General features: G+C 65.0%; 116 protein-coding genes, 1 tRNA gene, 1 other RNA gene and 1 riboswitch (2 of these 119 running past the window's edge). Of the genes, 58 read left to right on the forward strand and 60 right to left on the reverse strand.

Features of this window, described 5'->3' with window-relative positions; genetic code table 11:
* From lpdA to GRZ55_RS01985, 9 genes are all read right to left on the reverse strand, one after another.
* Window positions 1-750, reverse strand: the 5' portion of a protein-coding gene (lpdA, locus tag GRZ55_RS01945; protein WP_169285190.1) for a dihydrolipoyl dehydrogenase. Its footprint begins 657 nt before the window's first position; only the first 750 of its 1407 coding nucleotides appear in the window; it begins with the start codon at window positions 748-750; the stop codon falls past the left edge of the window.
* A gap of 27 nt (window positions 751-777) precedes the next feature.
* On the reverse strand, window positions 778-1326 hold the full coding sequence (locus GRZ55_RS01950; RefSeq protein ID WP_169285191.1) for a hypothetical protein: 549 nt from the start codon (window positions 1324-1326) through the stop codon (window positions 778-780).
* A 39-nt stretch (window positions 1327-1365) separates the two neighbouring features.
* Window positions 1366-2586 (reverse strand): 2-oxoglutarate dehydrogenase complex dihydrolipoyllysine-residue succinyltransferase, encoded by a 1221-nt coding sequence (gene odhB, locus GRZ55_RS01955; RefSeq protein ID WP_169285192.1) that lies wholly within the window; start codon window positions 2584-2586, stop codon window positions 1366-1368.
* A 37-nt stretch (window positions 2587-2623) separates the two neighbouring features.
* Window positions 2624-5614, reverse strand: a complete 2991-nt coding sequence (locus GRZ55_RS01960) for a 2-oxoglutarate dehydrogenase E1 component (protein ID WP_169285193.1) — start codon at window positions 5612-5614, stop codon at window positions 2624-2626.
* 157 nt (window positions 5615-5771) lie between these two features.
* Complete coding sequence (gene sucD / locus GRZ55_RS01965; protein WP_169285194.1) at window positions 5772-6674, reverse strand: succinate--CoA ligase subunit alpha; 903 nt, start codon at window positions 6672-6674, stop codon at window positions 5772-5774.
* A gap of 23 nt (window positions 6675-6697) precedes the next feature.
* Window positions 6698-7891, reverse strand: coding sequence for an ADP-forming succinate--CoA ligase subunit beta (gene sucC, locus GRZ55_RS01970; RefSeq protein ID WP_169285195.1), 1194 nt, complete (start codon window positions 7889-7891; stop codon window positions 6698-6700).
* A 13-nt stretch (window positions 7892-7904) separates the two neighbouring features.
* Window positions 7905-8870: a malate dehydrogenase gene (mdh, locus tag GRZ55_RS01975; protein WP_169285196.1), complete on the reverse strand. Its 966-nt coding sequence runs from the start codon at window positions 8868-8870 to the stop codon at window positions 7905-7907.
* 255 nt (window positions 8871-9125) lie between these two features.
* Complete coding sequence (zapE, locus tag GRZ55_RS01980; protein WP_169285197.1) at window positions 9126-10313, reverse strand: cell division protein ZapE; 1188 nt, start codon at window positions 10311-10313, stop codon at window positions 9126-9128.
* Between the two features lie 6 nt (window positions 10314-10319).
* Entirely contained in the window at window positions 10320-10913 is a 594-nt protein-coding gene (locus GRZ55_RS01985) for a protease inhibitor Inh/omp19 family protein (RefSeq protein WP_169285198.1), read from the reverse strand.
* 200 nt (window positions 10914-11113) lie between these two features.
* Here GRZ55_RS01985 and GRZ55_RS01990 point away from each other — a divergent pair, with 200 nt between their 5' ends.
* The 6 genes from GRZ55_RS01990 (at window position 11114) to GRZ55_RS02015 (ending at window position 16375) form a co-directional block, all read left to right on the forward strand.
* The gene (locus GRZ55_RS01990; RefSeq protein ID WP_169285199.1) at window positions 11114-11275 is read left to right on the forward strand and encodes a DUF1328 family protein; all 162 of its coding nucleotides are present in this window, start codon (window positions 11114-11116) and stop codon (window positions 11273-11275) included.
* 72 nt (window positions 11276-11347) lie between these two features.
* A complete protein-coding gene (gene dapF / locus GRZ55_RS01995; protein WP_169285200.1) occupies window positions 11348-12229 on the forward strand; it encodes a diaminopimelate epimerase in 882 nt (293 codons plus the stop codon).
* Entirely contained in the window at window positions 12229-13512 is a 1284-nt protein-coding gene (mtaB, locus tag GRZ55_RS02000; RefSeq protein ID WP_169285201.1) for a tRNA (N(6)-L-threonylcarbamoyladenosine(37)-C(2))-methylthiotransferase MtaB, read from the forward strand. The genes dapF and mtaB overlap by 1 nt, the downstream gene beginning before the upstream one ends.
* A complete protein-coding gene (gene ftsY / locus GRZ55_RS02005; protein WP_169285202.1) occupies window positions 13512-15098 on the forward strand; it encodes a signal recognition particle-docking protein FtsY in 1587 nt (528 codons plus the stop codon). The genes mtaB and ftsY overlap by 1 nt, the downstream gene beginning before the upstream one ends.
* Entirely contained in the window at window positions 15095-15751 is a 657-nt protein-coding gene (locus GRZ55_RS02010) for a septation protein A (protein WP_169285203.1), read from the forward strand. Before ftsY ends, GRZ55_RS02010 begins: the two co-directional genes overlap by 4 nt.
* 9 nt (window positions 15752-15760) lie before the next feature.
* Window positions 15761-16375, forward strand: coding sequence for a pyridoxamine 5'-phosphate oxidase family protein (locus GRZ55_RS02015; RefSeq protein WP_169285204.1), 615 nt, complete (start codon window positions 15761-15763; stop codon window positions 16373-16375).
* A gap of 3 nt (window positions 16376-16378) precedes the next feature.
* On the opposite strand, the gene GRZ55_RS02020 is transcribed toward GRZ55_RS02015, so the two are convergent.
* The 6 genes from GRZ55_RS02020 to GRZ55_RS02045 all read right to left on the reverse strand — a co-directional run bounded on the left by GRZ55_RS02020 (window position 16379) and on the right by GRZ55_RS02045 (window position 20765).
* On the reverse strand, window positions 16379-17419 hold the full coding sequence (locus tag GRZ55_RS02020; protein ID WP_169285205.1) for a DUF2332 domain-containing protein: 1041 nt from the start codon (window positions 17417-17419) through the stop codon (window positions 16379-16381).
* Window positions 17416-17994 carry a DsbE family thiol:disulfide interchange protein gene (locus GRZ55_RS02025; RefSeq protein WP_169285206.1) on the reverse strand — a complete coding sequence of 193 codons (579 nt, stop codon included), beginning with the start codon at window positions 17992-17994 and terminating at the stop codon, window positions 17416-17418. The genes GRZ55_RS02020 and GRZ55_RS02025 overlap by 4 nt, the downstream gene beginning before the upstream one ends.
* Complete coding sequence (gene ccmD, locus GRZ55_RS02030) at window positions 17991-18155, reverse strand: heme exporter protein CcmD (protein WP_169285207.1); 165 nt, start codon at window positions 18153-18155, stop codon at window positions 17991-17993. Before ccmD ends, GRZ55_RS02025 begins: the two co-directional genes overlap by 4 nt.
* The gene (locus GRZ55_RS02035) at window positions 18152-18925 is read right to left on the reverse strand and encodes a heme ABC transporter permease (RefSeq protein WP_169285208.1); all 774 of its coding nucleotides are present in this window, start codon (window positions 18923-18925) and stop codon (window positions 18152-18154) included. The genes ccmD and GRZ55_RS02035 overlap by 4 nt, the downstream gene beginning before the upstream one ends.
* Before the next feature lie 95 nt (window positions 18926-19020).
* Entirely contained in the window at window positions 19021-19686 is a 666-nt protein-coding gene (gene ccmB, locus GRZ55_RS02040; RefSeq protein ID WP_169285209.1) for a heme exporter protein CcmB, read from the reverse strand.
* A 182-nt stretch (window positions 19687-19868) separates the two neighbouring features.
* Window positions 19869-20765, reverse strand: coding sequence for an SH3 domain-containing protein (locus GRZ55_RS02045; protein ID WP_169285210.1), 897 nt, complete (start codon window positions 20763-20765; stop codon window positions 19869-19871).
* 243 nt (window positions 20766-21008) lie between these two features.
* On the opposite strand from GRZ55_RS02045, the gene GRZ55_RS02050 reads away from it, so the two are divergent.
* Window positions 21009-22187 (forward strand): MFS transporter, encoded by a 1179-nt coding sequence (locus GRZ55_RS02050; RefSeq protein ID WP_210257178.1) that lies wholly within the window; start codon window positions 21009-21011, stop codon window positions 22185-22187.
* Window positions 22188-22261: 74 nt separating this feature from the next.
* On the opposite strand, the gene acnA is transcribed toward GRZ55_RS02050, so the two are convergent.
* Entirely contained in the window at window positions 22262-24952 is a 2691-nt protein-coding gene (acnA, locus tag GRZ55_RS02055) for an aconitate hydratase AcnA (protein WP_169285211.1), read from the reverse strand.
* Window positions 24953-25207: 255 nt separating this feature from the next.
* Here acnA and ccmA point away from each other — a divergent pair, with 255 nt between their 5' ends.
* Entirely contained in the window at window positions 25208-25849 is a 642-nt protein-coding gene (gene ccmA, locus GRZ55_RS02060; RefSeq protein ID WP_169285212.1) for a heme ABC exporter ATP-binding protein CcmA, read from the forward strand.
* Here the strand turns inward: ccmA and GRZ55_RS02065 are convergent.
* The gene (locus tag GRZ55_RS02065) at window positions 25826-26488 is read right to left on the reverse strand and encodes a YggS family pyridoxal phosphate-dependent enzyme (protein ID WP_169285213.1); all 663 of its coding nucleotides are present in this window, start codon (window positions 26486-26488) and stop codon (window positions 25826-25828) included. The genes ccmA and GRZ55_RS02065 overlap by 24 nt on opposite strands.
* 102 nt (window positions 26489-26590) lie before the next feature.
* On the opposite strand from GRZ55_RS02065, the gene leuS reads away from it, so the two are divergent.
* A complete protein-coding gene (leuS, locus tag GRZ55_RS02070; RefSeq protein ID WP_169285214.1) occupies window positions 26591-29218 on the forward strand; it encodes a leucine--tRNA ligase in 2628 nt (875 codons plus the stop codon).
* Window positions 29205-29771 carry an LPS assembly lipoprotein LptE gene (locus GRZ55_RS02075; RefSeq protein WP_169285215.1) on the forward strand — a complete coding sequence of 189 codons (567 nt, stop codon included), beginning with the start codon at window positions 29205-29207 and terminating at the stop codon, window positions 29769-29771. The genes leuS and GRZ55_RS02075 overlap by 14 nt, the downstream gene beginning before the upstream one ends.
* Before the next feature lie 13 nt (window positions 29772-29784).
* On the opposite strand, the gene fsa is transcribed toward GRZ55_RS02075, so the two are convergent.
* On the reverse strand, window positions 29785-30441 hold the full coding sequence (gene fsa, locus GRZ55_RS02080) for a fructose-6-phosphate aldolase (protein WP_169285216.1): 657 nt from the start codon (window positions 30439-30441) through the stop codon (window positions 29785-29787).
* 90 nt (window positions 30442-30531) lie between these two features.
* On the opposite strand from fsa, the gene GRZ55_RS02085 reads away from it, so the two are divergent.
* The 9 genes from GRZ55_RS02085 (at window position 30532) to GRZ55_RS02125 (ending at window position 40490) form a co-directional block, all read left to right on the forward strand.
* Window positions 30532-32715 carry a primosomal protein N' gene (locus GRZ55_RS02085; protein ID WP_169285217.1) on the forward strand — a complete coding sequence of 728 codons (2184 nt, stop codon included), beginning with the start codon at window positions 30532-30534 and terminating at the stop codon, window positions 32713-32715.
* A gap of 153 nt (window positions 32716-32868) precedes the next feature.
* Window positions 32869-34017: an MFS transporter gene (locus GRZ55_RS02090; protein ID WP_169285218.1), complete on the forward strand. Its 1149-nt coding sequence runs from the start codon at window positions 32869-32871 to the stop codon at window positions 34015-34017.
* A gap of 96 nt (window positions 34018-34113) precedes the next feature.
* Window positions 34114-34509 carry a DUF4345 family protein gene (locus tag GRZ55_RS02095; RefSeq protein ID WP_169285219.1) on the forward strand — a complete coding sequence of 132 codons (396 nt, stop codon included), beginning with the start codon at window positions 34114-34116 and terminating at the stop codon, window positions 34507-34509.
* 218 nt (window positions 34510-34727) lie between these two features.
* The gene (locus GRZ55_RS02100) at window positions 34728-35288 is read left to right on the forward strand and encodes a F0F1 ATP synthase subunit delta (RefSeq protein WP_169285220.1); all 561 of its coding nucleotides are present in this window, start codon (window positions 34728-34730) and stop codon (window positions 35286-35288) included.
* Complete coding sequence (gene atpA, locus GRZ55_RS02105; RefSeq protein ID WP_169285221.1) at window positions 35288-36814, forward strand: F0F1 ATP synthase subunit alpha; 1527 nt, start codon at window positions 35288-35290, stop codon at window positions 36812-36814. Before GRZ55_RS02100 ends, atpA begins: the two co-directional genes overlap by 1 nt.
* 30 nt (window positions 36815-36844) lie before the next feature.
* The gene (locus tag GRZ55_RS02110; protein WP_169285222.1) at window positions 36845-37729 is read left to right on the forward strand and encodes a F0F1 ATP synthase subunit gamma; all 885 of its coding nucleotides are present in this window, start codon (window positions 36845-36847) and stop codon (window positions 37727-37729) included.
* A 51-nt stretch (window positions 37730-37780) separates the two neighbouring features.
* Window positions 37781-39304 (forward strand): F0F1 ATP synthase subunit beta, encoded by a 1524-nt coding sequence (atpD, locus tag GRZ55_RS02115; protein ID WP_169285223.1) that lies wholly within the window; start codon window positions 37781-37783, stop codon window positions 39302-39304.
* A gap of 89 nt (window positions 39305-39393) precedes the next feature.
* Complete coding sequence (locus GRZ55_RS02120; protein ID WP_169285224.1) at window positions 39394-39804, forward strand: F0F1 ATP synthase subunit epsilon; 411 nt, start codon at window positions 39394-39396, stop codon at window positions 39802-39804.
* A 149-nt stretch (window positions 39805-39953) separates the two neighbouring features.
* Window positions 39954-40490 (forward strand): superoxide dismutase family protein, encoded by a 537-nt coding sequence (locus GRZ55_RS02125; protein ID WP_169285225.1) that lies wholly within the window; start codon window positions 39954-39956, stop codon window positions 40488-40490.
* Here GRZ55_RS02125 and GRZ55_RS02130 read toward each other — a convergent pair whose 3' ends face one another.
* From GRZ55_RS02130 to rsfS, 6 genes are all read right to left on the reverse strand, one after another.
* A complete protein-coding gene (locus GRZ55_RS02130; protein WP_169285226.1) occupies window positions 40491-41003 on the reverse strand; it encodes an RNA pyrophosphohydrolase in 513 nt (170 codons plus the stop codon).
* Window positions 41004-41005: 2 nt separating this feature from the next.
* Window positions 41006-41890 (reverse strand): divergent polysaccharide deacetylase family protein, encoded by an 885-nt coding sequence (locus tag GRZ55_RS02135; protein ID WP_368856570.1) that lies wholly within the window; start codon window positions 41888-41890, stop codon window positions 41006-41008.
* Window positions 41891-42300: 410 nt separating this feature from the next.
* Entirely contained in the window at window positions 42301-43629 is a 1329-nt protein-coding gene (locus GRZ55_RS02140) for a S41 family peptidase (protein ID WP_169285228.1), read from the reverse strand.
* Window positions 43619-44995: a murein hydrolase activator EnvC gene (locus GRZ55_RS02145; RefSeq protein WP_169285229.1), complete on the reverse strand. Its 1377-nt coding sequence runs from the start codon at window positions 44993-44995 to the stop codon at window positions 43619-43621. The genes GRZ55_RS02140 and GRZ55_RS02145 overlap by 11 nt, the downstream gene beginning before the upstream one ends.
* Window positions 44996-45120: 125 nt before the next feature.
* On the reverse strand, window positions 45121-45609 hold the full coding sequence (rlmH, locus tag GRZ55_RS02150; RefSeq protein ID WP_169285230.1) for a 23S rRNA (pseudouridine(1915)-N(3))-methyltransferase RlmH: 489 nt from the start codon (window positions 45607-45609) through the stop codon (window positions 45121-45123).
* 28 nt (window positions 45610-45637) lie between these two features.
* Window positions 45638-46009 carry a ribosome silencing factor gene (gene rsfS / locus GRZ55_RS02155; RefSeq protein WP_169285231.1) on the reverse strand — a complete coding sequence of 124 codons (372 nt, stop codon included), beginning with the start codon at window positions 46007-46009 and terminating at the stop codon, window positions 45638-45640.
* Window positions 46010-46271: 262 nt separating this feature from the next.
* On the opposite strand from rsfS, the gene GRZ55_RS02160 reads away from it, so the two are divergent.
* From GRZ55_RS02160 to GRZ55_RS02170, 3 genes are all read left to right on the forward strand, one after another.
* On the forward strand, window positions 46272-48272 hold the full coding sequence (locus GRZ55_RS02160; protein ID WP_169285232.1) for an EAL domain-containing protein: 2001 nt from the start codon (window positions 46272-46274) through the stop codon (window positions 48270-48272).
* 76 nt (window positions 48273-48348) lie between these two features.
* The gene (locus GRZ55_RS02165) at window positions 48349-48909 is read left to right on the forward strand and encodes a type 1 glutamine amidotransferase domain-containing protein (protein ID WP_169285233.1); all 561 of its coding nucleotides are present in this window, start codon (window positions 48349-48351) and stop codon (window positions 48907-48909) included.
* A gap of 194 nt (window positions 48910-49103) precedes the next feature.
* Entirely contained in the window at window positions 49104-49751 is a 648-nt protein-coding gene (locus tag GRZ55_RS02170) for a hypothetical protein (RefSeq protein ID WP_169285234.1), read from the forward strand.
* Between the two features lie 87 nt (window positions 49752-49838).
* On the opposite strand, the gene GRZ55_RS02175 is transcribed toward GRZ55_RS02170, so the two are convergent.
* The 3 genes from GRZ55_RS02175 to GRZ55_RS02185 form a co-directional block, all read right to left on the reverse strand.
* Window positions 49839-50414 carry a nicotinate-nucleotide adenylyltransferase gene (locus GRZ55_RS02175; protein ID WP_169285561.1) on the reverse strand — a complete coding sequence of 192 codons (576 nt, stop codon included), beginning with the start codon at window positions 50412-50414 and terminating at the stop codon, window positions 49839-49841.
* A 47-nt stretch (window positions 50415-50461) separates the two neighbouring features.
* A complete protein-coding gene (locus GRZ55_RS02180) occupies window positions 50462-51745 on the reverse strand; it encodes a glutamate-5-semialdehyde dehydrogenase (protein ID WP_169285562.1) in 1284 nt (427 codons plus the stop codon).
* Between the two features lie 82 nt (window positions 51746-51827).
* On the reverse strand, window positions 51828-52877 hold the full coding sequence (locus tag GRZ55_RS02185) for an AbrB family transcriptional regulator (protein WP_169285235.1): 1050 nt from the start codon (window positions 52875-52877) through the stop codon (window positions 51828-51830).
* Window positions 52878-53014: 137 nt separating this feature from the next.
* On the opposite strand from GRZ55_RS02185, the gene GRZ55_RS02190 reads away from it, so the two are divergent.
* Window positions 53015-53662: a DUF1028 domain-containing protein gene (locus GRZ55_RS02190; protein ID WP_169285236.1), complete on the forward strand. Its 648-nt coding sequence runs from the start codon at window positions 53015-53017 to the stop codon at window positions 53660-53662.
* 29 nt (window positions 53663-53691) lie between these two features.
* Here GRZ55_RS02190 and metW read toward each other — a convergent pair whose 3' ends face one another.
* Both metW and GRZ55_RS02200 read right to left on the reverse strand, forming a co-directional pair.
* On the reverse strand, window positions 53692-54303 hold the full coding sequence (metW, locus tag GRZ55_RS02195) for a methionine biosynthesis protein MetW (RefSeq protein WP_169285237.1): 612 nt from the start codon (window positions 54301-54303) through the stop codon (window positions 53692-53694).
* A complete protein-coding gene (locus GRZ55_RS02200; RefSeq protein WP_169285238.1) occupies window positions 54300-55472 on the reverse strand; it encodes a homoserine O-acetyltransferase in 1173 nt (390 codons plus the stop codon). Before GRZ55_RS02200 ends, metW begins: the two co-directional genes overlap by 4 nt.
* 68 nt (window positions 55473-55540) lie before the next feature.
* Window positions 55541-55618, reverse strand: a riboswitch (SAM riboswitch).
* Window positions 55619-55710: 92 nt separating this feature from the next.
* On the opposite strand from GRZ55_RS02200, the gene hisC reads away from it, so the two are divergent.
* From hisC to GRZ55_RS02220, 4 genes are all read left to right on the forward strand, one after another.
* Window positions 55711-56811 (forward strand): histidinol-phosphate transaminase, encoded by a 1101-nt coding sequence (hisC, locus tag GRZ55_RS02205; RefSeq protein WP_169285239.1) that lies wholly within the window; start codon window positions 55711-55713, stop codon window positions 56809-56811.
* 2 nt (window positions 56812-56813) lie between these two features.
* Entirely contained in the window at window positions 56814-57734 is a 921-nt protein-coding gene (locus GRZ55_RS02210; protein WP_169285240.1) for a prephenate/arogenate dehydrogenase family protein, read from the forward strand.
* 118 nt (window positions 57735-57852) lie between these two features.
* Window positions 57853-58884: a TRAP transporter substrate-binding protein gene (locus tag GRZ55_RS02215; RefSeq protein ID WP_210257179.1), complete on the forward strand. Its 1032-nt coding sequence runs from the start codon at window positions 57853-57855 to the stop codon at window positions 58882-58884.
* Between the two features lie 163 nt (window positions 58885-59047).
* Entirely contained in the window at window positions 59048-59377 is a 330-nt protein-coding gene (locus tag GRZ55_RS02220) for a hypothetical protein (RefSeq protein ID WP_169285241.1), read from the forward strand.
* A 269-nt stretch (window positions 59378-59646) separates the two neighbouring features.
* Here GRZ55_RS02220 and GRZ55_RS02225 read toward each other — a convergent pair whose 3' ends face one another.
* Complete coding sequence (locus GRZ55_RS02225; protein ID WP_169285242.1) at window positions 59647-60603, reverse strand: DUF2125 domain-containing protein; 957 nt, start codon at window positions 60601-60603, stop codon at window positions 59647-59649.
* 116 nt (window positions 60604-60719) lie between these two features.
* Here GRZ55_RS02225 and GRZ55_RS02230 point away from each other — a divergent pair, with 116 nt between their 5' ends.
* Entirely contained in the window at window positions 60720-61259 is a 540-nt protein-coding gene (locus GRZ55_RS02230; RefSeq protein ID WP_169285243.1) for a gamma-glutamylcyclotransferase, read from the forward strand.
* Here the strand turns inward: GRZ55_RS02230 and GRZ55_RS02235 are convergent.
* The 4 genes from GRZ55_RS02235 to ftsE all read right to left on the reverse strand — a co-directional run bounded on the left by GRZ55_RS02235 (window position 61225) and on the right by ftsE (window position 64517).
* Window positions 61225-62034, reverse strand: coding sequence for a 1-acyl-sn-glycerol-3-phosphate acyltransferase (locus GRZ55_RS02235; protein ID WP_169285244.1), 810 nt, complete (start codon window positions 62032-62034; stop codon window positions 61225-61227). The two genes, GRZ55_RS02230 and GRZ55_RS02235, sit on opposite strands and share 35 nt — an antisense overlap.
* A 91-nt stretch (window positions 62035-62125) precedes the next feature.
* The gene (locus tag GRZ55_RS02240; protein WP_246734494.1) at window positions 62126-62710 is read right to left on the reverse strand and encodes a YdcF family protein; all 585 of its coding nucleotides are present in this window, start codon (window positions 62708-62710) and stop codon (window positions 62126-62128) included.
* A gap of 171 nt (window positions 62711-62881) precedes the next feature.
* A complete protein-coding gene (locus GRZ55_RS02245; RefSeq protein WP_246734495.1) occupies window positions 62882-63820 on the reverse strand; it encodes an ABC transporter permease in 939 nt (312 codons plus the stop codon).
* Window positions 63821-63857: 37 nt separating this feature from the next.
* A complete protein-coding gene (ftsE, locus tag GRZ55_RS02250; RefSeq protein ID WP_169285247.1) occupies window positions 63858-64517 on the reverse strand; it encodes a cell division ATP-binding protein FtsE in 660 nt (219 codons plus the stop codon).
* A 148-nt stretch (window positions 64518-64665) separates the two neighbouring features.
* On the opposite strand from ftsE, the gene GRZ55_RS02255 reads away from it, so the two are divergent.
* The 3 genes from GRZ55_RS02255 to GRZ55_RS02265 are packed head-to-tail and all read left to right on the forward strand — an operon-like array spanning window position 64666 to window position 66195.
* Window positions 64666-65280 (forward strand): hypothetical protein, encoded by a 615-nt coding sequence (locus tag GRZ55_RS02255; RefSeq protein WP_169285248.1) that lies wholly within the window; start codon window positions 64666-64668, stop codon window positions 65278-65280.
* Between the two features lie 4 nt (window positions 65281-65284).
* A complete protein-coding gene (gene hpt / locus GRZ55_RS02260) occupies window positions 65285-65833 on the forward strand; it encodes a hypoxanthine phosphoribosyltransferase (RefSeq protein WP_169285249.1) in 549 nt (182 codons plus the stop codon).
* Complete coding sequence (locus GRZ55_RS02265; protein ID WP_169285250.1) at window positions 65833-66195, forward strand: response regulator; 363 nt, start codon at window positions 65833-65835, stop codon at window positions 66193-66195. Before hpt ends, GRZ55_RS02265 begins: the two co-directional genes overlap by 1 nt.
* Here the strand turns inward: GRZ55_RS02265 and GRZ55_RS02270 are convergent.
* Window positions 66149-66937 carry a methyltransferase domain-containing protein gene (locus GRZ55_RS02270; protein WP_169285251.1) on the reverse strand — a complete coding sequence of 263 codons (789 nt, stop codon included), beginning with the start codon at window positions 66935-66937 and terminating at the stop codon, window positions 66149-66151. The two genes, GRZ55_RS02265 and GRZ55_RS02270, sit on opposite strands and share 47 nt — an antisense overlap.
* 107 nt (window positions 66938-67044) lie before the next feature.
* Here GRZ55_RS02270 and gloB point away from each other — a divergent pair, with 107 nt between their 5' ends.
* Window positions 67045-67812, forward strand: a complete 768-nt coding sequence (gloB, locus tag GRZ55_RS02275) for a hydroxyacylglutathione hydrolase (protein ID WP_169285252.1) — start codon at window positions 67045-67047, stop codon at window positions 67810-67812.
* Window positions 67813-67821: 9 nt separating this feature from the next.
* Window positions 67822-68250 carry a cupin domain-containing protein gene (locus GRZ55_RS02280; protein ID WP_210257180.1) on the forward strand — a complete coding sequence of 143 codons (429 nt, stop codon included), beginning with the start codon at window positions 67822-67824 and terminating at the stop codon, window positions 68248-68250.
* 6 nt (window positions 68251-68256) lie between these two features.
* Here GRZ55_RS02280 and GRZ55_RS02285 read toward each other — a convergent pair whose 3' ends face one another.
* From GRZ55_RS02285 to leuD, 6 genes are all read right to left on the reverse strand, one after another.
* Window positions 68257-68937, reverse strand: a complete 681-nt coding sequence (locus tag GRZ55_RS02285) for a lysoplasmalogenase (protein WP_169285253.1) — start codon at window positions 68935-68937, stop codon at window positions 68257-68259.
* Window positions 68938-68940: 3 nt separating this feature from the next.
* On the reverse strand, window positions 68941-70050 hold the full coding sequence (leuB, locus tag GRZ55_RS02290) for a 3-isopropylmalate dehydrogenase (protein ID WP_169285254.1): 1110 nt from the start codon (window positions 70048-70050) through the stop codon (window positions 68941-68943).
* A gap of 130 nt (window positions 70051-70180) precedes the next feature.
* Window positions 70181-71485 carry an NAD(P)H-dependent oxidoreductase gene (locus GRZ55_RS02295; RefSeq protein ID WP_169285255.1) on the reverse strand — a complete coding sequence of 435 codons (1305 nt, stop codon included), beginning with the start codon at window positions 71483-71485 and terminating at the stop codon, window positions 70181-70183.
* A 65-nt stretch (window positions 71486-71550) separates the two neighbouring features.
* On the reverse strand, window positions 71551-71943 hold the full coding sequence (locus GRZ55_RS02300) for a RidA family protein (protein WP_169285256.1): 393 nt from the start codon (window positions 71941-71943) through the stop codon (window positions 71551-71553).
* Window positions 71944-72011: 68 nt separating this feature from the next.
* Complete coding sequence (locus tag GRZ55_RS02305) at window positions 72012-72251, reverse strand: DUF2798 domain-containing protein (protein WP_169285257.1); 240 nt, start codon at window positions 72249-72251, stop codon at window positions 72012-72014.
* 7 nt (window positions 72252-72258) lie between these two features.
* Window positions 72259-72864: a 3-isopropylmalate dehydratase small subunit gene (leuD, locus tag GRZ55_RS02310; RefSeq protein WP_169285258.1), complete on the reverse strand. Its 606-nt coding sequence runs from the start codon at window positions 72862-72864 to the stop codon at window positions 72259-72261.
* Between the two features lie 141 nt (window positions 72865-73005).
* Between leuD and GRZ55_RS02315 the strand changes: the two genes are divergently transcribed.
* Entirely contained in the window at window positions 73006-73263 is a 258-nt protein-coding gene (locus tag GRZ55_RS02315) for a DUF982 domain-containing protein (RefSeq protein WP_169285565.1), read from the forward strand.
* A 65-nt stretch (window positions 73264-73328) separates the two neighbouring features.
* Here the strand turns inward: GRZ55_RS02315 and GRZ55_RS02320 are convergent, their stop codons facing one another.
* Both GRZ55_RS02320 and GRZ55_RS02325 read right to left on the reverse strand, forming a co-directional pair.
* A complete protein-coding gene (locus GRZ55_RS02320; RefSeq protein ID WP_169285259.1) occupies window positions 73329-73769 on the reverse strand; it encodes a glyoxalase superfamily protein in 441 nt (146 codons plus the stop codon).
* Window positions 73770-73981: 212 nt separating this feature from the next.
* Window positions 73982-75151, reverse strand: coding sequence for an FAD-binding oxidoreductase (locus GRZ55_RS02325; protein ID WP_169285260.1), 1170 nt, complete (start codon window positions 75149-75151; stop codon window positions 73982-73984).
* Between the two features lie 100 nt (window positions 75152-75251).
* Between GRZ55_RS02325 and GRZ55_RS02330 the strand changes: the two genes are divergently transcribed.
* Window positions 75252-76127 (forward strand): CoA ester lyase, encoded by an 876-nt coding sequence (locus tag GRZ55_RS02330; protein WP_169285261.1) that lies wholly within the window; start codon window positions 75252-75254, stop codon window positions 76125-76127.
* Between the two features lie 11 nt (window positions 76128-76138).
* Here GRZ55_RS02330 and GRZ55_RS02335 read toward each other — a convergent pair whose 3' ends face one another.
* From GRZ55_RS02335 to GRZ55_RS02370, 8 genes are all read right to left on the reverse strand, one after another.
* A complete protein-coding gene (locus tag GRZ55_RS02335) occupies window positions 76139-76486 on the reverse strand; it encodes a hypothetical protein (RefSeq protein ID WP_169285262.1) in 348 nt (115 codons plus the stop codon).
* A 9-nt stretch (window positions 76487-76495) separates the two neighbouring features.
* Entirely contained in the window at window positions 76496-76918 is a 423-nt protein-coding gene (locus GRZ55_RS02340; RefSeq protein WP_169285263.1) for a metallopeptidase family protein, read from the reverse strand.
* Between the two features lie 65 nt (window positions 76919-76983).
* The gene (locus tag GRZ55_RS02345; RefSeq protein WP_169285264.1) at window positions 76984-77193 is read right to left on the reverse strand and encodes a Trm112 family protein; all 210 of its coding nucleotides are present in this window, start codon (window positions 77191-77193) and stop codon (window positions 76984-76986) included.
* Window positions 77194-77215: 22 nt separating this feature from the next.
* Window positions 77216-77890, reverse strand: a complete 675-nt coding sequence (locus GRZ55_RS02350) for an LON peptidase substrate-binding domain-containing protein (RefSeq protein ID WP_169285265.1) — start codon at window positions 77888-77890, stop codon at window positions 77216-77218.
* Between the two features lie 81 nt (window positions 77891-77971).
* A complete protein-coding gene (gene trxA, locus GRZ55_RS02355) occupies window positions 77972-78934 on the reverse strand; it encodes a thioredoxin (RefSeq protein ID WP_169285266.1) in 963 nt (320 codons plus the stop codon).
* Window positions 78935-79014: 80 nt separating this feature from the next.
* On the reverse strand, window positions 79015-79512 hold the full coding sequence (locus tag GRZ55_RS02360; protein ID WP_169285267.1) for a prolyl-tRNA synthetase associated domain-containing protein: 498 nt from the start codon (window positions 79510-79512) through the stop codon (window positions 79015-79017).
* Window positions 79513-79563: 51 nt separating this feature from the next.
* Window positions 79564-79640 (reverse strand) — tRNA-Arg (locus GRZ55_RS02365).
* A 91-nt stretch (window positions 79641-79731) separates the two neighbouring features.
* Window positions 79732-80895 (reverse strand): M20 aminoacylase family protein, encoded by a 1164-nt coding sequence (locus GRZ55_RS02370; RefSeq protein WP_169285268.1) that lies wholly within the window; start codon window positions 80893-80895, stop codon window positions 79732-79734.
* A gap of 168 nt (window positions 80896-81063) precedes the next feature.
* Between GRZ55_RS02370 and GRZ55_RS02375 the strand changes: the two genes are divergently transcribed.
* Complete coding sequence (locus GRZ55_RS02375) at window positions 81064-82299, forward strand: D-alanyl-D-alanine carboxypeptidase family protein (protein ID WP_169285269.1); 1236 nt, start codon at window positions 81064-81066, stop codon at window positions 82297-82299.
* A 4-nt stretch (window positions 82300-82303) separates the two neighbouring features.
* On the forward strand, window positions 82304-83404 hold the full coding sequence (locus GRZ55_RS02380) for a GTP-binding protein (RefSeq protein ID WP_368856571.1): 1101 nt from the start codon (window positions 82304-82306) through the stop codon (window positions 83402-83404).
* Window positions 83405-83408: 4 nt separating this feature from the next.
* Here GRZ55_RS02380 and GRZ55_RS02385 read toward each other — a convergent pair whose 3' ends face one another.
* The 3 genes from GRZ55_RS02385 to GRZ55_RS02395 are packed head-to-tail and all read right to left on the reverse strand — an operon-like array spanning window position 83409 to window position 85904.
* Window positions 83409-84599: a VWA domain-containing protein gene (locus tag GRZ55_RS02385; protein ID WP_169285271.1), complete on the reverse strand. Its 1191-nt coding sequence runs from the start codon at window positions 84597-84599 to the stop codon at window positions 83409-83411.
* Window positions 84600-84604: 5 nt separating this feature from the next.
* Window positions 84605-85051, reverse strand: a complete 447-nt coding sequence (locus GRZ55_RS02390; RefSeq protein WP_169285566.1) for a GNAT family N-acetyltransferase — start codon at window positions 85049-85051, stop codon at window positions 84605-84607.
* A gap of 13 nt (window positions 85052-85064) precedes the next feature.
* The gene (locus GRZ55_RS02395; RefSeq protein ID WP_169285272.1) at window positions 85065-85904 is read right to left on the reverse strand and encodes a MoxR family ATPase; all 840 of its coding nucleotides are present in this window, start codon (window positions 85902-85904) and stop codon (window positions 85065-85067) included.
* 115 nt (window positions 85905-86019) lie between these two features.
* Here GRZ55_RS02395 and ssrS point away from each other — a divergent pair.
* From ssrS to GRZ55_RS02435, 8 genes are all read left to right on the forward strand, one after another.
* Window positions 86020-86176, forward strand: a non-coding RNA gene (gene ssrS, locus GRZ55_RS02400) — 6S RNA.
* An 83-nt stretch (window positions 86177-86259) separates the two neighbouring features.
* Entirely contained in the window at window positions 86260-86847 is a 588-nt protein-coding gene (locus GRZ55_RS02405; protein ID WP_169285273.1) for a 5-formyltetrahydrofolate cyclo-ligase, read from the forward strand.
* Window positions 86848-86856: 9 nt separating this feature from the next.
* Window positions 86857-87681 carry a YmdB family metallophosphoesterase gene (locus GRZ55_RS02410; protein WP_169285274.1) on the forward strand — a complete coding sequence of 275 codons (825 nt, stop codon included), beginning with the start codon at window positions 86857-86859 and terminating at the stop codon, window positions 87679-87681.
* A gap of 36 nt (window positions 87682-87717) precedes the next feature.
* Window positions 87718-88353: a class I SAM-dependent methyltransferase gene (locus GRZ55_RS02415; RefSeq protein ID WP_169285275.1), complete on the forward strand. Its 636-nt coding sequence runs from the start codon at window positions 87718-87720 to the stop codon at window positions 88351-88353.
* A gap of 59 nt (window positions 88354-88412) precedes the next feature.
* On the forward strand, window positions 88413-88916 hold the full coding sequence (locus tag GRZ55_RS02420; RefSeq protein ID WP_169285276.1) for an MgtC/SapB family protein: 504 nt from the start codon (window positions 88413-88415) through the stop codon (window positions 88914-88916).
* Window positions 88917-89142: 226 nt separating this feature from the next.
* Entirely contained in the window at window positions 89143-90552 is a 1410-nt protein-coding gene (leuC, locus tag GRZ55_RS02425; protein WP_169285277.1) for a 3-isopropylmalate dehydratase large subunit, read from the forward strand.
* Window positions 90553-90654: 102 nt separating this feature from the next.
* The gene (locus GRZ55_RS02430) at window positions 90655-91905 is read left to right on the forward strand and encodes a GGDEF domain-containing protein (RefSeq protein ID WP_169285278.1); all 1251 of its coding nucleotides are present in this window, start codon (window positions 90655-90657) and stop codon (window positions 91903-91905) included.
* 52 nt (window positions 91906-91957) lie between these two features.
* Window positions 91958-93151: a diguanylate cyclase gene (locus GRZ55_RS02435; protein ID WP_169285279.1), complete on the forward strand. Its 1194-nt coding sequence runs from the start codon at window positions 91958-91960 to the stop codon at window positions 93149-93151.
* Between the two features lie 6 nt (window positions 93152-93157).
* Here GRZ55_RS02435 and GRZ55_RS02440 read toward each other — a convergent pair whose 3' ends face one another.
* The 3 genes from GRZ55_RS02440 to GRZ55_RS02450 form a co-directional block, all read right to left on the reverse strand.
* On the reverse strand, window positions 93158-93904 hold the full coding sequence (locus tag GRZ55_RS02440) for a hypothetical protein (RefSeq protein ID WP_169285567.1): 747 nt from the start codon (window positions 93902-93904) through the stop codon (window positions 93158-93160).
* A gap of 86 nt (window positions 93905-93990) precedes the next feature.
* The gene (locus GRZ55_RS02445) at window positions 93991-95340 is read right to left on the reverse strand and encodes a hypothetical protein (protein ID WP_169285280.1); all 1350 of its coding nucleotides are present in this window, start codon (window positions 95338-95340) and stop codon (window positions 93991-93993) included.
* A 61-nt stretch (window positions 95341-95401) separates the two neighbouring features.
* Window positions 95402-95755, reverse strand: a complete 354-nt coding sequence (locus tag GRZ55_RS02450; protein ID WP_246734458.1) for a hypothetical protein — start codon at window positions 95753-95755, stop codon at window positions 95402-95404.
* 142 nt (window positions 95756-95897) lie between these two features.
* On the opposite strand from GRZ55_RS02450, the gene GRZ55_RS02455 reads away from it, so the two are divergent.
* The 7 genes from GRZ55_RS02455 (at window position 95898) to msrA (ending at window position 101151) form a co-directional block, all read left to right on the forward strand.
* A complete protein-coding gene (locus GRZ55_RS02455; RefSeq protein WP_169285281.1) occupies window positions 95898-96371 on the forward strand; it encodes a GNAT family N-acetyltransferase in 474 nt (157 codons plus the stop codon).
* Window positions 96372-96482: 111 nt separating this feature from the next.
* On the forward strand, window positions 96483-96830 hold the full coding sequence (locus GRZ55_RS02460; RefSeq protein WP_169285282.1) for a hypothetical protein: 348 nt from the start codon (window positions 96483-96485) through the stop codon (window positions 96828-96830).
* Window positions 96831-97003: 173 nt separating this feature from the next.
* Window positions 97004-97408, forward strand: coding sequence for a succinate dehydrogenase, cytochrome b556 subunit (gene sdhC / locus GRZ55_RS02465; RefSeq protein ID WP_169285283.1), 405 nt, complete (start codon window positions 97004-97006; stop codon window positions 97406-97408).
* 2 nt (window positions 97409-97410) lie between these two features.
* A complete protein-coding gene (gene sdhD / locus GRZ55_RS02470) occupies window positions 97411-97794 on the forward strand; it encodes a succinate dehydrogenase, hydrophobic membrane anchor protein (RefSeq protein ID WP_169285284.1) in 384 nt (127 codons plus the stop codon).
* A gap of 3 nt (window positions 97795-97797) precedes the next feature.
* Window positions 97798-99648, forward strand: coding sequence for a succinate dehydrogenase flavoprotein subunit (sdhA, locus tag GRZ55_RS02475; protein WP_368856572.1), 1851 nt, complete (start codon window positions 97798-97800; stop codon window positions 99646-99648).
* A 12-nt stretch (window positions 99649-99660) separates the two neighbouring features.
* On the forward strand, window positions 99661-100440 hold the full coding sequence (locus tag GRZ55_RS02480) for a succinate dehydrogenase iron-sulfur subunit (protein ID WP_169285285.1): 780 nt from the start codon (window positions 99661-99663) through the stop codon (window positions 100438-100440).
* A gap of 108 nt (window positions 100441-100548) precedes the next feature.
* Window positions 100549-101151, forward strand: coding sequence for a peptide-methionine (S)-S-oxide reductase MsrA (msrA, locus tag GRZ55_RS02485; RefSeq protein ID WP_169285286.1), 603 nt, complete (start codon window positions 100549-100551; stop codon window positions 101149-101151).
* 74 nt (window positions 101152-101225) lie between these two features.
* Here the strand turns inward: msrA and GRZ55_RS02490 are convergent, their stop codons facing one another.
* From GRZ55_RS02490 to GRZ55_RS02500, 3 genes are all read right to left on the reverse strand, one after another.
* Window positions 101226-102347, reverse strand: a complete 1122-nt coding sequence (locus GRZ55_RS02490) for a Glu/Leu/Phe/Val dehydrogenase (protein ID WP_169285287.1) — start codon at window positions 102345-102347, stop codon at window positions 101226-101228.
* A gap of 146 nt (window positions 102348-102493) precedes the next feature.
* Window positions 102494-102919 carry an OsmC family protein gene (locus tag GRZ55_RS02495; RefSeq protein ID WP_169285288.1) on the reverse strand — a complete coding sequence of 142 codons (426 nt, stop codon included), beginning with the start codon at window positions 102917-102919 and terminating at the stop codon, window positions 102494-102496.
* 94 nt (window positions 102920-103013) lie between these two features.
* The gene (locus GRZ55_RS02500; protein WP_169285289.1) at window positions 103014-104276 is read right to left on the reverse strand and encodes a ubiquinone biosynthesis hydroxylase; all 1263 of its coding nucleotides are present in this window, start codon (window positions 104274-104276) and stop codon (window positions 103014-103016) included.
* Window positions 104277-104382: 106 nt separating this feature from the next.
* Here GRZ55_RS02500 and tesB point away from each other — a divergent pair, with 106 nt between their 5' ends.
* The 6 genes from tesB to GRZ55_RS02530 form a co-directional block, all read left to right on the forward strand.
* Entirely contained in the window at window positions 104383-105258 is an 876-nt protein-coding gene (tesB, locus tag GRZ55_RS02505; protein ID WP_169285290.1) for an acyl-CoA thioesterase II, read from the forward strand.
* 220 nt (window positions 105259-105478) lie between these two features.
* Complete coding sequence (locus GRZ55_RS02510; RefSeq protein ID WP_169285291.1) at window positions 105479-105817, forward strand: P-II family nitrogen regulator; 339 nt, start codon at window positions 105479-105481, stop codon at window positions 105815-105817.
* A 28-nt stretch (window positions 105818-105845) separates the two neighbouring features.
* Entirely contained in the window at window positions 105846-107213 is a 1368-nt protein-coding gene (locus GRZ55_RS02515) for an ammonium transporter (protein WP_169285292.1), read from the forward strand.
* A gap of 188 nt (window positions 107214-107401) precedes the next feature.
* Complete coding sequence (locus GRZ55_RS02520; RefSeq protein ID WP_169285293.1) at window positions 107402-108436, forward strand: sensor histidine kinase; 1035 nt, start codon at window positions 107402-107404, stop codon at window positions 108434-108436.
* Window positions 108437-108549: 113 nt separating this feature from the next.
* Entirely contained in the window at window positions 108550-111114 is a 2565-nt protein-coding gene (locus GRZ55_RS02525) for a DNA translocase FtsK (RefSeq protein ID WP_169285294.1), read from the forward strand.
* A gap of 117 nt (window positions 111115-111231) precedes the next feature.
* Window positions 111232-111544 carry the start of an outer-membrane lipoprotein carrier protein LolA gene (locus GRZ55_RS02530; RefSeq protein WP_169285295.1) on the forward strand. It continues 368 nt past the right edge of the window, so only the first 313 of its 681 coding nucleotides appear in the window; it begins with the start codon at window positions 111232-111234; the stop codon falls past the right edge of the window.

A 111544-nucleotide genomic window follows, 5' to 3' on the forward strand; every position in this document is an offset into this window, starting at 1 on the left:
CTTGGCGCCGGACTTCGCCTTTTCGACGCCCGTCACCTTGGCGCCCAGCTTGAACTCCAGGCCCTGCTTGCCGAGAATGCGCTGGAACTGCTTGGCGACATCGCCATCCATGCCGCCCAGGATCGTGTCCAGATATTCGACCACGGTCACCTTGGCGCCGAGGCGGGCCCAGACCGAGCCGAGCTCGAGGCCGATCACGCCGCCACCGACGACCACCAGATGACCGGGGACCTTGTCGAGGTCGAGCGCGCCGGTCGAGGTCACGATCACCTTCTCGTCGAACTTGACGTCGACGCCGGGTATGCCCGCGACATCCGAGCCGGTGGCGATGACTATGTTCTTCGCCTCGATGTCGCGGCTCTCGCCGTCCTTGTCCTTGACCGACAGCTTGCCGGCGCCGTGCACCGTGCCGGTGCCTTCGATCCAGTCGATCTTGTTCTTCTTGATGAGGAACTGCAGCCCCTTCACGTTGGCGTCGACGGTCGTGTCCTTATGGGCGAGCATCGCCTTGAGGTCGAGCTTGGGCGCGCCGACCTCGATGCCCAGAGCCGCGAAATTATGACCCGCCTCCATGAACATCTCGGAGGCGTACAGCAGTGCCTTGGAGGGAATGCAGCCGATATTGATGCAGGTGCCGCCGGGCGTTGCCCGCTTCTCCACCAGGGCGGTCTTCAGGCCGAGCTGCGCGGCCTTGATGGCGCAGACATATCCGCCCGGCCCCGCACCGATCACGACGACATCATAGCTCATGTTCGAGTTCCTTTCGATGATGGCGGGTCAGCTGGCGCAGCCCGTCCGTTCGAACACCTCGAAGGGCAGATCGGCGATCTCGCCGGCTTCGAAGGCTTCGGTGAATGACAATTGCCAGGGCAGCCCGGGAAAGAGCAGCCGCTCCGCTGCCAGCTCGCTGGCGCCAGGGAGGAATCCGATCTCGCCTTCGGCATCGACGGCATAGACGATTCCCTGCCACAGTGTGCAGGCGTCGAGTTCGGTGGCGGTGGCGTCGCCCTGCGGACAGTCGTGCAGCAGGATCGCCTGGGGCCGTTCCACGCCTGTGCTCCAGATCACGATGCCCTCCAGCGCGATATCGCCGATCAGCATGTCGAACCGGTTGCTGACACCGGGCGAAGCCGCATAGCCGGCGTCGAAGGAGATGACGGCGGTTCGGTCGAGATCGGCATAAAGTGCATCCGACTGCAGGCATTCGGCGTCCTGCGCCACGGCGGCCAGCGGCATCAGCGCGCAGGCCGTCATGACAAGGCCCCGGGCGAGGCGCCGCCGCGTGGGTGTGGCCTGCCGTTTGCGGGCATCGGTCGGACGGGACACGCTATCCTCTCGGCTCGACGATGCGACCGGCCCTCTCGATCAAAGATCGAGAACCAGCCGCTCGGGATCTTCCAGCACTTCCTTGACGCGCACCAGGAAGGTGACGGCTTCCTTGCCGTCGACGATGCGGTGGTCGTAGGAAAGCGCCAGATACATCATCGGACGGATGACGATCTGACCGCCGACCACGACAGGCCGCTCCTGGATCTTGTGCATGCCCAGAATGCCGGACTGCGGGGCGTTCAGGATCGGTGTCGACATCAGCGAACCGTAGACGCCGCCATTCGAGATGGTGAAGGTGCCGCCCTGCATGTCGGCCATCGACAGCTTGCCGTCGCGTGCGGCCAGACCGAGCCGGCCGATCTCCGCCTCGATTTCGGCGATGGTCATCTGGTCGGCATCGCGCACCACCGGCACGACGAGGCCCTTGTCGGTGCCGACGGCGACGCCGATATGGGCGTAGTTCTTGTAGATGATGTCGGTGCCGTCGATCTCAGCGTTGACGGCCGGGATTTCCTTCAGCGCCTGGCAGACGGCCTTGGTGAAGAAGCCCATGAAGCCGAGCTTCACGCCGTGCTTCTTCTCGAAGAGATCCTTGTACTTCTTGCGCATTTCCATGACCGGCTGCATGTCCACCTCGTTGAAGGTGGTCAGCATGGCGGCGGTCGCCTGCGCGTCCTTCAGGCGCCGCGCGATCGTCTGGCGCAGGCGGGTCATCTTGACCCTCTCCTCGCGCTCGCCGTCTTCGGCGGGCGAGGGTGCGCGCGCAGCCTTGGGCGCCTCGGCAGCGGGCGCGGAGGTGCCCTTGGCGATGGCACCCATCACGTCTTCCTTGAGGATCTGGCCGCGCTTGCCGGAGCCCTCGACCTGATCGGCCGACACGTCCTTCTCGGCCATCATCTTGGCGGCAGAAGGCGCGGGCGGCATGTCGCCCGACTTCGATGCGCCATCGGATTTGGCCGGGGCGGCCTCGGCCTTCTTCTCTTCCTTGGCGGGCTTGTCTTCCTTCTTGGCGGGCGCATCGCCCGCGGAGATCGATCCGAGAAGCGCGCCGACCTCGACGGTTTCGCCTTCCTGCACCGTGATCTCGGCCAGCGTGCCGGCTGCAGGCGCGGGAACCTCGACGGTCACCTTGTCGGTCTCGAGTTCGACGATCGGTTCGTCGGCCTTGATGGCCTCGCCCGCCTTCTTGAACCATTTGCCGACAGTCGCCTCGGAGACGGATTCGCCAAGGGTGGGGACGCGGATTTCGGTAGCCATGTGATTTGTTCCGTTGCCTGAATTCGCCGTCGGTTGATCAGTTCTCGCCCAGCGCGTCCTCGAGGAAGGCCTCGAGCTGCACCAGGTGCTTGGACATGAGGCCCGTCGCGGGCGATGCCGCGGCCGGGCGCCCGGCATAGCGGGCGCGCTTGTGCTTGGCCTCGATATGCGCCAGCACCCATTCAAGATAGGGCTCGATGAAGCTCCAGGAACCCATGTTCTTGGGCTCTTCCTGGCACCACACCATCTCGGCGTTGCGGAAGCGCGAAAGCTCGTTGATCAGCGCCTTGGCCGGGAAGGGATAGAGCTGCTCGACGCGCAGCAGGTAGACGTCGTTGACGCCCCGCTTCTCGCGCTCCTCGTAGAGGTCGTAGTAGACCTTGCCCGAACACAAGACGACGCGACGGATCTTGGAATCCTTCACCAGCTTGATGGGCTGGTCCTTCAGGTATTCGGCGTCGTCCCAGAGCAGGCGGTGGAAAGAGCTCTCGCCCGACATCTCGGCCAGGGTCGAGACCGCGCGCTTGTGGCGCAGCAGCGACTTCGGCGTCATCAGGATGAGCGGCTTGCGGAAATCGCGCTTCAACTGCCGGCGCAGGATGTGGAAGTAGTTGGCCGGCGTCGAAACGTTGGCAACCTGCATGTTGTCTTCCGCGCACATCTGCAAGAAACGCTCGAGACGGGCAGAGGAATGCTCCGGACCCTGCCCCTCATAGCCATGCGGCAGAAGGCACACGAGACCCGACATGCGCAGCCACTTGCGCTCGCCCGACGAGATGAACTGGTCGAACAGCACCTGGGCGCCATTGGCGAAGTCGCCGAACTGCGCTTCCCAGAGGGTCAGTGCGCGGGGTTCGGCGAGGCTGAACCCGTATTCGAAGCCCAGCACCGCCTCTTCCGAGAGCATCGAGTTGATGACTTCGTAGTGGCCCTGCTGAGGTCCTAGATTGTTGAGCGAGATGAAACGGCTCTCGTCACGCTGGTCGTAGAGGACCGAGTGGCGCTGGGAAAAGGTGCCGCGCTCGGAATCCTGGCCCGACAGACGGATCGGGTTGCCGTCCATGAGGATCGAGGCGAATGCCAGTGCCTCGCCGGTCGCCCAGTCGATACCTTCTCCGGTCTCGATCGCCTTCTTGCGGTTGTCGAGAAAGCGTTGGATCGTCCGGTGGACTTCGAAATCCTCCGGCACGTCGGTCAGCTTCTTGCCGAGCTCCTTGAGCGACTTCACCGGAACGGCGGTCTTGCCGCGGCGCTGTTCGTCCTGATTGTCGGCCGTGCGCAGTCCCGTCCAGGCGCCATCCAGCCAGTCGGCCTTGTTGGGACGGTAGTTCTGGCCCGCCTCGAACTCGCCTTCCAGATGAGCACGCCAATCGGCCTTCATCTGGTCGACTTCGTCCTCGGTCAGCAGACCCTCCTCGATCAGCTTCCTGGAGTAGATCTGCACCGTCGTCTGATGAGAACGGATGTTGCGGTACATGACCGGCTGGGTGAACGCAGGCTCGTCGCCCTCGTTGTGGCCGAAGCGCCGGTAGCAGAACATGTCGATGACGACCGGCTTCTGGAACTTCATCCGGAACTCGATCGCCACCTTCGCGGCGTAGACCACGGCTTCCGGATCGTCGCCATTGACGTGGAAGATCGGTGCCTCGATCATCTTCGCCACGTCGGACGGATAGGGTGAGGAGCGCGAAAAGCGCGGATTGGTGGTGAAGCCGATCTGGTTGTTGATGATGAAGTGCACGGAACCCGCCACGCGGTGGCCGCGCAGCCCGGAGAGGCCGAAGCACTCCGCCACGACACCCTGGCCGGCGAAAGCCGCATCGCCGTGCAGCAGCAGCGGCAGAACCTTGGCACGCTCCTCGATCGGCACGACCTCCTCGCGCTTGCGGCCGAAGATCTGGTCCTGCTTGGCGCGGGCCTTGCCCATCACAACCGGGTTGACGATCTCCAGATGCGACGGGTTGGCCGTCAGCGAAAGATGGACGTTGTTGCCGTCGAACTCGCGGTCCGAGGAGGCGCCCAGATGGTACTTCACGTCGCCAGAGCCTTCCACGTCGTCGGGCGTGAAGGAGCCGCCCTTGAATTCGTGGAAAATGGCACGGTGCGGCTTGGCCATGACCTGGGACAGAACGTTGAGGCGGCCGCGATGGGCCATGCCGAGCACGATCTCCTTCAGCCCCATGGCGCCGCCGCGCTTGATGATCTGTTCCAGCGCGGGGATCAGCGCTTCGCCGCCGTCGAGACCGAAGCGCTTGGTGCCCTTGTACTTTACGTCGATGAACTGTTCGAAACCCTCGGCCTCGATCAGCTTCTGGAGGATGGCGATCTTTCCGCGCGGCGAAAATTCGATGGCCTTGTCCGGACCCTCGATGCGCTCCTGAATCCAGCCCTTCTCGTCCGGGTTGGAGATGTGCATGAACTCGACGCCGAGCGTGGAGCAGTAGGTCCGGCGCAGGATGTCGAGCATCTCGCGAACGGTGGCGAATTCCAGACCCAGCACGTGGTCGATGAAGATCGGGCGGTCATAGTCGGCTTCCGTGAAGCCGTAGGCCTCGGGCGAAAGCTCGTCATAGTCTTCCTTCTCCTCGGCCATGCCGAGCGGATCGAGATCGGCGTGCAGATGGCCGCGCATGCGATAGGCGCGGATCATCATGATGGCACGGACCGAATCGCGCGTGGCGCGCAGGACATCTTCCCCGGAAAGGGCAAGACCATTCGCGCCGGCCTTTTCCTTCACCTTGGTCGCGATGTGCTTTTCGACCTGGCTCCAGTCGCCATCGAGCGCGGAGACGAGTTCGCCATTGGCTGCCGGTGGCCAGCCTGGCTTCTGCCAGGTCGCGCCCTGCGCATTGCGGGCGACGTCGGCAGCGTCGTCCTTCAGGCTGGAAAAGAAGCCTCGCCACTCGTCGTCGACGCTGTCGGGCTGCTCCTGCCACTGGGCATAGAGTTCCTCGATATAGTCGGCATTGCCGCCATAGAGGAAAGAGGTCAGGGAAAACTGATCGTTGGCCTGGTCTTGTCGTGCCATGTCCTTGTCGGAGCTTCCGCCCCGTCTCCTGCGCATGTGGCGGGTACGGCCCGATCGGCCTCCCGCCACCTTGTTCCCCTTGCGGGGCGTTTAAGGCGCCCCTTTTTGCCACCGATTGCGCCGCTCAAATGGCAGAGACGGCGAAATCGGCCCGTGGTCAGCCCTTTATGGCTTCGACCAGCGTCTTTCCCAGCCGTGCCGGCGAGGGCGAGACCTTGATGCCGGCCGATTCCATGGCCGCGATCTTGTCCTCGGCGCCGCCCTTGCCTCCGGAAATCACGGCACCCGCATGGCCCATCGTGCGTCCGGGCGGTGCGGTGCGGCCCGCGATGAAGCCGGCCATCGGCTTCGCACGGCCCTTCTTGGCCTCGTCCTTGATGAACTGCGCGGCGTCTTCCTCGGCCGAGCCGCCGATCTCGCCGATCATGATGATCGATTCGGTCGCGTCGTCGGCCAGGAACATCTCGAGGATGTCGATGAACTCGGTGCCCTTGACCGGGTCGCCGCCGATGCCGACGGCCGTCGTCTGGCCGAGACCCTCGTTGGAGGTCTGGAAGACCGCCTCGTAGGTCAACGTGCCCGAACGCGAGACAACGCCGACCGATCCCTTGCGGAAGATCGAGCCCGGCATGATGCCGATCTTGCATTCGTCGGGCGTGACCAGGCCCGGGCAGTTCGGCCCGATCAGGCGCGACTTCGACTTGTCGAGCCTCGCCTTGACCTTGACCATGTCCATGACCGGGATGCCCTCGGTGATGCAGACGATCAGCTCCATCTCGGCCTCGATGGCCTCGATGATGGCGTCGGCGGCCCCTGCCGGCGGCACGTAGACCACCGAAGCGGTTGCACCGGTGCGCTCCCTGCCTTCGGCCACGGAGGAGAAGATCGGCAGGGTCTCACCCTTGGCGCCGGACCAGTTCTCGCCGCCCTTCTTGGGGTGGATTCCGCCGACCATCTGGGTGCCGTGATAGGCGAGCGCCTGTTCGGTGTGGAAGGTGCCGGTCTTGCCGGTCAGGCCCTGAACCAGAACCTTGGTGTTCTTGTCGATAAGGATGGACATTAATTCTGACCCTTCAGGTTCCGTTAGCCTTCGATCGCCGCGACGATCTTCTTGGCCGCGTCATCGAGATCGTCGGCGGCGGTGATCGCCAGTCCGGACTCGTTGAGGATCTTCTTGCCGAGCTCGACATTGGTGCCTTCTAGACGCACGACCAGCGGAACCTTGAGGCCCACTTCCTTGACGGCCGCCACGACGCCTTCGGCAATGACATCGCATTTCATGATGCCGCCGAAGATGTTGACCAGGATGCCTTCGACACGCGGGTCGGCCGTGATGATCTTGAACGCCGCCGCGACCTTCTCCTTGGAGGCGCCGCCGCCGACGTCGCAGAAATTGGCCGGCTCCTTGCCGTAGAGCTTGATGATGTCCATCGTGGCCATCGCCAGTCCGGCACCGTTCACCATGCAGCCGATATTGCCGTCGAGCGCCACATAGGCGAGATCCCACTTCGAGGCCTCGATCTCCTTGGCGTCTTCCTCGGTCTCGTCGCGCAGGGCCTTGATGTCGTCATGGCGAAACAGCGCATTGCCGTCGAAGGAAACCTTGGCGTCGAGCACGCGCAGGCGCCCGTTTTCCATCACGATCAGCGGGTTCACTTCCAGCAGGCTCATGTCCTTCTCGACAAAGGCCTTGTAGAGCGCGGGGAACAGCGTCTTGCCGTCCTCGGCCGCGTCGCCGTCGAGCTTCAGCGCGGCGTTGAGCTTGGCCACGTCGTCGGCCGTCACGCCCGCATCGGGGTCGATCGCCACGGTGATGATCTTCTCGGGCGTTTCCTCGGCCACGGCCTCGATGTCCATGCCGCCTTCGGTGGAGACCACGAAGGCCACCTGGCCCACGGTGCGGTCGACCAGGATCGACAGATAGAGCTCGCGGTCAATATCGGCGCCGTCCTCGATATAGAGGCGGTTGACCTGCTTGCCGGCATCGCCGGTCTGCTTGGTGACCAGCGTGTTGCCCAGCATGTCGCGCGAATGGGCGACCGCTTCCTCGACGGACTTGGCCAGCCTGACGCCGCCCTTGGCATCGGGGCCGAGTTCCTTGAACTTGCCCTTGCCGCGCCCGCCGGCGTGAATCTGGCTCTTGACCACATAGAGCGGGCCGGGAAGCGACTTCGCCGCACCTTCGGCCTCGTCCACGCTCATGATCGCGACGCCCTCGGCGACCGGTGCGCCAAAACCCTTGAGGAGCTGCTTGGCCTGATATTCGTGAATATTCATCGGTTGGCGTATCCTACTTGTCGAGCTGGGGGGCGATGCCGATGCACGCCTCGCAGAGGCCCTTCACCGAATCAACGGACTTGTCGAACATCTTCTGCTCGGACCGGTTGAGGTCGATCTCGATCACGCGCTCGACGCCGCCGGCGCCGATCACTGTCGGCACGCCGACATACATGTCCTTGACCCCGTACTGGCCCGACAGGTGCGCCGCGCAGGGCAGCACGCGCTTCTTGTCCTTGAGATAGGCGTCCGCCATCTCGATCGCGGAAGCTGCCGGCGCATAATAGGCCGATCCCGTCTTCAGGAGCCCGACGATCTCGGCACCGCCGTCACGCGTGCGCTGGACGATCTGGTCGAGCTTCTCCTTGGAGGTCCAGCCCATCTTGATGAGATCGGGCAGAGGGATGCCGGCAACGGTGGAATAGCGCGTCAGCGGCACCATGGTGTCGCCGTGGCCGCCCAGCACGAAGGCCGTCACGTCTTCGACGGAAACCTTGAACTCCTCGGCCAGGAAGTAGCGGAAGCGCGACGAATCCAGCACGCCGGCCATGCCGACCACCATGTTCTTGGGCAGGCCCGAGAATTTCTGCAGCGCCCACACCATGGCGTCGAGCGGGTTGGTGATGCAGATGACGAAGGCATTCGGCGCGTATTTGCGGATGCCGGCGCCGACCTGCTCCATCACCTTGAGATTGATGCCGAGGAGGTCGTCGCGGCTCATGCCGGGCTTGCGCGGCACGCCGGCGGTCACGATGCAGACATCGGCGCCCTCGATGGCCGAATATTCATTGGTGCCTGCAATGCGGGCATCAAAACCCTCGACGGGGGAGGATTGGGCGATATCGAGCGCCTTGCCCTGCGGCATGCCTTCGGCGATGTCGAACATGACGACGTCGCCCAGCTCCTTCAGACCGGCGAGATGAGCAAGGGTGCCTCCGATCATGCCGGAGCCAATGAGGGCAATCTTGTTGCGAGCCATGTCGGTGGATGTCCCCTTTTCTAGGTCGCGACGGCCGGTACGGCCATGCGAAAAAACGGCTGGGTCCGGGCGCGCCGGGTCCTTGGAAGTCGGGGCACGCATAGTCTCACCCCGCCGAAAATTCAACCGATTCTTGAGAGTGCCGCAAATTCAAACGTTTAGATGACAATTAACTTACGTAAACGTAAGAGTTTCTGGGCGATTTGCGGCTCGTTTGGTTGATATTTCGTTACCGTCAGGCGCTTCACACGTTCATCAATCAGGCCGTCCCCACTCGCTGCTGCGCATTTCTGCCAGTCGCGAGGCGGTGCGTTCGAATTCGAAACGTTCCCGGCCCGTCCCTTCGGGATACAGGCCCGCCGGCTCGGCGGCCGCGCTCGCGAAAAGCCGTATGTGCTTGTCGTAAAGCGTGTCGATAAGCAGGATCAGCCGCTTGGCCTCGTTGCGCTGGTCGGGACGAAGCACAGGGATGTCGTCGATGAAGACCGTGTCGAATGCCTCGGCAATGGCGAGATAGTCGCGCGCGGCGAGCGGCTGGGCGCACAGGTCGTCGAAGGTGAACCGGGCCGCCTTTCCATTCGCCTGGGGAATGCGGACCTGCCGACCCTTTACCGCGATCGTACGCGGCCCCTCGTCGTGACCCGAGACCGCGGTCTGCCAGGCAGCGTCCATCGATTGGCGTGCCTCCTCGCCCAGTGGCGTCACATAGACCGGCAGTTCGGACAGCTTGAGCTGGCGGTAGTCGGTATCGCCATCCAGGGCGAAGACGTCGCAATGTCGTTTCAGGATACCGATAAAGGGTTCGAAAAGGCCCCGATTCAGCCCGTCCTTGTAGAGGTCGTCAGGGGCGACGTTCGAGGTCGCCACCACGACCACGCCGTGTTGGAACAGAGCCGAGAACAGGCGCGACAGGATCATCGCATCGGCGATGTCGGACACCGCGAATTCGTCGAAACAGAGGACCCAGGCCTCGTCCGCCAGTGTGCGGGCGATCGGCGGAATCGGGTCCTTTTCCTTCGTCTCTCCCCGATTGAGGGCTTCGCGCTGACGCTGAATGCGGTCGTGAACGTCCGCCATGAAGTCGTTGAAGTGAACGCGCCTCTTCCGTCGCACAGGCACCAGTTCGAAGAACATGTCCATGAGCATGGTCTTGCCGCGCCCGACCCCGCCATGAATGTAGAGGCCGCGGACGGGATCCCTGGTCTCCCTGCGTTTGCCGAACAGCCAGCCCAGCGCACTCGACTTCGCCGCGAGACGTTTGGCGCGGAGTTCGGAAATCAGGCGATCCAGCTTCTCCGCCACACGGAGCTGCAGGGCATCGAGGCGCAGTGCCTCACTGCCGGTAAGATGCTCGTATCTTTGCCGGACGGAACGGAATTCGGGCGTGCCCGCGAGCGAGGCCGCGGCGGCGGCCGGCTCGTTCTTGTCCCGCGCCGGAGCCACCTGGCGTCAGCGGACCAGGGAAACCGACTGGCCGCTCGAGGTCTGGCCCTCGAACCGCCCGCTCGACGAGAAGAGACGGGCAAGCGCCGAACCGCTCTCGTCGTAGAGCGTCAGCTGGGAGCCCGAGACGTTCCACGATTTCACCTGGTCAAGCGGCGCCGGGCACCGCAGCGGACCGGCACGGAAACCTTCGCCGAACCGGGTCTGGGGCGTGGCGATCCGGCAGCTCTGTCCACCGACCGAGGCGTTCCAGACGCCCGCGACACTGCCAGCGGAGATTTCCTGCGCGCCCTGCGGCGGCAGGGACGCCATCTGCGGGTCGCCGCCGTCTGGGCGGCCCTCCGTGTCGGCGAATTCGCCATTGCCAAAATCGTCTTCCTGTCCGGGCGGAGCAGGGAACTGAGAGGCATCCGACATGCCGGGCTGCCCTGGTGGCGGCAACTGGCCTGTCTGGACCTGGCCTGTGGGGGCTGCCATGAGGGGCGCAGGTGCGGGAGCCGGCGCGCGCGTATTGACCCCGGAGAACCGCTCACTGGTACAGCCGGCGAGCGTTAGGGCGGCCACGGCCGCGGTCAGTATGCCAATTCTGGTAAAATTCATTATCACCTCCGGCGAAGCCTGGGCTTCGCTGGTTCAGTTGCATGTCCCCTGCATCACCAGAATAGTGGCGAAGTTTGGGTAAATCCAACCACCCCATGGTTAATTATTGGTTGCGGCCGATCCTGTGCCGCCTATCGACGGAACTCGCAGGCGGTCAAAACGTTCCGTTCCATGTAGATCACATATCACGAGGGGTCGTCATGTTAGACTGGATTCTAATTCTGCTCGTCATCGCCGCTGTCGCTGGCCTTCTCGGCCTTAACGCGATCTCCGGCGTCGCGCTCACAGGCGCCAAGATACTGATCGGCGTGGTGCTCGTATTGTTCCTTCTCATGCTTCTCGGCGTCTACGCGGTCGCGTGAATCAGGGTTGGCGTCTGGCAAAACAAGGCCTGATGGGCCATATAGGCCCGAAGTTCCTTGGATCTGGAGATCATGACGGCCAGCGCCCCCTTTGCCAGGATGAACGGGCTCGGCAACCAGATACTGGTTGTCGACATGCGTGGTCGCACCGATGAGGTGACCGCGCAGGCCGCGCTTGCTCTCGCAGGCGACGGCGCGACGAGGTTCGATCAAATCATGGCGGTCCATGATCCCCGTTCCGCCGGCACTGCCAGTTACGTCCGCATCCTGAATGCCGACGGCTCTGCCGCCCAGGCATGCGGCAACGGCATGCGCTGCGTGGTGCAGGCACTCGCCGCGGAGACGGGACAGCGCGTTTTCACGTTCGAGACGATTGCCGGCATTCTTGCCGCGGAGGAACATGATGACGGCTCGATCTCCGTCGACATGGGCGTGCCCCGCCTCGCATGGCAGGACATCCCGCTTGCCGAGGAATTCGCGGATACGCGGATGATCGAACTGCAGGTCGGTCCGATCGAGGCGCCCGTGCTGCATTCGCCCTCGGTCGTTTCGATGGGCAACCCCCATGCGATCTTCTGGGTTGATCGGGACGTCTGGTCCTACGATCTGGAACGGTTCGGCCCGATGCTGGAAAACCATCCCATCTTTCCCGAACGCGCCAATATCTCGATCGCCCGCGTGACCGCACCGACGGCGCTCGCTTTGCGCACCTGGGAGCGGGGGGCGGGCTTGACGCGTGCCTGCGGCACGGCCGCCTGCGCCGCGGCGGTCTCGGCCGCCCGCACCGGACGCACGGGCCGGAACGTGACGGTCACCGTCCCGGGCGGCGATCTGCAGATCTCGTGGCGCGAGGACAACCACGTCATCATGACCGGCCCCGCCGAGTGGGAATTCTCCGGCACGCTCGATCCGTCGACCGGTGCCTGGCAGCGCGACGTCCAGGACGTGGCCTGATGGCGGTCGAGATCGTCACTTTCGGTTGCCGGCTCAACGCCTATGAATCCGAAGTCATGCGCGGCGAGGCGGAAAAGGCCGGGCTCGGCGAACTGGCGGGCGGCGCCATCGTGGTCAACACCTGCGCGGTGACTGCCGAGGCCGTGCGCCAGGCCCGCCAGACGATCCGCAAGGCGCGCCGCGACAACCCGGCCGCGCGGATCATCGTCACCGGCTGCGCGGCCCAGACGGAGGCCGCCACCTTCACCGAGATGGAGGAGGTCGATCTCGTTCTCGGCAATGAAGAAAAGCTGAAGGCCCATAATTATCGGGCGCTGCCGGATTTTGGCGTCAATCACTTCGAAAAGGCCCGCGTCAACGACATCATGTCGGTCACCGAGACCGCGGGCCACATGGTCGATGCCATCGAGGGCCGGGCCCGTGCCTTCGTGCAGGTCCAGAACGGCTGCGACCACCGCTGCACCTTCTGCATCATCCCGTTCGGGCGCGGAAACTCGCGCTCCGTTCCGATGGGCGCGGTCGTCGACCAGGTCAGGCGGCTGGTCGACAATGGCTACGCCGAAGTGGTGCTGACCGGCGTCGACATGACGAGCTATGGCGCAGACCTGCCCGGCAAGCCGCGCCTCGGCCGGCTCGTGGCGACCATCCTGAGACAGATACCCGATCTGGCGCGGCTGCGGCTTTCCTCGATCGATTCCATCGAAGCGGATGCGGAACTGCTGGAGGCCATAGCCTCGGAGACGCGGCTGATGCCGCATCTGCACCTGTCGCTGCAGCATGGCGACGACATGATCCTCAAGCGCATGAAGCGGCGCCACGGCCGCGACGATTCCATCCGTTTCTGCGCCGACATCCGGGCCGTGCGCCCCGATATCGTCTTCGGGGCCGATATCATCGCCGGCTTCCCGACCGAGACCGACGCGATGTTCGCCAATTCGCTCGCGATCGTCGAGCAATGCGGACTCACCCATCTGCACGTCTTCCCGTTCTCGCCGCGCGAGGGAACGCCGGCGGCCCGCATGCCGCAACTGCCGCGCAGGCTGGTAAAGGAACGTGCCGCCATGTTGCGGCAGGCGGCTGGGGATGCCTATGCACGTCATCTTTCGTCACTCGGCGGGACGCGGCAGCGCATCCTCATCGAGCGCGAGGGTCTGGGCCGGACGGAAGGTTTCACCTTGTGTTCGATCGACCACGGGAGCCCCGGCGAGATCGTTGAGGCGACGATTGCCGGGCATGACGGCGAGAGGCTGATCGCAGCCGCAGTGGAAGCAGAGGCGGCCTGATGGCTTTCGGTTTCATCAAGAAAGTATTTTCCTTCGGCAAGAAGGAAGCCGAGCCGACGCCCGCCGAAGAGGCAGGGCCCACCGAGAGCTTGGAAGCCGCGCCAGCGCCTGCGGCGCCCGTCCCGCCGGCGCCACCGCCCGAAGAAGCAAGAGCCGTATCCGAGGCGGAAAAGCCCGTCGAAGGGCCGGTGCCCTCCTTCCTGGTCACCGACCGCGCCGATGCCGAGCCGACGCATTCGCCAGCGCCCGTTTCCGAAGCCCCGCCGATCGTCGAGACGCCCGCCGAACCTTTGCCGCCGCAAGCGGAACCGCCAGTTCCCGTCGAGGAGCCGGCCAGGCCGCAGCCATCCGTACCGCCCGCGACGGAGGAGACGCCTTCCCCGGTCGAGGCTGCCTCTCCCGAGGTGGCAACTCCCCAGCCCGAAGAAGCCTCGGAACCGGCGGTCGTCCCTCCCCCGGCCGAAACCGCGCCCGCCGCCGAGATCGCGCCGCCGATCCGCCAGGTCGAGCCCATCCATGCCGACCCCCTGCGCGAGGAGATCGCGCCCGAACCCTCGCCGCTGCCCGAGCCGCCGCGCCCGTCCGATGCCGGAAGGGTGCGGATCGCGCGGGACGTCGAGCGCGCGGTGCCCGAAGCGCCCCTGTCGGCCTCGGCACCCGAAGCGAGAAAGCCATGGTTCCAGCGGCTGCGCGAAGGTCTGTCGCGGTCCTCGCGCGAGCTGGGCGACCAGATCGCGGGCGTCTTCAACAAGCGCAAGCTCGACGAGGATACGCTCCAGGATCTGGAAGACGTGCTCATCCGCGCCGATCTCGGCATCGACACCGCAATGCGCGTCACCGACGCGCTTTCGGTCGGCCGCTACGGCAAGGACGTGTCGGATGTGGAAGTGCGGGCCATCATGTCTGCCGAGATCGAGAAGGTGTTGGCGCCCGTCGCACTGCCGCTCGAACTCGATCTTTCCCACAAGCCACACGTGATTCTCGTCGTTGGCGTCAACGGCACCGGCAAGACCACGACCATCGGCAAGCTGGCCGCCAAGCTGACGGCCGGTGGTCTCTCCGTCATGCTGGCCGCCGGCGACACTTTCCGGGCCGCGGCGATCGAGCAGCTGAGAATCTGGGGCGACCGCACCAATTCGGTGGTGATTTCTACGAAACATGGCGCCGATGCCGCGGGGCTCGCCTACGAGGCCTTCGAAAAGGCGCGGGCTTCCGGGTCCGACGTGCTCATCATCGACACGGCCGGCCGGCTGCAGAACAAGACCGAGCTGATGGCGGAACTCGAGAAGATCGTGCGGGTGCTGCGCAAGCTCGATCCGGAGGCGCCGCACACGGTGTTGCAGACGGTCGATGCGACGACCGGCCAGAATGCCCTTAATCAGGTCGAAATCTTCAAGAATGTTGCAGGCGTCAACGGGCTGGTCATGACCAAGCTTGACGGCACGGCGCGCGGCGGCATTCTCGTGGCGATCGCGGCCAAGCACAAGCTGCCCGTCTATTTCATCGGCGTCGGCGAACAGGTCGACGATCTGGAACCCTTTTCGGCAAGCGACTTCGCAAAGGCGATCGCGGGAGTATCGGAATGAGCGAACGTATCCTCGAGCGCGACCCGAGCGATCCGAAGAAGAAGGAAGAAATCCATCCGGTGCTGAAGCTGGCGCTGGAACTGGGACCGCTGATGGTCTTCTTCTTCGCCAATGCGCGGGGCGAATGGCTGGCCGAGCGCTTCCCCGCGCTGGGTGAGCTCGGCGGCCCGCTTTTCATCGCCACTGCCCTGTTCATGGTCGCCATGGCGATATCCTTGTCAGTCTCCTGGCTGCTCGTGCGCAGCCTGCCGATCATGCCGCTCGTCTCCGGCATCGTCGTCTTCGTGTTCGGCGCGCTGACGCTCTATCTCCAGGACGAGATCTTCATCAAGATGAAGCCGACCATCGTCAATTCGCTGTTCGGCGCCGTGCTGCTGGGCGGCCTGTTCTTCGGCAAGCCGCTGCTCGGCTATGTCTTCGACAGCGCCTTCAAGCTCGACGCCGAGGGCTGGCGCAAGCTGACCTTGCGCTGGGGCTGGTTCTTCTTCTTCCTCGCCGTCCTGAACGAAGTCGTGTGGCGCGGCTTCTCGACCGATTTCTGGGTCGCCTTCAAGGTGTGGGGCACGATGCCCATCACGATCGCCTTTACGATGGCGCAGATGCCGCTCATCATGCGTCACGCGCTGGGTGAGGAAAAGCAGCCGGCGGAGTAGGGGAGAGAAATGGATTTCATCACCAGCCGCGAGGAACTCCGCGCCCATTATGGCGCCGCGCATGTCCTGGCGATCAAGAAGGCGCTGCCGGCGCTCGACCATCATTCAAAGGCCTTCATCGCGCGCAGCCCGTTCGTGCTGATCGGCTCGTCGGACATGGCCGGCAATGGTGACGTGACGCCGAAGGGTGACAGGCCCGGTTTCGTCGCGATCCTCGACGACACCACCATCGCCATCCCCGACCGCCCCGGGAACAACCGACTCGATACGTTCGAGAACGTGATCGAAAATCCTGCTGTCGGCCTTCTGTTCGTCATCCCCGGGATGAACGAGACCCTGCGCGTCAACGGGCTCGGGCGCATCACCGCCGATATGGCCCTGCGCGAGACATTCGCCATCGAAGGCCGCGTGCCCGCTACCGTCCTGGTGGTCGAGATCAAGGCCTGCTACATGCACTGCGCGAAGGCCTTCATGCGCTCCAAGCTGTGGGCGCCGGAAAGCTGGCCTGCGCGCGAGACCCTGCCGACGCTGGGCCAGATCCTGCGCGATCAGGTGGCGCTTTCGGAATCGGCCCGGCAGCTGGATGACGGGCTCGACCAGGCCTACGCCAAGTCGATGTGGTAGGCCTCAGCCTTCCCAGGCGATCCAGCGCCCGTGGAAATCCACCCTGGCCAGACGCCGGGTGGCGCCGCCTGGCCAGAGGGTCAGCGACAAGACCGCATGACCGCTTTCCCCCGGCGTGGGCTCCATGCGCAGATGCGCCAGGGGCGCGGCGTCCGTGGCTCTTGCGCCAGCCTGTTCGAGCGCGGTCTCGATGCGCGCCTTGGTCGTCTCCGGCATGTATTGCCACATGATCGAGTGCATCAGCACATAGGCGGCGCCATCCGGTCGCGCCGCCAGTTCCCGCTCGACGAAATCCGCCGCATCCTCACCGGTCAACCGGAAGGGATGCTGCTCGGCAACCTTCATGGCCGCCTCCAGCCGGTCCATGCGATGGGGCTGATCCGGCCAGAGATAGGCCTTCAGGCGAAGCCGCTGGCCGGGATCGGCGATGTCGACCGGCATGCGGTCGCAGCCTGCACGGGCGACGATGGCCAGCCGCCCGTCGAGAGGCGGCGGCGCGCCTTCCACCTGCGGCGACAGCTTGACCGGCGAGGTCGCCGCGCCCCAGCTTTCGTTTTCATAGCCGTAGTCGAACCGGTCGAGATTGAGGTTGAGGCCCGCGCTGGCGCCGATCTCGCCGAGGGCGAGCCCCATGCCCGTTTCGCGCGCGACCAGCAGCAGGCCCGGCAACAGCATCGCCGATCGCGCGATCTCGTTGGTCTGCGGCGGGGAGTCGATGAAGCCGCAAATGAAGGCGTCGTGGCGGCGGAGCGCGGCCTGGACCGCCTCGCGCAAGACGCCCTCCTCCGTCCGGTTTGGCGGATATTGTGCCGCAAGTTCGTCGTCAGCCCCGGAAAGCACCAGCGCATGCAGGGCGCCGCACAGCCGCAGGGCGAGCGCGTCGGCGCCAGGATCGCCTTGCCAGTTCAGGGCCTTTTGGCCCGTAGCGGTGGCCTCGTCGAGCAGGTCGGCTAGCAGCCGGCATATGCGGGCCGTGAAGGGCGAGCCGAGCCGGTCGCATGCCCTCGCCTGGGATTCGAAATGGTCCTTCGGGAATGCGCTCATTCAGCCGCCAGTGCCGCCTCGATCGCCGGCACCAGTTCCTCGCGGAAGGAGGCGGCGGTGAAGGGTCCGACATGCTTGTAGACGATCGTGCCGTCGCGCCCCACTAGGAAGGTCTCCGGCACGCCATAGACACCCCAGTCGATCGCGGTGCGTCCCGAGCCATCGACCCCGATCGCATCGAACGGGTTGCCGAGCTCGCCCAGGAAGCGGCGCGCATTCTCCGGCCGGTCCTTGTAGTTGATGCCGGCGATGGTCACGCGACCATCCTCGGCCAGCGCCATCAAATAGGGGTGTTCCTGCCTGCACGGCACGCACCAGGAGGCCCAGACATTGACCAGCGTCACCTGCCCTTCGAAGCTGGCCGAGTCGATGCCCGGCAGTGGCGAGTTATCGAGGGGCGGCAGATTGGTTGCCGGCGCCTCGGCCCCGATCAGCGCCGAGGGCACCACGGAGGCGTCGCGACCCGACAGGAGCTGCAGCAGGAAAAGGCCCGCCAGCGCCATGAACACCATCAGGGGCAGAAGTGCCGGCCACAGGCGCCGCCGCGGCGCCGGAGTTTCGGTCTCGGTGCTCACGGCGTTTCCTTGCGGTCCGAGCGCCGCCTGATTCCGCGCGCCTCCAATTCCGCCAGTTCGCGTCGCCGGAAACGATGGTCGAGCATCAGCCAGCCGGCAATGCCTGCCAGCACCAGGAAGGTGGCCGCATAGGCGGCGAAGACATAGGCCTCATGCGTCATGCGGGGCCCCTCGGCGCACGGTCGGCGCCGCGCGCTGCCAGTCGCCGCATCGCGGCCACGCGCCGTGCCCAGATCTCGTTGCGCATGGCCACCAGATGGAAGGCCACGAAGAGGAGGGAAAAGCCCAGCGCCATGACCAGCAGCGGCCACAGCATGGTCGGATGAATTGCCGGGCCGTCCATCCTGATCACGGAAGCCGGCTGGTGCAGCGTGTTCCACCAGTCGACGGAGAAGCGGATGATGGGGATGTTGACGAAGCCTACAAGCGTGACGATCGCGGCAGCCTTGGCCGATCGGGACGGGTCGTCCAGCGCCCGCGTCAGGGCGATGATGCCGAGATAGAGCAGGAACAGCACGAAGACGGAGGTGAGACGCGCATCCCAGACCCACCAGGTGCCCCACATGGGCTTGCCCCAGATCGAACCGGTGACGAGAGCGATGAAGGTGAATGCCGCTCCCAGCGGCGCCGCCGCCTTGAGCGAGACGTCGGCCAGCGGATGCCGCCAGACCAGTGTTCCCAGCGCGGACGCCGCCATCAGCGAGTAGCAGAGCATGGACAGCCAGGCAAAGGGCACATGCACATACATGATGCGCACGGTCTCGCCCTGCTGGTAGTCCTGCGGCGCGGTGAAGCTCATATACAGTCCCACCGCCAGCACGAGTGCGGCGATTGCCCCCACCCACGGGATCAGCCACCCTGCAATCGAAAGAAAGCGGGTAGGGTTGGCTACGTCCATCCAGCTGCGGATCGGGGTGGCGGTATCGCTCATGGCGTCCTCAATAAACCGGCCGCAACGGCCATGCAATTGACGGCAATCAATCCGGCGTGACCCGGGGGCGATGTGTCGCGGTCCCGTGGCCGGTTTCAGTCTGCATTGGCCTTGAGCGCCAGGCTGGCGGCGAGGGGGCCGATCACCGCGAAAAACAGGCTCAGAGCGGCAAGAATAAGGAAAGGCGGCCAGAAGGGCTGCGGGTCCGTGGTTGCGCCGTAGCTGGCCGCGACGCCGAAGATCAGCACGGGGATGGCCAGTGGCAGGACCAAGACCGAAACCAGGAGACCGCCGCGCGGCAGCGAGACGGCCACTGCCGCGCCCACCGCGCCGATGAAGGCCAGTGCCGGCGTGCCCACCGCCAGGGTCAGAGTGGCCGCGCCGATGCCCGCAGGGTCCATGTTCATGAACACGCCCAGTACCGGCGCCGCAATGACGAGAGGCAGGATGGCTGCGGTCCAGTGGGCCAGGCATTTGATGAAGACGGTGAAGGCCAGCATGTGACGGTCACCGGCAAGGATCAGGAGGTCGAGCGACCCGTCCTCCCGATCGGCCTGGAACAGGCGATCGAGGCCGAGCAGGCCGGCGAGCAACGCGCCGATCCAGAGGATGGCCGGTCCGATACGGGCGAGCAGGTTGAGGTCGGGTCCGACCCCGAATGGCACGACGGCAATGACGGCCAGGAAAAACAGCACGCCCACCAGCGCGCCGCCGCCGGCACGGATGCCCAGCCTCACATCACGGAGAAAAAGCGCGCGCATGTGGATCAGCCCGCCGGCGTTTCGGCGGCGCCGGTACTGCGCGGATCATGGCCTGTCGGCGCGGCGCGGATGGTCATCGATGCCCCTCGCGGCCGCGCGAGAAGGGCGCGGCCTGGATGCGAGCGGTCTAGCCCGTCCCCGACGGGTTGTGAAGGCGGTGGCGGCGCGATTTGCCGCGCGCCTTATTGCAGGCCTTCTGCCGACGAGACCGCAGAAGGCGCCTGGCGGTCCACGAAGCTGCCATAGACAAAGCCGCGCACGCCCTCATGTTCGACCTCGCACCAGTTGGGGCAGTCGTCGACGATCGAAACCGAGGCGCTCTGCGGCAGGACCTTCAGGATCTGGGCATCGTTCTCGGGGGCAGCACGCATGTTCACATGGCTCGTCACGGTGCCCTGGCCGATCGGACCCGATGCAGCGGCGTCGCCGTCGGCAAGCGCGAAGACGTCGCGGTTCTCGTTAGCAAGCCGGCTTTCGAGCGCCGCGACCTCGATGTCGCTCTCGGCAATCGCCACGACGTCGCCGCGTCGAGCGTCGCCGGCATCCATCGCATCGATCGCGGCCGTCGTCGCGTTGCGGTCGGGCTCCAGATCGAAGGCCTGGGCAAAGGCATCGACATCGGTTGCGCGCTCGTGCTGCTCGCCCAGAAGCTCGGCCAGTTCACGCGCGGCGGTGCGCGAGGGCTGCATCGTGCCGGCCGACGACCACCGCGCCTCGTCGGGCAGGCCTGGGGCCGTGTCGGTGGGCTCCAGCAACGCGATGCGGGTTGCCTTCTCCACCGTGGGCCGGGGCGCACTGGCAAGAGCGGCGACCTCGGATTCGACCACCTCCTGTGCGGGCAGCTCCGCGTCCACGGCCTCGACGGCCACGATTTCCTCAACCTCCTGGGAAAGCGCGATTTCAGCCGGGGTCTGGGGCGGCAGGGCCAGCGTCACCAGAGCGGCACCCAGCAGGGCGGCGCCGGCGATGCTGGCGCTGCGGACAGGGTGGCGGCGGATCATGCGCAACGGCGAAAAGCGAGGCATCTGTGTGGAAGGATAGGCGGGCGTGCGCGATGCCTTCCGGAAAAATTCGGTCATGTCGGACACTCCAACACGGCATTTCGGTACTTGGTGTCTTATCCCCATCGGTGTGGCGCGTGCCGGTCGCGCTCGTTCAACCGATCAGGCGGACCCGACTCCCGCCTGCAGGCTCATGTCTGACGGGTGATTGTGGCCGTCATGCGTCAAAGGTTAAGTCTTCGTAACCCGTGTCGTGCCAACGCTTGACTTTCTGGGCCGTCGCGGCCGATGTGCCTGCTCCTCTCTGCGGACATGCTCTCCATGACCCATCTGGATCGTTCGATTGCCGTGCGGCGCGGCCGTTGGGCCGTGGCGGCGGCCTTTTTCGTCAACGGTTTCCTGCTCGGCGGCTGGGCGCTGCAGATTCCCTCCCTCATGTCGCGGCTTGCCATCGGCGAGACGACGCTGGGGCTTCTCATCCTGGTCCTTGGTCTGGGGGCGCTCGTCGCCATGCCATGGTGCGGGTTCCTCATAGGGCGAATCGGGTCGCGGCCGGTGCTGTTGGCGCTTGCCTTCGCCGCCACGCCCGGGTTGCTGCTGGTCGCGCTCCTGCCGCATGTGGCAGTCGCCGTGCCGGCGCTGTTCCTGTTCGGCGCGGTGGTGGGGGGCATGGACGTGGCGATGAACGCCAATGCCGTCTCCGCCGAACGCCAGCTCGGCCGGCCCATCATGTCGTCCTCGCACGGCTTCTGGAGCCTCGGCGGCTTTGCGGGCGCGGCCAGCGGCGGGCTGGTGATCCAGCAATTCGGAAATCTGGCTCATGCCGGCGCGGCCAGCCTCGTGGCATTCGTCGTGGTGGCCCTTGCGGCACGCCATGTCGTCGAAGGCGACAGACCGGTGGAGACCGGGCGCCAGAAGCTGCGCCTTCCTTCCAATCCGCTGATCTACCTGATCGGCGTCATCGCGCTTCTTTCCATGATTCCCGAAGGCACGGTGCTCGACTGGGGGGCGCTGTATCTCAAGCAGGAGCTGGGCGCCGACATCGCCGTGGCCGGGCTCGGCTTCGCCGCCTTCTCGGCCACCATGGCGGTGATGCGCTTCGTGGGCGACGGCATTCGCGGGCGGTTCGGCGCTGTCGCCACGCTGCGTGTCTCGAGCCTCGTGGCAGCACTTGGCATGGCCGGCGCCGGTTTCGCGCCCGGTCCCGCCATTGCGATCCTGGCGATGGCGGTTGCCGGCCTTGGCATCGCCAACATGGTGCCGATCGCCTTTTCGGCAGCCGGCAACCAGCCCGGCATGGTCGCCGGGACGGGCATCGGCATCGTCACCACCATGGGCTATTCCGGCATTCTCGTGGCTCCTTCGCTGATCGGCTTCGTGGGAGAACATTTCGGCTTCGCGCCGATCTTCGCCGTGCTGGCGGTGCTGCTGTGCATCGTGGCCATGTCCGCGAGGCTGGCGCGCAGCGCCGATTTCAGCGCGTCGCTCGACAAGGGCTAGGCGGCAGCCGGTCAGCCTGAAACGAAAAAGGCCCGGGCATTGCCCGGGCCTCGCGTCTTGCGGTGCGCGGCCGATCAGGCCACCAGGTCGCGCAGCACGTAGTGCAGGATCCCGCCATTGCGGAAATAGTCCAGCTCGTCCAGCGTATCGATCCGGCAGTGCACAGTGATGTCCTTGGTGGTGCCGTCCGAATAGGTGATCTTCGCCGTCATCATGGCGCGCGGCTTGATCGCATCGAGGCCCTCGATGCTCACCGTCTCGTCGCCCTTGAGGTTGAGCGAGGCCCAGGAGACGCCCTCTTCCATGACGAAGGGGATGACGCCCATGCCGACGAGGTTCGAGCGGTGGATGCGCTCGAAGCTCTGGGCGATGACCGCCCGCACGCCCAGAAGGTTCGTGCCCTTGGCCGCCCAGTCGCGCGAGGAGCCGTTGCCGTATTCGACGCCGGCGAAGACGACCAGCGGCACGCCCTCCTCCTTGTAGCGCATGGCTGCGTCATAGATCGACAGCTCGTCCTTGGACGGATAGTGGATCGTGTAGCCGCCCTCGCGCCCATTCTCGCCCAGCATGTGGTTGCGGATGCGGATATTGGCGAAGGTGCCGCGCATCATCACCTCGTGATTGCCGCGCCGCGTGCCGTACTGGTTGAAGTCCACCACCTCGACGCCGTTGTCCATGAGGTACTTGCCGGCGGGCGATGCCGCCTTGATGGAGCCGGCGGGCGAGATGTGGTCGGTGGTGATCTTGTCGCCGAACAGGCCCAGGATGCGCGCACCCTTGATGTCGCCTGCCGCCCGCGGCGTCTTGTCCATGCCGGAGAAATAGGGCGGGTTCTGCACATAGGTGGAGTGGTCGTCCCAGGCATAGGTCTGGCCGGCAGGTGCCTGCACCTTCTGCCAGTTCTCGTCGCCCTTGAACACGTCGGCATAGCGCGAGGCGAAGAGCTCGCGGGTCACGTGCTTCTCGATGAACTCGTTGATCTCCAGCGAAGTCGGCCAGATGTCCTTGAGATAGACCGGGTTGCCGTCGCGATCCTCGCCGAGCGGCTCGGTGGTCAGGTCGATCTTGACCGAGCCGGCCAGCGCGTAGGCGACGACCAGCGGCGGCGAGGCGAGATAGTTCGCCTGCACGTCGGGCGACACGCGGCCCTCGAAATTGCGGTTGCCCGACAGGACGGAGGCGGCGATCAGGCCCTTGTCGTTGATCGTCTCGGAGATCGGCAGCGGCAGCGGGCCGGAATTGCCGATGCAGGTGGTGCAGCCGAAGCCGACCAGGTTGAAGCCGAGCTGGTCGAGCTCCTTCTGCAGGCCGGCCTTCTCGAGATATTCGGCCACCACCTGGCTGCCGGGCGCGAGCGAGGTCTTGACCCACGGCTTCTGCTTGAGGCCCAGCCGGTTGGCGTTGCGGGCCAGCAGTCCGGCGCCGATCAGCACGCTCGGGTTGGAGGTGTTGGTGCACGAGGTGATCGCCGCGATCGCCACGTCGCCGTGGCCGAGATCGTGGTCGGTGTCCTTGACCGGGTAACGCTTCTCCAGATCGCCGGTCTTCTTGTATTCGCTGGCCATCGCAGCCTCGAAACCCGCCGCGATGTCGCCCAGCGCCACGCGGCCTTCAGGCCGCTTCGGTCCGGCCATGGAAGGCACGACGTCGCCCAGGTCGAGCTCCAGCGTGTCGGTGAAGACGGGGTCTTCCATGCCGTTCTCGCGCCACATGCCCTGCGCCTTGCAATAGGCCTCGACCAGCGCCAGACGATCGGTGTCGCGGCCGGAATTCTCCATGTAGCGCACGGTTTCGCCGTCGACCGGGAAGAAGCCGCAGGTGGCGCCATATTCGGGTGCCATGTTGCCGATGGTGGCCCGGTCGGCCAGCGTCATGTTGGCGAGGCCCTCGCCGAAGAATTCGACGAACTTGCCGACCACGCCCTTCTTGCGCAGCATCTGGGTGACGGTCAGCACCAGATCGGTCGCGGTCACGCCTTCCTTCAGCCTGCCGGTCAGGCGGAAGCCGATCACCTCGGGCAGGAGCATCGACACGGGCTGGCCGAGCATGGCGGCCTCTGCCTCGATGCCGCCCACGCCCCAGCCGAGCACGCCGAGGCCGTTGATCATGGTGGTGTGGCTGTCGGTGCCTACGCAGGTGTCGGGATAGGCGACCGTCTCGCCGGTCTCGTCATTGGTCCACACGACCTGGCCCAGATATTCGAGGTTCACCTGGTGGCAGATGCCGGTGCCGGGCGGCACGACGCGGAAGTTGCGGAACGCCTGCTGGCCCCATTTCAGGAATTTGTAGCGCTCCTGGTTGCGCTGGTATTCCAGTTCCACATTGCGGGCGAAGGCGAGCGGCGTGCCGAACTCGTCGACGATCACCGAATGGTCGATGACGAGGTCGACCGGCACCAGCGGGTTGATCTTTTCCGGGTCGCCGCCGAGCGATGCCATCGCATCGCGCATCGCCGCCAGATCGACCACCGCGGGAACGCCGGTGAAATCCTGCATCAGGACGCGGGCCGGGCGATAGGCGATCTCGACGCCGGCGGTGCCCTTGTCGTCCAGCCACTTCGCGACGGCCTCGATCGATTCCTTGGTGACGGAGCGGCCGTCCTCGTTGCGCAGCAGGTTCTCGAGCAGCACCTTCATCGAGAAGGGCAGGCGGGTCACACCGGCAAGCCCGTTCTTCTCCGCCTCCTTGAGGTCGAAATAGACGTGATCCTTTCCGTTGACGGAAAGGATCTTGCGGCATTTGAAGCTGTCGAGCGAATTTGACACTGGCGATCCCTAGCTAACTGTCGGTTGCCGAGGGGACCGGACGCCAGTGTGCATGAATAGCGCAAAGGTGCGGGTGCGATCATTTCCGCTGTCCGTTCCCCGCGCTGTGTTTGGCAGCGCAAGCTCGGCGCAAAAGGCTGACACGCCGACCGCTGGCGTGGTTGCGGGTTCTATAGTGAATTTCGTAAGAGGATAAAAGCCCGACGGAAGGCGAATTTGCCCGCATTCGCGGGTATGGCGGATTGCGAGGCAGGAATGCGGCTTGTTGCCGAGAAGCTGGCGGGTGAACGAGGCGGCGAAATCGTCTTCGCCGACATCTCCTTTGCGCTCGCTTCAGGCGAGGCGCTGGTGGTCACGGGCCCGAACGGCTCCGGCAAATCCACCATGCTGCGCATCGTCGCCGGTCTCCTGCCGCCGGCCGGCGGCTCCGCCATACTCGAAGGCGGCGGCGAGGAATGGCCCACCGTCGCCTCCGCCTGCCATTATCTGGGCCACACCAATGCGATGAAGACGGCGCTCACGGTCACCGAGAATCTCGGTTTCTGGCGCGACTTCATGGGATATCCGCATCTGGAAATCGACGAGGCGCTGGACATGGTGGGCTTGCCCGACATCGGGCACCTGCCCTTCGGCTATCTGTCCACCGGCCAGAAGCGCCGGGTGGCCATCGCGCGCATGCTCACCAGCTATCGGCCCGTCTGGCTGGTTGACGAGCCGACGGCCGGCCTCGACAAGGCGTCGGAAAAGGGCTTCGAGGACCTCATGCAGCAGCATCTGGAAGATGGCGGCATCATCGTGGCCGCCACTCACCTGCCGCTCGACCTGACCGACCCGCGCCGGCTGGAGATGTCCGCCGCGCGGCCGGAATCGGCATCACCTTTCGCCGAATATGGCTGAGCCGACCCGTACCGACGTCGCCCCGAAGGCGATGGCGGTCTCGTAGTCGCCCGACATTCCCATCGAGAGCTTTGCGACGCCTGCTTCCCGGGCGAGCTTTTCGAGAAGCGCGAAATGCGGCCCGGGATTTTCGTCGAACGGCGGGATGCACATCAGGCCTTCGATCCGGAGTCCGTGTTCGGTGCGGCAGCGCTCGACGAAGCCGACCGTCTCCCTGGGATCGATGCCGGCCTTCTGCTCTTCCAGCCCGGTATTTACCTGGACATAGAGACGCGGCGTCCGGCCCTGTTTCTTCATCTCCTTGGCAAGTTCTTTGGCGATCTTCTCGCGGTCGACCGTCTCGATGACGTCGAAGAGCGCGACCGCCTCCTTGGCCTTGTTGGATTGCAGCGGGCCGATGAGATGCAGCTCGATCTCACGGAATTCCTCCTTCAACGCCGGCCATTTGCCCTGCGCTTCCTGGACCCTGTTTTCGCCGAAGACGCGCTGTCCGGCCTCGATCACGGGGCGTATGGCATCGGCCTCGAAGGTCTTGGAAACGGCGACCAGCGCGACCGCTCCCGCCTCGCGCCCTGCCTGGCTTTCCGCCTTGGCGATCCTGCTGCGAACCTCGTGAAGGCGTGTCACCGCATCCTGCATCGAGAACTCCTTCTTGCCGGCCGGGAGTGTTGACGCCCCCGGCAAAGCGTGGTGAAGGTCCGCCCGGACCCTTTCCGCCCCTGTTTAAGGGAAACCGACGGCATGGCAACCGAACGCTACAATCCGCGCGCATCCGAACCGAAATGGCAGAAGGCCTGGGACGAGGCGGCGCTGTTTGCGACCGACAATTCCGACCCGCGGCCCAAATATTACGTGCTGGAGATGTTTCCCTATCCGTCGGGGCGCATCCATATGGGCCATGTGCGCAACTACACGATGGGCGACGTGGTGGCGCGCTACAAGCGGGCCAAGGGCTTCAACGTTCTGCATCCGATGGGATGGGACGCCTTCGGCCTGCCGGCCGAAAACGCGGCGCGCGACAACAAAGTCAATCCGCGCGACTGGACCTATTCCAACATCGCCACCATGAAGGGCCAGCTCAAGACGATGGGGCTGTCGCTCGACTGGGCGCGCGAATTCGCGACCTGCGACCCGTCCTACTACCGCCACCAGCAGAGGCTGTTCCTGGATTTCTGGAAGGGCGGCCTGGTCGAGCGGCGCAACGCGAAGGTCAATTGGGACCCTGTCGACATGACGGTGCTCGCCAACGAGCAGGTGATCGACGGCAAGGGCTGGCGCTCGGGCGCTGAGGTCGAGCAGCGCGACCTGACCCAATGGTTCTTCAAGATCACCTCCATGTCGCAGGATCTGCTCGACGGGCTCGACACGCTGGAGCGCTGGCCGGACAAGGTCAAGCTGATGCAGGCCAACTGGATCGGGCGGTCGGAAGGCCTGTCGATCCGCTGGAAGCTGGTCGCCGACACCGCGCCCGAGGGCGAAAGCGAACTCGAAGTCTACACGACAAGGCCCGACACGCTGTTCGGCGCCTCCTTCATGGCGATCGCGGCCGATCACCCGCTGGCCAGGAAAGCTGCCGAGAACAATCCCGCGCTCGCGGCCTTCGCGGCCGAAATCCGGCGCTCCGGCACGTCGGCCGCAACGCTGGAAACGGCCGAGAAGAAGGGTTTCGATACCGGCATCCGCGTCGTTCATCCCTTCGACGAGAGCTGGACGTTGCCGGTCTATGTGGCCAATTTCGTGTTGATGGAATACGGCACCGGCGCCATTTTCGGCTGCCCGTCCGGCGATCAGCGCGATCTCGACTTCGCCAATAAATACGGCCTGCCGGTCGTCCCGGTGGTGATGCCGGAGGATCAAGACGCGGCGAGCTTCCAGATCACCGAGGAGGCTTATGTCGACGACGGCGTGATGATCAATTCGCGCTTCCTCGACGGCATGAAGCCGAAGCAGGCCTTCGAGGAAGTGGCCAGCCGGCTCGAGAGCGTGACGCTCAGTGGCCGGCCGCAGGCCGCGCGAAAGGTCCAGTTCCGGCTGCGCGACTGGCTGATCTCGCGCCAGCGCTACTGGGGCTGCCCGATCCCGGTCATCCATTGCGACAGCTGCGGCGCCGTACCGGTGCCCGAGGACCAGTTGCCGGTCGAACTGCCGGCCGAAGTCTCCTTCGACAAGCCCGGCAACCCGCTCGACCACCACCCGTCCTGGAAGCAGGTGCCGTGCCCCAAATGCGGCAATGCCGCGCGCCGCGACACAGATACGATGGACACGTTCGTCGATTCGTCGTGGTACTTCGCCCGTTTCACCGATCCGTGGAACGAAGAGCGGCCGACCACGCTGGACGTTGTCGACGGGCCGAAGGGGTGGCTGCCGGTCAACCAGTATATTGGCGGCATCGAGCACGCGATCCTTCATCTCCTCTATTCGCGCTTCTTCGCCCGCGCCATGAAGGCGACCGGTCATCTCAACGCGGTTGAGGAGCCCTTCGAGGGCCTGTTCACGCAAGGCATGGTCGTGCACGAGACCTACAAGGGCGCAGCCGGCTGGCACACGCCGGCGGAGGTCAAGGTCGAGGAAGGACCGGAGGGGCGCAGGGCCGTCCTCATGGCGAGCGGCGAGGAAGTCCGCATCGGCGCCATCGAGAAGATGTCGAAGTCGAAAAAGAACGTGGTCGACCCCGACGACATCATCGAGAGCTACGGCGCGGATACCGCCCGCTGGTTCATGCTGTCGGACTCACCGCCCGAGCGCGACGTCATCTGGACGGAGGCTGGTGTCGAGGGCGCGCACCGTTTCGTGCAGCGCCTGTGGCGCCTTGTGTCCGAAGCCGGGCCGAAACTGGCGGACGCCGCGCCTGTCACGGGCGCCGATGGCGCGGCGGGCGAGGTCTCGCGCGCGGCCCACAAGACGGTCAAGGCGGTCGGCGAGGACATCGAGCGGCTGGGCTTCAACAAGGCGGTGGCGCGCATCTACGAGCTCGTCAACATGCTCTCGCCGCATCTCGCCAGGGCCGACGGGTCCGATGCCGCGCTGACCGGCGCGCTGCGCGAGGCCGTCGAGATGCTGGTGGCGATGATCTCGCCCATGATGCCGCATCTGGCCGAGGAATGCTGGCAGGCGATCGGCGGCGAGGGCATGGTGGCGAATCACGCCTGGCCCGAATTCGATCCCGCACTCGTCGTCGACGACCAGATCGTGCTGCCCGTGCAGATCAACGGCAAGAAACGGGGCGATTTGACAATCGCCCGCGAGGCGGATCAATCTGCCGTCGAACAAGCGGCGCTGGCGCTCGATTTCGTCCAGAAGGCGCTGGATGGAAAGCCGCCCCGCAAGGTGATCGTGGTGCCGCAGAGGATCGTCAATGTCGTTGCCTGATCGAGCATTTCGCACCCGCAGCGTCTTGGCCGGACTGGCGGCGCTCGCGATCCTCGCCTCCGGCTGCACGGTGCAGCCCCTCTATGGAACGAATGGCGGTTCCGCCTCCGGGGCGCCGGCGACGGGCGTGGCGGCCGAGCTCGCCGCCGTCGAGGTCGCGCCCGTCAATGACCGCATCGCGCTCGAAGCGCGCAATCACCTGATCTTCCTCCTGACGGGGGGGCAGGGGCGAACCGACAGCCCCCGCTACAGGGTCGATCTGACGGCGTCCGCATCGGATCGGGCGGCGGCGCGCATCACCCGGCGTCTCGATGACGAGCCGACCTCGCGGACGGTCACGGTAACGGTCGCCTATCGTCTGGTCGATGCCCGGACGGGCCGCCCCCTGGCTGCCGGCACGCGCAGCGCCATGGCGGCCTACGACCTGTCGCGGCAGGAATTTGCCGCTCTGCGGGCCCGCCGCGAGGCGGAAGACCGCGGTGCGCGCGAGGCGGCCGAAATGGTCCGCATGGCCATCGCGTCCGATCTCGCCCGCCGCGCGCCCGGCTCCTGAGGGTTCAGCCGGTTCAGACGATCTTCTGGCCGGTCTTGGCCCAGTCGGCCAGAAATGCTTCCAGCCCCTTGTCGGTCAGCGGGTGCTTGACCAGCGCCTTGAGCGTCGCCGGCGGCACGGTCGCCACGTCGGCGCCGATCAGCGCGCAGCGCTTGACGTGGTCGGCGCTGCGGATCGAGGCAGCCAGGATCTCGGTGTCGAAATCGTAATTGTCGTAGATCTGGCGGATCTCGGCGATCACTTCCATACCGTCGAAGCCCATGTCGTCGAGACGGCCGATGAAGGGCGAGATGAAGCTGGCGCCGGCCTTGGCGGCAAGCAGCGCCTGGTTGGCTGAGAAGCAGAGCGTCACATTGGTCTGGCGGTCGAGGTCGCCGCGAATCGCGCTGCAGGCCTTCAGCCCGTCAAAGGTAAGCGGAACCTTGATGCAGACATTCTCGGCGATCTTGGCGAGGCTGGTGGCCTCGCGCATCATGCCCTCGAAATCGGTGGCGACGACCTCGGCCGAGACCGGCCCGTCGACGATGTCGCAGATTTCCCTGGTGACGTCGGCGATGTTGCCGCCGGATTTGAGGATCAGCGAGGGGTTGGTGGTCACCCCGTCCAGAAGGCCGAGATCGTTCAGCTCGCGAATCTCCGCCACATCGGCGGTGTCGACGAAGAATTTCATGGATATCTCCCGAAAGATTGCAAAGGAGCCGGCGCCCGGCCCGTGCGTCGGGCTTTGCTCTAGCCCAAGTACGGGGCAAGGTCACGCCCGATGACGACAGATTCGGACATGCCCGATACCGTGCCCGTGCTTGTGCCGATGCCGGCCGAGCGCCCCTATTCCTACGCCGTGCCCGCGGGCATGGCGGTTCGGCCGGGCTCGATCGTGCGCGTGCCGCTGGGGCCGCGCGAGGTCGCGGGCATCGTCTGGGACGGGCCGGGCGAAGGCGTCAACCCGAAGAAGCTGCGACCCATCTCCCAGCTGTTCGACTGCCCGCCGGTCGACGCGGACATGCGCCGTTTCGTCGACTGGGTGGCGGCCTACACGCTGTCGCCGCCCGGCATGGTGGCGCGCATGGTGTTGCGCGTTCCCGCCGCCTTCGACCCGGAGCCGCCGCTGGCCGGCCTGCGCCTCCTGCCCGGCGAACCGGACCGGATGACCGATGCGCGCCGGCGCGTCATGGAACTGGCCGGTAACGGGCTCGCCTGGACGCGATCGGGGCTCGCGCATGCGGCCGGCACCTCGCTGACGGTCATCGACGGCCTGAAGGCGCAAGGCATGTTCGAGCCCGTCGACATCCCCCCGCCGCCCGTCGTCGCCGCGCCCGATCCTTCCTATGCGGCACCCGAACTCTCGCCCGACCAGGCGGGAGCCGCCGATGTCTTGCGCCAGCGCGCGGCCGCCGATGCCTTCTCGGTGTCGCTGATCGACGGCGTCACCGGCTCGGGCAAGACGGAGGTCTATTTCGAGGCCATCGCCACAGCCTTGGAAAAGGGCCGGCAGGTGCTGGTGCTGGTGCCCGAGATCGCGCTGACCTCGGCCTTTCTCGATCGCTTCCATGACCGGTTCGGCGCGCCGCCGGCCGCCTGGCATTCCGACCTTGCGCCCAGGACCCGGGAGCGCGTCTGGCGGCAGGTCGCCGAAGGCCAGGTGCGTGTCGTGGCGGGTGCCCGCTCGGCGCTGTTCCTGCCGTTTCGCGACCTCGGCCTGATCGTCGTCGACGAGGAGCACGACCCCGCCTACAAGCAGGAGGACCGCGTCTTCTACAATGCCCGCGACATGGCGGTGGTGCGCGGCCATATCGGTTCCTTCCCGGTGGTGCTGGCGTCCGCCACGCCCTCGGTCGAAAGCCGCGTGAATGCCGAGCAGGGCCGCTACGAACGCCTCGTGCTGCCCGCCCGCTTCGCCGATGCCGTGATGCCGGAGATTCGCGCCGTCGACATGCGCAAGGCGCCCCCGGCAAGGGGCAGCTTCGTCTCGCCCGTGCTGCTCGAAGCCACGGCGCGCACGCTTGAGCGCGGCGAACAGGCGCTGTTCTTTCTCAACCGCCGCGGCTACGCGCCGCTGACGCTCTGCCGCGTCTGCGGCCATCGCTTCCAGTGCCCGTCCTGTTCGGCATGGCTGGTCGAGCACCGGTTTCGCGGCCAGCTCGTGTGCCACCATTGCGGTCATCACGAGCCCAAGCCCGAGGCCTGCCCCTCCTGCGGCGCACTCGACCACCTGGTGGCCTGCGGCCCCGGCATCGAGCGCATCGCCGAAGAGATCGATGGCCACTTCCCGGATGCCCGAACCATCGTGCTCTCCTCCGACATGCTGGGCGGCGTCAAGCGCCTGCGCCTCGAACTGGAAGCCATCGCCAGGGGCGAGGCCGACATCGTCATCGGTACCCAGCTCGTGGCCAAGGGGCACAATTTTCCCAAGATGAGCCTCGTGGGCGTCATCGACGCGGATCTGGGGCTGGCCAATGGCGACCCCCGCGCCGCCGAGCGCACATACCAGCTTCTCTCCCAGGTTACCGGCCGTGCGGGTCGCTTCGGACGCAAGAGCACCGGCCTGATCCAGACCTACCAGCCAGACCATCCGGTCATGAAGGCGCTCGTCTCGGGAGATTCGGAAGCCTTCTACGACCGCGAGATCGCCGAGCGCGAGCGCGCGCACCTGCCGCCCTTCGGCCGGTTGGCGGCGATCGTGGTCAGCGCCGGCTCGCGCGCGGAGGCTGAAAGCCACGCCCGGGCGCTGCGGCGTTCCGCGCCGGCGAGCGCCGAGATCGAGGTGCTCGGCCCGGCCGAAGCGCCACTTGCCCTGATCGCCGGCCGCCACCGCTTCCGCCTGCTCGTCCACGGCGAGCGGCGCGCCGACATGCAGGGCTATATCCGCGCCATGATCGAGGCCGGGCCCAGGCCGCGCGGCTCGATCCGGGTGCAGATCGATATCGACCCGCAGAGTTTTCTGTAGGGCGAGGCGTTGACGTGCAATGGCGGCTTGCGACTGCATGGCGGTCGTTCGCCATTGTCTTCTGGAACAACCGCTTCGAGCCTGAGCCCCTTCCAATCCTGCTTCAAATGGTTGAACTCCCGCGGCAGCAGGCGGCTGGCGGGAAGAGCGGGCATGGCATTCTACGCGTTCTATGTTGCGCTCTATGCGCAGATCGCTGTCGGGATCACCTTCATGCCCCTCTGGCTGAAGGCCCAGGGGCTGAGCGAGACGACCATCGGAACCTGCATGGCAGCGGCGGCGATCATTGCCGTCGTCGTCAATCCACTGGTCGGCACTTTCGCCGACCGTACACGCCTGAACAAGGCGATCCTCGTCACGCTTGTCATCTGCGCGGCATTCGCGATGCTTGCATTGACGACCGCGAGCGGCGTGTTCCTGGTCGCCTTGGTTTTCCTCATCTATCGGACGCTCACTTCGCCGCTCGTGCCGCTGGCCGAATCGATCCTGATTGCGAACCTCACGGCCTACAGGCTGGATTTCGGGCAGGTGCGCGCCTGGGGCTCGGCATCCGTTGTCGCCACGACGCTCCTTTGCGGGTTCCTCGTCGACTGGTTCGACACGAGGGTGATCCTCTATCTGCTCCTGGTGATCCTGCTGGCGCAGATCGTTACATCGAACGGCCTGCCGGCGCGTGCGCGACTTGCCCAGCCTGCGATCACGACCAGGGCAATCCTGCGTGCGCTGCGCAATCGCGGCTTCCTCTTGCTGCTTGGAAGTGCTGCGATTTCGCAGGCATGCCATGGGGTCTTCTACGCATTCAGCACTTTCCGCTGGCTGGAGGCAGGGCATTCGACCTCGGCCATCGGCATTTTCTGGAGCATAGGCGTCGGTGTGGAGATCGTCGCCTTTGTCTTCGGCAAACGCATCACGGCGCGCCTTTCGCCAGGAAAGATCATCCTCATTGCCTGCGTCGCTGGCATGCTGCGCTGGGGTGTTTTCGGATTGTCGGCCGACCTTGCGCCGACACTTGTTGTGCAGTTCCTGCAAGGAGCCACTCTCGGTCTCGCCCAGACCGGGGTCGCTTCCTATATGCGGCAGAACATGGCGCCTGAATTTCTGTCAAGCGCGACGGGCGTCTATTATGCCTCAGCGGGACTGTTCGCAGCGCTGGCCATTCTGGTGGGCGCGTATCTTTACCCTTTCAGCAGCAGCTATGTCTTCTTCTTCACCGCCCTGCTCTGTGCGCTGGCGACGATTGCCGCCGCCTTGATGGTGCATGAAGACAAACGCGGCGATGAAGGGGGACCTGCACCGTTTTAGTTGGTGCCACATGCAGCGCGGGCCAGACCGTCGACCCCATTCCCGCCACCTGCGTCCCGGTCTATCCTGCGCTACCGATTCGGTTGGAGAACGCAAATGGAACTCGCCTTTCCCTGGCCCTTCAGCCAGGGCGAATGGATGGCATGGTGGGCGGCGCTCGTTACCCTGCTGTTCGGACTTCTGATGTTCTTCGCGCCGGGCATCAGCCTGCGCATCCTGCGCCTGCGCCCCGCCGAGGCCCATCCGGAAGCGGTCGGCGAGGCCCGCGCGACGATGGCCGGCTTCTATCTCGGGCTCGGCATGTCGTGCCTCCTGCTCGCCCAGCCACTGCTTTATCTGGCTCTCGGCCTGTCCTGGGCCTTCACCGCCTTCGGCCGGCTCGTGTCCATCCTCTCGGACCGCGGCAGCACGCCATTCAACTGGGTATCGCTGCTTCTCGAGCTGGTGCTGGCCGCCTTGCCGCTCGCATTCGCGCTCGGCTTCGTCGCCTGAAGCTCCACCTGCGACAAATCAGACGGAAATGCCCGGCCCCGCCCGTGTTGCGAGTCCGGGAAGCCTGTGCTAGACGGCAAGCGGCTTTCGACCGAGGGGCAACGCTTGTTCTGCTTGCCGGGGGAAAGACTTCAATTGGGTCAAGGGTTTAGGCGGTACTCACCGAATTCGCCAGCCCGGCATCCCGTCTGGTGAAACTCTAGAAACAAAGACGGTCCGTGGCACAGACTGGCTCGCTCATTTCAGGCATGGCTTCGCGTTATGCCGGTTCACTCTTCGATCTGGCCTCCGAGGCCGGCAATCTCGACGAGGTTGAGAAGGAATTGGCTCGTGTGGAAGCGATGCTCGCGGACAGCGCGGATCTGCGCCGTCTGGTCGTGAGTCCCGTCTTTTCGGCCGACGATCAGCTCCGCGCCATCTCGGCGATTGCCGACAGGGCGGGCTTCAAGGGGCTGGTCGGCAATTTCCTGCGCGTCGTCGCCCGCAACCGTCGCCTGTTTGCCCTGCCGGGCATGATCGCAGGTTTCCGCCGTCTGGCGGCCGAAGCGCGCGGCGAGGTCGCCGCGGACGTGATCACGGCACATACGCTCGATGCCGCTCAGCAGGCCGAACTCAGGCAGACGCTGAAGGCCGTAGCCGGCAAGGACGTCGTTCTCAACCTCACGGTTGACCCTTCCATTCTCGGCGGCCTGGTCGTGCGCATCGGTTCGCGCCAGATCGACACGTCGCTCAAGACTAAACTCAATTCGCTCAAGCTCGCACTGAAAGAGGTCGGCTGATGGACATCCGCGCCGCGGAAATTTCCGCAATCCTCAAGGACCAGATCAAGAATTTCGGCAGGGAAGCCGAAGTCTCGGAAGTCGGACAGGTTCTGTCCGTCGGCGACGGCATTGCCCGCGTCTACGGTCTCGACAACGTCCAGGCCGGTGAGCTGGTGGAATTCCCCGGCGGCATCAAGGGCATGGCGCTGAACCTCGAAGCCGACAATGTCGGCGTCGTGATCTTCGGTTCCGACCGTGACATCAAGGAAGGCGATACCGTCAAGCGTACCGGCGATATCGTCGACACGCCCGTCGGCAAGGGCCTGCTGGGCCGTGTGGTCGACGCTCTCGGCAACCCGATCGACGGCAAGGGCCCGATCGAGGCGACCGAGCGCCGCCGCGTCGACGTCAAGGCGCCCGGCATCATCCCCCGCAAGTCGGTGCACGAGCCGATGTCGACCGGCCTCAAGGCCATCGACGCGCTCATCCCGATCGGCCGCGGCCAGCGCGAGCTCATCATCGGTGACCGCCAGACCGGCAAGACCGCCATCGTTCTCGACACCTTCCTGAACCAGAAATCGCTCAATCAGGGCGATGACGAGAGCCAGAAGCTCTACTGCGTCTATGTGGCCGTCGGCCAGAAGCGCTCGACCGTCGCCCAGTTCGTGAAGGTGCTGGAAGAGCGCGGTGCGCTCGAATATTCGATCGTCGTCGCGGCAACCGCCTCCGATCCGGCGCCGATGCAGTTCCTCGCGCCCTTTACCGGCTGCGCGATGGGCGAGTATTTCCGCGACAACGCCATGCATGCCGTGATCGCCTTCGACGATCTGTCCAAGCAGGCCGTTGCCTACCGCCAGATGTCGCTGCTCCTGCGTCGTCCGCCCGGCCGCGAGGCCTATCCCGGCGACGTGTTCTACCTTCACTCCCGCCTGCTCGAGCGCGCGGCGAAGCTGAACGAGGACAACGGCTCGGGTTCGCTGACCGCGCTGCCGATCATCGAGACCCAGGCCAACGACGTGTCGGCCTACATCCCGACCAACGTGATCTCGATCACCGACGGCCAGATCTTCCTGGAGACGAACCTGTTCTTCCAGGGCATCCGTCCGGCTGTGAACGTGGGCCTGTCGGTTTCGCGTGTGGGCTCTTCGGCCCAGATCAAGGCGATGAAACAGGTTGCCGGTTCGATCAAGGGCGAGCTCGCCCAGTATCGCGAGATGGCCGCCTTCGCCCAGTTCGGTTCCGACCTCGATGCCGCCACGCAGCGTCTGCTCAACCGCGGCGCGCGCCTGACGGAGCTTCTGAAGCAGCCGCAGTTCTCGCCGCTGCTGACCGAGGAGCAGGTGGCCGTGATCTTTGCCGGCACGCAGGGCTATCTCGACAAGCTGCCGCTCGACCAGGTGCGCAGGTTCGAGGACGGCCTGCTCAGCCATCTGCGTGCGCAGAAGAAGGTGCTGGCCGGCATCCGCAAGGAAAAGGCGCTGTCGGACGACCTGCGGGCACAGCTCGTCGCCGAGATCGATTCCTTCGCCAAGAGCTTCGCCTGAGGCGGGACGACAAGGGGATAGGTTAGCCGCATGGCTTCACTAAAGGACCTTCGCAACCGCATCGCTTCGGTCAAGGCGACGCAGAAGATCACCAAGGCGATGCAGATGGTCGCCGCGGCGAAGCTGCGGCGCGCTCAGGAGGCGGCCGAGGCCGCGCGGCCCTATTCGGAGCGCATGGCCCGCGTGCTCGCCAACATCACGGCCGCCGTCGAGACGTCCGACGCGCCTGCGCTGATGACGGGTACCGGCAAGGACGAGGTGCATCTCCTCGTCGTGGCCACCGCCGAGCGCGGCCTTTGCGGCGGCTTCAACTCGCAGATCTCGCGGCTTGCCCGCGAGCATGCCCGCCGGCTCATCGCGGACGGCAAGACGGTCAAGATCATCACCGTCGGGAAGAAGGGCTACGACATCCTGCGTCGCGACTTCGCCGACAAGATCATCGAGCGCGTCGACTTCCGCGAGGTCAAGCAGATCGGTTTCGCCAATGCCGACGAGGTCGCCCGCAAGGTGATCGGCCTGTTCGAAAAGGGCGAGTTCGACGTCTGCACGCTGTTCTACTCGCGCTTCAAGTCGGTCATCAGCCAGATCCCGACCGCCCAGCAGCTCATACCGGCGCTCGCGCCAGCGGCGGCGGAGACGGGCGACGAGAAGGCTGCCAACGCGGTCTACGAATACGAGCCGGATGCAGGCGAGATCCTCGGGGATCTGATCCCGCGCAACATCGCGGTGCAGATCTTCACGGCGCTGCTCGAAAACGCGGCCGGCGAGATGGGCGCGAAGATGAGCGCCATGGACAATGCGACGCGCAATGCGGGCGACATGATCAGCAAGCTGTCGATCACCTACAACCGCCAGCGCCAGGCGCAGATCACCAAGGAACTGATCGAGATCATTTCGGGCGCCGAGGCGCTCTAGGACGCCGCTTCAGGCGGTGCGTCCGACGAACAAGGAAAGAGGCTAGAAACGATGGCTAAAGCAGCTACCCCCAAGGCTCCGGCCGCGGCCAAGAAGCCGGCCGCCAAGAAGGCTCCGGCCGCAGCCGTTGCCCCCGTTGCCAAGACGACCGCTTCGGCCGGCGCCACCGGCAAGATCCGCCAGGTCATCGGCGCCGTCGTGGACGTGTCCTTCGAGGACGTGCTGCCGCCGATCCTGAACGCGCTCGAGACGAGCAACCAGGGCCAGCGCCTGGTCCTGGAAGTCGCGCAGCATCTCGGCGAGAACACCGTTCGCACCATCGCGATGGACTCCACCGAAGGTCTCGTCCGCGGCCAGCCGGTCAGCGATACGGGAGCGCCGATCTCGGTGCCGGTCGGCCCGCAGATGCTCGGCCGCATCATCAATGTCATCGGCGAGGCCATCGACGAAGAGGGCGAGCTCGGCGCGACCGAGTTCCGCCCGATCCATGCGCCGGCGCCCGAATATGTCGATCAGTCGACGGATTCGGCGATCCTCGTCACCGGCATCAAGGTCATCGACCTGCTGGCGCCTTACGCCAAGGGCGGCAAGATCGGCCTGTTCGGCGGCGCCGGCGTCGGCAAGACGGTGCTCATCCAGGAACTGATCAACAACATCGCCAAGGCGCATGGCGGCTACTCGGTGTTTGCCGGCGTGGGCGAGCGCACGCGCGAGGGCAACGATCTCTATCACGAGTTCATCGAGTCCGGCGTGAACAAGAAGGGCGGCGGCGAAGGTTCCAAGGCTGCCCTCGTCTACGGCCAGATGAACGAGCCGCCCGGCGCGCGCGCGCGCGTCGGCCTGACGGGCCTCACCGTGGCGGAGTATTTCCGCGACCAGGGCCAGGACGTGCTGTTCTTCGTGGACAACATTTTCCGCTTCACCCAGGCGGGCTCGGAAGTGTCGGCGCTGCTCGGCCGCATTCCCTCGGCCGTGGGTTACCAGCCCACGCTGGCCACGGACATGGGCGCCCTCCAGGAGCGCATCACCACCACCACCAAGGGCTCGATCACCTCGGTTCAGGCCATCTACGTGCCGGCCGACGATCTGACCGACCCGGCACCGGCCACGTCGTTCGCCCACCTCGACGCGACGACGACGCTCAACCGCTCGATCGCCGAGAAGGGCATCTACCCGGCCGTCGATCCGCTGGATTCCACCTCGCGCATGCTCGACCCGCAGATCGTGGGCGAAGAGCACTACGAGGTCGCGCGTTCGGTGCAGCAGACGCTGCAGCGCTACAAGTCGCTTCAGGACATCATCGCGATCCTGGGCATGGACGAGCTGTCGGAAGAGGACAAGCTGGTCGTCGCCCGCGCGCGCAAGATCGAGCGCTTCCTGTCACAGCCCTTCTTCGTGGCCGAAGTGTTCACCGGCGCACCGGGCAAGCTGGTCGACCTCGCCGACACGATCAAGGGCTTCAAGGGCCTGGTCGCCGGTGAGTACGACCACCTGCCGGAAGCCGCCTTCTACATGGTCGGCTCCATCGAGGAAGCCGTCGAGAAGGGCAAGAAGCTGGCTGCGGAAGCGGCCTGAGCCAACAGCGGATGGGAGTGGCGAAGACGGGCACCCGGACGGCGGAATCGAAAATCCTGCCGTTCCCGCCCGAGACGCGCCGATAAAGCATGGCAGAACCCTACAAGTTCGAACTGGTCTCGCCTGAGCGGCTGCTCATCTCCGAGGACGTCGAATCGGTCGTCATTCCGGGCACGGATGGCGAGATGACGGTCATGGCCAACCATGCACCGGTCATGTCGACCATCAAGCCGGGCGTCGTCGTCGTGAAGCCGTTCTCCGGCGGCGAGCAGAAATATGTGGTGTTCGGCGGCTTCGTCGACATCCTGCCCGATGGCTGCACCTTGCTGGCCGAATCGGCCATTCCGGTCGCCGACATCGATCGCCAGGATCTTGCCCGCCGCATCGAGGCGGCGCGCGAGGATGTGGGCGATGCGAAGGATGACGATGCCCGTACCAAGGCGGAGGCCTACCTGGCCCAGCTGACCACGATGGAAGGCGTCATCGCGACCGGCGCCTGACCCGCTGGAATCACAGTCTCGATCAATCGATCCAAGGCCGGCTCCCGCCGGCCTTTTTCGTTGGGCGCTGCCGCCCACCGCCCTGCCGGATGAACAATTTCCCGCATCGGGGGTTGGCGTTTCATGACGTCAATCCAGGGAGATCCGACATGAAACGCCTCGTCCTCGCCGCCTCGGTCCTTGCGCTCCTGACCGGACCCGCCCTGTCGCAGGCCGAATCTGCCGATGCGGGAGCCTCCGCCCCCATGGTCGATGGCGACGGCAACGGGATCGGCACGGTGACCTTTCGGCAGAGCGTCTCGGGCATCCTGCACATCTTCGTGGAGATGACGGATCTTCCGCCCGGTCCGCGCGGCTTCCACATTCATGAAAGGGGCGTCTGCGATCCCGAAGACGGGTTCGAGAGCGCCGGCGGACATTTCACGGCCGGCGGGGAGGGGCATGGCATCCACAGTGCCGACGGTCCGCATGCCGGCGACCTGCCCAACGTCCATGTCGGCCAGGACGGCATCCTGCGGGTCGAATTCTTCACGGAGCGCATGTCGCTCGATGAGAACGCCGACAACGGGCTCCTGGGCGGTGAGGGCACGGCCGTCATCCTCCATGCCGAGGCGGATGATTACGCCACCCATCCCCATGGCAATGCCGGTGACCGCATCGCCTGCGGCGTCGTGGAGCCTGTCTGATCAGCCGGCCAGATGCCTGAAGGCCGCGACGACCTCTTCATAGACCTTGCGCTTGAAGGGCACGATGAGATCGGGAAGCTTGTCCATCTTCTTCCAGGCCCAGGCGTCGAACTCCGCCTCGTGCCCGCCGGGCGGCGGGTTGATGGCGATTTCGCTTTCGTCGCCCTCGAAGCGGAACGCGAACCAGCGCTGTTTCTGGCCGCGGTAGCGGCCCTTGAAGGCGATCCCCACCAGATGGTCGGGCAGGTCGTAATGGATCCAGTCCGGTGCTTCCGCCAGAAGCGAAACCGTTGTGATCCCGGTTTCCTCGTGGAGTTCGCGCAGCGCGGCGGGCAGCGGGTCCTCGCCTTCGTCGATCCCGCCCTGCGGCATCTGCCAGAGCTTGTCGGTCCCGGCCATCTCGCTGTCGGTTGCGGCTATCCGACGGCCGGCCCATACGAGCCCCGCCGCGTTCAGCACCATGATGCCGACACAGCGGCGGTAGGGAAGGAGAGCGGGGTCGGTCTTGGGCATGTTCATCGTCCGGGATCGTTGGCGAGGGCGGATATGGGCACGATCTCGATGCCACGTCGGCGCGCTTCCGTCACCCAGGCCGCCACCGTCTCCACAGTGGTGTCGAACGCGGAGCCGGTGCCGATCGCAAAACCCTGGGCGCGTGCCGTGCGCTCGAGATCGTCCAGTCGCTCCAATATGGCCGCGCGGTCGCGTCGGGTGTCGAGCGTGGCGTGCGCCGCGGCGAAGGGCGCGCCGTTTGCCGGCGCCAGCCGATCGCCGAGACTGCGCGCGGACGTGCCGTCATCGACGAACATGAGTCCCCTGCGTCCGAGTTCCGCCATCAACGGCGACATCGCCGCTTCGTCGGAGGTGAAGCGGGCGCCCATATAGTTCATCACCCCGACATAGTTGGTGATGCGGGCCAGCGTGCGCAGCAGGCGGTCGGTGTTCTCCGCCGGATCGGCCGATACGGTCAGCGTATCGCGGCCCGGATCGACCTGCGGGTAATCGAAGGGTTCGAGCGGGATCTGCAGAATGATCTCGTGCCCCCCGCGCCGAGCGGCCTGCATCCAGCGGTCGAGGCTGTTGCCGTGCGGCGCAAAAGCCAGCGTCACTTCTCCCGGCAGGGTCTCGATGGCGCTCTGCGTTCCGGTCTGCGACAGGCCGAGTCCGCCGATCACGATGGCGATGCGTGCGCCGCGTGCGCCCGACCAGGGCCGTGAATAGACATCGAAGGGACGCCTGCCATCGGCGGCGCGCATCGGAAGCGGCCCGTACTCGCTGTCTTCGACCAGCGCCCTGTCCGGCATGTGCGCGGTACGGAAATCCTGGGTGAGTGCGCTCGGATCGCGAATCACGACGACGCTTGGCGAGCCCTCCACGCGCGGCGGCTCGACCCGAAGCACGGATGGTCCGTCAACTGGCCCCGCGCGAGGGGCGCTTGGTTCCGGAACCTTATCCGTCTCGGCGGTCTGGGGAGATGATGTCGCGACCGGTGGGGGCGCGCGGAACGGTTGATCCCGCCATGCGATCGCTGCCGCCGCCGCCCCGATGCCGAGGACCAGAATCCCGGCCGCAAGCTTGCCGCGTGAGCGCAGCCTCTTCGGGCGCCTTGCGGGACGACCGGACTGCCCAAGCGGGCGATTGATATCCCTTTCGCCTTCGGTCCCCGTGCTCACGTCCCCATCCGACAGGTCGGGCCGACCGTTCGGTCGCCCCAGAATCGAAACCGGCCACCGGATGTCTGCATCCGGTCGCCGGCGTGAAGGTTCCTGGCGGCCGGGTCGTGTCACCCGGCCGAAGTTACGCGATTACGCTACTGCTGGTTCAGCAACGCCCTGTCGGGGCTCGGCGGGAAGGCCGGATTGCTCTCCAGGCCGCGCAGGAGATCCAGCGCGTAATTGAGCTGGAGGTCGTCCTCCTTGTCCGGCGGTACGTAGGCCGACGAGCCGGAGCCGTTCTCGTCCTCTTCCGCGCCGACGATATGGCCACGGAGTTCGGATTCGCCGCGACTGACCGCCCGGCCGAGCAGTTCCTCCGGCACCGGCTGTTCGACACGGATGTCGGGCAGGATGCCGCGAGCCTGGATCGAGGTGCCGGCCGGCGTGTAGTAGAGCGCCGTCGTCAGGCGAAGTGCGCCGTTCTCGGCCAGCGGGATGATCGTCTGGACCGAGCCCTTGCCGAAGGACTTGGTGCCCACGACGGTCGCCCGACGATGGTCCTGCAACGCGCCGGCCACGATCTCGGAGGCACTCGCCGAGCCGCCATTGATCAGGACGACGATGGGCTTTCCGTCGATCAAATCGCCCGGGCGCGAATCGAACCGCGTCACGTTGCGCGGGTCACGGCCCCGCGTCGAAACGATCTCGCCGCGATCCAGGAAGGCATCGGCGACATTGACCGCCTGGTCGAGCAGGCCACCCGGGTTAAGCCTGAGATCCAGCACATAGCCCTCGATATCGGTGTCGCCGGCCTCTTTCCTCATCTGCTCGATGGCGGCCTTGAGGTCGTCGGTCGTGCGCTCGGTGAAGGAGTTGATCTTGATGTAGCCGATATCGTCTTCGAGGCTGAACCGGACGGCCCGAACCTTGATGACGTCGCGCACGATGGTCAGCTTGATCGGCTCCTCCGCGCCTTCGCGGATGATGGTGAGCTCGATCGGGGTATTGACCTCGCCGCGCATCATGTCGACCGCGTCAGAGAGCGTCATGCCGCGCACTTCCTCGCCATCGATCTCGGCGATGAAGTCGCCCGCGATGACACCGGCCCGTGCCGCTGGCGTGTCCTCGATCGGGGAGATCACGCGCACCAGGTCGTCTTCCATCGTGACCTCGATGCCGAGGCCACCGAACTCGCCCCGGGTCTGCACGCGCATGTCCTGGGCGGCATCGGGATTGAGATAGGAGGAATGGGGATCGAGCGACGTCAACATGCCGTTGATCGCGCTCTCGATCAGCTTGGCGTCCTCGGGTGGGGTGACGTACTGCGCCCGCACGCGTTCGAAAATGTCGCCGAAAATGGCGAGCTGCCTGTAGGTGTCGGAGCTGGCGGCGTTCGCGGCCGTGCCCACGGAGCCATGAACGAGGCTCATGGCGGACGCGCCCATCAGTGCGCCGGCGATAAGTAGAGATGCCTTACGTATCATTTCCTGCCCTTACAGAATTGCGGTCCGCCCACCAGGGAGCCGGATCGACGGGTTTTCCCTCCTTGCGGAACTCGACGTAGAGTTCCGGACCGGATTCTTCATCGCCCGAAGTCGCGATGCTTGCGACCCTGGCTTCCCCCATCGCGCCGATGGGCTCCCCAGCCACAACGCTCTGCCCAAGCCTGACGCTGATTCTACTCATGCCAGCCAGAACCAGATGATAACCACCGCCGGCATTCAGGATCAAGAGTTGACCATAGGAACGAAAGGGTCCCGCATAGAGCACCGAGGCATCCGACGGAGCAGTGACGATTGCCCCGGAATGTGTTTTTACAATGTCTCCGCCGAGCCGGCCGCCGACGTCGTCGTCCTGGCCGAAACGTGCCACGATCTGGCCGTGCACGGGCAGCGGCACCTGGCCGGACAGCGCTGCGAAAGGGATTGCGGCGAATTGCGAGGCCGCCGCCATCTCGGGTTCGTCCTCCGGCGCCGCGGCCGGCGCCGTCCCGAGCTCGGCGGCGAGACGCTCGGCCTCGGCCAGTCTTTCGGCTTCCGCCCTTGCCGCGGCCGCGCTTTCAGCTTCGCGCACCGACGTGATTTCGCTCTCCAGCGAGGCGATCAATTCTTCGAGACTGCCGGCCTCCGACGCCAGTTCGCTGGCCCGCTCCTGTTCGCGCGCCAGTTGCGCCTCGGAGCGCATCTGCAGCCGGCGCTTCTCCTCGGCGAGCAGGTTCATGCGCTGGCGTTCCTCGATCTGGCTGGTCATCGCGACGACCAGACGCGTGCGCTCCGTCTCCATGGAGCTTGCCAGCCGCGACAATTCGTTCAGATCGGCGATCAGCACCTCGGTCTCGGCCCTAAGTTCCGGCACCACCGCGCCGAGCAGGATGGCGCTGCGCACCGAAGACAGGGCATCGTCGGGACGGACCAATATGGCGGGCGGCGGGTTGCGGCCCATCCGTTGTAGCGCCCCCAGCACCTCGGCCAGCACCTCGCGGCGCGCCAGGAGGGATCCGCGTACGTAATCGCGCTGTGCGCCGAGTTCCTCGAGACGCTCGGCGCGCTGCTCGATCTCCGCCGACAGACGCCGTTCGGCATCGGCCGTGCGCAGCAGCGCTGCCGTCAGCGTCTCGTGATCCTTCTGCAGCGCCTCGATCTCGGCCGACAATTCGCCGATGCGCTCCTCCGACAGAGCGATCCGGTCGACGATCTGCGCGCGCTCGTCCAAAGTCTGGCTGCGCCGTGCTTCGAGCTCGTCCGCGTCGCTGGCCAGAGCCGCCTGCCCGGCGGCGAGCGACAGGCACAGCGCCAGCGCGGCCAGTCCGGCCCGGGCCTTCGACGATCTCGCGCTGCGGAGAAGATGCATCGGTTTTCTGTCGCACAAACGTGTTTTCGGGCCGAACGAGCCGGCGAAGAGGCAAGCCTAGCCGCCACCCGTTAAGCAATCATCAACCATGAGGCGCCCGCCCCGTCTTTTGCGGCGCTCCGGCCTCAGCCCTGCCCGCCCCTGTGATAGGGATGTCCCGACAGGATGGTCGCCGCCCTGTAGAGCTGCTCGGCAAGGAGCATGCGCACGATCTGGTGCGGCCAGGTCGCCGCCCCGAAGGACAGCACCAGTTCCGCCTTCCGCTTCAATTCGGGATCGTGCCCGTCCGGGCCGCCGATTGCAAACTGGATCTCGCGCACCCCGTCGTCGCGCCAGCGGCCGATCATCCGGGCCAGCGCTTCCGAGCCGAGGTTGCGGCCGCCTTCGTCGAGCAGGATGAGCTTCTTGTCGGCCAGCTGGCCCAGCGCCGCGGCGCCTTCTTCCCGGCACCGTTCCGCCGCGCTCTGGCGCCGGCTTTCGGGAATTTCGGCCATGCCCGCGAAATCGAGGCCGAGCGCGGGGCCTGCACGCGCGAAGCGCTCGGCGTAGCGGTCGGCCAATTCCTTCTCGGGGCCGGACTTCATCCGGCCCACGGCAAAGATCGATACCTTCATCGCACGTGCCGGGCTTCAGCCCTCGGTCTCAGTGCAGGGTCTCGTCATCGAGATCGGGCATCTGCCACATCTTCTCGATGTTGTAGAACTCCCTGACCTCGGGCCGGAAGACATGGACGATGATGTCGCCCGAATCGATCAGCACCCAGTCGGCATTCGACAGGCCTTCCACGCGCGGCATGCCGAGGCCGGCATCCTTGATCGCCTTGATCAGATGGTCGGCGACGGCCGCGACATGACGATGCGAACGGCCCGACGCCACCACCATGTGGTCGCCCAGGCTCGATCTGCCCTGAATGTCGATGGAGACGATGTTTTCGGCCTTGGAGTCGTCCAGACTGGCAAGGACGGTTTCGAGGGCGCGGGACGCTTCCGAGCTTATCCCGGCCGGCGAAGGCATATCGGCCTTCTTCTGCAATGCTGTTCTCAGCGTGGTTCCTTTCCTTCAAGAACAGGCGAGCGGCTCAAGCCGCGACACCGAAGATAGGCAGAGTCGCATGGTCGTTTCAAGACGGGCGGGCCCTACAATGCGCGGTTAACTCAAATGAAATCCGGCCTGCCTATGTTCCGCCGGGTAAACGGGAATCTCGCCTCGCGGGTATTCTGCGCCAAAACAAGAAACGATTGCGGGGACCGGGGGGCATAATCTCATGATGCAGGTGGTGAGTTGCATTGCGTATGCGCATGATCCGATGATCGTGCTGCTGGCCGCATTCGTCTGCGTCGCGGGCGGCTTCGTGACGATCGAACTCCTGCGCCGCGCGCGCTCACGGCGCGGGGCCCAGCAGGCGGGCTGGACCTTCCTGGCGGCGGTGGCCGCTGGTTCCGCGGTCTGGTGCACGCATTTCATCGCCATTCTCGCCTATGACAGCCCCGCCCCGGTCGTTTTCGACCCGATCCTCACCTTCCTGTCGCTGGTCATCGTCATCGTCGGCGCGGCGCTCGCCTTCACGCTGGCGCTCGCCCGGCACCTGCTCGTTGTCGGGCTGGGCGGCGTGGTGCTCGGCCTTGCCATCCCGGCCATGCACTACACCGGCATGCTGGCCTACCGCGTCGACGGGCTGGTGACGTGGGACATGAACTATGTCGCCGCCTCTCTGGTGCTCTGCGTGGTGCTCGCCATCGCCGCGCTGGTCTCGCTCGGCCGCGCGCATTCCCTGGTCAGCCTGGCCTTTCTGGCCCTGGCGACTGTCTCGTTGCACTTCACCGGCATGACCGCCGTCTCGATCACGCCTTTCGTCACCGGCGCGACGCTGGCGGATCCGTCGGTGGGCACCGCCATGGCGGTTGCCGTCGCCGGTGTCGCGCTGCTCATCGTGGGCACCGGGGTCACCAGCTTCCTGATCGATTCCAGCGTCTCGCAGGCGCATGTGGTGCGGCTCCGGCACATGGCGCTCAGCGACACGCTGACCGGCCTGCCCAACCGCGCCAGCTTCTCCGACCGGATCCTGCGCGACATCGAGCATGCGCGCCTGGCGCGGCGCCCGCTCGCCATCATCGGGATCGATCTCGACAAGTTCAAGGAGATCAACGATGCCCGCGGCCACGAGGTCGGCGACGCGGTGCTGCGCCAGATCGGCCGCACGCTCGCGGGGCTGATGGATGAGGACGGCTTCGTGGCCCGCATCGGCGGCGACGAATTCGCCGCGCTGAAGCCGTTTGCCGAACGCCGCGAGCTCGAGGAATTCGTGTCCCGCCTGGAGGCGGCCCTTTTTGCCCCCGTCGAGCTGGACGGCTACACGCTGGCGCCCGGCGCCAGCATCGGCATCTCCATCTATCCCGACGACGGCACCAATCCCGACCGGCTGGTGGGCAATGCCGACCTGGCCATGTACCGGGCAAAGACGGACCCCGTGCGCGCCGTCTGCTATTTCGAGGCGGGCATGGACGAGGTCGCCCGCCGGCGGCGCGACCTGGCCGCCGACCTCCGGCTGGCCATCCCGCGCGGCGAGCTGCTCCTGCATTATCAGGTCCAGACCAGCGTCGCTGTTCGTGGCGCCGTCGTGGGCTACGAGGTCCTTTTGAGATGGCGCCATCCGCGCTTCGGGCTCATTCCGCCGGCCGATTTCATCCCGCTTGCCGAGGAAACCGGCCAGATCGTGGAGATCGGCGAATGGGTCCTGCGCGAAGCCAGCCGCGAGGCGGCCAGCTGGGCGGGCGGCGAGAAGATCGCCGTCAACCTGTCCGCCGTCCAGCTTGCCGATCGCGACCTGCCGAACAAGGTTCACGCAATCCTGATCGAGTCCGGCCTGTCGCCCGCCCGCCTCGAGCTCGAGATCACCGAATCCTCGATCATCCGCGACGAGATGCGCGCCATCGACATCCTGCGCCGCCTGCGCTCGCTCGGCATCACCATCGCCATCGACGATTTCGGCACCGGCTATTCCTCGCTTGCCACGCTGCGTTCCTTCCCCTTCGACCGCATCAAGCTCGACCGCTCCTTCATGGGCGAAATCGGCGAGTGCGGCGAGGCGCGCGCCATCATCCGCGCGGTCCTGGCGCTGGGCAAGAGCCTGAAAACACCCGTGCTGGCCGAGGGCGTGGAGACCGAGGAGCAGTTCGCCATTCTCGTCGCCGAGGGCTGCGACGAGGCGCAAGGTTATCTGCTGGGTCGCCCGGGTCCGATGGAAGCGGCGGAACTGGGCCTGCGGCGTACGGCCTGAACCCCCGATTTCACATTTCGGAACGCGCCGTCGTCTCGTCCGTTAGGCGGAACAACCGTCAACGGAGTTTCCTGACATGACCGATATTTCCGGAAAGAAGATCGCCATTCTCGCCACCCATGGCTTCGAGCAGTCCGAGCTCGAAGTGCCGCTGAAGAAGCTCGCCGAGGCCGGTGCCGAGGTCGACGTCGTCTCGCTCGAGGCCGGCGAAATCCGCGGCTGGGACGAGAAGGACTGGGGCAATACCGTCAAGGTCGACCGCACGCTCGACCAGGTCGGCGCCAGCGATTACGACGCGCTCGTCCTGCCGGGCGGCCAGATCAATCCCGACCTTCTGCGCGTGGAGCCCAAGGCCGTCGATTTCGTAAAATCCTTCTGGACCGACAAGAAGGTGATCGGCGCCATCTGCCACGGTCCGTGGCTGCTGGTGGAAGCCGGCATCGTGAAGGGCCGCAACGTCACCTCCTACAAATCCATCAGGACCGACCTCGTCAATGCCGGCGCCAACTGGGAAGACAGCGAGGTCGTCACCGACCAGGGTCTGGTCACCAGCCGCAAGCCGGACGATCTCGACGCCTTCTGCGCGAAGGTCGCCGAGGAGATCGCCGAGGGTCGGCACGAGCGGCGCGCCGCCTGAGGCCGGGACCCATCGCGAAGGCAAGGGGCGGTGCCCGGCACCGTCCCTTCGCTTGCGCGATGCTCCATTTTTCGGCGGATATCGGCGCATTGCCCGGCCTCCGCGCCGCCATTGCCGTTTCTTTCGCCCCGATTCTGGTGCACATTCCAGGGGCCGGGCAAGCCGCTTGAAGTCGGCGCCGGCGGAGGAACGACATGCTGGACTATCTCATCAGTCTCTGCACCACGAATGAGGGGCTGTTCAGTCTCATCGTCGGCTCGGACCTCCTGATCGCGCTCGCCTATTTCTCGATTCCGGTGGCGATGCTGTGGGTCTTCCGCAACCGCAGCGAGGATCTGCCCTATCCCGCTCTGTGGATCGCCTTCGTCCTCTTCATCTTCGCCTGCGGTGCCACCCATCTGATCCATTTCGCCGGCGCGCTGAACAATTCGGCCCTCTTGGAATGGCGGGCCTCGATCCACGTCGTGACCGCGATCGTGTCGGTTGCCACCGCCATCGCGCTCTCGATGGCGCTGCCGAAAATCGCCCTCCTGCCGTCCCCCCAGCGCCAGCAGCGCGAGCTGCGCATCGCGGTGGAGCGCGCGACGCGGGAGAAGGACGCGCTGCTCCTGGAATTGAACCATCGCGTGGGCAATCATCTCGCCATGCTGGGCGCGGCCGTCCGGAAGGAGTTGCGATCGTCGCCGCGGGAAGACCCGGCCTCCTTGCTGCGCGTCCAGGACCTGCTCGAGCAACTCGGCGAGGAGCACCACCGCCTCTCGGAACTCGACTACGACATCCACCACCCCGCCCACGCCTTCACCACCCGCCTGCGTCAGGAGGGCCGGATGGAGGCGGGGTGAGGGGGCACTGTCATTTCCTCCCCGATGTGGGGTGAGGCCCGCCGTAACCCAGCCGAGACGGAGAGGCGCGCGCCAGGCTAGCCCGAACTACCCGCCGCGCAACCGGGTCGACGATTGGGTCGACCGTGGGCCGTGGATGAAGGTCCAGGCGGGCGGGCGCAGGGAGGGCAGGAGCTTCGCGTCGCTCTCGTCCAGACGGAAGCGCTCATAGCTGCGCGCCATCGGCGCGTTCAGGGCCGCCATGCTGGCGCCCGGGCGATCGAGCACGGCGATCGGCACGGTCTCGGCAATCTGGCGCCAGCGCTGCCAGCGGTGGAAGTCGGCCAGGCCGTCGGCCCCCATGATCCAGACGAAACGCACGCCGGGATTGCGCGCCAGGATGATCTCTATCGTGTCGGCCGTGTAGCGCACGGCATGGCGGTGTTCGAAGGCGGTCACGTCGATGCGCGGATGGCGGGCGAGCGCCACGCTCATCTCCACGCGTCTGGCCAGCGAGGCCTCCGATCGCCGCTTCAGCGGGTTGCCCGGCGTCACCATCCACCACAGCCGGTCGAGTCCCAGCCGCTTCAGCGCCGTCTCGGCAATCAGCCGATGCGCCTCGTGGGGCGGGTTGAACGACCCCCCGAACAGGCCCACCGCCATGCCCTTCTCGACATGCGGCATGCGCAGGTAGGGCTGGGGCGGCAGATCCGCGGCGGTTTCGTCGCCTCTCAAGGTCGCGTCTGGCCCGTGCCGTGGACCCGGTACTTGAAGGAGGTCAGCTGTTCCACGCCCACCGGACCGCGGGCGTGCATGCGGCCCGTCGCGATGCCGATCTCGGCACCCATGCCGAACTCGCCGCCATCGGCGAACTGCGTCGAGGCATTGTGCAGGAGGATGGCGGAATCGACCTCGTTGAAGAAGCGGGCGACGGCCATCTCGTCCTCGGCCACGATCGCCTCGGTGTGGCTCGAGGAATAGCGGGCGATGTGGTCGATCGCGCCGCCGACGCCGTCGACGAGGCGGACCGAGAGGATGGCGTCCAGATATTCCGTCGACCAGTCCTCTTCGGCAGCCGGCCTGGCGGCGGGAAAGGCGGCAACGATGTCGGCATCGCCCCTGATCTCGCAGCCGGCCTTGGCCAGCGCCGACAGGATCGGCACCAGATGCGTGGCGGCGGCCGCGCGGTCGACGAGCAGCGTTTCGGTCGCGCCGCAGATGCCGGTGCGCCGCATCTTGGCGTTGACCGCGATCTTCACCGCCATGTCGAGCTCGGCGGAGGCATCGACATAGAGATGGCACAGGCCTTCCAGATGGGCAAAGACCGGCACGCGGGCCTCGGTCTGCACGCGCTCCACCAGGCCGCGCCCGCCGCGCGGCACGATCACGTCCAGATTGCCGGCCAGCCCCTTCAGCATTTCGCCCACGGCCGCCCGGTCGGTCGTCGGCACATACTGGATCGCCTCGGCGGGAAGCCCGGCCTCCTCCAGCCCGCGCGCCAGGCAGGCATGGATGGCGGCCGATGAATGCGCCGAATCCGATCCGCCGCGCAGGATCACGGCATTGCCGGCCTTCAGGCACAGCGCGCCCGCATCGGCCGTCACGTTGGGGCGGCTTTCATAGATCACGCCGATGACGCCCAGCGGCGTGCGCACGCGCTCGATCTTCAGGCCGTTCGGCCGGTCCCAGGCGGCGATCACCGCGCCGACCGGATCGTCCAGCGCGGCGATGGTCTCCACGCCCGCGGCGATCGCCTCGATGCGCTCGCCCGTCAGCTTGAGCCGGTCGAGCATCGCGTCGGAGAGCCCGGCCCTTCGTCCCGCTTCCATGTCCTTTTCGTTGGCGGCGATGATATCGCCGGTAGAGCCACGCAGCGCGCGCGCCATGGCGCCAAGCGCTCTTGTCTTGGTCTCCGGCGGGGTGATGGCGAGCGTGCGGGCTGCGGCGCGCGCCTGCGCGCCCATCGCGTTCATCATTGCGGCGACGTCGTTTGCGTCCGCGACCCTGTCGAGCATCATCTTCACTCCCGCTTCGGCGGTCGCCCGCCGTTGGCCCCTACATAGTCCAGATCGGGGCAATGCCGCAATCGCGGGGCGGTCAGCCACCCGATTCGCGCCGGCGGTACCAGGCAAACAGCGCGGGCGCGAAGAACATCACCGCCACCACGCGCACGATGTGGTGGACGGCCACGAAGGAAATCTCGATGTTCAGTGCCAGCGCCACCAGGTTCATCTCGACCAGGCCGCCCGGCGAATAGGCGAGCAGGATGGCGGGAAAACTATGCGGGCTGATGGCCGCCAGGGTCAGGGCGAAGACCAGCGTCAGCGCCAGGATGATGATCGTGGCGCCGATCGACAGCAGCAGGATGTGGCCGACCTCGCGCACGGTCCCGCCGGCGAAGCGGCATCCCACGATGGTGCCCAGGATGAGCTGGGCCAGGACGATGAGCTCGGCCGGGGTCTCGAAATCGCTGAGACCCGTGGCGTGGATCAGCGCGCTGGCCACCATGGGCCCGAGAAAGGGCGCGGCGGGCAGGCGGAGCACCTTGCCGATGAGAATGCCGCCGGCCGCGCAGCCGATCAGCCAGACCCAGCTTGTCAGCGAGGTCTCGGCGATGCCGGGCACGTCGCTGCCCACCGAGACGGTGTCGACGGGATAACCGAACAGCGCCAGCAGCGGCGGGATGGAGAGCACCACGAAGAAGATGCGCGCGGCGTGGCTGAGGCCGATCCTGCGGCCGTCGCCGCCCATGGCGGTGCCGGTCAGGAGCATCTCCGAGAGGCCGCCCGGCATGGCGGAGAAATAGGCCGTCGTGCGGTCGAAGCCGCCGACCCTGATCAGGAAGACTACCGCGGCGCCGCCGGCGATCGCCACGAAAAGGAGGAGGCCGGCCAGCGTCAGCGGCCAGGTCTGCGCGTCGGCGATGACGTCGGGGGTGAAGCCGGAGCCCAGCAGCACGCCGAGGATCGAGACGGTCGGCCCGCGCAGCGGTTCGGGCCCCGCGACCGGCGCGCCCATAATAGCGCACACCATGGTGAAGGTCATCGCCCCCAACATCCACGCCAACGGAATTTCAAGCAGAATGAACACCCATCCACCGAGCGCGCCGATGGCCAGGGCAAGCGCGTAGCGACCCAGGATCAGCACCGGGATGCGGCCTTGCCGCCTGTGACAGAGGGATCGGAAGATAAGGTCATGCGTTTCATGCTGGCCTGCTTATAGGGCCGGGCGTTTCGACAGCACAAGCGGCAGCTTGGAAAGGCTGCCATTCGAAAGGACAGGGAATGACATTCTCCATCGTGGCCAAATGCGAGCGGACGGGCCAGTTTGGCGTCGGCGCGATGACGGCGATGCCGGCCGTGGGCAAATTCCTGACCCATGCCTGGCCGCGGACTGGCGCCGTCGCAACGCAGGCGCTCGTCAATCCCTATCTCGGTATCGATGGGATCGCGGAACTCCGCGACGGTCTTGACGCCCGCCAGGTGGTCGACAGGCTCAAGCAGGACGACCCTGAAATCGAGAGGCGGCAGTTCGCCGTGATCGACCGCATGGGGGGTGTCGCCGCGCATACGGGCACGGAGTGCCTGTCCTGGGCGGGCCATCGCCCCGGCAAAGGCTATTGCGTTCTCGGCAACCGGCTCGAGGGTGAACACGTGCTGGACGCGCTCGAAGAAACGCTGCTTGCCACGTCTGAACTCCGGCTTGCCGACCGCCTCGTCGACGCGCTGGCGGCCGGCTATGTTGCAGGCGGCGACAAGAAGAGGGAACGCTCGGCCACGATCTTTGTTGTCGACGGCGAGGAATACCCGCTTTGGGATGTTCGCATCGACGAGCATGATGACCCGGTGGCCGAATTGCGCCGGGTCCATGCGATCTTCGGTCGCGATCTCTATCCGCACATCCTGGAGATGCCGAAGCGATCAGACGGCTGAGTCCTTCAGCGCGCTCGGCGCATGCCCCGCTATCTTCGCAGCAGGAAGACCGCCTGCTGTCCGAAGAGATTCCAGAACCACCAGGGCATCGAGAGCGCGATCTCATGTCCGGTACCGTCGAGCGCAATCGCCTTCTCGACGGTCGCGCCGACTTCGTCGCAGAGCAGCATGAAGTCGCGGATGGTGCAGAAATGGATGTTGGGGGTGTCGTACCAGGAATATGGCAGATCACGGGTCACGGGCATCCGGCCGCGAAACAACAGCGAAAGACGCAGGCGCGCATGACCGAAATTGGGGAATGACACGACCACCTTGTCGCCGATTCGAAGCAACTCCTCGAGAACCGTCTTCGGATTGCGCGTCGCCTGGATCGTCTGCGACAGGATCACGTAGTCAAAGCCACGATCCGGATAGTAACGCAGATCGTGGTCCGCATCGCCCTGGATGACGGAGAGGCCGCGTGCCACGCAGCGATTGACGCCTTCCTGCGAGATCTCGATGCCGCGACCGTCGACCTGACGGTCATCCCGCAGCAATTCGAGCAGTTCGCCTTCTCCGCAGCCAACGTCCAGCACGCGGGCGCGGGGCGCGATCATGTCGGCAATAAGCTGGAAATCGACGCGTGAGCCGGTGCCGTTCATGCTTCCAGTATCCCTCGGTCACGCGCCGCCGCTGTGATGAAGCCGCGCACCGCACCATGGAACTCCGGTTCGTCGAGCAGGAACGCATCGTGCCCCTTGTCGGTCTCAATCTCGACGAAGGAAACGGACGCACCGGCTGCGTTCAGCGCGTGGACGACCCGCCGGCTCTCTTCTGTCGGGAAGAGCCAGTCCGAAGTGAACGAAATCAGGCAGAAACGCGTGGTCGTGCCCCGGAAAGCCTCGGCCAGTCGCCCGCCATGATCGGCAGCGAGGTCGAAATAATCCATTGCCCGCGTCATGTAGAGGTAGGAGTTGGCGTCAAAACGGTCGACGAATGTCATGCCCTGGTGGCGCAGGTAGCTCTCGATCTGAAAATCGGCGTCGAAGCCGAAGGTCAGGCGCTCGCGATCCTGCAGGTTGCGGCCGAACTTGCGGTGCAGCGCAGCCTCGGAAAGATAGGTTATGTGGGCGGCCATGCGCGCGACGGCCAGCCCTTTTTCGGGGCGCTTGCCTGCTTCGAGATAACGTCCTGCGCACCACTCGGGATCGGCCATGACAGCTTGCCTACCCACTTCGTGAAAAGCGATGTTCTGCGAGGTGTGGCGCGCCCCTGTGGCGATCGGCAGAGCCGAAAAGACCCGCTCGGGGTAGCTAGCGGCCCATTCCAGTACCTGCATGCCGCCCATCGAGCCGCCGATCACGCAAAAAAGGCGGTCGATGCCCAGATGGTCGATCACCATGGCTTGCGCACGCACCATGTCGCGGATGGTGATGACCGGGAGATCCAGACCGTACGGGCGACCGGTCGACGGGTTGGTCGAAGCGGGGCCGGTAGATCCCAGGCACCCGCCAACGACGTTCGTGCAGATGACAAAAAAGCGGTTCGTGTCGACGATCTTGCCCGGCCCGATGAGGGCGTCCCACCAGCCCGGCTTGCCGGTCACAGGATGCGTATTGGCGACGTGCTGGTCGCCCGTCAGCGCATGGCAGACGAGGACGGCATTGGAGTGGGCATCGTTGAGTTCGCCATAGGTCTGGTATGCGATCTGGAAGGGGGCCAGATCGATGCCTGCCTCGAGCTTCAGCGGTTCGTCCGGTCCGAAGCGAATGACAAGGCTCGATGGATCGCTCGCCTGCTCATGTGATTGCGGGGCCGTCTTGACCGCCATCGACCTACTCCAACGGGCCGATCGGGTCCGAAAAGACAAAAGACCGGCTTGCTCAGCGCAACGCCGGTCCCGGACATCAATCGGTCCTTTAGCGACTTGTTTAACGTGGCTGCAAGCCGACCGGCCAAATCACCACGGGTGAAGCCCGCTTTTACGCCGCGACCCACTTTGCGTCAACGGCCAAGGATGCTAGAGCATTTCGCCCTTCGCCGAACCCCATCTCGACAGGAATTTCGCCATGAACGAGCTGCTCCGTCCTGCCCCGCGTCCCGGTGTGATGGAGATCGCGGCCTATGTTCCGGGCGGTCATGGCGAGCCTGGCCGCAAGAGCGTGAAGCTTTCCTCCAACGAGAGTCCCCTTGGCGCTTCGCCGGCAGCCATCGAAGCCGCTCGCAACGAGCTGGACCACATGGAGTTCTATCCCGATGGGGCTTCCAATGCCCTGCGTGCGGCGATCGCCGAGGTGCACGGCCTGAATCCCTCCAACATCCTCTGCTCGAACGGTTCGGACGAGCTTCTCGGCCTGCTCGCGCATACCTATCTGCAGCCGGGCGACGAGGCGATCTTCACCGAGCACGGGTTCCTCGTCTACCGCATCCAGACGCTGGCTGCCGGAGGCAAGCCTGTCGTGGTCAAGGAAACGGACCTTCACGCCGACGTCGATGCCATTCTCGCAGCGGTTACCGATCGCACCCGCATCGTCTTCCTCGCCAACCCGAACAATCCGACCGGTACCTATCTGCCGTTCGGCGAGGTGCGCCGCCTTCAGGCTGGCCTGCCGGCGAACGTGCTTCTGGTCATCGATGCCGCCTATGCCGAATATGTGCGTCGCAACGACTATGAATCGGGCATCGAACTCGTCTCGCAGGCCCAGAATGTCGTGATGACGCGAACCTTCTCGAAGATACACGGGCTTGCGGCGCTGCGCATCGGCTGGATCTATGCACCGGCTCACGTCATCGACGTCCTCGACCGCGTGCGTGGTCCCTTCAACGTGAATTCCATGGCGATCGCGGCAGGTGCCGCGGCTATTCGCGACCGCGGGCATGTCGACAAGGCGGTGGCGCACAACGAGCAGTGGCTGCCCTGGCTGACCGGGGAATTCACGAAGCTTGGCCTCACCGTCACGCCAAGCGTCGGGAACTTCCTTCTGATCCATTTCCCCGACGGCGATCCGGCGCGCGCCGCCGACGCCGCCGACCGCCATCTGCAGCAGGCCGGCTACGTCCTGCGCCGTGTCGCCGGCTACGGGTTTCCCAATGCCCTGCGCATGACCATCGGCTCCGAGGAGGCGAATCGCGGCGTCGTGGCCGCCCTTTCGGATTTCCTGAAGGCCTGAGCATGTCGGTTCATTTCAAGCGCATCGCGCTGGTCGGCATCGGCCTGATCGGTTCGTCGCTCGCCCATGCCATCAGACAGAATGGCCTGGCCGAGCATGTCGCGATCTCTACCCGAAGCCGCACGACGCTCGAACGGGCGCGGCAACTGGGCCTTGGCGACAGTTATTTCGAAGACCCCGGCGACGCCGTCCGCGACGCCGATCTGGTGGTGATCTCCGTGCCTGTCGGTTCGTCCGGCGCCGTGGCCCAGCAGATCGCCGGCAGTCTGAAACCCGGCGCCATCCTCTCCGATGTCGGGTCCACCAAATCGTCGGTGATTGCCCAAATGGAGCCGCATCTGCCGGCCGACATCCATTTCATACCGGGCCACCCGATCGCGGGTACCGAGCACTCGGGCCCAGATGCCGGCTTCGCCGAGCTGTTCCAGGGCCGCTGGTGCATCCTCACCCCGCTGCCGGATACCGATACGGGTAAACTCGAGGCGCTGTCAGAATTCTGGCGCGCTTGCGGGTCGAAGGTGGACATCATGGACCCCGCGCACCACGACATGGTGCTGGCCATCGTGTCCCACCTGCCGCACATCATCGCCTACAACATCGTCGGGACGGCCGACGATCTCGAGGCGGTGACCAAGTCCGAAGTGATCAAGTACTCGGCATCGGGTTTTCGCGACTTCACCCGTCTGGCGGCTTCCGACCCCACCATGTGGCGCGACGTGTGCCTGCACAACAAGGATGCGATACTCGAGATGCTGTCCCGCTTCTCCGAAGACCTTTCTGCCTTGCAGAGGGCCATTCGCTGGGGCGACGGCGAAAAGCTCTTCGATCTCTTCACCCGCACACGTGAAGTGCGCCGCTCCATCATTGAGGCAGGCCAAGAGATCGACGCGCCGGACTTCGGTCGTCACGTCGTGAAGAAGTAGCGCTTCCCCCGTTCGATTGTGCCAATGGCAGCGTGGCGTTGCCACGTCGCGGCGCCCGTCCTACACTTGTTTTGCCAAGTGTAGGATTTTGTTGGCGAATTTCAATCGGGAGGGGAACTTGATCAGGAAGACAATCGGAGCGAGCGCGCTTGCGCTCGTCATCGCTGCCATGTCGCCGGCTAACGCGTTCGCGGAGGACGAGCCCGTTACCCTGCGGTTCTCACACTTCACGCCGCCCATGCATCCCTTGCATGTCGGCGGCATCGTGCCGTGGGCGGAAGCCATCCACGAGGCGTCTGGTGGCTCGATCACGGTGGAGATCTATCCAGGCCAGCAGCTCGGACAGGCCGGCGACCACTATGACATGGCCCGCGACGGGATCGCAGATTTCGCGCTGGTCAATGCGGGCTATCATCCCGGCCGGTTCCCCATCATTGCCACGGGTGAGCAGCCCTTCATGGTGGCAAACGCGCGGGGCGGCTCGGTCGCGCTCGATGCCTGGTACCGCGCCTACGCCGAGGAGGAGATGGCGGACACGCGGCTCTGCCTCGCTCATCACCATCCGCCCGGCACGTTCCACTCGAAGGTGCCGATCCGACATCCGGACGATGTCCGCGGCATGAACGTCCGTCCTGCCAACGCCACGATGGCGGCTTTCGTGAGCGCCCTGGGCGGACAGGTGTTCCAGGTGTCCGCTCCAGAGGCGCGTGACGCGCTCGAACGCGGCATCGCGGATGCTCTGACCTTCCCCTGGCACTCGGTCCTCGTCTTTGGTCTGGACAATGCCGTGCACTACCATCTGGAGATTCCGCTTTATGCCACGACCTTCGTCTGGGCCATGAATCGCGACAGCTACGACCGGCTGTCAGAGGCCCAGAAGGCGGTGATCGACGCGCATTGCTCCAACGACTGGGTGGAACGCGTGGCGGGCGGCTGGCAAGACGCCGAAGACGAGAGCCGCGCGCAGATCGCTGGACGCGAGGGGCACGAGGTCATCGTGCCCAGCGAAGATGACGTCCAGGCCTGGCGGGATGCTGCCGCGGAACTCGAAGAACGGTGGGCCGAGGCGGTGCGTGGGGCCGGCAAGGATCCCGACGAGGTTCGAGCGGCGCTTATCGCCGAGCTGGAGAAGCGCGACTCCGCCTATTGATGCATCTGGCCGCGTCCGCTTGTATCGGCGGGCGCGGCATGCCATTTGACAGCTGCCTCTCTGCCGCCTCAGAAAGCCGGCTGATGGCGCTCCCTATTGCGTGGCGACGTCCAGGATGATGCGCTTTTCGACAAATGCTCGACCATCGAGGCCGCTTGCGGCCTTGCTGTCGCTCATTCTTGTCCTGTCGGCATGGCTGCACGCGGGCCCCACCCACGCCCGCGCCCTGCCGGCTGACCTTCTGGTCCTTGTCGAGAGCGGCGACCAGGGTCTCTTGGTGCTGCCGCGCGAGTCGCTGGAACAGCGCTCCCGGGAGGATGACGGTGCCACAGCCGGTCCGCCTTGGGCCTGGCTCGAAACGTCGGCGATCGTCCATCTTTCTTCCCCAATCGGCGTCCCTCTGCCCGTCGCACATGCGGTCCCGTCGCGGCCCTGGCGCCCGGCGACCAACCCGGCGGCACCCAGGGCGCCGCCCCATCCGCTTCCCTCGTGACCGGGGCGGGCCTGTCCCGCTCCCTTACCGGACGCAAAGCTGTGCCGCCCGACCATCCGTGGCGGCTGGCTGCGCGTGTCCCACGCCTTGTCCAGGGAGCACCACAGATGGACAAACAAGAAAGCAAATGGACCTACCTGACCGGGTGGGCATCCATCGCCGTGATCATCCTCGTGATGTACGCGGCGTCCAAGTATTTCGGGTTCTGATCCCACAGGCTCAACCGGACGGTTCGGCTTCTGCCGGGCCGTCTGTTGGTCCTGCACGCCCTATTCGAGGGGCGGGATTTCGCCAAGGGCCAGGAAACCCAGTCGGGCGTTGCCCCGCGTGATGACCAGTGGCAGGGTTGGTTCGTCGCCCATCGCGGCAAGGCCGGTAAAGGCGGCCTGGATCTGGCTGGCGAAATCCGGAAAGACCTCTCTCAAGGTGGCGGCCAGGGCGGCGGGGTTCTGCACGGTGATATCGAGCCTGGCATCGATCAGACCGTCCGCGCCGATTTCGAAGGGCCCGGAAAGGCGGGCGCCTCCGTCGTCGGCGAGCGTCACAGTCAGCGTCCGCAGTGTGCCCGACACTCCGCGCAAGCCATTCATCACGGACGGCAGGCCGCCGGCTGCGCCGTCTATCGCCAGATCCGCCAGACCGCGCATGGGTGGAAGCCTGTTGCCTCCCGTTGCCGAAGGATCGGTGCGCAGACCTGCGAACCGGACGGCCAGATCAAGGTCCGGGCCGTTCGGCCGCATGTGGAATTCCGCGCTGTCCATCGCGACCAGTGCCGCGCTCTCGGTCGGATCGGAATCGAGATCGGCGCGCAGGTCCAGCACCTCGACGGACAGCAGGTCCGGGATCGGCTCCGCCAGGCGCGCGCTGGCGCGCAGGCTCGACCAGTTCACATCGAGAGCATTGATGCCGGGGAACTCCACGAGGGCTGGTCCGTCGAGCTCCGCCACGATGCGTTGCGGTGCATAGACCTGGGCGGCCGAGCGAAAACCGCGTGCCTGGAAGCCGATGCCGGCCCGGGCATCCTCGTAGAGGATCGATCGACAGAACACTCCCATGCGGAAGGGAAAGCCGCGAATCTCTTGCTGCTCGCAATTGGCGCGCCGGCCGCCTCGGTTGACGTCGGCGATGGTGCCCGTCACTTCCGCCTGCACGCGCTCGGCGACGTAGTGCCAGCCGGCGACATAGGCCGCGATCATGACGGCGATCGCCAGCGCCAGCCAAATCATGCGATGGCCGAATCGACGGGGCTTCTGTGAGTCGCTTGACGCCATGGTGGCGGGCTCGCTAACCGTTCGTGCTCTGCCGGGCGTCCTCACCCGGCGCAAATCACTCTGGTGGGCATATGGGCGATTTTTGGGTGTTTGGCTACGGGTCGTTGATGTGGCGGCCGGGCTTCGCTCATGTCGAGACCCAGAGAGCGCGGCTTTTCGGGTATCGCCGGGCGCTCTGCGTGACGTCGCATGTTCACCGCGGCAGCGTGGAGAAACCCGGGCTGGTGCTGGGCCTCGACAAGGGCGGATCCTGCGTCGGGCTGGCCTTCCGGGTGCCGGGGGACCTGAAGCAGGAGGTCATGGCCTATCTGCGCGAACGCGAGCTCGTGACCAATGTCTACGAAGAGAGGCAGCTCACGGTTCGCCTGCGATCGGGAGCAGATGTCGCGGCGGTGGGCTACGTGGTCGACCGGGAGCACCATCAGTATGCCGGGCATCTCAGCGCCGAGGAAGCCGCGATGCGGATCGCCGGTGCGGTAGGGCGCTCGGGCCCCAACGAGGAGTATGTGATCAACACGGTCGCCCATCTCGAGGCGATGCGCATCCGCGATCACTGGCTGGAGCGGGTCGCGGCGCTTATTGCGCCGCAACGGTCTCCCGCGGGAGGCTGACACCCAGCTCGGCCAGCCGCTTGCGGGCGGTCTCGGGCAGTGGCGGCGGGTTTGGGCCCGTGGCCGCCTCGATGAGCAGCTGGTCGGTCGCAGCCTCCATTTCCGCCACCAGGCGGGCGTGAAATGCGTCCTTGGACAGTCCTGCCTCGATGGGCTTGAGGAAGCGGGCGTGAATGGTGCCGGGATAACGAAAGAACTTCCGCCGCGGCCAGTAGAGGCCGGCGACATGGACAACGGGGACGACAGGCACGTTCAACCCGGCATAGAGTTCTGCGATGCCCCATTTGTAGGCCGGCTCCGCGCCGGGGGGGCGCCGCGTGCCTTCGGGATAGATGATGAGCTGGCGGCCTTCCGCCATCCGTTCGCGCCCGATCGCCATCGCCTGCTTCAGGGCCTTCGAACGGCTGGCCCGATCAATGGCGATCATGCGCATCTTCATCAGATACCAGCCGAAGAGCGGAATCCAGGTCAGTTCGCGCTTGAGGATGTAAACGGGATCGTCGAGATAGGGATAGAAGGCGAGCGTGTCCCACAATGACTGGTGCTTGGGCGCCAGGATGAAGGAGCCCTTGGGCAGGTTCTCCAGCCCTTCTATGCGGCTTTCCGTGCCCGCGATGACTTTCTGCAGCCAGAGATTGGAGCGGCCCCAGTTCTTCGCGACCCACCAGGCCTTCTTGCGCGGTGACAGGAAGTAGACCGGCGTGAAGACGATCATCTGAACGATGGTGTTGAGATAGAACGCGATGTTGAAGAGAAGGGAGCGTATCGAGAGCATGCGTTTTCCGTCTTCAAGCGGGAGAATGATCGCCGGCGGATGGTTCGATACAGCTATATCGCCGAAAGACAAGGCTGATCTTCAAGGGGCCCTATTCCGGCATCGCGTCGGAGATCGTGGCGAGGTGCGCGCGAATCGCTCCTGCGCTGACAAAGCCGCGCGCGAAGGATCCGATGAGCTTGAGGTATTCGGTGAACAGCACCCGCAATGCGGTCGGCTGGCGCAGCCATTCGGCACCGTTCAGCCTTCCGGTAACGACCGGATAGGGCTGGAGGTTGAGCTCACCCAAATAGCGTCGCATCTCCATGAGGCTGCGCGGCATGTGATAGTTGTTGGTGACCAGTATGACGCTGGCGAAGGCGTGCTCCGTGACCCAGCGGGCGCTTTCCTCGGCATTGCCGATCGTGTCGAGCGCGGCATGATCAATGTCGACGCAGCAGGCGAACAACTCGCGGTCTCCGCCCGTCGCGCGGCGTAAATCTTCTACGCGCGCCATCGGGTTGACGCCACTGATGAGCAGCCGCTGTCCCTTGCCGGCCTTCAGCAATTCCACGCCTGTCTCTACGCGGGCGCTGCCGCCGGTCAGCACGATGATCGCGTCCGCAGGGCTTGGGTCGGCCGGCGTTTCCAGATTGCCCACATGGGTCGCGAACAGCAGAAATCCGGCCCCCAGCATGACAACGCAGAAGGACGTGAAGAAAAATATGAGGCGCAGGATGACGGTTGCACGGCCGGGACGAGCGGCGTCCAACGTCGCCGCGCCGGCCATGTCAGGTCCGTGCGTGTCCTGTCCCTTCATGCTGTCGCTGATAGACCTGAATTGCGGCAATGAATAGGAGCTTTGCGCTCACCCTCCATCCGTATGGCGTGCTTCAAGGTCGCCGAGGAAGGTGACCACGGTGAAATGGGAGGTGATGGCGGTCAGTCCCGCCACCAGAAGCACGACGAGGCCGACCCCGAGATAGCCGGCGGCCCCTATCGCAAAGGAACCAAAAAGGGCGGTCGCCTGATCGGCCTCCGGCGTCGCGAGATTGCGAGAGGCCCACCATGAAAACAGGATGAAGACCAGAATGGCCAATGCCCCGCCGGCGGCTGCGCCCTGCATGCCGGTGACGAGAAAATGCCGCCTGAACTGGGCCGCGATGAAACGTGCCTCGGCGCCCACGAAATGCAGCACCTCGATGATGTGGCCGTTGCCCGCCATGGCGCCGCGCGTGGCAAAGATGACGGTCAGAACGGTCGCCGTCAGCATCAGCAGGAGGGCCGCGAGGCCAAAGGTGACGGTTGTGCGCGCCATCGCGACCAGCCGGTCCACCCAGGTACGGTGGTCGTCCAGGATCGCGGTCGGAACGGTCTCGACCAGCGCCTGGCGCATGGCGACGAAGTCCGGCGGCGAAGAGGTGTCGATGGTTACGACGATGAGGCGCGGGACCGGCAGTTCGTCGATGTCGAGATCCGGTCCGAGCCAGGGTTCGAGCAGGCGCTGCGTGGCCGCGCGGTCGACAATGGAGGCCTGCCGCACGCCGGCGAAACTCGCGGAGACCGAACGTGCGTCTTCCAGCGCAGCTTCCATGTCGAGCCCCTCGGCGGGTTTCACCTGGACTGTCGCCTCGCGCGCGATCTCCGTCTGCCAGGCAGTGGCGGTGTCGCGCACGAGTGTCACGGCGCCCAGCGTCAGGCACGACAGGAATGTCATGATCGCAATGACCAGGATGAGGGCGCGCCCCGCGATGCTTTGAGGAGGCACAATCGGCGCGGACCTGCGCACGCGCCGGCTGCCGTCCATCGCGGCTTTCGGACCGGTCCGCTGGACAGGGGCGGCCTCAGTCATGGATATCGAGCCTCCCCTCCGCCAGCACCATACGTCTGGCATCGACCTGGTCCATGAGCGTCAGATCGTGGGTGGCGATGACGACGGCGGTGCCCAGCCGGTTCAGTTCGATAAAAAGGCGCAGCAGCCGGCGCGCGAGCGGCGGATCGACATTGCCGGTCGGTTCGTCGGCGAGGAGAATCTCCGGCTGCTCGATCAGGGCGCGGGCGATCGCCGCGCGCTGTTTCTCGCCGCCCGAAAGCACAGGCGGCAGAACGTGCATGCGTTCGCCCAGCCCAACCCATTTGAGGAGATCGACGACATCACCGCGATAATTCGCCTCGTCGCGCCCGCGCACCCGCAAGGGCAGCGCCACGTTTTCATAGGTCGTCATATGGTCGAGAAGGCGGAAATCCTGAAAGACCACGCCGATGCGACGGCGCAAAAGCGGCAGTTCGCGCCGGGTGACGCGCGCGCGGTCCTTGCCGAAGACGGTGATCAGCCCACGCGTTGGGCGCAAGGAGAGAAACAGCAGGCGCAACAGCGTCGTCTTGCCCGCACCGGAGGGCCCGGTCAGGAACTGGAAGGAGCGCTCCGGGATGTGGAAGGAGATGTCCCGCAGGATCTCCGGCCCCATCCCGTATCTCAGCCCGACATTTTCGAAGCGAATCAACGGGAGACCTGCTCTGGCGCGGTTGCCGGCGTGCCGACCTTGGTCCGGCATGGTTAACCAGCGGTTAAGATGGCTGGTGCATCCTCGCGCGCATTCGGATGGCGCATGTGCCCGCGCCGAATCGCGCTTGCCAAGGATATGCACCAGAATGGCCGCTGAGGACAATCGACGCTCCGTTTCCGGCGAGATCATGACGGTCATCGCAACGCCGCCCTTCTGGCCGAAGCCGTCCGCAATCGTGGAGGCGGAATACGAGACCTTTACGCCGACGGGCGGCCGCAACCCTGAGATGTCGCCGCCCTCTGCAGCCGTTCCGCGCGGCATGACCATGCTGCGCAGCGTCGGCGGTCGTGTCGGGCGCGCGGCACGCGGTGGACCTGTCTTCTGGGGCGCGGGGTTGATGTTGGTGGCTGTCGCCTTCTGGATATCTGGCGGCCATACGCTTATCGACAGGGTCGGACCGATCGTGACGGGCACCCCGAAACAACCGCTCATCATCGAGAAGGCCACGCACAGGGTCGAGGCGCGGGGCGCTCGCGCGGTGCTGATCGTGGAAGGGGCCACGACGAATCGCGGCGTGGAGCGACGTTCCGTTCCCCCCATCGCCATCGCGATTACCGACAGCGGGGGTTTGACGAGCCGGCATTTTCTGGGGACAAACGGCACGCTTCTGGCGCCGGGCCAGAGCATCGCCTTTTCCAGCCGGGTGGAGGCGCCTAGCAACGGGGTGAAGTCCGTCACCGTAACCTTCCGCGAGGAATGAGCCGATGCCCGTCGTCAGAGGCAAGGAAATCGAAGTTCTCTTCAGTGCGTCGGCGATCGCCCGGCGCAATCTCGAACTCGCCAAGGAAATCAGCGAGCGCGAATATGACGACCTTCTCGTCATCTCCGTGCTCAAGGGCTCCTTCATCTTCGCCGCGGACCTGATCCGGGCCATGCATGATGGCGGGCTGTCGCCGGAGGTCGAGTTCATCTTCATTTCCAGCTATGGGGCGGGAACGACGAGCGGCGAGGTCAAGGTTCTTCGCGACATCGACAATGACGTGAAAGGGCGCGACGTGCTCCTGATCGACGACATCCTGGAATCGGGAAAGACATTGACCTTTACCCGAGACCTCATGCTGTCGCGCGGCGCCAAGAGCGTGTCGATCGCGGTGTTGCTCGACAAGCGCATGCGGCGCCAGAGCGACAGTGCCATCGATGCCGATTTCGTCGGCTTCGAGTGCCCGGATTATTTCGTCGTTGGATATGGCATGGACGTGGCCCATGCCTTTCGAGAGCTGCCATTTGTCGGCGTGGTCAAGGGAGACGTGTAATGGCGAGGATTCTCGTTGTCGAAGACGATGATTCGGTGCGCCTGTTCACGCAACGCGCGCTGAGCGCCGATGGCCATGCGGTCGATGTGGCGACGGACGGAGACGAAGGTCTGGAGCGCGTGTCCAATGCCGCCTCCCCCTATGACCTCATTCTGTCCGACATCCGCATGCCGGTCATGGACGGTATCGAGATGGCAGGACGGGTCGCGGATATCAGCCCCGCCACCCCGATCCTGCTGATGACCGGCTATGCCGAACAGCGCGAACGCGCAGCCGAGCTTTCTGGCATCGTTCGAGGCGTGGTCGACAAGCCCTTCACGCTTCCCGAGATCCGTTCGCGCGTGTGCTCGCTCCTGGGCTGAGGTTCCCGGCGTTTCGGGTCGTCGCCCCCTGCGGTGCGAGCACCGGCACGAACACGCGACGCGAGGCGCGTGCGGCCACGGGCAGCCCCTGATAGAGGCGTTTTTGCGCTTCCACGACGATCACGCCGGCGAAGATGGGCCAGAAACGGCGACCGGTGCGCTCAAGGAGGGCGTGAAGCTTCATGATCCAGCCTGTCTCGGACGGCGGAAAATGCAGCGCGTCCGTCCAGGCGCCGGGGGTGAAGTTGGTCTCGCGCAACAGTGCGGTGATCTGGCCACGGGAAAAAGGCCGACCGGTGCCAAAAGGCGTGTGCTCGAAGCGAGCCCACATGCCCCGCCGGTTGGGCACCACGATGACCAGCCGGCCGCCGGGGGCCAGAACCCGCCACAGTTCCATCAGCATCTCGCGCGGGTTCTCCGCATGTTCGAGCGCGTGAACCAGGAGCACGCGGTCGATAGATGCATCGACGAGAGGCAGTTCCTCCTCGAAGACGAGAGCGGCGGAAGACGGCCCCTTGAGAGGCCACCGCGTCGCACCCTGTCCTGCAGGCATGAACGCGAGCGAACGCTCGGCATCGGCAGCGAAGCGGTCGAGCCAAGGCAGGGTGAATCCCAGGCCGATGAGCCTTTCCTCGGGCATCTCGGCCCAGACGGAAGCGAGTGCCATGGCGATGGAACGGTCGGCCAGCCGCCCCAGTGTCGAGGCGTAGAAAGACTTCAGATCGACGATGTCGTTCTTCATGGCCGACAGCATTAGCCCTGCCTCGATCCCATCGCAAGAAAAGCGACGGGATGACAAGCGGGTGCGTGCGCCCTATCGTCCGCCCTCAAAACGGAGGTAACCAGGACATGAGTCTGAAGGTCGAGCAATTCATGTGCCGAAGCGACAATTTCGGCGTCATCCTGCACGACACCGAAAGCGGTGAGACGGCCATCGTTGACGCACCCGAGGAAAACGCCATCCGAGCGGTTCTCGAACGCACAGGATGGTCGCCGACCCTTCTCCTCGTCACTCACCATCATCCCGACCATGTGGCCGCCAATCTGGCGCTGAAGGAACGTTATGGGCTGACGATCGTCGGTCCACGCGCGGAGGCGGCCAAGATACCGGGGCTGGACCGCAGCGTTTCCGAAGGTGACACGATCGAATTCGCCGGGCGCACCGTCGAGGTCATCGAAACGCCGGGCCACACTTCAGGTCACGTCAGCTATCACATCCCCCAGGAAAAGCTGGCCTTTGCGGGCGATACGCTCTTCGCGCTGGGCTGCGGGCGTCTCTTCGAGGAGGGGCCGGCAGTGATGCTCCGCTCCATGAAGAAGCTGGCTGCCCTGCCGCCCGAGACAGTGGTCTATTGCGGGCACGAATACACGCTTTCCAATGCCCGTTTCGCGGTGACAGTGGAACCGGACAATGAAGAGCTGAAGGCGCGGGCCGGCCGTATCGAAGCCATACGCGAGGAGGGGAAGGCCACGCTCCCCACGACGATCGCCGATGAACTGGCCACCAACCCGTTCCTGCGCTGGAATGCGGCAGGCGTGCGCGCCACCCTCGGCATGCAGGATGCCTCCGAAGAAGAGGTCTTCGCCGAGATCCGCCGCCGCAAGGATAATTTCTGAGATATGGGCATGGCGTTGACAGCCGACGAGATCATCAGGGAACTGAACCTGCAGCCGCACCCGGAAGGCGGCTGGTTCGTCGAGACGTATCGCGACAACCGCGGCGGAGAACGCGGGCATTCCACCGCGATCTATTTCCTCCTCAAGGCTGGCGAAAGCTCGCACTGGCACCGGGTGATGGATGCAGCGGAGGTATGGCACCACTATGCCGGCGCGCCGCTGGAACTCGGGATGTGGTCGGGCGAGGGCGAGGTGACCTGGCAGAGCCTGGGCAGCGATCTCGCCGCGGGCGAGCGGCCGCAGGCGGTCGTGCCGGCCGGCTGGTGGCAGGCGGCGGTCACGACCGGCGAGTGGACGCTGGTCGGCTGCACGGTGGCGCCGGGCTTCGACTTTTCGGCCTTCGAACTGGCCGAGCCGGGATGGGAGCCCCCGGTCTGAAGCCCGTCAGAGCACGAAGCCGAGGACGATCGCCATCTGGCCAAGATAATAGAGCACCCACACAGCCGGCCCGGCGATCAATTGCGGCAGCGATCCCTTATCCAGAAGGTAGCGCTCGGCAGCGAGAATCGCGTCCGAGACGAAGAAGAGCGCCGCCCCGGCGACCACCATTGACAGCGGCAGGGTCGCCGCGGCCGTCAGCATCGCGAATATTGCGACCGCATAGGTGGCGACGGGCAGGCGCAATTCCTCGCCGATCACCGGCAGGAGCCGCATGGCGAGCGCCCCTGTGGCAACCAGTGCCGCCAGAACGAGAAGCGCGCGCCAGGGTTCGGCCAGCAATGTGCCCAGTCCGGTTCCAAGTCCCGCAGCCACCGCCAGGAAAAGCGTGATGTAGACGACGTGGCCGAGAAGAAAGGCCACGAGCCCCCCCAGGAAGAAATGTTCTCCCTCCTGGGCCAGCAAAGCATCGCCTACAGCGCACAGCAGCAGCGCGGCGACGAGCAGTGCCGGACCGCCGGTGATCAGCGCCAGGAGCGCGAGCAACGCGGTTGAGCCCGCCTTCAGCAGCGTCCGGCGCCAGACGGGTTCGGTGCCGCGCAGCACCAGATAGAGGCAGGCCGCGCCGACCGAAATGATCAGCGTCCCGTTAGCAAGTGAATCGATGCCTCCGGGGAACGGCATCATGGCCTAGAGCCCGGCCCTGAACTTCGCTGCGACGGCGTCGCCCATCTGCGAGGTGCCGACCTCCGTCATGCCTGCCGACATGATGTCGCGGGTCCGAAGCCCGTCATCGAGTACGGCCGAGATCGCAGCTTCCAGGCGGTCAGCGGCATCGACCATGTTGAAGGAATAGCGCAGGCACATGGCGAAGGAGGCGATCATGGCGATCGGATTGGCGATCCCCTGGCCGGCGATGTCGGGTGCCGAACCATGCACCGGCTCGTAGAGCGCCTTGCGGGCGCCGCTCCTGGCATCCGGTGCGCCGAGCGAGGCGGAGGGAAGCATGCCGAGCGAGCCCGTCAGCATGGCCGCGACATCCGACAGCATGTCGCCGAACAGATTGTCGGTGACGATGACGTCGAACTGCTTGGGCCACCGCACCAGCTGCATGCCGCCCGCATCGGCCAGCATGTGGGAGAGCTCGACGTCGGAATATTTGGCCTTGTGGGTGGCGGTCACCACCTCGTTCCAGAGCACGCCCGACTTCATGACGTTGCGCTTTTCCATCGAGCAGACCTTGTTGCCGCGCGTGCGCGCCAGTTCGAAGGCCACGCCCGCGATGCGCTCGATCTCGAACGTGTCATAGACCTGCGTGTCGATCGCCCGCTTCTGGCCGTTGCCCAGGTCGGTGATGGTCTTCGGCTCGCCGAAATAGACGCCGCCGGTCAGTTCGCGCACGATGAGGATGTCGAGGCCCTCGACCACTTCCTTTTTCAGGGAGGAGGATTCGGCCAGGGCCGGGTAGCAGATTGCGGGGCGCAGGTTGGCGAAAAGCTGCATGTCCTTGCGCAGGCGCAACAGGCCGGCCTCGGGGCGCACCTCATAGGGTACCGCATCCCATTTCGGTCCGCCGACGGCGCCGAAAAGGGTCGCGTCCGCAGCCATCGCCTTTTCCATGTCGGTGTCGGAGATCGACTGGCCATGCGAGTCATAGGCTGACCCGCCCACGAGGCCTTCCTCGGTCTCGAAGCCAGCCGCCATCTCGGCGTTCATCAGCTCGATGAGCTTCTTCACCTCGGCCATGGCTTCCGGCCCGATGCCGTCACCGGGAAGAAGAAGCAATTTGCGCGATGCCATCTTTGTCGCCCTCTCCGAATGCAGAATTTGGGCCTTGCTAGCCGCGAAGCGCGGCGGGCGCAAGCGTCGACCCTTCATCGCCTCCAAGGCGAGGCCTGGCGCAGCGCTCGGGTGCTGCAGGTGACCGCCGTCAGCCTGCCAGCGCTTCCGTCTCGCGGCGCAGTTTCATGACTTGCCCGTCGAGCGATTGCTCGACGTGATGCTGCGTCACCACCTCGCCCGCCTCGACCGGGTGAATCACCTTGAGACCATGCGCCAGACCGATCGGCAGGGCCTGCTTCTCCAGTGAAATCCTGGCTGGCAGGAGCTTGCCCCACACGGTATAGCCGCCCTCGCCGTCGAGCACGTCGCCCGGCACAAGGTCGCGCTTGGCGACGGCCACCGCGTCGCCGCGGAAGACGCGGCTCTGGCCGGTCGGCTCGCCGCGCAGGGCGGCGGACAGCACCGAGATGCCGAGTTCCAGCCCGATCAGGTGAAACGGCTTGTACATCGAAGCATAGCGCCCGGTGGAATCGACCGGCAGGCCGTATTGGCGGAAGCAGGCCGCGGCATAGTCGTTCGGCGCCTCCAGCACGACGTAAACCCCCCAGCGCAGGTCACGGAAGACCGGTCGCCCATCGCGTTCCAGCGACGACACCACCTCCACCATGGCGGCCCCCTCCATGATGCCGCCGATCTCGCGCGGGCGAAGCACATGGGCAAGGTCGTCCACGCCGCAGGGCGGGAAGGCGAGGCCGTCCGCCGGCACGTCGAGGTCGCACGCATTGGCAATCGCGGCCATTTCGATGGCCGATTTCGTGCCGTCGAGGAAGGAATTGAACATCTGCGGATTCATACCGGCGGCATGAGCGGCTTCCGGCGACAGGCCGTAGTGGCTCCAGACGTTGTCCGGCGCAACCTGATGGTAGCTGGGCAGGTATTTCGTTCCCTTGCCCGCGGCTTGGACGCGAAAGCCGGTCGCGCGTGCCCAGTCGACCATTTCGGCAACGAGCGCGGGCTGATCGCCATAGGCCATGGAATAGACCACGCCCGCCGCGCGCGCGCGTTGCGCCAGAGCCGGACCCGCCAGCACGTCGGCTTCCACATTGACCATGACCACATGCTTGCCATGTTCGATCGCGGCCATTGCGTGGGCAATGCCGGCGGCGGGAGAGCCGGTCGAGTCGATGACGACATCGACATCATCGGCGGCGGCGAGATGGCGGCCGTCCTCGACGAATCTCGTTGCCGCTATCCTGTCTTCCTCCCAGCCGACAGCCCGGCAGGCGGCTTGCGCGCGCGTCGGCGAGAGGTCGGCGATGGTGCTCACCTCCAGACCTGGCGTCGAGGGCACCTGCGACAGGAACATCGAGCCGAACTTGCCGGCGCCGATCAACCCGGCACGCACGGGCTTTCCCTCGGCGGCGCGGGCCTTCAGCATGGAATGAAGATTCATCTAATCCTCCCCGGTTCAGATGTACCCATTGGAGGCGAAGAGGAGACCGCGCGCAATGGGCGCGGTTATTGCGCCCGGTCGCGCCGCAGCGCCGTGACCTCGATCTCGACCTTCATCTCCGGCCTGTTGAGCCCGCACACGGTCATCGTGGCGGCGGGCCGAATTTCACCGAACACCTCTCCGAGCACGGGAAAGACAAGATCGACATAGGCGGCATCGGTGACGTGGTATCGCGCGCGCACCACGTCGGCCATCTCGAAACCGGCCTCGCGGAGGGCTGCATCGATGGTGGCGAGACAGTTGCGCGTCTGATCCTCGATGCTCTCCGGCATCTCCATGGTCGCATAGTCGTAGCCGGTCGTGCCGGAGACGAAGCACCACTCGCCCTGGACGACGGCGCGGCTGTATCCGGCCTGCTTTTCGAAAGGCGATCCGGTCGAGATGAGGCGGCGATTCAAGGCAAGCTCCAGGAAAGACGCGCCACGCTATCTGCTCCGTGCCGCCACACGAATGGGCCAGTTGCGGCCTAGTGTTCGATCACGATGCGCTTGAGAATGCGCCGGACCATGGGGCCGATGAACAGAATCGCGGGGAAGGCCACGGCCCAGGACGACATCCAGGCAACAAACCAGAGGCCGATAAAGCCCGGCGTGCTGATGCCGACCGCAAGAAGCGTCGAGATCCCGGCCACGACAAAGGTCATGAAGCATGTGAGCAGGAAGCCGAAAGCCGCCTGCTCAAAACGTTTGGGGACAAAGGGACGCATCGCGACCTCAGGCCCAGGGGCGGGTTTCGGCGTAACTCTTCTCGAATCCGTCGATGGAGGGGCCCTTTTCAAGAGTCAGCGCGATGTCGTCGAGACCGTTGAGCATGCAGTGACGCTTGAAATCATCAAGGTCGAATTGAACGACGCCGCCATCGGGGCCCCGAATCTCCTTGGCCTCGAGATCAACGGTCAGCGTCGCATTTGCGCCGCGCTCCGCATCGTCCATCAGCTTGTCGAGGTCTTCCTCGGTCACGACGATGGGCAGAATGCCGTTCTTGAAGCAGTTGTTGTAGAAAATGTCGGCGAACGAGGTGGAGATCACGCAGCGGATCCCGAAATCCATCAGAGCCCAGGGCGCGTGCTCGCGGCTTGAGCCGCAGCCGAAATTGTCGCCCGCTACCAGGATCTTGGCGTTGCGGTAGGCCGGCTGGTTGAGCACGAAATCCGGATTCTCCGTCCCGTCCTCATTGTAGCGCATCTCGGCGAAGAGCCCGGTGCCCAGGCCCGTACGCTTGATCGTCTTCAGATAGTCCTTGGGGATGATCATGTCGGTATCGACATTGACGATCGGCATGGGAGCGGCGACGCCGGTGAGGGTGGTGAATTTTTCCATGATCTTTGCCCGCTGGATTGTCTGTCTGACCGCTGAAGGCTTTATACGAAGGAGCGCGGGATTCAAAGTGGGTGGTGCCCATCCTTTGCGGCCAGCTGGAAGTGCGCACGGAACCGGAAGGACAGCGGTCCGTTGATCCCCATGGCAAAAGACGGACAGCTAAAGAGCTTCGACGCCCCGGTGGAACTGCAGTTCGGCGGAGAGAAGGTCGCGATTGCTTCGGTGGAAGAGGCGGTCGAGCGGCTGGCCCATGTCGACTGGCCGGGTGAGCGCGGCCCGCGCCACCGCGATGCCTACGAGACCTGCCTCAAGGCGCTGGACGGTCATCGCACCGCAGCCAATGCACGCGCCGAGTTGATCGAGGCCGCTCGCGAGGCCGGTATTCTGGCGGAGGACTGACTCCATCTGGAAAAAGGGCGACCCGAAAGCCGCCCTTTACCTTCAATCTTGGCCGGTCGGCCCATTCACGCGCGCCGTATCGCCATGACGCCGGTCTCGGTGCCGGTAAGGCGGCGCGAGCGGCCGTCGGCGCCCACCACCATCTCGATGCGCCGGCGCGGCGAGGAAAACAGCGTGGATGTCACCACGTCCACGGGCGGATCGAATGCCACCGTGATGCGCCACAGATCCGGCTTGATGGTCTCCGAAAGTGCATGAACACGGCCTTGGACCGGATTGCCGTTGAATGTGCCAACGACCGGTTCACCGACCGCAAAGGGTGCTGGACCGCGCTTGCCCGCAGGCGCCTGTGTCGTTGCGACAAGCGTGTTCCAGTCGCGCGCCCCGTTCTGGCGGGCCACGAGTTCGAGCGCACGGGAATGGCTGACGTCAACCCCCTCGGCGGCCAGCGCGTCGCGCAGCCGTTTGGCATGTGTCTTGTAGTCGGATGAAACCGCAATGGTCATCGTCTCGCTCCTGATTTACGCGAAGAGACTGATAGAACGGGCGCCCGCATTGCCGTTTCGGCCCTCGCATTCAGGGGGAAACGAGAAATCCGGGAAGCTTCACCAAGGCTCAGTGCCCGCGAGCGGCCGGCGCTTCCCATGCCGAAGCGATCAGATAGGTGCTTGCTGCCAGAATATCAACGGGCCCGCCCCAGCAGGTCACGATCACGGCTTTAGATCACGTTCAGCTCGCGAAAGGGCTTGTTCAGCGCGATCCGTTCATAGCCGAATGGCGAACAATCGACGGTTCGGTAGCTGCCATGGACGATCAGTTCGCCGAGCGCCTTGCCGACGGCCGGTGCCTGCTGCAGGCCGTGGCCTGAAAAGCCGTTGGCAAAGAGGAAGTTGCCCATTTCCGGATGCGGACCGATCACCGCGTTCTGGTCGAGCGTGTTGTAATCGTAGTGGCCGGCCCAGGCGGAGGTCTGTTTAAGCGCCTCGAAGGATGGAACGCGCGTGGCGAGAACCGGCCAGATGATATCCTCGAAAAGGTGCCAGTCCGGCGCAAAATCCGTCGGATCGGCGGGGCCGTCTGTCTCGTGGGGTTCGGCACCGCCGGTGATGTAGGTTCTCCCCTCCGGGCGCACATAAATGCCGCTCGGATCGACCAGCAGCGGCATGTCCTCGAAATGATCCCTGGCCTCGAACACGAAGACCGAGCGCTTCCGGGGCTCCACCGGCAGGCTCAGCCCTGCCATCGCGGCGACCTTCCCGGCATTGGGACCTGCTGCGTTGACGATGGTGCCGGCCGCGATGGCGCTGCCGGAGGCCAGTTGCACGCTCTCGGCCCGGCTGCCTTGCCGCGCGATGCCCGTTACCTCATCGTGTACGAAGTGAATGTCCCGTTGCCGCAGTCCCTTGCGAATGAGCCCAAGCAGCGCATGGGCATCGAACCAGCCCTCACCCGAACGCCCCAGCGCCCCTCCGGCGATGCCTTCCGGCGACAGCCAGGAGAATCTCTGCGCCAGAGTGTCGGCATCCTCGATGACCACATCCGCGCCTTCGGCCCGCTGAATTGCGTTATTGGCCTGGAGGACCGGCAAGCCTTCGTCGCTGGCCAGGATCAGATAGCCCTTTTCGTTGAAGGCGATGTCGGCATCCTGGCCGAAGCGCTCCTTGAGTTCGCGGAAGAAGCCAAGGGTGAAGCGCGACAGCCGGATGTTCTCGGGGATGGAGAACTGCTGGCGGATCGAGGCGCAGGAAAGGGTGGTCGCAGCATGCGCAAAGGCGGGATCCCGCTCGATGAGCGCGATGGAGCCCGAAAACCCCTCTTCGCGCAGAAACCAGGCCAGGGAGGCGCCCATGATGGCGCCGCCGATGATGACGATGTCGGCTTTGTGCATAGAAGGCTCCGTGATGCGGGCGGACACAACCAGCTTCATCTTGGCTTGGCAAGACAGGGTATGGCTTGCGCGGCCTTCAAGGCTCGGCCAAGAAGGCGAAATGAAGACGAACCGACCCCGCCGCGCCGTGCTCTATGTTCCCGCCAGCAACGAGAAGGCGCTCGCCAAGGCCGCAACGCTTGCCTGCGATGCGGTGATCATCGACCTGGAGGATGCCGTCGCGCCCGGCGCGAAGCAGGAAGCGCGCGAGCGCATGCGCGCCTTCATGTCGGAAGTCGACCGTTCGGGCCGCGAATGGATCGTTCGCATCAACCAGCTCTCTGGCGAATGGGGCACCGAGGATTTCCTGGCCGCGCGCGGCGCGATGCCCGATGCGATCCTGCTGCCCAAGGTCGAAGGCCCGGTCGACATTCTGATGGCCGAGGAGGCCCTGGAGCAGACCGACGCGCCGGAGAAGCTTGCGCTGTGGGCGATGGTAGAAACGCCCCGCGGCATGATTGAGCTGCCAGCGCTCGCAGCCGGTGCGCGCCGTCCGTTTTCGCGGCTCGGCTGTCTGGTTGCCGGAACCAATGACTTGGTGAAAGAAACGGGGCTGAAGCCTGGGCCAGGGCGCGCCAATCTGATGCCGTGGCTTCTGCAGATGGTGCTGGCGGCGAGGGCGGGCGGTCTCGACGTGCTCGACGGGGTGTCGAACGATTTTCGCGATCTCGACGCCTTTGCCACCGAATGCCGTCAGGGGGCGGAACTGGGCTTCGACGGCAAGACGCTGATCCACCCGGCGCAGATCGAGGTCGCGCTTGCCGCCTTCTCGCCATCGGTCGAGGAAATCGCCGAGGCGACGCGCATCGTCGCGGCATTCGGCCTGGCGGAAAACGCCGGCAAGGGCGTCATCTCGCTCGACGGACGGATGGTGGAAAGGCTGCATCTCGAGCAGGCAGATAAGTTGCTGGCCAAAGCCGACCACAACCCGGATTGAACGGTTTCCGGTCAGCCTTGGTCTTGTTTCATCCCGAGCCGCGCGCGCAGTGCTTCATACTGCGCGTTCGACGTGCCGGCCATGATCTCGTCGCGCGTGGCGGGCAGGTCTTGATAGTCAGGTGGGCCAGAGAACTGCGACGCGGTGAAGTCGAGCCGCCGACCCTCAATGCGGTTGTAGAAGTGAAATCCCTGGAGTGTGGTGGTCTTCAACAATTCTCCGCCCAAGAGATCGTGAACCACCAGGGCGGTCGGGTTGCATTGGCCGCGGGCTGGGATGTCTGCACGCCACAGGCTCGAACTCTCCAGGCTCCATGCGTCCATCAGGCGAGATTGGAGATCGGCGATGTGATCAACCATCGCGCCGCCTCACTCCGCCCCGGCCTCGATGCGCTCCATGTCGTCGTCGGAGAGCCCGAAATGATGGCCTATCTCGTGGATCAGCACATGGGCGACGATGTCGCCCAGCGTCTCCTCGTTCTCGGCCCAATAGTCGAGAATGGCGCGACGATAGAGGGTGACGCGGTTCGGTCCTTCGCCGGTCTGGGGGTTCCAGCGCTCGGCGATGCCACGGCCCTCGAAAAGGCCCAGGAGGTCGAAGGGCGTTTCCAGCGCCAGATCATCCATGATCTCGTCGGTCGGGAATTCCGCCACCTGAATGACGATCTCGCCAGTCAGCTTGCGGAATTCCTCCGGCAGATGAGCGTAGATTTCCAACGCCAGAAGTTCGAATTCCGACAGCGATGGCGAGAGCTGGTCGTGCCAGGCTCTGGTCTGGTAGATGCGGGCCATTCTGTATCCTTTGGACCGCGATATAGAGCTTTTCAAGGGGGCTTACGAGCCCCTGGGCGAAGGCTTCAGCGTGCGGCTTCCTGATCGTCGAGGTCACGCGCTTCGGACGGCAGCATGATTGGAATGCCGTCGCGAACCGGGTAGGCGAGTTTGGCCAGCCGCGAGACGAGTTCCGCCTTGTCGCGGTCGTAGCGCAGGGGCCCCTTGGTCAGCGGACAGGCGAGCAGTTCCAGCATGCGTATGTCGATGTCGCCGCCATTGGTGTGTCTGGCCATACCGTCCTCCTCGCTTGCCGGCCTATTGCAGGCTCGTGCCCTCGTCATCATGCTCGCGTGCCAGGGAAATCTCCGTAATGGCGATCAGCGTCTCGGCTCGGGTTTTGAGGTCCGGGGCTTCGAGCAACGCCTGCTTTTCGGCCGCGCCGTAGGGCGCCATCATGGACAAGGCGTTGACGAGAGTCGCATTCTCGGCCCGGCTGACGCTTTCCCAGTCGGCATCCAGATCGTTAGCCTTCAGATAGGTACGGAAAGTCTTGAGAAGGGCCGGACGGTCAACTTCCTCTGCTCCCGCAGCCTCGTCGAGATCAGCGGCGAAAGGCCGGATGCGGCACTGGCGATAGCCGCTGCGCCCCGCGATTTCCTCGTCGATGCGAAATCGGCAGACGCCCTGCAGGACAACCAGATAGCGCCCATCGCCCGTCTCCGTGAAGGAGGTCAGCCGGCCGAGACAGCCGACGGCGCATAATTCGGGCTCCCCATCCTCGCGCTTGGCCCCGTCGAGCCTCGGCTGCACCATGCCGATCAGCCGCTTGCCGTTAAAGGCATCGTCCGTCATCGAGAGATAGCGCGGCTCGAAAATGTTGAGCGGCATCCGCCCGCCCGGCAACAGCAGAGCGCCGGTCAGGGGGAAGATCGGCGCGGTCTCGGGCAGGTCGGAGACCTTCCGATAGGAAACGTTGCCCGCCTGTACCATTTTCTGACTGCTCCATCGACCCGATCAACGCCAGAATCTGGCGCACGGAACGCGAAACTCAATAGGCAGGCGCGGCTTGTCTCACGAGAACAGAAGCGAGGACAGCCTTCTCCGGGCCGCCAGGGTGGCCTCATCGGTCGGTCCCCAGGCCTCGAAGAACTGCAGAAGCTGGGCGCGCGCGCCATCGTCCTTCCATTCCCGGTCCGTCTTCACGATCGCGAGAAGGTTGTCGGCGGCGGCTTCGCGCTCGCCGCGGGCATTCTGGATCATGGCGAGATCGAAGCGAGCCTGGTGGTCTTTCGGATCGGCGTCGAGACGGCGTTGCAATTCCGCGGGATCGCCCAACGCGGCAACCTGTTCGGCGAGCGCCATCTTGGCCTCCACCGCCACGACGGCGGGGTTGGTCCTGCCTTCTTCCGGCACGCGCCCGAGCACCTCGCGGGCCTGGTCGGCCTGCCCGGCCTCGAAGAGGATGTCGGCCAGCCCTCCCAGGGCCGGGGCATTCCTGGCGTCCTGCTGCACGATGGCGGCGTATATCTGGGCCGCCTGTTGCGGGTCGCCCGCCTCGCGCGCCTGGGCGGCCATCTCCAGCGCGGCCTCGATCTGCGCTTCGCGGTCGTCGCTGGTCAGCTTTTCGATGAATTCGTTGATCTTCGATTCCGGCTGCGCGCCCATGAAGCCATCGACCGGCTTGCCGTCCACGAAGGCGATCACGGCGGGAATGGACTGGATGCCCAACTGACCGGGGATCGTCGGATGGTCGTCGATGTTCATCTTAACCAGCTTGACCTTGCCGCCGGCCGCGCGGACCGCGCCCTCGATAATGGGGGTGAGCTGCTTGCACGGACCGCACCATGGTGCCCAGAAGTCGACCAACACCGGCTGTTTCCGCGATTCCTGGATGACGTCAGTCGGGAATCCCGCCGTGCTGGTGTCCTTGATGAGGTCCGCGCTCTCGCCGGCCGGTTGGTCGGGGGAACCGAAATTGACCGCCTGCGCGTATCCTCCGCCTGCGCCGCCGAAGGGGTTCTGGATGTCACTCATCGCTTTCCTCGTCTCAAAAACATGCCATTCAGCGAAGCTCGCGCTGCGGCGACCGCCCGTTCATGTCGCTCAAGTGGCTATCACGACGAAATGTTCAAGATAAGGGGTTCATGCCCGGTCGCCTTGACGAAGCGCAAGAGGTCGGCGCTGGCAATCGAGGTCGTTGCCTCGTTGGTCAGGGGATGCGCGTTGACCGTATCGGCTTCGGCCAACGCAGCGTCGAGAACGAAGCGCACCTTGCCCTGCCTGTCGTTGAGGAGACCGAAGGCCGTGACGGCGCCCGGCACGACACCGAGATATTCCATCAACATCTCGGGCTTGCCGAAAGAAACGCGGCCCGACGCACCGATCAGCGTATGAATGCGCTTGAGATCGATTTCCGCGCGTTCCTCGACGGTTACAAGGAAGTGGGCATCCTTGCGGTCGCGCAGAAACAGGTTCTTCGTGTGTGCACCGGATATCTGCCCGCGCAATGCCTGGGATTGCTCGACGGTGTAGAGCGGCGGATGGGTAACCGTGGTCGTTTCGATGCCCAGTTCTTCCAGAAACCGGAAGAGATTGCTCGCCGCCTCATCCATGTCGCTCCTCCGCGGGTGAAGACCGCCGGACGAACGCAGCGGTGAGTATGTTGGCGACCCCGGCAGGATTCGAACCTGCGACCCCAGGATTAGGAATCCTGTGCTCTATCCTACTGAGCTACGGGGCCGATCGGCCATGGCCTGGCTCCGGCCAGTCATTGAACGGAGCGGCATGTACATAAACGCTTCGCCTAGCTTCGCCAATAGCTCGCCAGCCGCTCAGGCGGCAAGCGTGGTTTCGGCGAGCTTGACCCAATATGAAATGCCCGTCGGGATGATCTCGTCGTTGAAGTCGTAGGCGGGGTTGTGAAGGGACGCCGTATTGCCATTGCCGAGGAAGATCATCGCCCCCGGCCGCTTCTGCAGCATGTAGGAAAAATCCTCGCCGCCCATCATGGGTGGAAGATCGCCATCTGCGGCGTCGGCGCCCGAAATGGCCGCGGCGACCGACAGCGCAAGGGCTGCTTCGGCCTCGTGATTGAAGGTGACGGGATAGTTCACGTCGATTTCCACCTCCACCATGGCGCCGGCCGCAGCCGCAATGCCCTGGCAAATCGCCGTCAGGCGTTCGCGCGCCTTGGCACCGACCGCATCATCCAGCGAGCGGATCGTGCCCGCGAATTCGGCCGTATCGGGGATCACGTTATAGGCATGGCCGGCATTGAACTTGGTCACCGAGATGACGAGCGAGGCGACGGGATCCAGATTGCGCGAGGTGATGGTCTGGAGGGCGGCGACCATCTGACTGGCGGCCACGATCGGATCGACGGTCTCATGGGGCATGGCCGCGTGGCCGCCCCTGCCGGTCACCTTGACCTTGAACTCGGCGGTCGCGGCCATAATGGCGCCGGGGCGCAAGGCAAAATGGCCCACGGGCCTGCCTGGCAGATTGTGCATGCCAAAGACGCTCTGGATGCCAAAGCGCTCCATCAGCCCGTCCTGGACCATGGCCAGTCCGCCGCCGCCGCCTTCCTCCGCCGGCTGGAAGATGACTGCGACGGAGCCGGCGAAGTTGCGCGTCTCGGCCAGATATTTCGCAGCGCCGAGCAGCATGGCCGTGTGGCCATCATGCCCGCAGGCATGCATCTTGCCGGGCACCGACGATGCATAGGGCTTGCCCGAGAGTTCGGTGATCGGCAGCGCGTCCATGTCGGCGCGAAGGCCGATCGTCGGACCGACGCCGCGCGAGCCGCGGATGATGCCGACCACACCTGTTCTGCCCATTCCGGTGACCACATCGTCGCAACCGAACGCGCGCAGCTTTTCCGCCACAAATGCCGAAGTCTCGTGCTCCTGGTAGCCGAGTTCGGGATGGCGATGGATGTGCTGGCGCCACTCGGCGACTTCATCCTGCAGTTCGGCGGCACGGTTCAAAATCGGCATTGGGGATTCCAGCTTGCGGACGGCCGTCTTACGCGAGCGTGATCGCACGCTCTTTGCCATGATGGCGTCACATGGGATAACTAGGCGACCGGCGTCGGGCGACGCTGACCACCATTCGGTCCTGCGAGATTAACGACGCCCGCACCATGACGGCAAGAGGTGATTTGGATGGCACTGGCGAAGATCCTGTTCGGCATTCGATCGGCCCTGATAGCAGCCGCGCTTCTCGCTGCGGGGCCCACGGCAGCGGCTCCCACCATCCTGGTCGATCTGAAAGATGGGCGTGTACTGGCGCAGGAAGACGCCATGCGGCCCTGGTTCCCGGCGTCCCTGACCAAGCTGATGACCACCTATGTCGTGTTCCGGGCGATCGAGGCCGGCGAGATTGACTTCGATTCACCAATCGAGATGACGGCGCGCGCTGCCCAGGAACCTCCGTCCAAGATGGGTTACCCGCCGGGCGCGCTTCTGCGCGTCGACACCGCGATCCGCATCCTCATGGTGCGCTCGGCAAATGACGTGGCAACCGCGATCGCCGAGAATATCGGGGGGTCCGAAGAAGCTTTTGCAGCCCGGATGAACGCCGAAGCACGGCGTCTCGGCATGACCGGGACGCAATATGCCAATGCCCACGGGTTACACTCCGACCGCCAATACACAACCGCGCGCGATCAGGCTTTGCTGGCCATGGCGATCCGGCGCGATTTTCCCGAACACGCGCATTTTTTCTCCATGGAGGCGCTTAGCCAAGGCGCCAACATCATGCCCAACCACAACGATCTCATCGCCCGCTTCGTGGGCGCCGACGGCATGAAGACGGGTTATACTTGCCCTTCCGGGTTCAATCTGACGGCAACGGCGACGCGCGGCGAGCGGACCATGCTTGCGGTGGTGCTCGGTGCCTTCTCCCCCGACGAGCGCGCCGATACGGCGGCCGACCTACTTGCACGCGGCTTCGGCATCGATGCGTCCGAGGCGCCGCTGATCTGGAATCTCGCGCCCGATGGCCCGGTGCCGGAGGCGGCCCCCAACATGCGTCCCATCGTGTGCACCGAGGAGGCCCACAAGAAGCGGATGGAACGTCGCGGCGAGGAAGGGCGTCCGGTCTATCTCTCCTCGCACATCGCCGAACTGACGCGCGATCGCGAGGCAGTCGAGATCAGTCTCGGCGGAACGGAAGGCCCCGTCATGCGCCGCTTCGCCAACGTACCCTTGCCGAAATTCCGGCCGGAAGGCGGCGCGATGGAAGCCGCTACCGAGGCAGTGAGCGCCTCTGTCGGGGAAGCGAGCGGTGATTCCGAACAGCAGGCCGTGCGTCCAGGCGCCGGCGAGCCGGTCCCCCCGATCCCGTTGGCGCGGCCCGACCGCCGCTCCGAGTCGCGGGCGGATGCCGAGGGAGGCTGAAACCGTGCAGTATTTCGAACCCGTCGCCGTCGCGGTTCTGACCGGCTTTCTTGGCTCCGGCAAGACCACCCTGCTCAACCGCCTCCTGAAGGCTCCCGGAATGGAGGGAACTGCCGTCATCGTCAACGAATTCGGCGAGGTGGGGATCGACCATCTGCTGGTCGAGCAGGCGGTGGACGGCGTGATCGAACTCTCCGATGGCTGCCTGTGCTGCACGGTGCGCGGCGAACTCGTCGACACGCTGGCTGACCTGATCGACCGCATGCAGACCGGCCGAATCCCGCCGCTCAAGCGGATCATCATCGAGACCACCGGACTGGCAGACCCCGTGCCGGTGCTGCAGTCGATCCTCGGCCACCCTGCGCTGGCTGCCGCCCTGCGTCTGTCGGGTGTGGTGGCCACCGTCGACGCGCTGAATGGAGAGACTGCCTTGACGGGCCACGAGGAGGCCGTGCGCCAGGTGGCCGTCGCGGACCGCATCGTGCTGACAAAATCCGACATCGCGCCGGCGAGCGGTGAACTGCTTGCACGGCTGAAAACACTCAATCCGCGCGCCGAAACGGTCATGGCTGCCGATGCCGCGGTTCGAGAGCTGGTCGAGGCGGGGCTGCACGATCCGGCACCCCGTCAGGCCCGCCTCGCGGCATGGCTGGGCGAAGAGGATAACCATGACCATCATGATCACGGGCATCACCATGACGACCACGGGCACCATCATCACCACCATGATGACCGCATCACGTCCTTCTCGCTCGTCCATGACAAGGCGCTGACGTTATCCACCATCGAGATGTTTCTGGATCTCGTGCGGTCCACCCATGGCGACAGCCTCTTGCGCATGAAGGGGGTGGTGGAACTGGCAGAGGATCCCGAGCGGCCGTTGGTCATCCACGGCGTCGGCCGCTTCATCCATCCGCCTGCTCGTCTGCCTTCCTGGCCAGTCGGACCGCGGGGTGCGCGGCTTGTGCTGATCGGCATGGATCTCGACCGCGACCACGTGGAGCGGCTGTTTTCCGCCTTTGTCGGGAAGCCGTCCATCGATACGCCGGACCGTGCGGCCCTCGAAGCCAACCCACTCGCCGTGCCAGGGTTTCCGGGCCGCTGAGGCTTCAATGCTTGCGTGATAGTTCCCGCGTCGCCGCGTCGAGGCCCGACAGCGTCAACGGATACATGCGGTCGGAAAAAAGGTCGCGGATCATCTGGATCGAATGGGTGTAGCCCCATTGCTTCTGCGGAACCGGATTGATCCACACCGCATTCGGCCATTGCCGCGTGGCGCGCTCTATCCAGGCCGCTCCCGGTTCCTTGTTCCAGTGCTCGACCGAACCGCCCGCATAGGCGATCTCGTAAGGGCTCATCGAGGCGTCGCCGACGAAGACCGCCTTGTAGTCCGACCCGTATTTGTGAAGCACATCGAGGGTCGGGATGACCTCGGCATGACGGCGCCGGTTGTCTTTCCACACACCCTCGTAGAGGCAGTTATGGAAGTAGAAATACTCCATCTGCCGGAATTCCATGCGCGCGGCCGAGAACAGTTCCTCGACCACGCGGATGTGGTCGTCCATCGAGCCGCCGACATCGAAAAACATCAGCAGCTTGACCGAGTTGCGGCGTTCCGGCCGCGTCCTGACGTCGAGATAGCCGTGCTCGGCGGTCGAGCGGATGGTCTCGGGCAGGTCGAACTCCTCCTCCGCGCCCTCGCGCACCCAGCGCCGCAGCCGCTTGAGCGCCACCTTGATGTTGCGCGTTCCGATCTCGACCGAATCGTCGAAGTTCCTGAACTCGCGCTTGTCCCAGACCTTGACCGCACGCCGGTGACGGCTCTCGGCTTGCCCGATGCGCACGCCCTCGGGATTGTAGCCATAGGCGCCGAAGGGCGAGGTGCCGGCGGTGCCAATCCATTTGGATCCACCCTGGTGGCGGCCCTTCTGTTCCTCCAGCCGCTTCTTCAGCGTCTCGATCAGTTTCTCGAAGCCGCCAAGCGACTCGACCAGCTTCTTTTCCTCGTCACTCAGGTGCTTTTCGGTCAGTCGGCGCAGCCATTCTTCAGGCAGGTTCGCGACATCGACGGCCCCTTCGCCGGAGACGGCCTCCAGGCCCTTGAAGACGTGCGAAAAAACCTGGTCGAACCGGTCAATGTGGCGCTCGTCCTTCACCAACAAGGCTCGGGCCAGATAATAGAAGCCTTCCACGTCGTAGGTGACGAGCCCGGCTTCCATGCCTTCCAGCAGCGACAGGTATTCCCGCAGCGAAACCGGAACCTTGGCTGCTTTCAGCTCGAGGAAGAAGGGGAGGAACATGCGTATCAGTTCCGCTGGTACTTGATGAACGGGGTCAATCTCGCGACCCGATCATAAAGCCGTCGCGCGGTATCATTGAAGTCCTGTGTCATCCAGTAGACATTGGCTGCACCTGCGGCGTCTGCCTCGGCATAGACGGCCTCGATCAATGCGCGCCCGATGCCCGTGCCACGGACCTCGGGATCGGCATAGAGGTCCTGCAGATAGCAATTGTCGCCAACCGCCCAGCAGGTCCGGTGCATGATGTAGTGAACCAGACCGACCGGTTTTCCGTCGACCAGGGCGATCATGCCCTTCGGTTCGAAATGGCCGCTGTCGAAGAGCCGTGCCCAGGTCGTCGCGTAAACCTCTTCGGAAACGCAACTCTCGTAGAAATCCAGATAGGCCGTCCACAGCCGTCGCCATTCGGCGTGGTCGGCCTTTTCAAGCGCACGGATCGTGATCCCGGCCATTGCGCTCACTGCCTTATCCCTGGCGCCGCGCCATGAAGGCCAGCCGCTCGAACAGATGCACGTCCTGCTCGTTCTTCAGAAGCGCGCCGTGAAGCTTGGGCAGCGCGTTCTTCGGGTCGGCACGGAGGTCCTCGGGCGCAACGTCCTCGGCCACCAGCAGCCTGATCCAGTCGAGCGCTTCGGATGTCGAGGGCTTCTTCTTCAGCCCCGGCACGTCGCGGATTTCATAGAACTGGGTGAGTGCGGCGCGCACGAGGTTCTGCTTGATGCCGGGATAGTGCACGTCGACAATGGCCTGCAGCGTCTCGATGTCGGGAAAGCGGATATAGTGGAAGAAGCAGCGGCGCAGGAAGGCGTCCGGCAGTTCCTTCTCGTTGTTGGAGGTGATGATGACGACCGGGCGCTGTTCGGCGCGGATCGTCTCGCCGGTCTCATAGACGAAAAACTCCATGCGATCGAGTTCCTGCAGGAGATCGTTGGGGAACTCGATGTCGGCCTTGTCGATCTCGTCGATCAGGAGAACCGTCTTCCTGCCGGCCGAGAAGGATTCCCACAGCTTGCCGCGCTTGATGTAGTTCTTGATGTCGTTGAAGCGCTCGTCGCCGAGCTGGCTGTCGCGCAGGCGGGTCACTGCGTCATATTCGTAGAGCCCCTGCTGGGCCCGTGTGGTCGACTTGACGTGCCATTCGATCAGATCGAGCCCCAGTGCGGACGCGACCTGGCGCGCGAGTTCTGTCTTTCCGGTACCCGGTTCGCCCTTGACCAGCAATGGGCGTTCCAGCGCGATCGCCGCGTTGACGGCCACCATCAGGTCCTTGTCGGCGACGTAGGTCGCCGTTCCTTCGAAGCGCATTCGGTCAATCCCTTGGGAGGTGTCGTCGATTGGTGCCGAAACTAAGGAGGCCATTCCTGCATGGCAAGGCGCAATGCCACTGGCGGGGCGACGCTGTCGGGACTATATTCGTTCCTGCGATCTGCGCTTCACGACAGGAGTAACACTTCCCTGGGGCCTTATTGATCCATAGGGAGCTGTCCCTGGGAGGACCCGTGGGTCCTTTCACACGGCGCCCACCTACTTTGTAGGCACCCAGGATCAATCTCTCCATCGGTCGTCGTGGATCGTTCCTTCCCGTCCGGCTTGCGCTTCCCCGCTTGAAGCGGCGCCCCGCATAGGGCATGCCTGGCGCCGTTCCAAAATGGAGCCGCCGATGAGCCACCCCGTCACAGACGACAAGAAGCGCTTGCGCGACGACGCGCTTGCAAGACGCGACGGTCTTGATCCTCAGTACCGCGTCGAGGCATCCCTGCGGATCGCCGAAGTCGGCGCGGCGATGGATTGCGATCCCGGCGACATCGTTTCCGGCTTCTGGCCGATGCGCTCGGAGGTCGACGCCAGGCCGCTGATGTATGCTCTGCGGGAAAGGGGCGCCAGACTCTGCCTGCCAGCCATCCTCGACAAGGAAACCATTGTCTTTCGCGAACTGGTGCGCGGCGCCGAGATGGTCGACATGGGATTTGGCACCGTCGGGCCCGGCGAGGAGGCCGCAGTGCTCGATCCCACGATCATGCTCGTGCCGCTGGCGGCCTTCGATGGTGAGGGGCAGCGGATCGGCTATGGTGGCGGGTATTATGACCGCGCCATCGCCCGCCTTCACGCCAGGGGCCTGCACCCGCGCCTCCTCGGCATCGCCTTCGACTGCCAGGAGGTCGCGCATGTTCCCGTCGAGGCGCACGACATCCCGCTGCCGGGCCTGCTCACCGAAACCGGCTTGCGGCGCTTCGGGGCGAAGGGTTAAAGCAGGCGCATGAGAGTTCTCTTTCTGGGTGACATGGTGGGCCGCACCGGCCGCACGGCGGTCTGGGAGCGTCTGCCTGCGCTCATCTCCGATCTTGGGCTGGACTTCGTCATCGTCAATGGCGAGAACGCGGCCGGGGGCTTCGGCATCACCCAGGAGATCTATCAGAACACGCTCGATGCCGGGGCCGACGTGGTGACCACCGGCAACCATGTCTGGGACCAGCGCGAGGCGCTCGTATTCGCTTCGAGGGAAGACCGCTTCCTGCGGCCGCTCAACTTTCCTGCCGGCACGCCGGGCCACGGCATCGGTGTTTACCAGGCCAGGAACGGTGCGCGCATTCTCGTTTCCAACATCATGGGTCGGGTCTTCATGCATCCCGACCTGGACGACCCCTTCGCAGCGGCGGAGAAAATGCTGACCGACAGTCCCATGGGCGACGCGGTCGATGCTGCCATCGTCGATTTCCACGCCGAGGCGACTTCGGAGAAGATGTGCTTCGGCCATTTCGTCGACGGGCGAGTCAGCGCGGTCATCGGCACCCATACCCATCAGCCGACCGCCGACCATCAGATCCTCGACGGAGGCACCGGCTACATTTCCGATGCCGGGATGTGCGGGGACTACAATTCGTCGCTCGGTATGGACAAGGAAGAACCGCTCAACCGCTTCCTTTCCAAGGTGCCGAGAAACCGTTTCGAGGCGGCCAGCGGCCCTGCCACCATCTGCGGGCTGGGCCTGGACATTTCCGACCGCACCGGGCTGACCGAGAAGATCGCGCCGTTGAGGCTCGGCCCCCGGCTGGAAGAGACTGTTCCGTCATTCTGGGCGTGAGCCGGTCCCGCCGGGGCAAGAATCAAGGAGAGAGTCATGAGCCAGAACGAGCAGCAGCGTGCGCTCGATCGCGTCTATGCCGCGACCAATCCCGAGGAGCTTGCCGACGGCTATGCGGATTGGGCGGCCGCCTATGACCGCGAGACCATCGAACTCGGCTACTGCCTGCCTTTCGCAATAACGGCCTGGGTGGCACGGCATGTGCCCAAAGACGCCGGCATCCTTCTCGATGCCGGCTGTGGGACCGGACTGAGCGGCCCGCTTCTCGCTTCGCTCGGATATGGTGACCTCGCCGGGCTGGACCTGTCGCAGGAAATGCTCGACATCGCCGCGTCGCGGGGCTGCTATTCCGATCTGCGGCAGGGGGAGCTCGGGCAAGTGCTGCCCTGGCCGGACAACCATTTCGCTTGCTTCCTGTCGACGGGCGTCTTCACGCTCGGACACGCGCCCGCCTCGAGCCTGGACGAACTGGTGCGCATTACCCGGCCTGGCGGCCATGCCATTTTCACGGTCCGCGACAAATTGCTGGAGGGCGACGCGTTTCCAGCCAAAATGGACGCACTTGTGCGCGATGGCCGCTGGCGTCTCGTCGAGGAAAGCGGGCCTTTCCGTCCTTTCGTGCTGGCCGAGCCGCAAGCGATGAATTCGGCCTTCGTGTTCGAAATTCTGTAGAGGCGGGAACCTCCGAGGCAGATTCGCGTAATCACGAAAGTTTCACCGGAATCTGCTTCGTGAACGACGTCATCGCAGACTTTTCTCACACGACCTGGCTGCCCTTCCCCGTGATCGCGGCCAGACTGTTGCTTGCGGCGGTGCTCGGAGCCGCCATTGGCTTTGAGCGGGAATGGCGCCATCACCCTGCCGGGCTGCGGACGCATATGTTGGTGTCGCTCGCGTCGGCCTCCTTTGCCGTGCTCGGCATCGAGATATTGCACAGCCCCCAATTCGACGAGGATTCGGCCCGCCTCGATCCCACGCGCATCATCGAGGCCATCACGGCGGGCGTCGCCTTCCTCGCTGCCGGCTCGATCATCTTCGCGCGCGGCCGCGTCAAGGGACTAACCACCGGTGCAGGGCTCTGGCTCGCCGGGGCAATCGGCCTGGCCGGCGGCCTCGGACTCTGGCAAGTCGCCATCTTCTCAAGCTTTCTGGCGCTCGTCGTGTTAGGATTGATGAGCGGTATCGAGGCGCCCAAGCGCGCAGAAGACGAGCGCAAGGATCGAGAGCGCGAGTGAGAGCGCGTTGCCCGGCGCGTGAAAGATTGATATTGAGCGCGGATGAACGATATGACGCTCATGGACGCGCAACAAGCATTCGTGCTGCAGGACCGCAAGCGGCTGCCCGGCCGCTTCTTCGCGCGGCTCGTGGGCGCGCCGACCAGCCGACTCGGCTGATGTAGGCGCCGGCCGGCGGCGTGAGCCCGGCACAGCCAACTCCAAGTACCAGTTCGGGAACAGAACCATGAGCGCACCGCGCACCCTTTACGACAAGATTTTCGACGAGCATGTGGTCGACCGTCAGGACGACGGCACGTGCCTTCTCTACATCGATCGCCACCTCGTGCATGAGGTTACCAGCCCACAGGCCTTCGAGGGACTGCGCATGGCGGGCCGTCAGGTTCGCCAGCCGGAGAAGACCCTCGCCGTGGTCGATCACAACGTGCCGACCTCGCCGGATCGAGCTCTCGGCATCAAGAACGAGGAAAGTCGCATCCAGGTCGAGGCGCTGGCGAAAAACGCCGCCGATTTCGGCGTCGAATATTATTCCGAAAAGGATCGCCGCCAGGGCATCGTCCACATCATCGGTCCTGAGCAGGGCTTCACCCTGCCTGGCATGACGATCGTGTGTGGCGACAGCCACACATCGACCCATGGCGCCTTTGGCGCGCTGGCCCACGGCATCGGCACTTCCGAGGTCGAGCACGTGCTGGCGACCCAGACGCTGATCCAGCGCAAGGCCAAAAACATGCTGGTGCGTGTCGACGGCCAACTTCCGCCAGGCGTCACCGCCAAGGACATCATCCTCGCCATCATCGGGGAAATCGGAACCGCCGGCGGCACCGGCCATGTCATCGAGTTTGCCGGCGAGGCGATCCGGTCGCTCTCCATGGAAGGCCGCATGACGGTCTGCAACATGACCATCGAAGGCGGGGCCCGCGCCGGACTGATCGCGCCCGACGAGGTGACTTTCGCCTACGTCAAGGACAAGCCACGCGCGCCCAAGGGCAAGGCCTGGGACATGGCACTCGAATACTGGCGGACGCTGAAGACCGACGAGGGCGCGCACTTCGACCGCACCGTGGTGCTCGACGCGGCCAATCTGCCGCCCATCGTTTCCTGGGGATCATCGCCCGAGGACGTGATCGCGGTCACAGGCGTCGTTCCGGATCCCGAATTGATCCCGGAAGAGAACAAGCGCGCGTCGAAGAGGCGGGCGCTCGAATATATGGGCCTGACCCCCGGAACGAAGATCACCGACATCGAGCTCGACCGGGTTTTCATCGGCTCCTGTACAAATGGCCGTATCGAGGATCTGCGGGCCGCTGCCGAGGTGGCGAAGGGTCGCAAGGTCGCAGAGCGGGTGAGCGCCATGATCGTGCCTGGCTCGGGCCTGGTAAAGGAACAGGCCGAAGCAGAAGGTCTCGACAAGATCTTCATCGAGGCCGGTTTCGACTGGCGCGAGCCGGGCTGCTCGATGTGTCTGGCGATGAACGACGATCGGCTGAAGCCCGGCGAGCGCTGCGCTTCGACCTCGAACCGCAATTTCGAGGGCCGGCAGGGCTTCAAGGGTCGCACGCATCTGGTTTCGCCGGCCATGGCGGCGGCAGCTGCGATAGCAGGCAAGTTCGTCGACATCCGCGACTGGCGCTGAAGCTGCCCTGCCCGTTTCGGGGGCCGGCATTGCCCGGCTCCCTTAACCCCTTTTTTGCGCTTGGCCGGTAGTCTAGCCGCCTATCCCAAAGGCGGACTTGGTTTGGCCACCGACACCATCACCATCATTGCACTCATTAATCCGGCGGTCTGCGCGATCCTCGCGACGGCGCTGCTGGTGTTCTGGAACAACCAACGCCAGCGCAGCTATATCGCGGTCCTGAGCGCAGCCTTTGCCTTTCTGGCGGCCGGGTTCGCGCTGCAGTTCCTCGCCGTCCAGTCGGGCGGTCCGGCGCTACGCCTGCTGGCCAATAGCCTGCTAATGTTCGGGACCGCGACACTGGTTCTGGGCGTTCTCGGTCGCGTCGAGAGGAAGCCGCCGCTCGTCAGGATCCTCGCGATCGTCGGTGCGACGCTTGCCGTCTATCTATGGTACCTCCTGATCGAGCCCCTGACGGTCGCACGCGTCGTGACCATCAATTTTGGCGGCGGCTTTCTCGTCCTGCTCCTGGTTGCGGAGCTCGCGAAGACAGGCAGTCGAAAGCCGGTCGATCGCTTCCTTTTCTGGTTCTTTGCGGCCTGGGGCGTCCAGTTTTTCCTGCGCACCGTGTTGGCGGTGCTCTACGAGGCAGACGAGATTGCCGACGCCAACTTTTTCGCCACGCTCTATTGGGCCACATTGACGTTCTCGATCGCCTTCTTCCTGCTCATCTTCGCCGTGGTGATCGTGGCGGCCATCGCGGTCGACCTGCAGGAGGAACTGCGGACAGAATCCTTCACGGATCCATTGTCCGGGCTGCTCAACCGTCGCGGCTTCAACAAGCGGCTGGAAGAGGCCCTCAACGACGCGCGCGCGAAAGCCATGCCGCTTGCGCTCGTCGTCGCGGATCTCGACCGCTTCAAGGAGGTGAACGATCGTTTTGGCCATGCAGTCGGTGACAGTGCGATCGTCAGCTTCTCCAACTGTCTGCGCCAGGTGATGGGCGGCGAGCACGTCGCAGGGCGAATGGGAGGCGAGGAATTCGCAATCCTGCTGCGCGGCGCCGATATCCGCATGGCGCGGCTCTTTGCGGAGGGGCTTCGAACAAATTTCGCTGGACTGGTCATCCCTGGCCTGCCTGTCGGCCATACACTGACGGCCAGTTTCGGTGTCGCGGTTCTGCAGCCGGGGGAGGATTGGGAGGATCTGTTGAAGCGGGCGGACAGAGCATTGTATCGGGCCAAGGAGGAAGGGCGCGACCGCGTCGTGGTGTGCACCCACACGGATGACGGCGCCGTCGCCGCCGACAACAAAACAGGTCGCCGACCCTTGATGCGCGATGGTTCGTCGGCCGCCGCGCAACCGGGCGATTAACCACTTCTTCGGAGGTTACGCCTAGGTTTCTTGACGAGGTCGGGGGACGCAGATGAGTGGCGCCAGTGTAATCCTGTTCGTCAATCTCATGGTTGGCGGTCTTCTGACCGCCTTTTTCCTTGTGCTCGCGCTTTACGACCGTCGGCTGGTATCGGCGCGCTGGTTCGCTGGCGCTTATGGCTTCGGCGTCGCCTATATCGTCGGCGAGTTCATAATTCCGTTCCTCGTCGATGCCACCCCGGTGAGCATACTGTCATCGTCTTCGATGGTCGTGGCGCTGGCGCTGCTCAACATAGGCATTGCAAGCCGCTACAAGGTTCGCCCTCCCCTCCTGTTCCTAGGCATCGCGTTCGTGCTGAGCGTGGGCGTCTTTGCGGTTACGGCGGGTATGCCGCGGGACTCCATGGTGCGGAACTTTCTCTACCAGACGCCCTTCTTCGCCATGCAGGCGGCGGGTGCCTGGATCGTGCTGTCGGGCCGGAGTCGCAAACTCATCGACCTGGCGCTGGCGTCCTTCCTGGGAATGACGTCGCTGCACTATTTTTCCAAGCCCTTCGCGTCCATCCTTCTGGGCGGCCCGGGCGCGAGGCCGCAGGATTACATCGCCACGGCCTATGCCATGTTCTCGCAATCGATGGGCACGGTCTTCGTGCTCGCGACGGCGCTAACCCTCATGGCGCTTCTGGTCAGCGACCTGCTACGCGATGTGACCTGGCGTTCCGTTACCGATCCCCTGTCGGGGTTGCTCAACCGGCGCGGGTTCGAGGAGAAGCTTGCCGAAATGCTGGCCAAGCGCGGGTCCAGCGGTCCCCCGCTCTCGCTGGTGTTCATTGATCTCGACCGCTTCAAATCCATCAACGACACGTTCGGCCACGCTGCCGGGGATCGTGTGATCGAAACGTTTGCCGACATTTTGCGCGAGGCCTCCGCCGGGCTGCACGTCATCGGCCGCGTCGGCGGTGAGGAGTATGCGGTCGCGCTGTCGCATTGCAACGCGGCGACAGCGCAGCTGTTCGCCGAAAGCGTGCGTGCGGCGTTCGGGGAAACCCAGGTCGACGGCTTCCCGGAAGGACAGCGCTTCAGTGCGAGCTTCGGGGTGGCCACTCTCGATGGGCCCGAAACGCCGTCGGCGCTGATGGAACGCGCGGATGCAGCCCTCTATGAGGCAAAGCGCGCTGGCCGCAACTGCGTGAGGCTGGCATCGGTCCGCGCAGACGGGCCGGTCCCTCTACGCGTTGTCAGCTGACTTTCGTCAACGACTGGCGATCGAAGGCGCGGACGTGACCAGCCTGTAGCGGGCCATTTCCTCGCGTGTCAGATAGTAGAGCTGCCGAGGCGGCGTATCGAGGGCATGCAGCCAGACCGCCGCATCCACACCCATATCGCCCAGATGCCGTGAAATGCGCGCGGTCGTGATCTGGGCATCGGACATGGCCTGAGCGGGTGCGGTGGAACTGCCGGAGGGTGCGTAGAACTGGTGCAGCCCGATCGCCGCCTTTTCGCCCGCCGCACGCGTTACCCCTCCAGCGAAGACGAGGGGGCAGGAAGATGCGCACAGCGCGCCGTCCAGAACCTCCGTCCTGTATTCACGTTCGCGCACCAGGCGCGCCATGGCCATCGCGTCCTCGAGCGACCCACCGGGCGAATTGAGACGAACCGTCGAAACATATTCGCCGCGCGCCTCGACTTCCGCGCGGAAGCGGGCGGCGGCGCCCTGTTCGATACTGCCTTCGGCGAGAAGAATGCCGCCAGGCAGGAGTTCGAACCGTATCTGTCCACGCAGCAATCCGTCATCCGTCGTCAGGTGCTCGCGCGGGTCCGCCGAAGGCAAACCGCTCGACCCCGTCTCGACCGCCGGCGGGAGGACGGGAGCCGTGACAGCCTCCGTGGCGCCGGTTCCGCTCGGCCAAATCCCGCCATTGCGGTCGACCATCTCGTAAAGGTCGATGGCAAGCACGGCGATCGCCCCGACCAGAAGCCCACGGAACGACCAGCGCATGAGTTCGCCATCGTCGAAGCGCTCGAAATAGGACAGAAGAGCGTTGCGGCGCGGCGGCTCTTCTGGATGCGGATCGGGGATCTTGCTCATGGGTCGAGCCTCTTCCTTTCGCCCAGCGACAGCGGGGTGACGTTTTCCGCCGTCGAATGGCCGGGCATCGGGTTGGGCGCAGCATGCGCTGGAACGGGCCGTGTCTCGGTGTCGGGCTGGGCCGGGGCCGCAGCCTCGGTGGGCGCGGGCGCCTGTCGACGCGCAGCGATCGCCTCGTGCAGTTCCCAGGAGCGCAGCAGGTCGGCCGCCGTCATCCGCTCCGCCTCGTGCAGGCCTTCCTCGTTGCGGCGAATGGTGGCGTGGACCACGGCCATGATGGCGACCAGCACGCCAGGGAGGAGGTCGATCGAGATGGCGCCGGCCCAGCTCGGCAGAAAGCTCGAGGCATATAAAAGCACCGCTTCAGCAGCCGAGAGCGGCACGTATCGCCTTTCGCCCACGCGTGGCTGAGCCATGATCTCCGCCGCTGCCTCCGACAGCGCCGTCGACTGTGCTGCCACGGAATTGCGAATGGTTGCCATCACCTGGTCCTGGCGGCCCATCAGATCGGCGCTGCGTCCATCGGCGACCGGGGCGATGAAGCCGGCGGAAAGATCCTGCGCGGCGCGGGCGACGGAAGGCGCGATCGAGGTCTGCTCCAGCGAGGCAATGACGCCCGACAAGGCCACCGCCTCCTCGCCGAAGGAGTCGGCGCGCGGCGCCACTGGCCCGGAGCCTGACACCAGGCCGCGCATGGTGGCCAGATGCGCCTGGCCTTCCTCGAACAGGCTGCGAACGGTTTCGCGGTTGCCCTGGATCGTGGCCTCCAGCTCGCGCATCTGCGCCGACATCTGGCTCAGGAGCTGCACCACCGAACCGGCGCCGGACGAGCCGGTCAGCGCGCCGGAGTTGCGCTCCTCTTCGGCCAGCCGAGCGAAGCGCTCGGAAGCGCGCTGGATGTCGGGCAGAAGCGACAGGGCGGCAAGGGCGTTGGAATGGGCCTGGTCGAGATCAGCTGTATAGCCTTCCTGCGTGCTGGCCAGATGCTGTTCGATCGCGGCCGAACCGGCCAGTGCGGCGGCATTCAGCCAGGACGACATCGCCACGATCATCAACGACCCGATCGCCATGACCACGAAGAGCGAGACGCGAGCCATGGCATCGCGCATCTCCGGCAGGAACCGGATCATGTAGGTCCAGAATCCGTAGATACCCACGGATACCGCGGCCGAATAGACGATGGCGGCGAAGAAGACGAGACCAGCATCGCCGTCAAGCAGCGAGCGGACGCCGAGATAGGTATAGACGCCGCTGGCAAGCGCGAGCGTCGCCAACACAAAGCGCGTCATGGTGCTCAGCGAAGAGATGTGTTCCCTGAGCTGGCGGGCGGAAGAGGCATTGCTCATGGCGTCGTCCTTTTCCTTACCAATGCCTTAATGAGTGTGACCAAATGAGGGCCATTGCGGCTCACCTGCACGGTCCCGCGATGACGGGCACAGCCCCCTCCGGGAGGCCGTACATGTAGCTGCGACCGTGCACGATGGCAGGCTCGCGGAAGCAGCGATAGACGTGGCGGACGCGGTAAGGCTGCTCGTCCAGATAGACGATACGAGGCCCGGCCTCGGCGGCCTGCGGCGGGACGCGGTGGCCCGCACCGACCACAATGCGCTTGTAGCCCGCGCGGCTATGGATGATGAGGTTGCCGTAACTGTCGGCAAATACGCGCTCTCCACCAGGCTCGATGACGCCGGCAGATGCGGGCGCAGCCATGGCGAGCGCGGCGGCAATGGCCAAGCTCAAGGCGGGCAGCTTTCCGATCATCCTGGGCATTCCTCCGTGCAGGCGCGCATCGAATGGAGAAAGTTAACGCTTTCTTAACCTTTGTCACGGGGTGCAGGCCTCTTATGAGGCGGGTTTGAGTGGCAATTGACAAACATGGTTAATTGGGTTCTCCACTTCCAACATGTCCGATCAGTCGAACCCGCACAGCATCGATATCTCGCTTCTCGGCCTCGCTCAGGCTCACGAATTTGCGCCGCTACTGGCGGATTACGTCCAGGCATTGAAGCGCGGCGCACCGCGCCGGCCCGACGATTTCTACGCCGAGACGATCCTGCAGGACGCAACGGTCAACGTGCTGGGAGCCCGCCTCGACGGCAAGCTGGTTGGCTTTGCGATCTTCCACGACTTGCCCGATCCGGTTTCGGGACTTCGGTCCGGCGTCGTGGATCACCTTTTCGTGCACCATGAGCATCGCGGCCAGGGGATCGCCCGGGCTCTGATCGACCTTCTGTCGGACGAGGCCGAATCGCGCGGCTGGGCAAGGCTGGTGCTCAATGCCCCCCGGCAGCCGGAGGACGGCCGCAAGCTCTACGAGCAGATTGCGGCCCCGGCCGACTGGACCAGCCATGTGATCCGGTTCGATGTGGGGCAGTGAGCGGCGCCATGCCGCTCACATTCCTGTGCCGGCGAAACAATTTCCGCCTGAAATCCAAACTGATGGGCCGAGGGTTGATCGATTGCTCCCGTCCGCGTAGCTCTCCCCGCCATGATTCCGCTCCTCTCCACCCGACTGTCAGCCCGGCTGATCCTTGCACTGCCGCTGGTCGCCACGCTCGCTTCCGGATGTGTTGCCAATGGGATTCCATCGGAGACGCCTTCCCAACCGAGAGCCATCGACCTCAGTTTCGACTGCGGGGGTGGCGAGAGGCTCAGGCTCACCGGCGATGGTGCCAGCCTCGTTGCGACCGATTCCAGCGCGACAACGGTGCGTCTTTCGGCTTCGCCTCCGGGGCAAAGCAGCCGCTACGGCGCCGATGGTCATGCACTGGTGATCAACGAGCGCGAGGCGCTCTGGATGCGAGCGGGGGCCACGCCGATGACCTGCCGGCGCTGACCGCCAAACGCTTCAATCGGTTGAAGTCCGGAACTTGCTGCAAGCACTTTCGGCTGCGTCATTTTCCGGCTTTGACGCAATGCAAAATGCGCACTAAAACCCCGTCAGCCAGCGCGCGGCGATCTCCGCGGCGCTTCTTGCCGTTTCGCCACGGCCAGCCAACCGGGGAAGACATGTCCAGACCCACAGCATCGCATGCAAGACCGCTGTCTCCGCATTTGCAGATCTATCGCTTCATACCAACCATGGCGATGTCGATCCTGCATCGCATTACCGGCAGCGCACTCTATTTCGGTACGCTCATCATCGTCTGGTGGCTGATTGCCGCGGCCACATCGCCCAGTCATTTCGAGACGGTCAACTGGGTGCTCGGGTCGCTCATCGGGCGGCTGGTGCTCTTCGGCTACACCTGGGTTCTGATGCACCACATGATCGGCGGCATTCGCCATCTCGTATGGGACACCGGACTCGGTCTCGAGAAGTCGTCTTCGACGCGCATCGCGATCGCCATGCCCTTCATCTCGGTCGCCCTGACCGTGCTGATCTGGGTGGTCGGCTACATGGTCAGGGGAGCTTGAAGATGGCCCGTTTTCGTACCCCGCTCGCCGTTGTTCGCGGCCTGGGCTCAGCCAGGGAAGGCACGGAGCACTTCTGGCGCCAGCGCCTGACAGCCGTCGCCAACGTGCCGCTCGTCCTGTTCTTCGTCGGGCTGATGGTCGCTCTCAACGGCGCGTCCCATGCCCAGGTGGTGGCCACGCTCGCCAATCCCTTCGTGACCATCGTGATGCTGCTCGCGCTCGCCTCGATGCTCTACCACATGAAGCTCGGCATGCAGGTCGTCATCGAGGACTACGTTCATTCCGAACCGTTGCGCACCATCCTGATCATGCTCAACATCTTTTTCCCACTCGTGGCGGGACTGGTTTCGGCCTTTGCCCTGCTCAAAATCTCGTTCGGAGGCTAAGTCGTGGCTGAAAACGGCACAAACGGAGCTGCTCCGGGTATCAATGGCAAGGCATATCGCACGGTCGACCATTCCTATGACGTGGTGGTCGTGGGCGCCGGCGGCGCGGGACTGCGCGCCACGCTCGGCATGGCCGAGCAGGGTCTGAAGACGGCCTGCATCACCAAGGTCTTCCCGACCCGCTCCCATACGGTCGCCGCGCAGGGCGGCATCGCAGCCTCGCTGCAGAATATGGGCCCGGACAGCTGGCAATGGCACATGTACGACACCGTCAAGGGGTCGGACTGGCTGGGCGACGTCGACGCGATGGAATATCTCGCGCGCGAAGCCCCGGCCGCCGTCTACGAGCTCGAACATTACGGTGTGCCTTTCAGCCGTACCGAGGACGGCAAGATCTACCAGCGGCCCTTCGGCGGCCACATGCAGAATTTCGGCGCGGGGCCGCCCGTCCAGCGCACCTGTGCGGCAGCCGACCGTACCGGCCACGCGATCCTGCATACGCTCTACGGCCAGTCGGTCCGCAACAACGCACAGTTCTTCGTCGAATATTTCGCGCTCGACCTGATCATGAGCGATGACGGCGTGTGCACCGGCGTGGTGGCCTGGAACCTCGACGACGGCACGATGCACCGTTTCGCAGCCAAGATGGTGGTTCTTGCGACCGGCGGTTACGGCCGCGCCTATTTCTCCTGCACCTCCGCCCATACCTGCACCGGCGACGGCAATGGCATGATCGCCCGGGCCGGCCTGCCGCTCCAGGACATGGAGTTCGTTCAGTTCCACCCGACCGGCATCTATGGCGCCGGCTGTCTGATTACCGAAGGCGTGCGCGGCGAGGGCGGCTATCTGGTCAATTCCGAAGGCGAGCGCTTCATGGAGCGCTACGCGCCCTCGGCCAAGGACCTGGCCTCACGCGACGTCGTCTCGCGCTGCATGACCATGGAAATTCGCGAAGGACGCGGCGTCGGCAAGGAGAAGGACCACATCTTCCTTCATCTGGACCATCTCGACCCGGCCGTGATCCACGAGCGGCTTCCCGGTATCGCCGAATCGGCCAAGATCTTCGCCGGTGTCGACGTGACCCGCGAGCCGATCCCGGTGCTGCCCACCGTGCACTACAACATGGGCGGCATTCCGACCAATTATTGGGGCGAGGTGCTGGCACCGACGGCCGATGATCCGGATCGCGTGACGCCCGGTCTGATGGCGGTGGGCGAGGCGGCCTGCGCCTCCGTGCATGGCGCCAATCGCCTCGGCTCAAACTCGCTTATCGATCTGGTCGTCTTCGGGCGCGCCGCGGCCATCAAGGCAGGCCAGGTGGTGGATCGGGATTCCAAGGTCCCGCCGGTCAACGAGATGGCGTGCGAGCGCATCATGGACCGCTTCGACCGCCTGCGGCATGCCAATGGAGGCACGCCGACCGCGCAGCTGCGCGACAGGATGCAGAAGGCGATGCAGGAGGAGGCGGCCGTTTTCCGTACGCAGGAGACGCTGGCGGAAGGCTGCAAGCGGATTTCCGAAATCTGGAGCGGCCTGAGCGACATCAAGGTCCATGACCGGTCGCTGATCTGGAATTCGGATCTGGTCGAGACGCTGGAACTGGAAAATCTGATGGCCAATGCCATCACCACCGTCTATGCGGCCGAGGCCCGCAAGGAGAGCCGCGGGGCGCATGCGCGCGAGGACTTCTCCGAGCGCGACGACGCCAACTGGCGCAAGCACACGCTCTCCTGGGTGGACGAGGCCGGCAACGTCAAGCTCGACTACCGCGCCGTGCACACGGAGCCGCTGCTCGGGCACAATGAAGGCGGCATCGATCCGGCCAAGATTGCCCCGCAGAAGCGCGTCTACTGATCGCGAGGAAACATGGTTCAGCTCACACTTCCCAAGAACTCGCAGATTCGTGACGGCAAGGTCTGGCCGAAGCCCGAGGGCGCGGCCAATCTGCGCGAGTACAAGGTCTATCGCTGGTCGCCGGATGACGAGGAAAATCCGCGCGTCGACACCTATTATGTCGATGCCGACGATTGCGGGCCGATGATCCTCGACGCGCTGGTCTGGATCAAGAACAAGATCGACCCGACGCTGACCTTCCGCCGCTCCTGCCGCGAAGGCATCTGCGGGTCCTGCTCCATGAATATCGACGGGACCAACACGCTGGCCTGCACCAAGGGTGCCGACGAGGTGTCGGGTGCGGTCAAGGTCTATCCGCTGCCGCACATGCCGGTGGTCAAGGATCTGGTTCCCGACCTCACCGTGCCCTACGCCCAGCTCTCCTCGATCCAGCCCTGGCTGCAGACGGTCTCGCCCGAGCCCGCCAAGGAATGGGAGCAGAGCCGCGAGGACCGCGCCAAGCTGGACGGGCTTTACGAGTGCATCCTGTGCTTCTGCTGCCAGACGTCCTGCCCGTCCTATTGGTGGAACGGCGAGCGGTATCTGGGTCCGGCCGTGCTGCTTCAGGCCTATCGCTGGCTGATCGACAGCCGCGACGAGAACACCGGCGAGCGCCTCGACAATCTCGAGGATCCTTTCCGGCTCTATCGCTGCCACACGATCATGAACTGCACCCAGGCCTGCCCCAAGGGCCTGAACCCGGCCAAGGCGATCGCCGAGATCAAGAAGATGATGGTCGAGCGGCGGGTCTGAGACCGGTGCATGGCGGGTCTGGAGACGCCGTCACGCAAGCGTGTTGACGGGTTGCGTTGAACCGGAGGCCGTTCGGGTGCGTAATGGCTTCCGAACGGAGGATCCAGAATGATACGCGCTTTTGCCCTCGCCCTGTCGCTGACCCTGGCTGGCGCTACGTCCACACTTGCCCAGGAGCCGGCACAGGCCATCTTCGCCGGCGGTTGCTTCTGGTGTGTCGAATCGGATTTCGACAAGGTGCCCGGCGTGCTCTCCACGACCTCCGGCTATATTGGCGGAGAGAACGAGAACCCGACCTACGAAAACCACACGGCCTATCGCCACCGCGAAGCCGTCCTGATCGCGTACGACCCGGCGCGTGTGACCTACGAGCAGCTGTTGCACTCCTTCTTCCGGTCGGTCGATCCGCTCGATGCCGGCGGCCAGTTCTGCGATCGCGGTTTTTCCTACAGCACGGCCGTCTATGCGGTGGACGAGACGCAACTGGAGCAGGCGAACGCCGCCAAGGCCGAGGCCGAGGCCACCCTGGGGCAGGAAGTCGCGACAGATATCGTGGCGGCCCCGACCTTCTGGCCGGCCGAGGAGTACCATCAGGATTATTATCGCAAGAACCCGCTGCGCTATTCCTTCTACCGCAATGCGTGCGGTCGAGATCAGCGGGTCAGGGACGTCTGGGGCGACCAGGCGCTTTCCGGCATCGGCGGGAGCTGATCTCATCGAGGAGCATGCGCGTCCGGCCGGCCTCTGACGGACAGGTCACGGACGCGCCTCCCCTCGAAAGGAGATCAGCGGCGGCTGGCTGACAGTCGCTCGGCGGCTATTTCCTGCGCGATGTCGTTGGTCGGGCGCCGTTCGGCGTCGGATCGACGGAAAATGTCGGCAAGCACTTCCGGAATGCGAGCCACCCGTGCCATGGCATCGGCGCGGTCGTACCCGCCCGGCGCCAATTCGGCCGCGACATTGATCAGTCCGCCGCCATTGATGACGTAGTCCGGTGCGTAGAGGATGCCGCGTTCCATCAGTAGCCGGGCATCCTCGTGACGGGCAAGCTGGTTGTTGGCCGCGCCGGCCACGATCTCTGCCTGGATGTGCGGGATCGTTTCCGCGGTGAACAGGCCACCCAGCGCGCAGGGCGCTAGCACGTCTGCGTCTACAGACAGGACCATGTCGGTGGTTGCGGCCGTGGCACCGAGAGACTTCACCGCGTCTCGGACCCGCGCTTCGTCGAGGTCCGCCACAATCAGCTTCGCGCGCTCCCGGTGGAGTTTGTCGGCAAGGGCGCGTCCCACCGAACCCAGCCCCTGCACCGCGACCCGGATTCCCTCCAGCCGGTCGGAGCCGCGCCGGTGGGCAACGGCAGCCTTCAGGCCCAAGAACACGCCCTGCGCGGTCACCGGCGAGGGGTTGCCGCTGCCGCCTTTGGTCGTGCCGGTGACGTTGGGGGTGCGTTCGCGCAGGAAATCGGCGTCGGCCAGCGTCAGGCCGACATCCTCGCCCGTGAAATACTGACCGTTGAGGGCAAGAAGCATCTCGGCATAGGCCTCGAGGAGCGCTGGGGTCTTGTCGGTCTTCGAATCGGCGATGATCACCGCCTTGCCGCCACCAAAGGGCATGCCCGCCACCGCGGACTTCAAGGTCATGCCGCGCGAAAGACGCAGTGCGTCGGTCAGGGCGGCGTCGAAACTGTGGTGCGGCCAGACCCGTGTGCCGCCAAGTGCCGGGCCGAGCGAGGTATCGTGGATCGCCACAATGGCCGTCAGCCCACGCTCCGTGTCCTGTCCGAGCCATATCTGTTCGTGATTGTCGAAGGCCGCGAGCGCGCTGGCGCGGGCTGTGATGTCGCTGAGTACAAGCGACGACCCCGCTCTGGGGTTTCTGAGACTGCGTGTTTCGCGCATCTGCAACATGTCGTTCCTCCCGGTATCTCACCTAGAGGAAGAATAACCAGAGCGACGCTTTTTTGGTTGCGAATGCGCCCGTCTGGCGGACAGCGCATTGCGCCGGAGACCCTCGCGCGTTGCGATTATTTCGCGCGAGGGCGATTTGCCGGCCGTCAGGCCAGGGTGGCGTCGAGCGAGATATCGATGGCGCCCAGCGCCTTGGAGACCGGGCAATTGGCCTTTGCCTTTTCGGCCAGTTCCATGAACTTGGCCTCCTCGATGCCGGGAACGGAGCCCTTCAGCGTGATGGCGCTGCCGGTGATGCCCGTGCCTGGCACCAGCGTGACCACCGCCTTTGCCTCCAGGCTGTCGGGCGGCGTGCCGTTTTCGGTCAGAAAGGCCGAGAGCTGCATGGCAAAGCACCCGGCATGGGCGGCTGCGATCAGTTCCTCCGGGTTGGTGCCCGCCTTGCCGCTCTCATCCTCGAAACGAGCCTTCACGGAATAGGGGGTGGCGGAGAGCACGCTGCTTTGTGAATCCAGCGTGCCGCTGCCTTCCTTGATGGTGCCTTTCCAGACTGCTGTGGCGTGTCGCTGCATGTGTCGTCTCCCTGTACCGGTCGGGTGTTGATGGCGCGATAGGCGCCGAGCCCCCAACATAGGGTCTGCAGGTGGCAGCGACCACCGTTGCCGGTCAGATCGCTTCGCCCCGAAGAAGTCGGGGGGCGGGTCCGGCCATCCCGGCAAGGCCCGAGGCCTGTCGGATGAAGAAACTCTTGAGGCCCGGCATGCGGTCCACCAGGCCCAGCCCGATGTCACGCACGGCGCGGATCGGCGCAATGTCGTTGGAGAACAGTCGGTTCAGCACGTCCGTGGTCACCCCCATCTGGAAGGTGTCGAAACGCCGCCAGCTCTCGTAGCGCTGCAGAATGTCGAGCGCGCCGAAATCGGTGCCGAGCCGGTCGGCCTCGACCACGACCTCAGCCAAGGCTGCTGCATCCTTAAAGCCGAGATTGAGCCCCTGCCCGGCGATGGGATGGATGCCATGGGCCGAGTCGCCGGCGAGCGCCAGCCGAGGGCGAACGAAGTCGCGAGCCAGGGTCAGCCCGAGCGGCCAGGCACGCGGCGTTCCCTCGACGCGTATCTCGCCGAGCTTGAGGCCGAAACGCTGTTCGAGCTCATGTTCGAAGATCAGCGCGTCTTCCTTGACCAGCCGATCGGCGTCCTCAGTCCGCTCTGTCCAGACGATGGATGATCGGTTGCCGGTCAAGGGCAGGATGGCGAAGGGGCCGGCCGGCAGGAAATGCTCCTCCGCGCGGCCGTTATGAGGGCGCTCATGAGCGATGGTGCAGACGATACCGGACTGGCCGTACTGCCACTCAACCGTCCGGATGCCGGCCATGTCGCGCAGGCGGGAGCGGACGCCGTCGCAGGCGATCACAAGGCGAGCCTCGAACGTCCGGCCGTCGGAAAGTTGAAGGCGCGCGTGGACGGGATCGATATCCAGCCCGGTTGCCGTCATTCCAGGCAGAATTTCGATGCCCAGTTCCTTCGCGCGACGGCGCAGCGCGCCATTGAGCGCGCGGTTGGGGACCATGTGCGCAAAGGGTTCGCCGGGGGCGACTTCGCCGTCAAAGGTGAGAAAAACCGGGCGAACAGGGTCGGCCGTCCGGGAATCCGTCACGATCATCTCGGTGATCGCCTGCGCCTCCGGCGCGATCTCCTCCCAGCAGCCGAGGCTCTCCAACATGCGACCGGCGGCAGCCGCGATAGCCGAGGCGCGCGTGTCGTTCTTCCAGACCTCCGGCGGCGCGGCGTCCACGACGACGACACTGAGACTTGGCCGGGCGGCGGCTATCGACACGGCGGTCGCAAGGCCGACATAGCCGGCGCCGACCACGACCACGTCGAAGGCTTCTTTCCCGCTCTCGCTGGTGGTCGAACTCACTCCGGTCATCGCCCGCACTCCGCTAGAATCTCACAAACCTTGACTTGCCACCCGAACCTGTCGGAAATCCGGCAGCCTCACTGGCAACGACATCAACCGACACGGAACATCATCAATGACATCGGCCATGCAGGAGCTTCTGTCCATACTCGACCTGGAGAGGCTGGAGCACAACCTGTTTCGTGGTCGCAGCCCGCAGGTCGGCTGGCAGCGCGTGTTCGGCGGGCAGGTCATCAGCCAGGCCCTCGTTGCCGCCCAGCGCACCGTCGAAGGCGCGCGTTTCGTCCATTCGCTCCACTGCTATTTCATGCTGCCGGGCGATCCCGCCGTGCCGATCGTCTACCAGGTCGACCGGCTTCGCGACGGAGGCTCCTTCACCACGCGGCGGGTGACCGCCATCCAGCACGGCCACGCCATCTTTTCGCTGGAATGCTCTTTCCATGTCGAGGAAGAAGGGATGGAGCATCAGATGCCCATGCCTCTCGATGTGCCGCCACCTGAAGAGTTGAAGACCCAGTTCGAGCTGATCGAATCGAGCGGCCTCGACATTCCCGATGCGATCCGCAAGTTCTGGGCGCGCGAACGCCCGCTCGAAATCAAGCCGGTCAACCTGGCGCATTACGTCAGTCGCGAGAAGCTGGAACCCGTCCAGCACGTCTGGGTTCGCATGACGGGCGAAGTGCCGGACGACCGGCACCTGCAGGCCGCCATCCTGGCCTATCTCTCCGACATGACGCTGCTCGACACCTCGACCTTCCCCCATGGCAGGTCGGGATTCGACCCGCAGATCCAGATGGCGAGTCTCGACCACGCGATGTGGTTCCACCGCACGCACCCGCTCGACGACTGGCTGCTCTACACGGCCGACAGCCCCAATGCGATCGGCTCGCGCGGCTTTTCGCGGGGACTGCTCTATTCGCGGGACGGGACCCTCGTCGCCTCTACCGCGCAGGAGGGCCTGGTGCGGCTGCGCAAGAAGCCTACGAAGTAGGCAAAATCGCAAAAATGCACATTTCTTAGGCTGTCTGGTTGCTGCATGTGCGAAGCACATGGCAGGCTTCCGCGCCGGAACCCTTTGTTTACAAGCTGTTGAGGGGCGTGGCGCCGATGTGGCACGGCTCTTGATTCACCCTTGTCATCTCCGGCCGCTTCTGGCGGTCGGCGACGTCCTGCACATGCGGGGGACACGCAACAGCGAAGGGTGAAACCTGATGAAAATCGTGATGGCAATCATCAAGCCGTTCAAGCTCGACGAGGTGCGCGAGGCGCTCACCGGAGTCGGGATCCAGGGGCTGACCGTCACCGAAGTCAAAGGCTACGGACGGCAGAAGGGGCATACGGAGATTTATCGCGGCGCCGAATACGCAGTGAGCTTCCTGCCCAAGATCAAGATCGAAATCGCCGTCCCGGACGAACTGGCGGACAAGGCCGTGGAGGCGATCTCCACCGCGGCCAAGACCGGTCAGATCGGCGACGGCAAGGTCTTTGTCTACGGACTCGACCAGGCGGTGCGCATCCGCACCGGCGAGACCGACGCAGACGCGCTCTAGGCGGCGCTTAGCTTCAATGGAGATTGCTATGAAAATTCCGACTCTCATTTCAGGCGTGCGGGCGGCTGCGGCCTCCGCCGCGCTGACCGCCTTCATGGCGCTGCCTGCCTGGGCGCAGGACGCCGCAGAGGAGGTCGCCGAGGAGGTGACAGAGGCCGCACCGGCTTTTGCATCCGCTGACGAAACCGCGTTCATCTTCAACACCCTACTGTTCCTGCTGGGCGGCATCCTGGTCATGTGGATGGCGGCGGGCTTCGCCATGCTGGAAGCCGGCATGGTGCGCACCAAGAACACCGCCATGCAGCTGACCAAGAATGTCGGCCTCTATTCGATCGCCGGCATCATGTACTGGGCGCTCGGCTATTCGATCATGTATGTCGATGTCGGCTCCTATGTCGGCACGTTCTGGCCCTATAGCTGGCCGGAAGCCGGCGCCACCAACGAGGGCGACTATTCGGTGGCCTCCGACTGGTTCTTCCAGATGGTGTTCGTCGCGACCGCGGCGTCGATCGTCTCGGGTACGGTTGCCGAGCGCGTGAAGCTGTGGCCCTTCTTCATCTTCGTCGTGGTGCTCACCGGTATCCTCTATCCCATCACGGGCGCGTGGACCTGGGGCGAGGGCTGGCTCGATGCGATGGGCTTCTCCGACTTCGCCGGTTCGACCATCGTGCACTCCGTCGGTGGCTGGGCAGCGCTTGCCGGTGCCATCGTGATCGGCGCGCGCGCCGGCAAATATGGCGCCGACGGTTCGGTTCACCCGATCCCCGGTTCCAACATGGCACTCGCCACGCTCGGCGTGTTCATCCTGTGGCTCGGCTGGTTCGGCTTCAACGGTGCCTCGCAGCTCGCCATGGGTACAAACGCCGACATCTCCGACATCAGCCGCATCTTCGCCAACACCAACCTGGCAGCGGCCGGTGGCGTGGTCGCCGCGCTCATCCTGACGCAGCTGGTCTATGGCAAGGTCGACATCACCATGGTGCTGAACGGCGCCCTGGCAGGCCTCGTCGCCATCACGGCAGAGCCGCTGACGCCTGGACCTTTCGCGGCCATCATCATCGGCGCCGTCGGCGGTGCGATCGTGGTCTTCTCGGTCCCGCTGCTCGACAAGCTGAAGATCGATGACGTGGTCGGTGCGATCCCGGTCCACCTTCTGGCCGGCATCTGGGGCACGCTCGTGGTTCCCGTCACCAATGGTGACGCTTCCTTCGGGGTCCAGATCATCGGCATCGTGGCCATGGGCGCGTTCGCCTTCATCGCCTCGTTCATCGTGTGGATGATCCTGAAGGTCACCATCGGCGTGCGCGTCAGCCCCGAAGACGAGATGACGGGACTCGACGTCGCCGAAATCGGCGTGGAAGCCTATCCCGAGTTCACGGGCGGAAACGTTCGCTGAACCGGACTCACTCGCGGCAGGTGTTGCCGTCACAAGCTGGAAGGACCCGGTTCGCCGGGTCCTTCTTTTTTGGACCGGACGCTTGCACCGGTGATGGGCGCGTGACATTGGAATCCAGGCTCCAGACACGCTTCATGCTGCTGGACTTGCCTGCGTTTCATGAAGCTCGGGCAGGCGACCCGGCATGAATGGAGTTTCCAGTGGAAGGCAATCTCAGCCCGTTCGGCATGAGCCGGTTGGTAAGAGGGCTCGTCGAGATTCACCACAGGCCATCGCGCTGGCTGATCGCCGTCGTTTCCTTCCTTTTTGCCTTCGGGCTCAGATACCTGATCGATGACATTCTTCCGCCAGGGTTTCCGTTCCTGACGTTCTTCCCTGCCGTGATCCTGACCACTTTCATCGGCGGGCTGGGCCCCGGCATGCTCGTCGTGGTGGCCTCGGCGCTGGCATCCTGGTTCTTCTTCATTCCTCCCTTCAACGGATTGGGGATAGACGGCCCCGCGGCGCTCGCGCTCGGTTTCTTCGTCGCCGTGGCGATTGTCGACGTGGCGATCATCCATCTGATGTTCAAATGGTTGCTCGCCCTCGACAGGGAGCGCGAATTCAGCCGCCAGCTGGCGTCGTCCCGGGATCTGATGTTCCAGGAGATGCAGCACCGAATCTCGAACAATCTTTCCGTCGTGTCGTCCCTGCTGCGCATGCAACGAAGGGCCGTGCAGGATGAGGCGGCGATCAAGGCGCTGGACGCCGCGGCGACGCGGCTCGCCCTGATCAGCAGGATCCATCGCAAGCTCCACAATCCCGATGGCCAGCAGCTGCCCTTCGCCGCGTTCCTGGAGGATCTATGTCGCGATATGCTCGAAGCGGCGGGTGAGCAGGGCAACATCACGTGCATCGTGCAAGGTGACGAACTCTACCTGTCTTCCGACCGGGCCGTGCCGGTGGCGCTCATCGTGGCCGAGCTGGTGTCCAATTCGCTCGAGCACGGCTTTCGGGGACGACAAGAGGGAACCATCAAGGTCGACCTGCGCAAGCAGTCCAATGAGGAAGTGGTGCTGACGATCAGTGACGATGGGGCAGGGCTGCCGGACGGTTTCGACCTGGCTTCCGTCCGCAGCCTGGGGTTGCTGGTCGCCCGACAGCTTTCGGAGCAGATCGGGGCCTCCTTCTCGATGCTGTCGGCGGAAGGCTCGGTCTCCGAAATCCGCTTTCACGACCTCTGACCTTCGACCTCTCGCCCCCTGCATGGTTAATGCCGCCTTAACCTAACGCCGCATAGATTACCGAAAACCGCCTGCTGCTGGAGGCGGCGTGTTCAAGGTATCGAGGTGGGTCCATGGGGTTCGGAGCATCCGCGCTGTTGGGGTTTGATGATTCGAGAAGCGGCCTGAGCCGCTTTCTCCGGCGATTGGGCGCTCGCCTGCTGGGGCTCGCCTTGATTGCGGGTGTCGGTTTCACCATCGCTTCGCTCGCGACCTGGAACGTCGCGGACCCAAGCTTCAGCCATGCCACGAACAATCCGGTCTCCAATGCCATGGGCTATCCGGGCGCGGTGCTGGCAGATCTGGCCATGCAATTCCTGGGACTGGCGAGTGTCTTCGCGCTGATTCCGGCCGTGCTGTGGGGCCTGCTTCTCCTGTCGGGGCGCGAGATCGACCGCCGGCCGCGTCGTGCGCTGGCGTGGGCGGGTGCCGCGATACTCGCTGCCGGCGTGGCCGGCTGCGTCGAGGCGCCGCCGACCTGGCCGTTGCCAACCGGTCTCGGCGGCGTGTTCGGCGATCTGGTTCTGGCTCTGCCGGCCCGGCTGATGGGCGGCTACCCATCGGGGCTGGCAGGATTTGCCATTGCCGCCGTGCTTCTCGTTCCGACCCTGTGGCTCGGCCTGTTCGGGGCGGCTGTCCTGGCGCGCCCCCAGCCCGCAAAAGCCAAGCCGAAACGCGCGAAGCGCCAGCCGGTCGAAGAGATGGATGTCGACGACGAGGAGCAGTTCGACGACGAAGAGGACGACGAGGACGATCGCGGCACGCCGCTGCTCGGCGCGGTCACGCATTGGTGGCTGTCGGGACGCGCCTTCATTCGCAGACGCATGGGCGATCGGCAGATTCTGCCGCGCATCAAGCGCGAGGCATTCGATGACGGGCTGGACGAACTCGAACTGGCCGAAGCGCGGCGAGGACGCATGGAGCCCGGCTTCGAGGATGCCTCGGTGCATCTCGGTCGGCCCCAGCGGGAGGACGACGAGGACACGTTCGACGATTTTTCCGATATGCCGATGTCCGACCAGCCGGTCAGCAAGCGGGTCGACAACCCGGTTGCGGCACCGAAACCCGGCGCTCGGGTGGCGCGCGAGGCGCAGGGCTCCCTGATCCGATCGGAAGGTTTCGAGATGCCCTCGCTGCATTTCCTGGCCGAGCCCAAGAACGTGAAGCGCGATCCGTCCCTGTCGAAGGACGCGCTGGAGCAGAATGCACGGCTGCTGGAAGGGGTGCTGGAGGATTTCGGCGTCAAGGGCGAGATCATCCATGTTCGTCCCGGCCCTGTTGTCACACTCTACGAGCTGGAACCGGCGCCAGGCATCAAGTCGTCGCGCGTGATCGGGCTTGCCGATGATATCGCCCGCTCGATGAGCGCGATCGCCTGCCGCGTGGCCGTCGTCCCGGGCCGGAATGCCATCGGCATCGAGCTGCCGAACTCTTCGCGCGAGACCGTCTTTCTGCGCGAACTTCTGGCCAGCCGCGACTTCGAGACGACCAAGACCAAGCTGGCGCTGGCGCTCGGCAAGTCGATCAACGGCGAATCGGTGATCGCCGACATCGCCAAGATGCCGCACCTGCTGGTCGCCGGCACCACCGGCTCGGGCAAGTCGGTGGCCATCAACACGATGATCCTGTCGATTCTCTATCGAATGAAGCCCGAAGAGTGTCGCCTGATCATGATCGACCCCAAGATGCTGGAGCTTTCAGTCTATGACGGCATCCCGCATCTGCTGACGCCGGTCGTGACCGACCCGAAGAAGGCGGTGGTGGCGCTGAAATGGACCGTGCGCGAGATGGAGGACCGCTATCGCAAGATGTCCAAGCTCGGCGTGCGCAACATCGACGGCTACAACCAGCGCGTCGGCCAGGCCGAGAAGAAGGGTGAGCCGATCACCCGTACCGTGCAGACCGGCTTCGACCGCGAGACCGGCGAGGCGATCTACGAGACCGAGCATCTCGAGATGGAGCCGATGCCCTATATCGTGGTCATCATCGACGAGATGGCCGATCTGATGATGGTGGCCGGCAAGGACATCGAGGGCGCCGTCCAGCGGCTCGCGCAGATGGCGCGCGCGGCCGGTATCCATGTCATCATGGCCACCCAGCGGCCATCGGTCGACGTCATCACCGGCACGATCAAGGCCAATTTCCCGACCCGCATCTCGTTCCAGGTGACATCGAAGATCGACAGCCGCACGATCCTTGGCGAGCAAGGCGCCGAGCAGCTTCTGGGCCAGGGCGACATGCTCTTCATGCTGGGCGGCGGCCGCATCCAGCGCGTGCACGGGCCCTTCGTTTCCGACGAGGAGGTGGAGCAGGTCGTCGCGCATCTGAAGACGCAGGGCGTGCCCGACTATCTCGACGCCATCACCGAGGACGAGGACGACGAGGACGGTGGCTCCGCCGGGGGCGGCAGCGGCAGCGGCGGGAATTTCGAGGATTCGGACGATCCTTACGATCAGGCTGTCTCGGTTGTGCTGCGCGACGGCAAGGCGTCAACCAGCTACATCCAGCGCCGGCTTGGCATCGGCTACAACCGTGCCGCCTCCATCATCGAACGCATGGAACAAGAAGGCATCGTGGGCCCCGCCAACCACGCCGGCAAGCGCGAGATTCTCGTGCCCACCGAGGAGGAGGCGTTTTGAGGGGCCAGGGAACGACTTCGCAGGCAGGACATTTTTCGACTGCCCCTGCCAAGGACCGGCCCAACTTCAGCCAAACTGGCCGCCTAGATGACCATCATCAGCCAGGATGACCGAGACATGACGATCACCAAGACAAACTCCTCCTCCGCCGGGATATCCCGCCGCCGCCTGCTCGGCTCGGCCTGTGCCGCACTCGTGCTCGCAGCGGGATCGCAGTTCCTGCCCCTGGGCGTGCTGGCCACGCCGGCCGCAGCCTCGACCGAGGTCGCGCAGCGGGTCGCCAGTCACTTCTCAAGCGTGCGCACCATGATGGGTGAATTCGTTCAGTTCGGACCGCGCGGGGAGCAGACGGGCGGCAAGTTCTATATCGAACGGCCGGGCAAGCTGCGTTTCGACTACGAGGAGCCGTCGAATTTCCGCGTCACAGCGG

The sequence above is a fragment of the Chelativorans sp. ZYF759 genome (assembly GCF_012911015.1).
GTDB lineage: Bacteria > Pseudomonadota > Alphaproteobacteria > Rhizobiales > Rhizobiaceae > ZYF759.

Coding starts and splice junctions, on each gene's coding strand:
- odhB (WP_169285192.1), bottom strand. CDS start 2,586: ATGGCTACCGAAATCCGCGTCCCCACCCTTGGCGAATCCGTCTCCGAG.
- GRZ55_RS01960 (WP_169285193.1), bottom strand. CDS start 5,614: ATGGCACGACAAGACCAGGCCAACGATCAGTTTTCCCTGACCTCTTTC.
- sucD (WP_169285194.1), bottom strand. CDS start 6,674: ATGTCCATCCTTATCGACAAGAACACCAAGGTTCTGGTTCAGGGCCTG.
- sucC (WP_169285195.1), bottom strand. CDS start 7,891: ATGAATATTCACGAATATCAGGCCAAGCAGCTCCTCAAGGGTTTTGGC.
- mdh (WP_169285196.1), bottom strand. CDS start 8,870: ATGGCTCGCAACAAGATTGCCCTCATTGGCTCCGGCATGATCGGAGGC.
- GRZ55_RS01985 (WP_169285198.1), bottom strand. CDS start 10,913: ATGAATTTTACCAGAATTGGCATACTGACCGCGGCCGTGGCCGCCCTA.
- GRZ55_RS01990 (WP_169285199.1), top strand. CDS start 11,114: ATGTTAGACTGGATTCTAATTCTGCTCGTCATCGCCGCTGTCGCTGGC.
- dapF (WP_169285200.1), top strand. CDS start 11,348: ATGACGGCCAGCGCCCCCTTTGCCAGGATGAACGGGCTCGGCAACCAG.
- mtaB (WP_169285201.1), top strand. CDS start 12,229: ATGGCGGTCGAGATCGTCACTTTCGGTTGCCGGCTCAACGCCTATGAA.
- ftsY (WP_169285202.1), top strand. CDS start 13,512: ATGGCTTTCGGTTTCATCAAGAAAGTATTTTCCTTCGGCAAGAAGGAA.
- GRZ55_RS02010 (WP_169285203.1), top strand. CDS start 15,095: ATGAGCGAACGTATCCTCGAGCGCGACCCGAGCGATCCGAAGAAGAAG.
- GRZ55_RS02015 (WP_169285204.1), top strand. CDS start 15,761: ATGGATTTCATCACCAGCCGCGAGGAACTCCGCGCCCATTATGGCGCC.
- GRZ55_RS02020 (WP_169285205.1), bottom strand. CDS start 17,419: ATGAGCGCATTCCCGAAGGACCATTTCGAATCCCAGGCGAGGGCATGC.
- ccmD (WP_169285207.1), bottom strand. CDS start 18,155: ATGACGCATGAGGCCTATGTCTTCGCCGCCTATGCGGCCACCTTCCTG.
- GRZ55_RS02035 (WP_169285208.1), bottom strand. CDS start 18,925: ATGAGCGATACCGCCACCCCGATCCGCAGCTGGATGGACGTAGCCAAC.
- ccmB (WP_169285209.1), bottom strand. CDS start 19,686: ATGCGCGCGCTTTTTCTCCGTGATGTGAGGCTGGGCATCCGTGCCGGC.
- GRZ55_RS02045 (WP_169285210.1), bottom strand. CDS start 20,765: ATGACCGAATTTTTCCGGAAGGCATCGCGCACGCCCGCCTATCCTTCC.
- GRZ55_RS02050 (WP_210257178.1), top strand. CDS start 21,009: ATGACCCATCTGGATCGTTCGATTGCCGTGCGGCGCGGCCGTTGGGCC.
- ccmA (WP_169285212.1), top strand. CDS start 25,208: ATGCGGCTTGTTGCCGAGAAGCTGGCGGGTGAACGAGGCGGCGAAATC.
- GRZ55_RS02065 (WP_169285213.1), bottom strand. CDS start 26,488: ATGCAGGATGCGGTGACACGCCTTCACGAGGTTCGCAGCAGGATCGCC.
- leuS (WP_169285214.1), top strand. CDS start 26,591: ATGGCAACCGAACGCTACAATCCGCGCGCATCCGAACCGAAATGGCAG.
- GRZ55_RS02075 (WP_169285215.1), top strand. CDS start 29,205: ATGTCGTTGCCTGATCGAGCATTTCGCACCCGCAGCGTCTTGGCCGGA.
- fsa (WP_169285216.1), bottom strand. CDS start 30,441: ATGAAATTCTTCGTCGACACCGCCGATGTGGCGGAGATTCGCGAGCTG.
- GRZ55_RS02085 (WP_169285217.1), top strand. CDS start 30,532: ATGACGACAGATTCGGACATGCCCGATACCGTGCCCGTGCTTGTGCCG.
- GRZ55_RS02090 (WP_169285218.1), top strand. CDS start 32,869: ATGGCATTCTACGCGTTCTATGTTGCGCTCTATGCGCAGATCGCTGTC.
- GRZ55_RS02095 (WP_169285219.1), top strand. CDS start 34,114: ATGGAACTCGCCTTTCCCTGGCCCTTCAGCCAGGGCGAATGGATGGCA.
- atpA (WP_169285221.1), top strand. CDS start 35,288: ATGGACATCCGCGCCGCGGAAATTTCCGCAATCCTCAAGGACCAGATC.
- GRZ55_RS02110 (WP_169285222.1), top strand. CDS start 36,845: ATGGCTTCACTAAAGGACCTTCGCAACCGCATCGCTTCGGTCAAGGCG.
- atpD (WP_169285223.1), top strand. CDS start 37,781: ATGGCTAAAGCAGCTACCCCCAAGGCTCCGGCCGCGGCCAAGAAGCCG.
- GRZ55_RS02120 (WP_169285224.1), top strand. CDS start 39,394: ATGGCAGAACCCTACAAGTTCGAACTGGTCTCGCCTGAGCGGCTGCTC.
- GRZ55_RS02125 (WP_169285225.1), top strand. CDS start 39,954: ATGAAACGCCTCGTCCTCGCCGCCTCGGTCCTTGCGCTCCTGACCGGA.
- GRZ55_RS02130 (WP_169285226.1), bottom strand. CDS start 41,003: ATGCCCAAGACCGACCCCGCTCTCCTTCCCTACCGCCGCTGTGTCGGC.
- GRZ55_RS02140 (WP_169285228.1), bottom strand. CDS start 43,629: ATGATACGTAAGGCATCTCTACTTATCGCCGGCGCACTGATGGGCGCG.
- GRZ55_RS02145 (WP_169285229.1), bottom strand. CDS start 44,995: ATGCATCTTCTCCGCAGCGCGAGATCGTCGAAGGCCCGGGCCGGACTG.
- rlmH (WP_169285230.1), bottom strand. CDS start 45,609: ATGAAGGTATCGATCTTTGCCGTGGGCCGGATGAAGTCCGGCCCCGAG.
- rsfS (WP_169285231.1), bottom strand. CDS start 46,009: ATGCCTTCGCCGGCCGGGATAAGCTCGGAAGCGTCCCGCGCCCTCGAA.
- GRZ55_RS02165 (WP_169285233.1), top strand. CDS start 48,349: ATGACCGATATTTCCGGAAAGAAGATCGCCATTCTCGCCACCCATGGC.
- GRZ55_RS02170 (WP_169285234.1), top strand. CDS start 49,104: ATGCTGGACTATCTCATCAGTCTCTGCACCACGAATGAGGGGCTGTTC.
- GRZ55_RS02175 (WP_169285561.1), bottom strand. CDS start 50,414: ATGCCGCATGTCGAGAAGGGCATGGCGGTGGGCCTGTTCGGGGGGTCG.
- GRZ55_RS02180 (WP_169285562.1), bottom strand. CDS start 51,745: ATGCTCGACAGGGTCGCGGACGCAAACGACGTCGCCGCAATGATGAAC.
- GRZ55_RS02190 (WP_169285236.1), top strand. CDS start 53,015: ATGACATTCTCCATCGTGGCCAAATGCGAGCGGACGGGCCAGTTTGGC.
- metW (WP_169285237.1), bottom strand. CDS start 54,303: ATGAACGGCACCGGCTCACGCGTCGATTTCCAGCTTATTGCCGACATG.
- GRZ55_RS02200 (WP_169285238.1), bottom strand. CDS start 55,472: ATGGCGGTCAAGACGGCCCCGCAATCACATGAGCAGGCGAGCGATCCA.
- hisC (WP_169285239.1), top strand. CDS start 55,711: ATGAACGAGCTGCTCCGTCCTGCCCCGCGTCCCGGTGTGATGGAGATC.
- GRZ55_RS02210 (WP_169285240.1), top strand. CDS start 56,814: ATGTCGGTTCATTTCAAGCGCATCGCGCTGGTCGGCATCGGCCTGATC.
- GRZ55_RS02225 (WP_169285242.1), bottom strand. CDS start 60,603: ATGATTTGGCTGGCGCTGGCGATCGCCGTCATGATCGCGGCCTATGTC.
- GRZ55_RS02230 (WP_169285243.1), top strand. CDS start 60,720: ATGGGCGATTTTTGGGTGTTTGGCTACGGGTCGTTGATGTGGCGGCCG.
- GRZ55_RS02235 (WP_169285244.1), bottom strand. CDS start 62,034: ATGCTCTCGATACGCTCCCTTCTCTTCAACATCGCGTTCTATCTCAAC.
- GRZ55_RS02240 (WP_246734494.1), bottom strand. CDS start 62,710: ATGCTGGGGGCCGGATTTCTGCTGTTCGCGACCCATGTGGGCAATCTG.
- GRZ55_RS02245 (WP_246734495.1), bottom strand. CDS start 63,820: ATGGACGGCAGCCGGCGCGTGCGCAGGTCCGCGCCGATTGTGCCTCCT.
- GRZ55_RS02255 (WP_169285248.1), top strand. CDS start 64,666: ATGGCCGCTGAGGACAATCGACGCTCCGTTTCCGGCGAGATCATGACG.
- hpt (WP_169285249.1), top strand. CDS start 65,285: ATGCCCGTCGTCAGAGGCAAGGAAATCGAAGTTCTCTTCAGTGCGTCG.
- GRZ55_RS02265 (WP_169285250.1), top strand. CDS start 65,833: ATGGCGAGGATTCTCGTTGTCGAAGACGATGATTCGGTGCGCCTGTTC.
- GRZ55_RS02270 (WP_169285251.1), bottom strand. CDS start 66,937: ATGAAGAACGACATCGTCGATCTGAAGTCTTTCTACGCCTCGACACTG.
- gloB (WP_169285252.1), top strand. CDS start 67,045: ATGAGTCTGAAGGTCGAGCAATTCATGTGCCGAAGCGACAATTTCGGC.
- GRZ55_RS02280 (WP_210257180.1), top strand. CDS start 67,822: ATGGCGTTGACAGCCGACGAGATCATCAGGGAACTGAACCTGCAGCCG.
- GRZ55_RS02285 (WP_169285253.1), bottom strand. CDS start 68,937: ATGATGCCGTTCCCCGGAGGCATCGATTCACTTGCTAACGGGACGCTG.
- leuB (WP_169285254.1), bottom strand. CDS start 70,050: ATGGCATCGCGCAAATTGCTTCTTCTTCCCGGTGACGGCATCGGGCCG.
- GRZ55_RS02295 (WP_169285255.1), bottom strand. CDS start 71,485: ATGAATCTTCATTCCATGCTGAAGGCCCGCGCCGCCGAGGGAAAGCCC.
- GRZ55_RS02305 (WP_169285257.1), bottom strand. CDS start 72,251: ATGCGTCCCTTTGTCCCCAAACGTTTTGAGCAGGCGGCTTTCGGCTTC.
- leuD (WP_169285258.1), bottom strand. CDS start 72,864: ATGGAAAAATTCACCACCCTCACCGGCGTCGCCGCTCCCATGCCGATC.
- GRZ55_RS02315 (WP_169285565.1), top strand. CDS start 73,006: ATGGCAAAAGACGGACAGCTAAAGAGCTTCGACGCCCCGGTGGAACTG.
- GRZ55_RS02320 (WP_169285259.1), bottom strand. CDS start 73,769: ATGACCATTGCGGTTTCATCCGACTACAAGACACATGCCAAACGGCTG.
- GRZ55_RS02325 (WP_169285260.1), bottom strand. CDS start 75,151: ATGCACAAAGCCGACATCGTCATCATCGGCGGCGCCATCATGGGCGCC.
- GRZ55_RS02330 (WP_169285261.1), top strand. CDS start 75,252: ATGAAGACGAACCGACCCCGCCGCGCCGTGCTCTATGTTCCCGCCAGC.
- GRZ55_RS02335 (WP_169285262.1), bottom strand. CDS start 76,486: ATGGTTGATCACATCGCCGATCTCCAATCTCGCCTGATGGACGCATGG.
- GRZ55_RS02340 (WP_169285263.1), bottom strand. CDS start 76,918: ATGGCCCGCATCTACCAGACCAGAGCCTGGCACGACCAGCTCTCGCCA.
- GRZ55_RS02345 (WP_169285264.1), bottom strand. CDS start 77,193: ATGGCCAGACACACCAATGGCGGCGACATCGACATACGCATGCTGGAA.
- GRZ55_RS02350 (WP_169285265.1), bottom strand. CDS start 77,890: ATGGTACAGGCGGGCAACGTTTCCTATCGGAAGGTCTCCGACCTGCCC.
- trxA (WP_169285266.1), bottom strand. CDS start 78,934: ATGAGTGACATCCAGAACCCCTTCGGCGGCGCAGGCGGAGGATACGCG.
- GRZ55_RS02360 (WP_169285267.1), bottom strand. CDS start 79,512: ATGGATGAGGCGGCGAGCAATCTCTTCCGGTTTCTGGAAGAACTGGGC.
- GRZ55_RS02370 (WP_169285268.1), bottom strand. CDS start 80,895: ATGCCGATTTTGAACCGTGCCGCCGAACTGCAGGATGAAGTCGCCGAG.
- GRZ55_RS02375 (WP_169285269.1), top strand. CDS start 81,064: ATGGCACTGGCGAAGATCCTGTTCGGCATTCGATCGGCCCTGATAGCA.
- GRZ55_RS02385 (WP_169285271.1), bottom strand. CDS start 84,599: ATGTTCCTCCCCTTCTTCCTCGAGCTGAAAGCAGCCAAGGTTCCGGTT.
- GRZ55_RS02390 (WP_169285566.1), bottom strand. CDS start 85,051: ATGGCCGGGATCACGATCCGTGCGCTTGAAAAGGCCGACCACGCCGAA.
- GRZ55_RS02395 (WP_169285272.1), bottom strand. CDS start 85,904: ATGCGCTTCGAAGGAACGGCGACCTACGTCGCCGACAAGGACCTGATG.
- GRZ55_RS02405 (WP_169285273.1), top strand. CDS start 86,260: ATGAGCCACCCCGTCACAGACGACAAGAAGCGCTTGCGCGACGACGCG.
- GRZ55_RS02410 (WP_169285274.1), top strand. CDS start 86,857: ATGAGAGTTCTCTTTCTGGGTGACATGGTGGGCCGCACCGGCCGCACG.
- GRZ55_RS02415 (WP_169285275.1), top strand. CDS start 87,718: ATGAGCCAGAACGAGCAGCAGCGTGCGCTCGATCGCGTCTATGCCGCG.
- leuC (WP_169285277.1), top strand. CDS start 89,143: ATGAGCGCACCGCGCACCCTTTACGACAAGATTTTCGACGAGCATGTG.
- GRZ55_RS02435 (WP_169285279.1), top strand. CDS start 91,958: ATGAGTGGCGCCAGTGTAATCCTGTTCGTCAATCTCATGGTTGGCGGT.
- GRZ55_RS02440 (WP_169285567.1), bottom strand. CDS start 93,904: ATGCGCTGGTCGTTCCGTGGGCTTCTGGTCGGGGCGATCGCCGTGCTT.
- GRZ55_RS02445 (WP_169285280.1), bottom strand. CDS start 95,340: ATGAGCAATGCCTCTTCCGCCCGCCAGCTCAGGGAACACATCTCTTCG.
- GRZ55_RS02450 (WP_246734458.1), bottom strand. CDS start 95,755: ATGATCGGAAAGCTGCCCGCCTTGAGCTTGGCCATTGCCGCCGCGCTC.
- GRZ55_RS02455 (WP_169285281.1), top strand. CDS start 95,898: ATGTCCGATCAGTCGAACCCGCACAGCATCGATATCTCGCTTCTCGGC.
- GRZ55_RS02460 (WP_169285282.1), top strand. CDS start 96,483: ATGATTCCGCTCCTCTCCACCCGACTGTCAGCCCGGCTGATCCTTGCA.
- sdhC (WP_169285283.1), top strand. CDS start 97,004: ATGTCCAGACCCACAGCATCGCATGCAAGACCGCTGTCTCCGCATTTG.
- sdhD (WP_169285284.1), top strand. CDS start 97,411: ATGGCCCGTTTTCGTACCCCGCTCGCCGTTGTTCGCGGCCTGGGCTCA.
- GRZ55_RS02480 (WP_169285285.1), top strand. CDS start 99,661: ATGGTTCAGCTCACACTTCCCAAGAACTCGCAGATTCGTGACGGCAAG.
- msrA (WP_169285286.1), top strand. CDS start 100,549: ATGATACGCGCTTTTGCCCTCGCCCTGTCGCTGACCCTGGCTGGCGCT.
- GRZ55_RS02490 (WP_169285287.1), bottom strand. CDS start 102,347: ATGTTGCAGATGCGCGAAACACGCAGTCTCAGAAACCCCAGAGCGGGG.
- GRZ55_RS02495 (WP_169285288.1), bottom strand. CDS start 102,919: ATGCAGCGACACGCCACAGCAGTCTGGAAAGGCACCATCAAGGAAGGC.
- GRZ55_RS02500 (WP_169285289.1), bottom strand. CDS start 104,276: ATGACCGGAGTGAGTTCGACCACCAGCGAGAGCGGGAAAGAAGCCTTC.
- tesB (WP_169285290.1), top strand. CDS start 104,383: ATGACATCGGCCATGCAGGAGCTTCTGTCCATACTCGACCTGGAGAGG.
- GRZ55_RS02510 (WP_169285291.1), top strand. CDS start 105,479: ATGAAAATCGTGATGGCAATCATCAAGCCGTTCAAGCTCGACGAGGTG.
- GRZ55_RS02515 (WP_169285292.1), top strand. CDS start 105,846: ATGAAAATTCCGACTCTCATTTCAGGCGTGCGGGCGGCTGCGGCCTCC.
- GRZ55_RS02520 (WP_169285293.1), top strand. CDS start 107,402: ATGGAGTTTCCAGTGGAAGGCAATCTCAGCCCGTTCGGCATGAGCCGG.
- GRZ55_RS02525 (WP_169285294.1), top strand. CDS start 108,550: ATGGGGTTCGGAGCATCCGCGCTGTTGGGGTTTGATGATTCGAGAAGC.